The 115343-nt window shown below is 69.9% G+C and carries 95 protein-coding genes, 1 tRNA gene and 5 pseudogenes (2 of these 101 running past the window's edge); 58 read left to right on the top strand and 43 right to left on the bottom strand.

Features of this window, described 5'->3' with window-relative positions; translation table 11 throughout:
* A protein-coding gene (locus Q8A52_RS15690; protein WP_316752333.1) for a type I polyketide synthase crosses the window boundary here: on the top strand, nucleotides 1-5012 show its 3' portion. Its footprint begins 1318 nt before the window's first position; the window shows 5012 of its 6330 coding nt (coding positions 1319-6330); its start codon lies beyond the left edge, outside the window; the stop codon is at nucleotides 5010-5012.
* Between the two features lie 96 nt (nucleotides 5013-5108).
* On the opposite strand, the gene Q8A52_RS15685 is transcribed toward Q8A52_RS15690, so the two are convergent.
* Entirely contained in the window at nucleotides 5109-5717 is a 609-nt protein-coding gene (locus Q8A52_RS15685) for a TetR/AcrR family transcriptional regulator C-terminal domain-containing protein (RefSeq protein ID WP_316752331.1), read from the bottom strand.
* A gap of 177 nt (nucleotides 5718-5894) precedes the next feature.
* Here Q8A52_RS15685 and Q8A52_RS15680 point away from each other — a divergent pair, with 177 nt between their 5' ends.
* Together Q8A52_RS15680 and Q8A52_RS15675 are read left to right on the top strand one after the other, a co-directional pair.
* Complete coding sequence (locus tag Q8A52_RS15680) at nucleotides 5895-6947, top strand: NAD(P)-dependent alcohol dehydrogenase (RefSeq protein WP_316752329.1); 1053 nt, start codon at nucleotides 5895-5897, stop codon at nucleotides 6945-6947.
* An 88-nt stretch (nucleotides 6948-7035) separates the two neighbouring features.
* Nucleotides 7036-7182, top strand: coding sequence for a hypothetical protein (locus Q8A52_RS15675; RefSeq protein WP_316752327.1), 147 nt, complete (start codon nucleotides 7036-7038; stop codon nucleotides 7180-7182).
* A 217-nt stretch (nucleotides 7183-7399) separates the two neighbouring features.
* Here Q8A52_RS15675 and Q8A52_RS15670 read toward each other — a convergent pair whose 3' ends face one another.
* A complete protein-coding gene (locus Q8A52_RS15670) occupies nucleotides 7400-7813 on the bottom strand; it encodes a VOC family protein (RefSeq protein WP_316752325.1) in 414 nt (137 codons plus the stop codon).
* A 271-nt stretch (nucleotides 7814-8084) separates the two neighbouring features.
* On the opposite strand from Q8A52_RS15670, the gene Q8A52_RS15665 reads away from it, so the two are divergent.
* Nucleotides 8085-9077, top strand: a complete 993-nt coding sequence (locus tag Q8A52_RS15665) for a phospholipase D-like domain-containing protein (protein WP_316752322.1) — start codon at nucleotides 8085-8087, stop codon at nucleotides 9075-9077.
* Nucleotides 9078-9135: 58 nt separating this feature from the next.
* Here Q8A52_RS15665 and htpG read toward each other — a convergent pair whose 3' ends face one another.
* The 3 genes from htpG to Q8A52_RS15650 form a co-directional block, all read right to left on the bottom strand.
* Nucleotides 9136-11034 carry a molecular chaperone HtpG gene (htpG, locus tag Q8A52_RS15660; RefSeq protein WP_316752320.1) on the bottom strand — a complete coding sequence of 633 codons (1899 nt, stop codon included), beginning with the start codon at nucleotides 11032-11034 and terminating at the stop codon, nucleotides 9136-9138.
* Nucleotides 11035-11281: 247 nt separating this feature from the next.
* Nucleotides 11282-12142, bottom strand: coding sequence for a lamin tail domain-containing protein (locus Q8A52_RS15655; RefSeq protein WP_316752318.1), 861 nt, complete (start codon nucleotides 12140-12142; stop codon nucleotides 11282-11284).
* Nucleotides 12143-12162: 20 nt separating this feature from the next.
* Complete coding sequence (locus Q8A52_RS15650; protein WP_316752317.1) at nucleotides 12163-12777, bottom strand: hypothetical protein; 615 nt, start codon at nucleotides 12775-12777, stop codon at nucleotides 12163-12165.
* 618 nt (nucleotides 12778-13395) lie between these two features.
* Between Q8A52_RS15650 and Q8A52_RS15645 the strand changes: the two genes are divergently transcribed.
* The 6 genes from Q8A52_RS15645 to Q8A52_RS15620 all read left to right on the top strand — a co-directional run bounded on the left by Q8A52_RS15645 (nucleotide 13396) and on the right by Q8A52_RS15620 (nucleotide 21553).
* Nucleotides 13396-14985 (top strand): NHL repeat-containing protein, encoded by a 1590-nt coding sequence (locus Q8A52_RS15645; protein ID WP_316752314.1) that lies wholly within the window; start codon nucleotides 13396-13398, stop codon nucleotides 14983-14985.
* A gap of 180 nt (nucleotides 14986-15165) precedes the next feature.
* Entirely contained in the window at nucleotides 15166-16251 is a 1086-nt protein-coding gene (locus Q8A52_RS15640) for a hypothetical protein (protein WP_316752312.1), read from the top strand.
* A gap of 4 nt (nucleotides 16252-16255) precedes the next feature.
* Nucleotides 16256-17896, top strand: coding sequence for a polyprenyl synthetase family protein (locus tag Q8A52_RS15635; protein ID WP_316752311.1), 1641 nt, complete (start codon nucleotides 16256-16258; stop codon nucleotides 17894-17896).
* Nucleotides 17893-18588, top strand: a complete 696-nt coding sequence (locus Q8A52_RS15630; RefSeq protein ID WP_316752309.1) for a hypothetical protein — start codon at nucleotides 17893-17895, stop codon at nucleotides 18586-18588. Before Q8A52_RS15635 ends, Q8A52_RS15630 begins: the two co-directional genes overlap by 4 nt.
* A 134-nt stretch (nucleotides 18589-18722) precedes the next feature.
* Nucleotides 18723-19193: a hypothetical protein gene (locus tag Q8A52_RS15625; protein ID WP_316752306.1), complete on the top strand. Its 471-nt coding sequence runs from the start codon at nucleotides 18723-18725 to the stop codon at nucleotides 19191-19193.
* Nucleotides 19194-19408: 215 nt separating this feature from the next.
* A complete protein-coding gene (locus tag Q8A52_RS15620) occupies nucleotides 19409-21553 on the top strand; it encodes an FUSC family protein (RefSeq protein WP_316752305.1) in 2145 nt (714 codons plus the stop codon).
* Between the two features lie 7 nt (nucleotides 21554-21560).
* Here Q8A52_RS15620 and Q8A52_RS15615 read toward each other — a convergent pair whose 3' ends face one another.
* From Q8A52_RS15615 to Q8A52_RS15590, 6 genes are all read right to left on the bottom strand, one after another.
* Nucleotides 21561-22259, bottom strand: coding sequence for a hypothetical protein (locus Q8A52_RS15615; RefSeq protein WP_316752303.1), 699 nt, complete (start codon nucleotides 22257-22259; stop codon nucleotides 21561-21563).
* A 79-nt stretch (nucleotides 22260-22338) separates the two neighbouring features.
* Nucleotides 22339-23208: a carbohydrate ABC transporter permease gene (locus Q8A52_RS15610; protein WP_316752302.1), complete on the bottom strand. Its 870-nt coding sequence runs from the start codon at nucleotides 23206-23208 to the stop codon at nucleotides 22339-22341.
* Entirely contained in the window at nucleotides 23205-24164 is a 960-nt protein-coding gene (locus Q8A52_RS15605; protein ID WP_316752300.1) for a carbohydrate ABC transporter permease, read from the bottom strand. The genes Q8A52_RS15610 and Q8A52_RS15605 overlap by 4 nt, the downstream gene beginning before the upstream one ends.
* Entirely contained in the window at nucleotides 24158-25498 is a 1341-nt protein-coding gene (locus Q8A52_RS15600; protein WP_316752298.1) for an ABC transporter substrate-binding protein, read from the bottom strand. Before Q8A52_RS15600 ends, Q8A52_RS15605 begins: the two co-directional genes overlap by 7 nt.
* Entirely contained in the window at nucleotides 25495-26370 is an 876-nt protein-coding gene (locus Q8A52_RS15595) for a GNAT family N-acetyltransferase (RefSeq protein ID WP_316752295.1), read from the bottom strand. The genes Q8A52_RS15600 and Q8A52_RS15595 overlap by 4 nt, the downstream gene beginning before the upstream one ends.
* 243 nt (nucleotides 26371-26613) lie before the next feature.
* Nucleotides 26614-27810, bottom strand: a complete 1197-nt coding sequence (locus Q8A52_RS15590) for an exo-beta-N-acetylmuramidase NamZ family protein (protein WP_316752293.1) — start codon at nucleotides 27808-27810, stop codon at nucleotides 26614-26616.
* A 334-nt stretch (nucleotides 27811-28144) separates the two neighbouring features.
* On the opposite strand from Q8A52_RS15590, the gene Q8A52_RS15585 reads away from it, so the two are divergent.
* Nucleotides 28145-28630 (top strand): RICIN domain-containing protein, encoded by a 486-nt coding sequence (locus tag Q8A52_RS15585; RefSeq protein WP_316752291.1) that lies wholly within the window; start codon nucleotides 28145-28147, stop codon nucleotides 28628-28630.
* A gap of 101 nt (nucleotides 28631-28731) precedes the next feature.
* Here the strand turns inward: Q8A52_RS15585 and lexA are convergent, their stop codons facing one another.
* Nucleotides 28732-29403, bottom strand: coding sequence for a transcriptional repressor LexA (gene lexA, locus Q8A52_RS15580; protein WP_316752289.1), 672 nt, complete (start codon nucleotides 29401-29403; stop codon nucleotides 28732-28734).
* A 250-nt stretch (nucleotides 29404-29653) separates the two neighbouring features.
* On the opposite strand from lexA, the gene Q8A52_RS15575 reads away from it, so the two are divergent.
* A complete protein-coding gene (locus tag Q8A52_RS15575; RefSeq protein WP_316752288.1) occupies nucleotides 29654-30208 on the top strand; it encodes a SigE family RNA polymerase sigma factor in 555 nt (184 codons plus the stop codon).
* Nucleotides 30205-31098, top strand: coding sequence for a hypothetical protein (locus Q8A52_RS15570; RefSeq protein WP_316752286.1), 894 nt, complete (start codon nucleotides 30205-30207; stop codon nucleotides 31096-31098). Before Q8A52_RS15575 ends, Q8A52_RS15570 begins: the two co-directional genes overlap by 4 nt.
* A 51-nt stretch (nucleotides 31099-31149) precedes the next feature.
* Here Q8A52_RS15570 and Q8A52_RS15565 read toward each other — a convergent pair whose 3' ends face one another.
* Nucleotides 31150-31377 (bottom strand): DUF5133 domain-containing protein, encoded by a 228-nt coding sequence (locus Q8A52_RS15565; RefSeq protein ID WP_316752285.1) that lies wholly within the window; start codon nucleotides 31375-31377, stop codon nucleotides 31150-31152.
* Nucleotides 31378-31518: 141 nt separating this feature from the next.
* On the opposite strand from Q8A52_RS15565, the gene Q8A52_RS15560 reads away from it, so the two are divergent.
* Nucleotides 31519-31929 (top strand): DUF6234 family protein, encoded by a 411-nt coding sequence (locus Q8A52_RS15560; RefSeq protein ID WP_316752283.1) that lies wholly within the window; start codon nucleotides 31519-31521, stop codon nucleotides 31927-31929.
* 22 nt (nucleotides 31930-31951) lie between these two features.
* Here Q8A52_RS15560 and Q8A52_RS15555 read toward each other — a convergent pair whose 3' ends face one another.
* Complete coding sequence (locus tag Q8A52_RS15555) at nucleotides 31952-32494, bottom strand: MarR family winged helix-turn-helix transcriptional regulator (RefSeq protein ID WP_316752281.1); 543 nt, start codon at nucleotides 32492-32494, stop codon at nucleotides 31952-31954.
* Between the two features lie 125 nt (nucleotides 32495-32619).
* Between Q8A52_RS15555 and Q8A52_RS15550 the strand changes: the two genes are divergently transcribed.
* Nucleotides 32620-33975 (top strand): pyridoxal phosphate-dependent decarboxylase family protein, encoded by a 1356-nt coding sequence (locus tag Q8A52_RS15550; RefSeq protein WP_316752279.1) that lies wholly within the window; start codon nucleotides 32620-32622, stop codon nucleotides 33973-33975.
* Between the two features lie 25 nt (nucleotides 33976-34000).
* Here Q8A52_RS15550 and Q8A52_RS15545 read toward each other — a convergent pair.
* Nucleotides 34001-34300 (bottom strand): annotated as a pseudogene (locus Q8A52_RS15545) (alpha-hydroxy-acid oxidizing protein); the annotation flags it as partial.
* A 797-nt stretch (nucleotides 34301-35097) separates the two neighbouring features.
* Between Q8A52_RS15545 and Q8A52_RS49060 the strand changes: the two are divergent.
* Nucleotides 35098-35754 carry a discoidin domain-containing protein gene (locus Q8A52_RS49060; RefSeq protein WP_408649205.1) on the top strand — a complete coding sequence of 219 codons (657 nt, stop codon included), beginning with the start codon at nucleotides 35098-35100 and terminating at the stop codon, nucleotides 35752-35754.
* Nucleotides 35755-36163: 409 nt separating this feature from the next.
* Here the strand turns inward: Q8A52_RS49060 and Q8A52_RS15535 are convergent, their stop codons facing one another.
* Nucleotides 36164-37171 (bottom strand): DNA polymerase Y family protein, encoded by a 1008-nt coding sequence (locus Q8A52_RS15535; protein WP_316752277.1) that lies wholly within the window; start codon nucleotides 37169-37171, stop codon nucleotides 36164-36166.
* Nucleotides 37172-37427: 256 nt separating this feature from the next.
* Here Q8A52_RS15535 and Q8A52_RS15530 point away from each other — a divergent pair, with 256 nt between their 5' ends.
* A complete protein-coding gene (locus Q8A52_RS15530; protein ID WP_316752275.1) occupies nucleotides 37428-37694 on the top strand; it encodes a hypothetical protein in 267 nt (88 codons plus the stop codon).
* 244 nt (nucleotides 37695-37938) lie between these two features.
* On the opposite strand, the gene Q8A52_RS15525 is transcribed toward Q8A52_RS15530, so the two are convergent.
* The 5 genes from Q8A52_RS15525 to Q8A52_RS15505 form a co-directional block, all read right to left on the bottom strand.
* Nucleotides 37939-39417 carry an alpha/beta hydrolase gene (locus Q8A52_RS15525; protein ID WP_316752272.1) on the bottom strand — a complete coding sequence of 493 codons (1479 nt, stop codon included), beginning with the start codon at nucleotides 39415-39417 and terminating at the stop codon, nucleotides 37939-37941.
* A gap of 132 nt (nucleotides 39418-39549) precedes the next feature.
* On the bottom strand, nucleotides 39550-40269 hold the full coding sequence (locus tag Q8A52_RS15520) for a DinB family protein (RefSeq protein WP_316752270.1): 720 nt from the start codon (nucleotides 40267-40269) through the stop codon (nucleotides 39550-39552).
* Nucleotides 40270-40395: 126 nt separating this feature from the next.
* The gene (locus Q8A52_RS15515) at nucleotides 40396-41097 is read right to left on the bottom strand and encodes an HAD family hydrolase (RefSeq protein WP_316752268.1); all 702 of its coding nucleotides are present in this window, start codon (nucleotides 41095-41097) and stop codon (nucleotides 40396-40398) included.
* 70 nt (nucleotides 41098-41167) lie between these two features.
* Complete coding sequence (locus Q8A52_RS15510) at nucleotides 41168-42121, bottom strand: ArsR/SmtB family transcription factor (protein WP_316752266.1); 954 nt, start codon at nucleotides 42119-42121, stop codon at nucleotides 41168-41170.
* Nucleotides 42122-42272: 151 nt separating this feature from the next.
* A complete protein-coding gene (locus Q8A52_RS15505) occupies nucleotides 42273-42458 on the bottom strand; it encodes a hypothetical protein (RefSeq protein WP_316752264.1) in 186 nt (61 codons plus the stop codon).
* A gap of 13 nt (nucleotides 42459-42471) precedes the next feature.
* Between Q8A52_RS15505 and Q8A52_RS15500 the strand changes: the two genes are divergently transcribed.
* Nucleotides 42472-42777, top strand: a complete 306-nt coding sequence (locus Q8A52_RS15500; RefSeq protein ID WP_316752263.1) for a hypothetical protein — start codon at nucleotides 42472-42474, stop codon at nucleotides 42775-42777.
* A gap of 99 nt (nucleotides 42778-42876) precedes the next feature.
* A complete protein-coding gene (locus tag Q8A52_RS15495; RefSeq protein WP_316752260.1) occupies nucleotides 42877-43779 on the top strand; it encodes a hypothetical protein in 903 nt (300 codons plus the stop codon).
* Nucleotides 43780-43806: 27 nt separating this feature from the next.
* On the opposite strand, the gene Q8A52_RS15490 is transcribed toward Q8A52_RS15495, so the two are convergent.
* The gene (locus Q8A52_RS15490) at nucleotides 43807-44676 is read right to left on the bottom strand and encodes an LLM class flavin-dependent oxidoreductase (protein ID WP_316752257.1); all 870 of its coding nucleotides are present in this window, start codon (nucleotides 44674-44676) and stop codon (nucleotides 43807-43809) included.
* Nucleotides 44677-44882: 206 nt separating this feature from the next.
* Between Q8A52_RS15490 and Q8A52_RS15485 the strand changes: the two genes are divergently transcribed.
* The 13 genes from Q8A52_RS15485 to Q8A52_RS15425 all read left to right on the top strand — a co-directional run bounded on the left by Q8A52_RS15485 (nucleotide 44883) and on the right by Q8A52_RS15425 (nucleotide 58055).
* On the top strand, nucleotides 44883-45884 hold the full coding sequence (locus Q8A52_RS15485) for a lytic transglycosylase domain-containing protein (RefSeq protein ID WP_316752255.1): 1002 nt from the start codon (nucleotides 44883-44885) through the stop codon (nucleotides 45882-45884).
* Nucleotides 45885-45938: 54 nt separating this feature from the next.
* Nucleotides 45939-46961, top strand: coding sequence for an RNA polymerase sigma factor (locus tag Q8A52_RS15480; protein ID WP_316752253.1), 1023 nt, complete (start codon nucleotides 45939-45941; stop codon nucleotides 46959-46961).
* 109 nt (nucleotides 46962-47070) lie between these two features.
* Nucleotides 47071-48000, top strand: coding sequence for an ABC transporter ATP-binding protein (locus Q8A52_RS15475; RefSeq protein WP_316752251.1), 930 nt, complete (start codon nucleotides 47071-47073; stop codon nucleotides 47998-48000).
* Entirely contained in the window at nucleotides 47997-48767 is a 771-nt protein-coding gene (locus tag Q8A52_RS15470; protein WP_316752249.1) for an MlaE family ABC transporter permease, read from the top strand. Before Q8A52_RS15475 ends, Q8A52_RS15470 begins: the two co-directional genes overlap by 4 nt.
* A 3-nt stretch (nucleotides 48768-48770) precedes the next feature.
* Nucleotides 48771-49586, top strand: coding sequence for an MlaE family ABC transporter permease (locus Q8A52_RS15465; protein ID WP_316752246.1), 816 nt, complete (start codon nucleotides 48771-48773; stop codon nucleotides 49584-49586).
* Nucleotides 49587-49591: 5 nt separating this feature from the next.
* Nucleotides 49592-50827 carry an MCE family protein gene (locus Q8A52_RS15460; RefSeq protein ID WP_316752244.1) on the top strand — a complete coding sequence of 412 codons (1236 nt, stop codon included), beginning with the start codon at nucleotides 49592-49594 and terminating at the stop codon, nucleotides 50825-50827.
* Nucleotides 50824-51861, top strand: a complete 1038-nt coding sequence (locus Q8A52_RS15455; RefSeq protein WP_316752242.1) for an MlaD family protein — start codon at nucleotides 50824-50826, stop codon at nucleotides 51859-51861. Before Q8A52_RS15460 ends, Q8A52_RS15455 begins: the two co-directional genes overlap by 4 nt.
* Nucleotides 51862-52055: 194 nt before the next feature.
* Nucleotides 52056-53048 carry an MCE family protein gene (locus tag Q8A52_RS15450; protein WP_316752559.1) on the top strand — a complete coding sequence of 331 codons (993 nt, stop codon included), beginning with the start codon at nucleotides 52056-52058 and terminating at the stop codon, nucleotides 53046-53048.
* Nucleotides 53045-54169 (top strand): MCE family protein, encoded by a 1125-nt coding sequence (locus tag Q8A52_RS15445; RefSeq protein WP_316752240.1) that lies wholly within the window; start codon nucleotides 53045-53047, stop codon nucleotides 54167-54169. The genes Q8A52_RS15450 and Q8A52_RS15445 overlap by 4 nt, the downstream gene beginning before the upstream one ends.
* Nucleotides 54166-55440 (top strand): MCE family protein, encoded by a 1275-nt coding sequence (locus Q8A52_RS15440; protein WP_316752238.1) that lies wholly within the window; start codon nucleotides 54166-54168, stop codon nucleotides 55438-55440. The genes Q8A52_RS15445 and Q8A52_RS15440 overlap by 4 nt, the downstream gene beginning before the upstream one ends.
* Nucleotides 55437-56714 (top strand): MlaD family protein, encoded by a 1278-nt coding sequence (locus Q8A52_RS15435; RefSeq protein ID WP_316752236.1) that lies wholly within the window; start codon nucleotides 55437-55439, stop codon nucleotides 56712-56714. The genes Q8A52_RS15440 and Q8A52_RS15435 overlap by 4 nt, the downstream gene beginning before the upstream one ends.
* Nucleotides 56687-57202 (top strand): hypothetical protein, encoded by a 516-nt coding sequence (locus Q8A52_RS15430; protein ID WP_408649204.1) that lies wholly within the window; start codon nucleotides 56687-56689, stop codon nucleotides 57200-57202. The genes Q8A52_RS15435 and Q8A52_RS15430 overlap by 28 nt, the downstream gene beginning before the upstream one ends.
* A gap of 55 nt (nucleotides 57203-57257) precedes the next feature.
* On the top strand, nucleotides 57258-58055 hold the full coding sequence (locus tag Q8A52_RS15425; RefSeq protein WP_316752232.1) for a hypothetical protein: 798 nt from the start codon (nucleotides 57258-57260) through the stop codon (nucleotides 58053-58055).
* Nucleotides 58056-58080: 25 nt separating this feature from the next.
* On the opposite strand, the gene Q8A52_RS15420 is transcribed toward Q8A52_RS15425, so the two are convergent.
* Complete coding sequence (locus Q8A52_RS15420) at nucleotides 58081-58617, bottom strand: hypothetical protein (protein WP_316752230.1); 537 nt, start codon at nucleotides 58615-58617, stop codon at nucleotides 58081-58083.
* A 144-nt stretch (nucleotides 58618-58761) separates the two neighbouring features.
* Nucleotides 58762-59361, bottom strand: a complete 600-nt coding sequence (locus Q8A52_RS15415; protein WP_316752558.1) for a DJ-1/PfpI family protein — start codon at nucleotides 59359-59361, stop codon at nucleotides 58762-58764.
* Nucleotides 59362-59593: 232 nt separating this feature from the next.
* Here Q8A52_RS15415 and Q8A52_RS15410 point away from each other — a divergent pair, with 232 nt between their 5' ends.
* Both Q8A52_RS15410 and Q8A52_RS15405 read left to right on the top strand, forming a co-directional pair.
* Complete coding sequence (locus Q8A52_RS15410) at nucleotides 59594-60460, top strand: class II fructose-bisphosphate aldolase (RefSeq protein ID WP_316752226.1); 867 nt, start codon at nucleotides 59594-59596, stop codon at nucleotides 60458-60460.
* A gap of 99 nt (nucleotides 60461-60559) precedes the next feature.
* Entirely contained in the window at nucleotides 60560-62275 is a 1716-nt protein-coding gene (locus tag Q8A52_RS15405) for a ricin-type beta-trefoil lectin domain protein (protein ID WP_316752224.1), read from the top strand.
* A 171-nt stretch (nucleotides 62276-62446) separates the two neighbouring features.
* On the opposite strand, the gene Q8A52_RS15400 is transcribed toward Q8A52_RS15405, so the two are convergent.
* The 5 genes from Q8A52_RS15400 to gnd all read right to left on the bottom strand — a co-directional run bounded on the left by Q8A52_RS15400 (nucleotide 62447) and on the right by gnd (nucleotide 71177).
* Nucleotides 62447-64870, bottom strand: coding sequence for a ricin-type beta-trefoil lectin domain protein (locus Q8A52_RS15400; RefSeq protein WP_316752222.1), 2424 nt, complete (start codon nucleotides 64868-64870; stop codon nucleotides 62447-62449).
* Nucleotides 64871-65415: 545 nt separating this feature from the next.
* Nucleotides 65416-67815 carry a glycoside hydrolase family 65 protein gene (locus tag Q8A52_RS15395; protein WP_316752220.1) on the bottom strand — a complete coding sequence of 800 codons (2400 nt, stop codon included), beginning with the start codon at nucleotides 67813-67815 and terminating at the stop codon, nucleotides 65416-65418.
* Nucleotides 67812-68555 carry an HAD family hydrolase gene (locus tag Q8A52_RS15390; protein ID WP_316752217.1) on the bottom strand — a complete coding sequence of 248 codons (744 nt, stop codon included), beginning with the start codon at nucleotides 68553-68555 and terminating at the stop codon, nucleotides 67812-67814. Before Q8A52_RS15390 ends, Q8A52_RS15395 begins: the two co-directional genes overlap by 4 nt.
* A 123-nt stretch (nucleotides 68556-68678) precedes the next feature.
* Nucleotides 68679-70142: a glucose-6-phosphate dehydrogenase gene (gene zwf, locus Q8A52_RS15385; RefSeq protein ID WP_316752215.1), complete on the bottom strand. Its 1464-nt coding sequence runs from the start codon at nucleotides 70140-70142 to the stop codon at nucleotides 68679-68681.
* Between the two features lie 3 nt (nucleotides 70143-70145).
* Nucleotides 70146-71177 carry a phosphogluconate dehydrogenase (NAD(+)-dependent, decarboxylating) gene (gnd, locus tag Q8A52_RS15380; RefSeq protein ID WP_408649203.1) on the bottom strand — a complete coding sequence of 344 codons (1032 nt, stop codon included), beginning with the start codon at nucleotides 71175-71177 and terminating at the stop codon, nucleotides 70146-70148.
* A 1068-nt stretch (nucleotides 71178-72245) separates the two neighbouring features.
* Between gnd and Q8A52_RS15375 the strand changes: the two genes are divergently transcribed.
* Both Q8A52_RS15375 and Q8A52_RS15370 read left to right on the top strand, forming a co-directional pair.
* Nucleotides 72246-73103, top strand: a complete 858-nt coding sequence (locus Q8A52_RS15375) for an ANTAR domain-containing protein (protein ID WP_316752213.1) — start codon at nucleotides 72246-72248, stop codon at nucleotides 73101-73103.
* 156 nt (nucleotides 73104-73259) lie between these two features.
* The gene (locus Q8A52_RS15370; RefSeq protein WP_316752211.1) at nucleotides 73260-73886 is read left to right on the top strand and encodes a LysR substrate-binding domain-containing protein; all 627 of its coding nucleotides are present in this window, start codon (nucleotides 73260-73262) and stop codon (nucleotides 73884-73886) included.
* A gap of 96 nt (nucleotides 73887-73982) precedes the next feature.
* On the opposite strand, the gene Q8A52_RS15365 is transcribed toward Q8A52_RS15370, so the two are convergent.
* Together Q8A52_RS15365 and Q8A52_RS15360 are read right to left on the bottom strand one after the other, a co-directional pair.
* A complete protein-coding gene (locus tag Q8A52_RS15365) occupies nucleotides 73983-74291 on the bottom strand; it encodes a DUF1905 domain-containing protein (RefSeq protein WP_316752208.1) in 309 nt (102 codons plus the stop codon).
* Nucleotides 74292-74563: 272 nt separating this feature from the next.
* A pseudogene (locus tag Q8A52_RS15360) lies at nucleotides 74564-74832 on the bottom strand (ArsR family transcriptional regulator).
* Between the two features lie 130 nt (nucleotides 74833-74962).
* Between Q8A52_RS15360 and Q8A52_RS15355 the strand changes: the two are divergent.
* The 3 genes from Q8A52_RS15355 (at nucleotide 74963) to nrfD (ending at nucleotide 77668) form a co-directional block, all read left to right on the top strand.
* A complete protein-coding gene (locus Q8A52_RS15355) occupies nucleotides 74963-75367 on the top strand; it encodes an ANTAR domain-containing protein (protein ID WP_316752206.1) in 405 nt (134 codons plus the stop codon).
* A gap of 241 nt (nucleotides 75368-75608) precedes the next feature.
* Nucleotides 75609-76652 (top strand): 4Fe-4S dicluster domain-containing protein, encoded by a 1044-nt coding sequence (locus Q8A52_RS15350; RefSeq protein WP_316752205.1) that lies wholly within the window; start codon nucleotides 75609-75611, stop codon nucleotides 76650-76652.
* Nucleotides 76649-77668, top strand: a complete 1020-nt coding sequence (gene nrfD, locus Q8A52_RS15345) for an NrfD/PsrC family molybdoenzyme membrane anchor subunit (protein WP_316752203.1) — start codon at nucleotides 76649-76651, stop codon at nucleotides 77666-77668. Before Q8A52_RS15350 ends, nrfD begins: the two co-directional genes overlap by 4 nt.
* Nucleotides 77669-77726: 58 nt before the next feature.
* Here the strand turns inward: nrfD and Q8A52_RS15340 are convergent, their stop codons facing one another.
* The gene (locus Q8A52_RS15340; RefSeq protein ID WP_316752201.1) at nucleotides 77727-78365 is read right to left on the bottom strand and encodes a haloacid dehalogenase type II; all 639 of its coding nucleotides are present in this window, start codon (nucleotides 78363-78365) and stop codon (nucleotides 77727-77729) included.
* A 274-nt stretch (nucleotides 78366-78639) separates the two neighbouring features.
* Between Q8A52_RS15340 and fdh the strand changes: the two genes are divergently transcribed.
* Complete coding sequence (gene fdh / locus Q8A52_RS15335) at nucleotides 78640-81900, top strand: formate dehydrogenase (protein WP_316752200.1); 3261 nt, start codon at nucleotides 78640-78642, stop codon at nucleotides 81898-81900.
* Between the two features lie 17 nt (nucleotides 81901-81917).
* On the opposite strand, the gene selD is transcribed toward fdh, so the two are convergent.
* Nucleotides 81918-82931 carry a selenide, water dikinase SelD gene (gene selD, locus Q8A52_RS15330; protein ID WP_316752198.1) on the bottom strand — a complete coding sequence of 338 codons (1014 nt, stop codon included), beginning with the start codon at nucleotides 82929-82931 and terminating at the stop codon, nucleotides 81918-81920.
* A gap of 34 nt (nucleotides 82932-82965) precedes the next feature.
* Between selD and Q8A52_RS15325 the strand changes: the two genes are divergently transcribed.
* A tRNA-Sec gene (locus tag Q8A52_RS15325) sits at nucleotides 82966-83058 on the top strand.
* A gap of 83 nt (nucleotides 83059-83141) precedes the next feature.
* On the opposite strand, the pseudogene Q8A52_RS15320 reads toward Q8A52_RS15325, so the two are convergent.
* Both Q8A52_RS15320 and selA read right to left on the bottom strand, forming a co-directional pair.
* Nucleotides 83142-84836, bottom strand: a pseudogene (locus Q8A52_RS15320) (GTP-binding protein); the annotation flags it as partial.
* A 12-nt stretch (nucleotides 84837-84848) separates the two neighbouring features.
* Nucleotides 84849-86231 (bottom strand): L-seryl-tRNA(Sec) selenium transferase, encoded by a 1383-nt coding sequence (selA, locus tag Q8A52_RS15315; protein WP_316752197.1) that lies wholly within the window; start codon nucleotides 86229-86231, stop codon nucleotides 84849-84851.
* A gap of 1082 nt (nucleotides 86232-87313) precedes the next feature.
* On the opposite strand from selA, the gene Q8A52_RS15310 reads away from it, so the two are divergent.
* Together Q8A52_RS15310 and Q8A52_RS15305 are read left to right on the top strand one after the other, a co-directional pair.
* Nucleotides 87314-88204, top strand: a complete 891-nt coding sequence (locus Q8A52_RS15310; RefSeq protein WP_408649202.1) for a Rieske 2Fe-2S domain-containing protein — start codon at nucleotides 87314-87316, stop codon at nucleotides 88202-88204.
* A 35-nt stretch (nucleotides 88205-88239) separates the two neighbouring features.
* Nucleotides 88240-88776, top strand: coding sequence for a hypothetical protein (locus Q8A52_RS15305; protein ID WP_316752195.1), 537 nt, complete (start codon nucleotides 88240-88242; stop codon nucleotides 88774-88776).
* A gap of 340 nt (nucleotides 88777-89116) precedes the next feature.
* On the opposite strand, the gene Q8A52_RS15300 is transcribed toward Q8A52_RS15305, so the two are convergent.
* Nucleotides 89117-89437 carry a hypothetical protein gene (locus Q8A52_RS15300; protein ID WP_316752194.1) on the bottom strand — a complete coding sequence of 107 codons (321 nt, stop codon included), beginning with the start codon at nucleotides 89435-89437 and terminating at the stop codon, nucleotides 89117-89119.
* Nucleotides 89438-89597: 160 nt separating this feature from the next.
* Between Q8A52_RS15300 and Q8A52_RS15295 the strand changes: the two genes are divergently transcribed.
* Nucleotides 89598-93995: a cation-translocating P-type ATPase gene (locus Q8A52_RS15295; protein WP_316752192.1), complete on the top strand. Its 4398-nt coding sequence runs from the start codon at nucleotides 89598-89600 to the stop codon at nucleotides 93993-93995.
* Between the two features lie 36 nt (nucleotides 93996-94031).
* Here the strand turns inward: Q8A52_RS15295 and Q8A52_RS15290 are convergent, their stop codons facing one another.
* Nucleotides 94032-96137 (bottom strand): catalase, encoded by a 2106-nt coding sequence (locus tag Q8A52_RS15290; protein WP_316752189.1) that lies wholly within the window; start codon nucleotides 96135-96137, stop codon nucleotides 94032-94034.
* Entirely contained in the window at nucleotides 96134-96679 is a 546-nt protein-coding gene (locus tag Q8A52_RS15285; RefSeq protein ID WP_316752186.1) for a type 1 glutamine amidotransferase domain-containing protein, read from the bottom strand. Before Q8A52_RS15285 ends, Q8A52_RS15290 begins: the two co-directional genes overlap by 4 nt.
* A 557-nt stretch (nucleotides 96680-97236) precedes the next feature.
* Here Q8A52_RS15285 and Q8A52_RS15280 point away from each other — a divergent pair.
* Entirely contained in the window at nucleotides 97237-97905 is a 669-nt protein-coding gene (locus Q8A52_RS15280) for an endonuclease (protein ID WP_316752185.1), read from the top strand.
* Between the two features lie 212 nt (nucleotides 97906-98117).
* Complete coding sequence (locus tag Q8A52_RS15275; RefSeq protein ID WP_316752183.1) at nucleotides 98118-98291, top strand: DUF6480 family protein; 174 nt, start codon at nucleotides 98118-98120, stop codon at nucleotides 98289-98291.
* Nucleotides 98292-98403: 112 nt separating this feature from the next.
* On the opposite strand, the gene Q8A52_RS15270 is transcribed toward Q8A52_RS15275, so the two are convergent.
* The gene (locus tag Q8A52_RS15270; protein WP_316752181.1) at nucleotides 98404-98700 is read right to left on the bottom strand and encodes a hypothetical protein; all 297 of its coding nucleotides are present in this window, start codon (nucleotides 98698-98700) and stop codon (nucleotides 98404-98406) included.
* Nucleotides 98701-98967: 267 nt separating this feature from the next.
* On the opposite strand from Q8A52_RS15270, the pseudogene Q8A52_RS15265 reads away from it, so the two are divergent.
* Together Q8A52_RS15265 and Q8A52_RS15260 are read left to right on the top strand one after the other, a co-directional pair.
* Nucleotides 98968-99981, top strand: a pseudogene (locus Q8A52_RS15265) (HAD-IC family P-type ATPase); the annotation flags it as partial.
* 87 nt (nucleotides 99982-100068) lie between these two features.
* Nucleotides 100069-100956 (top strand): universal stress protein, encoded by an 888-nt coding sequence (locus Q8A52_RS15260; RefSeq protein ID WP_316752180.1) that lies wholly within the window; start codon nucleotides 100069-100071, stop codon nucleotides 100954-100956.
* Nucleotides 100957-101040: 84 nt separating this feature from the next.
* Here the strand turns inward: Q8A52_RS15260 and Q8A52_RS15255 are convergent, their stop codons facing one another.
* Nucleotides 101041-101670: a hypothetical protein gene (locus Q8A52_RS15255; protein WP_316752178.1), complete on the bottom strand. Its 630-nt coding sequence runs from the start codon at nucleotides 101668-101670 to the stop codon at nucleotides 101041-101043.
* A gap of 349 nt (nucleotides 101671-102019) precedes the next feature.
* On the opposite strand from Q8A52_RS15255, the gene Q8A52_RS15250 reads away from it, so the two are divergent.
* Together Q8A52_RS15250 and Q8A52_RS15245 are read left to right on the top strand one after the other, a co-directional pair.
* On the top strand, nucleotides 102020-103747 hold the full coding sequence (locus tag Q8A52_RS15250; protein ID WP_316752176.1) for a sensor histidine kinase: 1728 nt from the start codon (nucleotides 102020-102022) through the stop codon (nucleotides 103745-103747).
* A gap of 95 nt (nucleotides 103748-103842) precedes the next feature.
* The gene (locus Q8A52_RS15245) at nucleotides 103843-104265 is read left to right on the top strand and encodes a pyridoxamine 5'-phosphate oxidase family protein (protein ID WP_316752174.1); all 423 of its coding nucleotides are present in this window, start codon (nucleotides 103843-103845) and stop codon (nucleotides 104263-104265) included.
* Nucleotides 104266-104281: 16 nt separating this feature from the next.
* Here Q8A52_RS15245 and Q8A52_RS15240 read toward each other — a convergent pair whose 3' ends face one another.
* A complete protein-coding gene (locus Q8A52_RS15240) occupies nucleotides 104282-104974 on the bottom strand; it encodes a response regulator transcription factor (RefSeq protein WP_316752172.1) in 693 nt (230 codons plus the stop codon).
* 213 nt (nucleotides 104975-105187) lie between these two features.
* Between Q8A52_RS15240 and Q8A52_RS15235 the strand changes: the two are divergent.
* The 6 genes and pseudogenes from Q8A52_RS15235 to Q8A52_RS15210 all read left to right on the top strand — a co-directional run bounded on the left by Q8A52_RS15235 (nucleotide 105188) and on the right by Q8A52_RS15210 (nucleotide 112382).
* Nucleotides 105188-105787: pseudogene (locus Q8A52_RS15235) on the top strand (zinc-binding dehydrogenase).
* A gap of 114 nt (nucleotides 105788-105901) precedes the next feature.
* Nucleotides 105902-108586 carry a pyruvate, phosphate dikinase gene (gene ppdK, locus Q8A52_RS15230; RefSeq protein WP_316752170.1) on the top strand — a complete coding sequence of 895 codons (2685 nt, stop codon included), beginning with the start codon at nucleotides 105902-105904 and terminating at the stop codon, nucleotides 108584-108586.
* Nucleotides 108587-108754: 168 nt separating this feature from the next.
* A complete protein-coding gene (locus Q8A52_RS15225) occupies nucleotides 108755-109438 on the top strand; it encodes a CBS domain-containing protein (RefSeq protein ID WP_316752168.1) in 684 nt (227 codons plus the stop codon).
* A gap of 111 nt (nucleotides 109439-109549) precedes the next feature.
* Nucleotides 109550-110014 carry a cyclic nucleotide-binding domain-containing protein gene (locus Q8A52_RS15220; protein ID WP_316752166.1) on the top strand — a complete coding sequence of 155 codons (465 nt, stop codon included), beginning with the start codon at nucleotides 109550-109552 and terminating at the stop codon, nucleotides 110012-110014.
* A gap of 41 nt (nucleotides 110015-110055) precedes the next feature.
* Nucleotides 110056-110766 (top strand): CBS domain-containing protein, encoded by a 711-nt coding sequence (locus Q8A52_RS15215; RefSeq protein WP_316752163.1) that lies wholly within the window; start codon nucleotides 110056-110058, stop codon nucleotides 110764-110766.
* Between the two features lie 44 nt (nucleotides 110767-110810).
* On the top strand, nucleotides 110811-112382 hold the full coding sequence (locus tag Q8A52_RS15210) for an oleate hydratase (protein ID WP_316752162.1): 1572 nt from the start codon (nucleotides 110811-110813) through the stop codon (nucleotides 112380-112382).
* A gap of 30 nt (nucleotides 112383-112412) precedes the next feature.
* On the opposite strand, the gene Q8A52_RS15205 is transcribed toward Q8A52_RS15210, so the two are convergent.
* Complete coding sequence (locus tag Q8A52_RS15205) at nucleotides 112413-112970, bottom strand: hypothetical protein (RefSeq protein WP_316752161.1); 558 nt, start codon at nucleotides 112968-112970, stop codon at nucleotides 112413-112415.
* Nucleotides 112971-113209: 239 nt separating this feature from the next.
* Nucleotides 113210-114025, bottom strand: coding sequence for an SDR family oxidoreductase (locus Q8A52_RS15200; RefSeq protein ID WP_316752160.1), 816 nt, complete (start codon nucleotides 114023-114025; stop codon nucleotides 113210-113212).
* A gap of 53 nt (nucleotides 114026-114078) precedes the next feature.
* Between Q8A52_RS15200 and Q8A52_RS15195 the strand changes: the two genes are divergently transcribed.
* Both Q8A52_RS15195 and Q8A52_RS15190 read left to right on the top strand, forming a co-directional pair.
* A complete protein-coding gene (locus tag Q8A52_RS15195) occupies nucleotides 114079-114795 on the top strand; it encodes a TetR/AcrR family transcriptional regulator (RefSeq protein ID WP_316752158.1) in 717 nt (238 codons plus the stop codon).
* On the top strand, nucleotides 114792-115343 hold the start of the coding sequence (locus Q8A52_RS15190) for an FAD-binding oxidoreductase (protein WP_316752156.1). 771 nt of this gene lie beyond the right edge of the window; 552 of the gene's 1323 nt are visible here — the first part of the coding sequence; the start codon lies at nucleotides 114792-114794; its stop codon lies off the right edge, out of view. Before Q8A52_RS15195 ends, Q8A52_RS15190 begins: the two co-directional genes overlap by 4 nt.

The following is a 115343-nucleotide window of genomic DNA, read 5'->3' as shown; positions in this document are numbered from 1 at the left end:
GGCTGACCGCCCCCCGCCGGCCCCGGACGGCACCACCCGAGGTGTTGTTGGTGGCGGCGGGATCCCACCGGGCGCTGCCAACCGCCGCCCGCCGCCTGGCCAACTGGCTGGCAACGGACGGCGGCGACGTCCCGCTGCGGGATGTCGCGCACACGCTGGCCCTGCGCCGCAGCCCCGGCCGAGGGCGTCTCGCGGTCATCGCCCACTCCCGCAGTGAAACCATCGATGCGTTACGGCTGTTCGTCGGCGGAACGCCGGATCCGGCCCTCATTGCCGGCACAACCGATGTCACCGCCCCCCGCCGGCCGGTATTCGTGTTCTCCGGCCAAGGCTCCCAATGGCCCGGCATGGGACGCGAACTCCTCACCCAGAACGAGGCCTTCGGCAAGGCTCTGTCCGCCGTCGACGCCCTCGTCCGCAGCGAGGCGGGCTTCTCCGTCCTGGACCTGATCCGGGCCGGCGAACCCATCTCCGGATGCCCGCAGATCCAACCGGCGATCTTCTCCCTGCAGATCGCCCTGGCCGCTGCCTGGAAGGCCCACGGCGTCCAACCCGCCGCCGTCATCGGCCACTCCATGGGAGAAGCCGCGGCCGCGGTCGTGGCCGGAGCCCTCACCCTCGCCGACGGCGTCCGCGTCATCTGCCGTCGCTCGGCACTGCTCAAGCGGATCGCCGGGACGGGAGCGATGGCCAGCGTCAGCCTGGACCAGACCTCGGTGGAGGCCGCCCTGGCCCACGCCGGGGCCGACGCCGTGTCCGTCGCGGTCCTGGCCGCACCCGACACCACCATCGTCTCCGGCGACGCCGACCAGATCCACCAGCTGATCAGCAGATGGGAGCAGCACGGAATCCGCGCCGTTCCCATCGCGGTCGACGTCGCCTCGCACAGTTCTCACGTCGACCCGCTCCTGACCGATCTGCACCAGGCCCTGTCGGGCCTGGCCCCCCGCCCGCCGCAGATTCCCTTCTACTCCACCGTGACCGAGGACCCGCGCCGCACCCCCCTCCTCGGCGCCGCCTACTGGTGCGACAACCTGCGCCGACCCGTCCGCTTCCACCCCACCGTGGCTGCGGCCGCCCTGGACCGGCACCAGATCTACATCGAAGTCTCGCCCCACCCCGTGGTCACCCAGTCGCTCACCGAAAGCCTGGCCCAACTGGTCCCCGACGCGTTGGTTCTGCCCACGTTGCGTCGCGCACAGGACGAGGCCACCACCTTCCGAACCCAGCTCGCAGCCCTCCACTGCAACGGCGGCACCGTCGACTGGACCCCCTTGTACGGCGATGGGGGCCTGACCGACGCTCCCACCATCACCTTCGACCGCGCGCGCCACTGGGCCGCCGGCCGGGCGCCGTCCACCAACACGGGCTCCTTGCCCGGCCGGCACACCGAAGTTCCCGGTGACCAGATCCGCCACACCTGGCGCGCCACCGCTCCGGCCCGCCACCTGCCCTGGCTCAAGGACCACCGCGTCCACGACACCTGCGTCCTGCCCGGCGCCGGCTTCTGCGCCCTGCTCCACACCACGGCCCGCACCGCGCTCGGTGGTGGCCCCGCCACACACATCCACCTGAGCGGCATCTCCTTCCATGACCTGCTTCGCCTGCATGACGACACCGACCTGAGCACCACCGTCACCCTCGCGACCGGAGAGCAGGCCCACTGCGAGATCCACTCCCGCACCACGGACGGCTCCTGGCAGTTGCACGCGTCAGCCGTCGCCCGCCACGACCTCTCGTCCCACATCGCCCGCGCCGCATCCGTCCCCGACCTCGACCGCAAGCACCCCGTCGCCCTCACCCCCGCCGGGCTCTACGCCAGGCTGCGCGCCTGCGGACTCGAACACGGCCCGGCCTTCACCGGCATCACCACTCTGCACACCACAAAGCGGCAGGACAGCTTCTGGGCCCGCATCGAGCTGCCGCCCACCGCCCGCACCCCCGAACCCGGCCTGAGCATCCATCCCGTCCTCCTCGACCTGTGTCTGCAAGTGCTGGTCGCCGGAGCCGGCCACGAGACCCCACCCGCACCGATCCTGCCGGTCCAGATCCGCAGCCTGCGGATTCTCGGCGACCCTGCGCAGGCCGCACACGCCCACGCGCGGATCACGGAGAACGGCGACACGACGCTCGCCGGAGACGTCCGCGTCCTGGACACCCACGGCCGGCCGGTCATCGCCCTCGACGGTGTGCGTTTCATCCGCCGCGCACGTGCCGAAGGCGCCCCCGTCGATCACTGGTTCATGGAGCATGGCTGGCACCGCGTCCCGCGTCCCCGCACCGACCCGGCCGCTCCGCCCGGGAACTGGCTCGTCGTCGGCGAGGGCGACGGCGAGGCCGAACGCCTGGCCGCACTCCTGCGCGCCGCCGGCGCCCGGTCCGAGGTGCGAGACCTCCCCCTGAGCGCGGACGGGCTCACCTCACTGGCCGACACCTACCGCCAGTACCTGGCCGCCGGACCAGACTCCTGGCGCGGCGTCGTCCTGCTGTGCGGCACACCCGCAGTCCACGACGCCGACCCCACCCACGGGGCACAGCAACGGGCCCGGCGCCTGCTCGCCTTCGCCCAGGCCGCCGACGAGCACTGCGGAGCCGGGCGTCTGTACGCCGTCACTCGGCACGCCTACGCCGTCACCCCGAACGAGACCGGCCACCCCGCCCACGGCACTGTGCGCGGCGTAGCACGTGTCATGGCCGTCGAGCAGCCTCGTATGCGCCCCACTCTCGTCGACACCGACCCCAACGAACGGGGACTGCGCGCCCTGACCGCCGAACTCCTCGCCGACGCACCCGAAGACGAAGTCGCACTGCGTGGTGGCACTCGCTATGTTGCCCGCATCGACCGCGCTCCCGTCACGCCCGTCGAACGCACCGCCCGCAGCACCCGAACGGTCCGGTTCGGGCAGGACGGATTCCGGCTGCGCGTCGGAAAGCTCGGCGATCTCGACAGCCTCGAACTGGCCGCGACCGAGCGTCGCCGCCCCCGCAGAGGCGAGGTCCAAGTACGCGTCCAGGCCGCGGGCCTCAATTTCCGCGACGTCCTGACATCGCTCGGCATGCTCGGTTCGGAGCCGGTCACCCCCTACCGCATCGGCTTCGAGTTCGCGGGGGTGGTGAGTGAGGTCGGACCCGGCGTGGACCACGTCCGCCCCGGGGACACCGTGCTTGCCGTTCAGCTCGAGGGCGGCTCCTTCGCCTCCTTCGTCACCGTCCCCGCCACCGCTGTCGTCCGCGTGCCGCGAGCCTTCGCACCCGCCACGGCGGCGGGACTGCCCACGGCGTACCTCACCGCCTGGTACGCCCTACGGCGCGTCGCACGGCTCGCTCCCGGTGAACGGGTACTGATCCACTCCGCCACCGGAGGCACCGGTCGCGCCGCGATCGCGGTCGCCCGCCTCCTGGGCGCGGATGTCCTGGCGACCGCCGGCACGAGGGAGAAGCGGCGCCACCTGCGCGGTATGGGCATCCGCTGCGTCATGGACTCCCGCACGCTGGACTTCGCCGAACAGACCCGCCAGGCCACCGACGGCCAAGGAGTCGACGTCGTCCTCAACTCCCTGGCCGGCCCCGCCGTCCGCGCCGGGCTCGAGAGCCTGCGCCCGTTCGGCCGCTTCGTCGAGCTCGGCGTACGCGACATCATGGCCGACGCCGCCCTCAGACTGGCCCCGCTGCGCCACAACATCACCTTCAGCACCGTCGACCTCATCGAACTGCAGCAGCGGCGCCCGGAGTTGTGCGCCGCGGTACTGCGCGAGGTCATGAGCCACATTGCCGCGGGACGGCTCAAACCGCTTCTGTGCACCGAGTATCCGCTGGAGCGCGCAGCCGACGCCTTTCACCTGATGGCCCGTGCCGGTCACAACGGCAAGATCGTGCTGACGGTCCCCGACCGGGGAGAGGCCACGGCTGTCCTGCCCGACGGCCCGTCCGTCGTACGCCCCGACGGCGCCTACGTCATCACCGGAGGCCTGGGAGGTCTGGGACTGGCCACCGCAGGCTGGCTGGCCCAGCAGGGGGCGGGCCGCATCGTGCTCAATGGCCGCCGGCCCCCCTCGGTCGATACCGCGCGCGCCGTCAGCGACCTGAACACCGACACCAGGGTCGTTCTCGGCGACATCTCCCGGGAGGGCACCGCCGAACAGCTCGTAGAGGCCGCCATCGCGGGCGGTGTCCCGTTGCGCGGAATCCTGCACTGCGCCATGGTCCTCGACGACGCCGCACTGACCACCACCCGGGACGACCAGCTCAATCGGGTGTGGGCCCCGAAGGTCACCGGCGCCTGGAACCTTCATCGGGCCACGGCGAACCAGCCATTGGACTGGTTCGTCCTGTACTCCTCGATGAGTTCGCTGCTGGGCAACGCCGGACAGGCAACGTACGCGGCGGCCAATGCCTGGCTCGACGCCTTCGCCACCTGGCGCACCCGCAAGGGCCTGCCCACACTTGCCGTCGACTGGGGTCCCTGGGGTGAAACGGGGCAGGCCGTCGACTTCGCCGATCGCGGTTACGAGACGATTCCCACCCGCAAGGGCCTGGCGGCGCTTCACTCCCTCCTCACCCACCGACGGGTCCAGACCGGCGTGATTCCGGGGCCGCCCCAAACCTGGATCCCCCGCGCGGCCGCGGCTTCCAGCCTGTTCGCCCGCCTCGCGCCGGACGGCGTCCAGGGCCGGGAGGAGTCCAAGACCAGCGGCTCGGACATCCACGCCCGCCTCGAAGCCCTCCCCCTGGGCATCGCCCGCCAGACCGCCCTGGAGAGCTACCTCGCCGACCACATCCGCGCGATCCTGCGCACGGGCAGCACCACGCTGGACCCGCACACCCCGCTCAAATCCCTCGGGTTCGACTCATTGCTGGCCACCGAACTCCGCATCCGTCTCGACACCGACCTCGCGGTCCGCCTCGCAAGCAACTTCATCTGGCAACACCCCACCGTCGCCTCCCTGGCCACGGCCCTGATGGTTCACATGGGCCTGGCGCCGCAGGAGGATCCGTCTCCTTCCGACGGCTAGTTCTGCCTGTTCAGGCGTGAGCGTCAAGCATTGGACGGACCTCGCGCAGCAGTACGGCCTCGCCCACCTACGGACGGGGCTGTCTGCTCGGCCGCTTCACATGGCCCTCTCGAGCCCGTCGAGGATCAGGTCGAGTCCGAATTCGAACTCGTCGCTGTAGTGGTAACCGGGGCGCAGCACGTGCTCGGCGGTCAGCTCGGCCAAGTGCGGGTACTGGTCGGCCGCCGCTTGCGACAAGATGGACTGCGCCAACTGCGCGGTCTCGTCGGGTGTATCGAAGGGCAGGCCGCGTTCCTGCAGGGCGAACCCGTAGATGTAGCTGTCGAGGGCCGAGTACGCGTGCGCGGTCAGCGCAACGGAGAACCCGGCCTTGCGGAGGCACCCGAGGACGGCGTCGTGATGCCGCAAGGATGCCGGACCGGGTGAGGTCCGTGACTCCATCAGACCGATCGCCCAGCGATGGCGGGACAAGACCTGGCGAACCGAGATCGCCCGCTGACGCATCGCCGTTTTCCAGTCCTCCTCGTCGGACGGCAGATCGATCTCGCTGAACACCAGGTCGATCATGCCGTCGAGGAGATCTTCCTTGTTGGCCACGTGCGTGTACAGCGACATCGCCTCTACCTCGACGGCCTCGCCCAGCTTGCGCATGGTGAGCGCCTCGAGTCCGCTCTCATCGGCCAGGGAGACGGCCGACTGCAGCACCTTCTGGCGGCTGAGCGGGATGCGGGGCGTTCGATCGCGCGCGGTCCGGGGGGGCATTGGTCTCCTTTCGCCGAAGGTGTTGACAACCTTACGGGGTAAGGGTGAACCTTACTGCGTAAGGATGGCCTTACGTCGTAAGGATCGCCGTAGGGACCTGTACCGAACTGGAGCATCGAGATGCACCGCAACCAGCTCGACCCCCCGACACGGCCGGCCGTCATGGCCCGCCCGGAGGGAAAGACCATGAAGTCGATCGTCCAGGACCGGTACGGCCCCGCTCCCGAGGACGTCCTCCGGCTCGCGGAGACCGACAGGCCCACGATTCGGCGTGACGAGGTCCTGGTGAAGGTGCACGCGGCCAGCGTGGACCGGGGCACCTGGCATGTGATGGCCGGCCTGCCCTATCCCATCCGATTGGCGGGGTTCGGCCTCCGTCGGCCGAAGTACGCCAACCCGGGCCGCGCTCTGGCCGGAACGGTCCAAGCCGTCGGCGCCGACGTGACCGGCGTCGAGCCGGGAGACGAAGTGTTCGGCATCGGCAGCAGCTCGTTCGCCGAGTACGCGCGCTCCCGCGCCGACAAGCTCGCCCCCAAGCCGACGAACCTCTCCTTCGGCCAGGCGGCTGCGGTACCCATCTCCGGACTCACCGCTCTCCAGGCCGTTCGCGACCAGGCACGAGTGGGGCCGGGCCAGAAGGTGCTGATCGTGGGCGCGTCGGGCGGCGTGGGTACCTTCGCCGTGCAAATCGCCAAGGCCTACGGAGCCGAAGTGACGGCGGTGTGCAGCACCTCGAAGACCACCCTGGTCAGCGCGCTCGGCGCGGATCAGGTCATCGACTACACCCGAGCGGACGTCGATGACGGCACCATCCGTTACGACGTCATCCTGGACATCGCAGGCAACCGCCGGCTGTCACATCTCCGCCGCGCCCTCGCCCCGAGGGGACGGCTCGTGATCGTCGGCAGCGAGACCGACGGACGTTGGCTCGGGGGCATGGACCGCCAGCTCCGGGCTCAACTGCTGTCTCCGTTCATCGGCCAGACGCTGGGCACCTTCATCGCGTCGGAGAACAGCCAAGACCTGATCACCATCCGCGAGCTCATCGAGTCGGGCAAGGTCACACCTGCCATCGACGGGACCTACCCGATCAGCGACGTCTCCGCCGCCATCCACCACATGCTGAACGGGCGGGCTCGCGGCAAGCTCGTCATCAGCGTCCAGCCCACCTGATAGGCGACCGGATCGGCGACCGCACCCGGGATGCTGACGGGGGCCCCTGGCGCTGGCGGGCGCATGCGCCGACGGGAGGATGGGCGTCGTGCCCACCGTGATGGTCGAGATTCACGTGCCCTTGTCGCCGACACCGAACCTGCCGGACGGCGCCTACCCGTATCCCTGGATCCAGGCGGTCGAGGACTTCCTGGCCGATCTCGAGGACCAAGGCGAGGTAGAGGTCTTTCGATGACGGAGAGGAGGACGCGGACGCCTACGTCTTCTTCGTCACTGGAGCCGCTGAAGAGGATCTTCTGGCGGTGGCGTCTCGCGTCGCCATGCTGCCCGGAGTCCCTGCGGGGACCTTCGCGGTCCTGAGCCACGACGAGGCCGAGGAGTTCGGACTGGGGCCTGCGTGAGCGGCTCAGAATGCCGCTCACGCGGGGGTTCATGGATGGACGCGCCCGAGTTCAGCTCTCGGACCCGCCGATGTTGACCATCCAGGGGATCCCGAAGCGGTCCGTGCACATGCCGAACACGTCGCCCCACATCTGCTTCTCCAGGGGAACGGACACGGAGCCGCCTGCGGACAGCTTCTCCCAGTAGCCGCGCAGCTCGGCGTCGTCGTCGCCACTCAGGCTCACCGCGAAGTTGTCGCCAATGGTGCGCTCCATACCGGGCGGGGTGTCGGCACCCATCAGGGTGAAGCCACTCGGGGTCTCCAGCATGCCGTGCATGATCTTGTCGGCACCGGCAGCGTCCGGTTGGCCGAAATCACCGAAGACGTTCAGGTCCAGGGTGCCGCCGAAGATCTCCTTGTAGAACTCCATCGCCTGCCGGGCGTCGCCGTTGAAGCTGAGATAGGGGTTGAGCCGTGAGGTCATGAGAACCTCCCTGAACGGGACAAATGGCCTGATACGGCCAGGCTAGCGCGGGCACGGGCCTATGACCCGCTGTCGGCTACGAAGTTTTTGCGATCCCCCGGAAACCGCATTGGCCACCTCCCACCTGCGTGAAGTCCGTTTTGCTCGCCCCCGCGGCCACCCGGTAACGCCGAGTTCACCCTGCTTCCCTTCCTCGAAGTTCTACGCGCGCGCTGTCATGCACGCGCTCGCCATTTCCTCGGGTGAGCATCAACTCGCCCAGGAGGCACACATGTTGTGGAAGGTCCTCGGCCGCGCTGCTGCCGCCCTCACTGCCGGGGCAGCCATACTCGCCACCGCCGTCCCCGCGGACGCCGCGAGCTACTCCGCCTTCACTTTCTCTCGCAGCGGCGGGCAACCCACCATCTACGACTTCGTCAACTCGGCCACGGCTTCCCTCGACATGACCATGTACGAGCTGGAGGACACCACAGCCGTCAACGACCTCATAGCCCTGAAGAACAGGGGCGTCACCGAGCGGGTGATCCTGGACCGCCAGCACCAGACCGCCAACAGCTCGGCGCACACGGCCCTGACGAACGCGGGCGTGGGGGTGAAGTGGTCGTCCTCCACCTTCGTCTACACCCATCAGAAGACCATCACCGTGGACGGCGTCAAGTCGCTGGTTCTCACCGGCAACCTCACCTCCCAGTACTACGCGACCAGCCGTGACTACGGCGTGTTCGACAACGACACCCGAGACGTCGCCTCGATCGAGAAGGTCTTCAACGCGGACTATGCCGGCTCGGCGATCACCCCGACCGACGGCGACCATCTGCTCTGGTCCCCCACGGACTCCCGCAACCGACTGCTGTCCGTCATCAACGCCGCCACCGCCTCGCTCGACGTCGAGGAGCTGGAGCTGAGCGACAGCGCCGTGGTCAACGCGATCGTGGCGAGGGTGAAGGCCGGTGTCGCCGTGCGGGTCGTGGTGGAGAACCCCTCCAGCTACGCCAGTGCGGTGTCAGCGATCGATGCGGCCGGCGGCACCGTCGTCGGATACTCCGACCCCAACGGCTTCTACATCCACGCCAAGGCAATGGTCGCCGACTACGGCCGGTCCACCCAGCAGGCGGAGGCCGGTTCCATGAACATCAGCAGCAATTCGCTGAACAACAACCGTGAACTGGGCCTGATCCTCACGGGCACCGGGGTTGCCAACGCCGTGGTCACCACCATCGAGACCACCTTCAACAGCGACTACGCAGGCGGCACCGCCGCTTAGGGATCGTGCGGTGGCGTGGTCCCCGGGCACCTCCCCCAGGTGCCCGGGGACCACGCCGCTAGAGCGTGCGCTCCAGTCGCTCGGCCACCAGCTTCACGAAACGCGCGGGCTCCTTCGGCTGGCCACCCTCCGCGAGCAGCGCCAGTCCGTGCAACAGCACGGCGGTTTCCACGAGTTCGGCGTGCTCCTCGCGCTCCTTGTACGCCTGGTTCAGGCCCTGCACGAGCAGGTGAGCGGGGTTCAATTCGAGGATCCGCTTCGCCGTCGGCACATCCTGGCCCATCGCCCGGTACATGTTCTCCAGTGCCGGAGTGAGGTCGTGTGCCTCGGAGACGACACAGGCCGGGGAGACGGTGAGCCGGGTCGAGAGGCGTACATCCTTCACGTCCTCCCCCAGCTGCTCCTTCATCCAGCCGAGCAGACCGGCGTACGCCTCGGCCTGCTTCTCCCGCTCGCCGTCGGCCTGTTCGCCGTCCTGGGCGTCGAGATCGATCTCACCCTTGGCGACGGACCGCAGCCGCTTGCCCTCGAACTCCCCCACCGCATCGGCCCACACCTCGTCGACCGGGTCGGTGAGCAGCAGGACCTCGACGCCCCGGGCCCGGAAGGCCTCCATGTGCGGGGAGTTCTCGATGCTCTGCCGGGACTCACCGGTCATGTAGTAGATGTCGTCCTGGCCGTCCTTCATCCGCTCCACGTACTGCTGGAGCGTCGTCGCCTCGTCCTCGGCATGTGTGCTCGCGAAGGACGCGACGGCGAGCAGCGCGTCACGGTTGTCGGGGTCGCCGAGCAGCCCCTCCTTCAGGACGGCGCCGAACTCCCGCCAGAACGTTGCATACTTGTCGGCGTCGTTGGCCTTCATCTCCTTGACGGAGGAGAGCACCTTCTTGGTCAGCCGACGCTGGATCAACCGGATGTGCCGGTCCTGCTGGAGGATTTCGCGGGAGACGTTCAGCGAGAGGTCGTGCGCGTCGACCACGCCCTTGACGAAGCGGAGGTACGGCGGCAGCAGCGCCTCGCAGTCGTCCATGATCAGTACGCGCTTGACGTACAGCTGCAGGCCGCGCCGGAAGTCCCGGGTGAACAGGTCGTGCGGTGCGTGCGCCGGGAGGAACAGCAGTGCCTGGTATTCGAAGGTGCCCTCCGCCTGCAGGCGGATCGTCTCCAGCGGGTCGCGCCAGTCGTGGCTGACATGCTTGTACAGCTCGTGGTACTCGTCGTCGGACACCTCGTCGCGCGCGCGTGCCCACAGCGCCTTCATCGAGTTCAGCGTCTCGGGATCGGGGGTGCCCTCGCCGTCGGCCGCCCCCGGAACGAGCCGGATCGGCCAGGTGATGAAGTCGGAGTACCGCTTGACGATCTCCTTGACCGTCCAGACGGACGTGTAGTCGTGCAGCTGGTTCTCGGGGTCGGCCGGCTTGAGGTGGAGCGTCACGGCAGTACCCTGCGGCGCGTCGTCGGCGGCCTCCAGGGTGTAGGTGCCCTCGCCGCGCGACGTCCAGCGAGTGCCGCTGCTCTCCCCGGCCCGCCGGGTGACCAGGGTCATCTCGTCGGCCACCATGAAGCCGGAGTAGAAGCCGACGCCGAACTGTCCGATGAGTTTCTCGGCTCCAGCCGCGTCCTGGGCTTCCTTCAGCTCCTCGAGGAAGGCAGCCGTGCCCGAGTTGGCGATGGTGCCGATGAGCTGCCCGACCTCGTCGTACGACATCCCGATGCCGTTGTCCCGCACGGTGAGCGTACGGGCTTCCTGATCGATCTCGATTTCGACGTGCAGGTCGGACGTGTCGGCGTCGAGGCTGTGGTCCCGCAACGCGGCCAGGCGCAGCTTGTCGAGCGCGTCGGAGGCGTTGGAGACGAGCTCCCGCAGGAAGACATCCTTGTTCGAGTAGACCGAGTGGATCATCAACTGGAGCAGCTGACGGGCCTCAACCTGGAACTCAAACGTTTCGGTCGGCATGCTCGCGTGTCCCTCACAGGTACCTAGGTCGCCGGAAACTGGTGAGAGTCACTGTAAATCACCAAGTCAGCGTGGCATCACCGTTGTTCGACGACGGACGGCACCGCCCGCGGCACGAACGGTCATTACCGGCCACGCGTGCGACGGGGATCCGAGCCACCCGAGCCTGGGTGTGTCCGCTCTCCGGTCACACCCAGGAACATCGTGTCGTCCGGCCGACACCCCGCCGGGGGCCGGTGAGGACGTGTTAGGGCGCGGCCGCCTTGTTGAAGCCCTTGTCGAGGTAGGGGTACTGGTCCACGACGAAGCCGTCGTGGACCAGGCGGGCGATGCCGCCCTGGTCCCGCCAGACCTCCTCGGAGGAGCCGAAGGAGAATCCGCCGAACTCCTGGTGGGTCTCGTTGGTGTAGATCCGGTAGCGCTGGCCTGGCTGGATGACAGTCCCCGGGGGGAAGGTGTAGCTGTGCCCGGTGGTCTTGCACTCCACAATCCAGCCGGTCAGATCCTGGGGCGCGCCGCCCTTGTTGAGGATCTCGACGTATTCGTCGGGCTGACCCGGGCCGCTGCCCAGGTAGCGCAGGTCGGAGATGATCACGTCCGGCTCGTCGACGGTGAACATACAGACGACCTCGGCGAAGTTGACTCCGCCTTCAGGGCTGCGGAACTGCTGGACGATCTGGCCGTTGCGCTTGAATCCGCTCAGGACCGCCTTGTACTGCTTCCCGTCGATCGTGACGGGCTGGGGGTGGACGAAGGACTGCAGGTCGACCAGATCGTCGTCGGCCGAGCCGCCGGTGCTGTTGGGTGTCTCGTAGTGATGGAACGTGAAGTCGAGGTCGGTTGTGGTGCCGTCCTCGAACATGACGTTGATGGCGAGTTTCACGTCGAACTGATTCGGGCTGACGTGGATGGGGAAGTTGCGGTGCACGAACGTACCGATGACGAACTCGGAGCCGTCGGGCTGGATGTCCGCGGCCGAACCACGGAACTGATACCCGCTCTGGTTGCCGCTGGTGCCCCATCTGATGTCCGGGGTGCCCGCCCCCGTGACCTGGGAAGGGTCCAGGGTCGTGGACGGGAAGACGCCGGAGGTGACGACGGTGTTCATGATGTCCGATTCCTGCTCTCTCAGTCCTCGTCCTCGATGACCTCGGCCTTGAGCTTGGCCGGGGGCGCGGTGCCGATCTGGGCCACGCCGTCGGTGTGGCGGGCGGGCTTGGCGCCGTCGACGGCTTCCAGGCCACAGGTGTAGACGATGAGGTCCTTGTCCTCGTCGTTGGTGTTGAGGTGCACGTGGTAGGTGAAGGTCAGCGTGCGCCCGTCCGCGCTGACCTTGCCCTGGACGGGCGGCAGGTTACCCCCGGTGGTCTGGTTCATGCGCTTGTACTGGGCACCCACGATGCCGTTCCAGCGAAATCCGGTGGGGGCGGTGAAGACGTGCTCCCGTTCGCCGGCGTCGACGGTCTCCGTCCAGTTCGGTGTGCGGACGCAGATGTTGATGGTGGTGCCGAGGCCACCCGGGGCGTCCTCGACCCCGCCCTCCTGCCACACCACGAGGTCCAGTTTCTGCGCACGGCCCTGTTCGTAACCCCAGTCGTAGCCGTTCGCGTAGTGGTCCTTCTCGCCGCGTGTGCCGTCGCGCGGCGGGTCGGCGTACGGGCGGCCGGCGAGCGCGTCGGCACGGCCCTGTTCCTCTCCGCGTTTGTAGGCTTCCTTCTTCGCGGACTGCACGTCAGTGGTCATCTCCGAGTCCTCCTGGGGCCGTGATCGAACGTGCGGTGAAAGAAACGCCCTGGCGCGGCCACCCGGCCCGGCCCGCAGGCGGCAGGCAGGGGCGGGCACGGCATGCCGCGCGGTTCACGGAGCACGGGACGCCATGGGAGCGGTGTCCGGGGACGGAACGCAGGACGCCGCCAGGGGCTACGGCCGGGGCGTTGCGCAGGCAAACGGATGCCGGGCCGTCATCTGCCTCCATGGTTAGCCCAGGTCTGCGGGCGATATGCCGCCGTTCCCCCGTTTGAAATGAGGGATCGATTCTGCATCACTTGTTCGAGTGGAGCTGGGGCACACGGGGGCGCACGGAATGCAGAGCGCAGCAGCCCCGCGCCCGCTGAAGGCGTCGGCGCCCGCGACCGTGTGCCTCGGCCGGACCCCGCCGTCCGTCCCCGGCCGCCCGATCCCAGCCGCTCCTCCCCCGTGCGAGTGGAGGACTCGGTGCGCTGCTCTCACGGTTGTGGCCCGGCCGGTATTCAGGGGGTGTCAGCGACTGCTCGGAAAGGAGACCGACATGCGGGTGACGAGGCCGCGGAAGGCGAGAGGCGCCGAACGGGCACCACTGCGACGGTGCCGGGTGGTGACGGCGTGACGGCGAAGGCGGCGGCCCCGAAGCAGGAGCGGTGCTCCCCGGACGAGCAGGACCCACTGATCACCGTGGCGGGCAACGGCACTGCCGGTTTCTCCGGGGACGGCGGGCCGCCCGGACAGGCGCAGCTGGCCTTTCCCGCGGATGTGGCCGTGGGCCGAGGGGCCGTCTTCATCGCCGACCATGCCAACCACCGGGTCCGCCGGATCGACGGCTCCGGGGTGCTGACGACGGTGGCCGGAGACGGACTGCGGGGCTTCGCCGGGGACGGTGCGGACGCGGTGCGGGCCCGCCTTGGTTTCCCGGCCGCCCTCGCGGTCGACGCGGACGGGGGTGTGCTCATCGCCGATGCGATGAACCACCGGATCCGTCGGATCGACCCCTCGGGCGTCATCGACACCGTCGCGGGAGACGGCTCCCGCGGTGGCGACGGGGACGGCGGCCCAGCCGACCGCGCCCAGCTGGACGCCCCCTGCGCCCTGGCCGTGGACGGCGCCGGATCGCTGTACATCGGCGAAGCGGGCAGCCCCAGGGTGCGCAGAGTCGGCGGTGACGGCGCCATCAGCACGGTCGTCGCGGCAGCTGGGCGCTCGGGTGCGGCCGACGCGGGCGAGGCATTCCTGCCCGCAGGCCTGGCGGTCGACGCCTCGGGCAGGCTGTATATCGCCGACCCGGTGGGCCGTCGGGTGCTGCTGCTGGGCACGGACGGGACTCTTCGAGTGCTGGCGGGGCCGCCGGGCGGGAACGCCGACGCCACGGCAGTCGACTGGAACGCCCCGTGCGCCGTGGCGGTCGACAGCCGCGGGTTCGTGTACGTCGCCGACATGAATGGACATCGCGTTTGGCGGCTGGCCGACGGGGTGGCACGCGTCGTTGTGGGGCCGGACCCAGCGGTCGACGTGGCGGACGAGGCGGCAGAGCGAGCCATCGGCATCTCGCTGGCCTATCCGTGCGGCCTGGCCGTGGACCCGGCCGGACGACTGCTCGTGGCGGACAACTTCCACCACCGGATCGCCGCCCTGCCTCTCACCACCGCTGCCTCTCAGGTCGCCGAGCCGAAACCGGACCAGAACGCCACCGGGCCGGAACCGGGCAAGGGTCCTGAACCGGACCGCGCAGACGACAGCGCTCCGGACACAGACCGAGGCACCGCCGCGGAGACCGCCGCGCGGCTACTGGTACGCCAGGAAGTCGGGGTGGAAATCCCGCGCGGCGGCAGCGAGTTGATCCATGTGCGGGTCTCCTCCACGGATGCCTGGGCCCCCGGACGCGTGGAGCACCGCTTCACCGCTCCGACGGGGCTCTTCTTCGACGGCCGGGCGACATGCGCGTACTACCGCTTGGACGGCTCCGTGGTCGCGGCTCCGGAACCGACGGCGGCAGTGCGGGAGGACGGCGGGTCGCTGTCCGTGATGGACGAACCCCGGCTGAACACCCCCGGCAATCCGGCGGCGGCCCTGGTGTACACCCTCGGCGTCCGGGCCGGGACGGCTGCCCGGCCGGGCCGGTACACCGACGGACGAGCGGTGATCGCGGGCGAGCCGGAGGTCCGCCTGAGAGCAAGCGTTCTTGGAGACGACGAGGATTGAACGAGGCCTAGCGGAAGGTTCGCGCGCGTCCCGGAGCCGTCTGTGGCGGAGCTTCCGCCACAGACGGCTCTTTGCGATTCAAACCTCGAATAGGGAAGTGAACGTTTCTTTGCTCCCGGGTCACCCGCTCGAACGTCACGTGTTGTAATTGCAATGCCACGGTGCGTTAGCTTTCGGAACGTGTCCACGCCGATCCTCGCGAGACTCGGGCCCCCGGGCCCGTTCCCGCACACCCCCCTCACCCATCCACTCGACCGCAAGTGGCTGCACTACGCGTTCCTGTCCCGGTGCGGCCGACAAGCCCTGATCGCCAACCTGTCCGTCCTGGGCTCCTCCACCGGCGCGGTTTTCGCGGATCCGGGCGCTCCGGCGGCGGGACGGCGCAGCGGTACCGGCACGGCGGCCGAGGGCCAGCACATGGCGATCCTCCTGGTCTACGACAGGGATCGCGGCTGGAGTGCCACGCAGTTCAACGCCGACCAGCCGGAACTTCCCTGGTCCGCCTTCCGGTTACCACACGCGCACGGCGCGTCCGGCGCATTCCGGCTGGCGGCCCGGTCGACGGCGCCGGCGGCCGATGTACGGCTGACCCGGACGAGCAGGCCGTGCACCTCGCAGTGCGCGCCCTTCGGCGAGGACGAGCACCTGCGCTGGCAGTCGGAGCCCGGCATCCTGGGCGAGGGCACCCTGCGGCACGGCGATGGCACTGTCACGGAGACGGATCTGCTGGGCTATCACGAACGGGTGCGCGGCCGGTGGTCCTGGCCCACGCTGGGGGGCTGGGTGTTCGGCTTCGTCAACGACCCGTCCGGCCCCACCGGCGCCGCTCCGCCCTCCGCGGTGGTCTTCACCTTGATCCAGCCCGAGCATCCGGCGGACGCGGCCAACGGATCGGTGATGCTGTGGCGCGACGGACGCATGATCCGGCACTTTCCGCGCCGCAACCTGCGGGTCGCGGTCAGCGGCATCCTGGACCGCGACCGGGTGGTGATGGTGCCACCGCTCGCGGGCACGCTGGGCACCCCGCCGATGACAGCCGTCCCCGGCCGGCTGCTGATCACCGCCCGGCTCGGCGACGACCGTCTCGTCCTGGACTTCCGCTCACACACGGCGGGCCGGATCGCCAACCCGTCCGAGACGAGCCTGCACCCGTTCAGCGTCCACGAGACGCTCGGCCCGTGCACGGTGGAGGGCCGGGTCGGCGGGCACACCATCGGTTTTCACACCGAGGGCATCGTGGAGTTCGCCGGTGGTGCCCATGACTGACGCCATGCCCGCATTCACGGGTGCCCGGCTGCTGGACGAGACCGTCGCCGCCCTGTCCGACCGGGCGCCGGCCATCCTTGCCGCCGCGGCGGACCAGCTGCGCGGCATCCGGCTCGGCCTGCAGTTCAACGACGACAGCCACGCCACGCTCACTGCGCAGCACAGCCGTGTCGTCGTACGCCAGGACCGGTGTCCGGATCCGGACGTCGAGGTCGTCTTCGACAACCGGGCCATGAACCTGCTGTTCGACCTCCAGCGCCCGCCCGTCGACCAGGTCCTGCCCGACAGTCTCGACGTGCGCGGATCCCGGGAGGACACCCTCGCCGTGTGGCGCGCCTTCACGCTGCTGTCCCAGCGTGCGGCGGGGCTGCGCAGCATGCAGGAACTCTGGGGCGCCTACCGCGAACAGGCCCCCCAGCTGTGGGGCAGTGCGACACCCGCCGCCGTTGAGCCGACCGCCACGCCGGTCCACTGGACAGCGCTGGACTTCCTCGCCCGGCGCTCGCCCGAGGACACACCCGCGCCGCTCGCGCTGATCGGCGACACCACCATCAGACCCCCGCGCCTGCTGTGGGACGGCCGCACCAGTACGAGCTGGTCACTGGAGGACACCGTCCGCGACGCGGACCTCATGGAGACCATGCGACGGTGCCGCGCCCGCACCAACGAGGAAATCGAACGGCTGCTGCCGGACCGGGAACCGCGCGCCGAGCTGTACGACCTCATGCGCTCCTACCCCGCCCGGCAGGGCAAGGGCCTGCGGCCCACCCTGACCGTCGCGGCCTGCGCCGCCTTCGGCGGCCGCCCCGACGACGCCGTACGCGCGGCCGCCGCGCTGGAGCTGTTTCACAACGGCTTCCTGGTCCACGACGACATCGCCGACGAGTCCACTCATCGGCGCGGCCTGCCCACCATGCACGAAGAACACGGCCTGGGCCTGGCCGTCAACGTCGGCGACGGACTGAACCTCCTCGCCGTCGACGCCGTCCTGTCCAACCTCGAAACACTGGGCCTGGTGCGCACGCTCGGCCTCATCCACGAGGCGCTGCACATGTGCCGCGAGTCCATCGAGGGCCAGGCCATGGAGCTGGGCTGGATCCGCCATGACGTCGTCCCCGAGGCCGACGACGCCTACTTCACGATGAGCACCAAGAAGACCGGCTGGTACACCTGCATCAGCCCCTGCCGCATCGGCGCCGTCTGTGCCGGCGTCACCGACCCTGCCGTGCTCGGCCGGTTCGACGAGGCGTTCCGTCTCATCGGCATCGCCTTCCAGATCCAGGACGACATTCTGAACCTGGTCGGCGAGGAAGCCCTCTACGGCAAGGAGCCCCTCGGCGACCTGCTCGAAGGCAAGCGCACCGTGATGCTGATCCACCTCTTCCGCACCGCCCACGCCCACGAGCGCCCCCGCCTCTTCGACGTCCTGCGGCAACGCCGCGCCGACAAGACCCAGCAGCACGCCGAGGAACTCCTCGCCGCCATGCGGCGTCACGGCTCCATCGAATACGCCACCGACCTCGCCGACCGGCTCGCCGCCGAAGGCATCGCCCGCTTCGAAGAAGACCTGGGGATCATCCCCGAGAACGAGGGCAAAGCCGTCCTGCGGCAGATCGCCCACTACGTCACCTCAAGGCCACTGTGACCACCACCACGACCACTCCCCCACCGGGCGACGACACCACCGGCCCGCTGACCCCGACCGACCACCGGGCGTTCGCCTTCCTCGGCCAGCTCAACAGCTCTCTGCGCCAGTGCCTGTGCACCCTGGCCCGGCACGGCGTGGCCCTGCGCCGACGCGAGCCCGAACGGGCCCGCGTCCTGCTCGACACGGTCCGGCCCTGGCCCCTCTACAAGGGCGGCCAGTTCCTCTTCGACCTCATGGAGTGGGAGGACCTCATGGTCGACGGCGAGCCCCCGCCCCTGCTGTCCTCCGAACGGATCATCTCCGCCTGCATGCTGCCCGTGCAGTGGCTCGCCGCCGCCACCACAAAGGCCCCCACCGCGGCGAAGATGATCCCCGGCCAGCGCACCGCCGCCGCCCTGGACCTTCCCCTCCGCCTGCTGGCCACCACCGCCCGCGCGGCCTTCCAGGGCGCCGCGAACGACCTCACCGACCTGCTCGGCACGCCCGCGGCCCAGGGCGAAGCCGATGACGACACCCGCGACGACACCACTGCTGACGCCGGCGCCGCGGCCACCGAAGCCGAACCACCGCCGCTGGAAGCGGGGTTCTACCTCTACGAGGACATCATCCTCGGCGCCCTCGTCGTCCTCGGCCCGCTGCTCGCCGAGCACGCACCCCCCGCCACCCCACCCACCCCCGGCAGCGACTGAACGCACGCCTGCTCCCGGCACCCCAGCGGAGCTCAAGCCGCCCGTCATCGCCCCGACGGGCGGCCGAGCCCGCCACAAGCCCGCCACCGGCGGATCCGCTCACGCGGACAACCCCCATCCACAGAAGGGAAACCATGGCCACGCAGACTCAGGCACCCGTCAAGCAGGGCTCCGAGAATCAGCTGTACATCCTCCAGCAAGGCATCGTCGAAGACGCGCCGGGCGGCGTACCGGCCCACCTCAGCTTCGGCGTGCTCAGCACCGTCCCCGACCCGGTGAACCCCGGCGACATCACCTTCGCCCTCAAGGCGCCCACCGGCTTCGCCTTCACCGGCTGGCTCTCGTGGGCCTACCACGATGTCAACACCCTGCAGGCGAAGGGCAACCTCAAAACCACCCAGGGCACCCTGGGTGACGGAGGCCGCACGCTGACCTTCACCCACAACCCGGCCCTGTCCACCAACCAGGAGTGCCTCGGCTACGCGGCCCAGGTCACCGCCGTCGACGGCGCGACGCCGGGCCGCTACACCGACGGAGAGCTCCGCGTGGGCGCGGCCACCCCCGTCAAGCTCAAGGGCCGCGTCCTCGACCCCGACGAGGACTGATCCGCACCGACCCACCCCCCAACGGTGGCTCCGGCGCTGAGCCCGGAGCCACCCCCGATCTCGGGCGCCGTGGGCCGGCCAACGGCGGTGCTCCACCCGATCGGCGCCCGGAAGGTGCCGGGTCCCCGGTGGTACGTGATCCTGTAGGGGTGTGGGGTGTACCAGTCGGTCGGCTCCGGGCGGCCTACGCGTCCTCGGGTCGCCGGGCGCTACGCGTGACCTTGGTTGCATCGGCCGGCTTCTTCCTCTTCCGTTACGGCCTCGATCGCCCCGTTGCCGCCACCTACGCCCTGTTCGCCGCCGTGGCGCTGGGCGGGCTCTCCAAGATCCCCGGCACCGGACGCCAGCGCGCCGCGCTGACGGCACGCCTGGTGCCGGTGTGCTGGGCGCTGGTGGTCGTCGGCACCTACTTGTCGGTGCGGACCTGGAGCGCCGTCCTCGGCATGCTCGTGGTCGGCTTCGCGCTGGCCTTCTCCGCCGTGGGTGGTCCACGTCCGGCGGGGGCGGCGCCGGGCCTGCAGCTCCTCTACATCCTGCCGTCCTTTCCCCCGTACGATCCCGGCTCGCTCGGCGACCGGCTGATCGGGACGACCACAGGGCTGGCCCTTTTCATCGCCGCCGAGGCGCTGATCCTTCCCGAGCCCGCCCCGCCGTCCTACCGGGAGCGAGCCGCCCGGGCCGCGCAGACCGCCGCGAGCTGTGCGACGCTCCTCGCCGCGCCTCCGTACACCCTGAACGACGCAGACGTCCGGGCGGTCCATGACAGCGCGCAGGCACTGCGGTCCCTGAACGTGCCGGAAGCGGAACGTCCCGCCGGACCAGGAGTCCGTGACCGTGCACTCGCCCACACCGGGCTGGCCACCCGCACCCTGCTCAGCCGACTGGAGCAGCTGCCCGCCGCGCCGGGCGACGGTCCGGGGCCCGATGTGACCGGTGTACTGGACGCGGTGGCGCGACTGGTCACGGCGACCGCAGCCTGTCTGAGGTCGGGGCCGTCGCCGGTGGCTGCGTACGAGGAGCTGGTCGCGGCACGCGCCCGCCTGTCGGCAGTGTCCGGTGGTGCCGCTCCCACGGTCACCTCGGCTGCCGTGGTCACCGGCGGGACCGGTCCCGCGCCGGAGTTCCCGCCCGCCGTTCTGCGTCGGCACGCCGCCGTGCTGGAGATCGCCGACGCGGCGCTCACGATGGCGACGGCGGCAGATCTGGCGGTACGAGGCCGACGGTCCTCGGTGAAGGTCTCGCCGAGCCGCTTCTGGTACGCCACGGCCTGGGCCCCGTGCCTGTGGTGGCACCGGTTGCGCGGCCACGCCGGGCGCCGGTCGGTGTTCTTCCAGAACGCAGTGCGTATCGCCCTGGCCCTGACGGCGGCCAGGCTCGTGGCCGGAGTGGACACGCTGCCCCACGGGTTCTGGGCCACGCTGGCGACCCTGACCCTCACCCGGACCACCATGGACGAGACCTGGAGCACCATCCGCGTGGCGCTCGCGGGCACCTTGGCCGGGGCTCTGGTGACCGCGGGGCTGCTGGACCTGGTGGGGACCCACACCGTGGTGTATGCCGCCGTACTGCCGGTCGGGATGCTGTTCGCCTTCACGGTGGGGCCGGTCAGGGGAGTCGGCTGGGCACAGGGCCTGTTCACCGTCGTGGTGGCCCTGGTCTTCGCCCAGCTGGCGCCGCCGACCTGGCGGCTGGCGGAGGTCCGGCTGCTGGACGTGCTGGTCGGCAGCGCGATCGGCGCGGTCTTCGGTCTGCTGGCCTGGCCGCGCGGGGCCCACAACGAACTGCGCAATGCCTCGGCGGAACTCCTGCGCAGGGCGGCCGAGATCGTGGTGGCAACGAGTGCCTCGGTGGCGGGCGGCGGGGCGGTGACCGCGCCGCACGGGGTGCCCGGCCACCGGTCGCTCCAGCACGCGGTCATCCTCGCGGAGTCCGCCTACGCTCAGTTCCAGAGCGAACCCACACCCTTCGGAGGGCGCGGGAGGAGCGTGGCACTGCCCGGAATGGACTGGCAGGCGACGCTGATGGCCGGCCATCACACCCTGTGGGGGTCGGAGAGGCTGTTGGAGCCGCCGCCAACCGCGTTGGGTCCAGCGCCGGCCGAGTCGGTCAGCGGCCTGGGGGACCGGGTGTGCGGGCGCATGTTGCTCGTCTCTGCGGCGCTGGATCCCGGGGAAGACACCCCGACCGCGCCGGTGCCGCTGAACGTCCCGGCCCTCAGGGGGTTCGCCACGGAGCCTCCCGGCGCACCACGGCTGTACTACGCGACCGTGTCATGGCTGGACTCGCTCATGACCGATCTGGCACGGGTCGCACACAGCGGCCCCGAACCCGAGCACGGCGGACCGACCACCGCGCGGTGAGGCGGACTCATGCCTGCTTTGCCCCGCAGAACGGGCACACGGCGCTGTTCGCCTTCATCACGAGGGTGGGCAGAGTGCCATCGAGGATCTGTTCGCGCGGCAGCGTGAGGTTGAAGTGCTCCCCGATGGCGCCGAGGCACGCCCGATGGGTCCTGCGCCGGTCGTCCCAGCGGCCTTCGGGGTCGTCGAGGGAGAGACCGGCCGCCGTCAGCCGGGCCTCGAGTGCGTGGGCCAGGTCAGGGTCTCCGTCGACTCTGCTCGATCCCCATGAGCCGTCGAGGTGCAGGTTGAAGTGGCACAGCGTGCGGCCGTCGTGCTCGTAGGCGAAGTAGGGCGGCACGGGCTTGCCGTTCTCCTCCTCGTACCACAGGCGGAACACGTGGGCACCGCCGCGGGAGACGGGCGGTTGGGGCCCGAACTCCCCGTACCAGAACCCTTGCTGGACCACATAGGCCCACTCGCCCGTCTCGCCGTAGCGGAGAGCGATCGCGTCATGAGTGTCGCCGAACAGCCCGGTCATGACATCGTCGGCCTGTCCCGCGGTCAGGTTGCCCAGGAAACGCGGTTCTTCGATGTTCCGGCCGAACCGGGTAGCCGCTACGCGCTTGGCGAGCGTGTCACCGGCGAGGTCTTGAGCGATGATGACGCTGTAGCCGTACCAGTCGATGGACTTCGGTTCGGCGAGCCAGCTGATTCCCTCGGACATGACGATCACCTCAGCAGGCCCAAAGCACGCACGCCATGGCGGAGGCCACAATTCCGGGAGGCCTTGGATATGCGAGGCCTCACTTGAGCCCGCTCAGCATGACGCCGCGGATGTAGTACTTCTGCAGCAGCAGGAAGAGGATCAGGACCGGCAGGATGCTCAGCACCAGGCCGGCCATGACGATGGGCATCGTGCGGGTCGGGTCGACGTAGTCCTGCAGGAGCTGGATGCCGACGGGCAGGGTCATCACGTCCGGGTTGGCGGTCGAGACGAGCAGCGCCCAGATGTACTCGTTCCAGGCGTCGACAAAGGTCAGCAGCCCGAGCGTCACCACGACCGGCTTGGTCTGCGGCACCACGATCCGCCACCACACGGCGAACTCCCCGGCCCCGTCGATGCGCGCGGCCTCGAGGACCTCGTCCGGGATCGAGAGCATGAACTGGCGCGTCAGGAAGATCCCGAAGCCGTTGACGAGGAACGGCACGGCGAGTGCCGCGATGCTGACGGTCAGGCCCGCGCCGCCGCGCCCGAACAGGTCGTTGCCGCCCGCCAGCGGCCAGTGCACAAGGATCAGGAAGTGCGGGATGAAGAAGAGGAACGGGGGGAACATCATCGTGGACAGCACGAGGCGGAAGATGAAGTTCCGGCCGGGGAAGCGGAGTTTGGCGAGCGCGTAGCCGGCGAGTGACGATGTGAGCAGCACCGATCCGGTGATCACGGCGGTGGCGATGACGCTGTTGCGGAAGAGCACCGGCAGATCGAGCTGGTCGATCGCCGCCCGGTAGTTGGACAGGTCGAACGCCTGGGGCAGGAACCGGTACGGCAGAGTGCCGGACTCGCCGGGCCCCTTGAAGGACGTCATCACCATGTCGAGGAACGGCACCACGGTGAGCACGGCGCCGGTCACGACCACCAGGTACGAAAGGAACGGGAAACGGCGGCGGTTCATGCGTCCTCCCCCTTGCGCCGGAAGATCCACAACTGCACCAGCGTGACCGCGAGAACCACCACGAACAGCACGAAGGCAGCGGCGCTCGCAATGCCCCAGTTGCCGTACGAGAAGGCCTGCCGGTACATCTCCAGCGCGGCCACATTGGTCGCGTCCCCCGGCCCGCCCTTGGTCATCACGATGATCAGCGCGAACGACTGCAGGCCGGTGAGGAACTGGGTGACGCACACGAAGAGGAGGGACGGCCGCAGCAGGGGCAGTGTGATCTTCCAGAAGACGGTGACGGGCCCGGCGCCGTCGAGCGCGGCGGCCTCGTAGTACGACTCGGGAATGGACTTCAGCCCGGCGGTCAGGATGAGGATCGCCGAGCCGACCGACGCCCAGGCCTGCACGGCCACGACCGAGGGCAGCGCGGTGCCCGGGTCCTGCAGAAACACCACCGAGCCGAGACCGAGCGCGTTGAGGACGCCGTTGACGAGCCCGCCCGGCTCGTACATGTACTTCCACACGTTGCCGACGGCGACGACGGTCGTGACGATCGGCAGGAAGTACAGAGTGCGCCACAGCCCCTGGAACCGCAGGTTGTCGATGCAAGTCGCAACGAGCACGGAGCCGGCCAGCGCGAGGGCCACGGTGCCCAGGGCGAACAACAGCGTGTTGGTGAGGATCGGCGCAAGGAAAGTCGATCCGTCCGCGAAGAGATCGGTGAAGTTGTCGAGGCCGACCGGATCGATGTCACCGAGGTCGAACCCGGCCCAGCGGGACATCGACAGCAGCAGCGCGAAGCCGAGGGGCAGGATCAGGAAGACCGCGAAGAACAGCAACGTCGGCGCCAGGAAGAGATAGGCGACGACGACCTGGCGGCGCCGGGTGCGGCTGCGGCCGTCGACGGCGGACCTGGTGGAGCCCGGGCTGTGCGCCCGTTCAGTCGTCGTTGCTGTCAGGGTGTTCACCATGCGCGCGACACCTCCTGATCGACCTGACGGCGGGTTGTGCGCAGTGCCTCGTCGACCGACTGCTGACCGGTCCACAACGCCTCGATGTTCTTGCGCAACAGCGACTTCGCCTGCTGCGCGCCCGGCACATTGGGCTCGGGCACCGCGTACGCCAGCGCGTCCAGGAACGGCCGCAGGTTCGGATCGCCGCCCGCGCTCAGGAGCGTCCGCATGTCGTCCGCACGGCCGGTCAGGGAGCCGACCGACACCTGAAGGGAGCTCATCCGGGTCGCCGTAGCCCCCTTCATGGTGCTCTTCACGCCCACCTTCTCGGTGTTGAGCCAGCGCAGGAACTCCCATGCCTCGTGCGGGTGTTCACTGGCCGCGTTGACCCCCAGCATGAAGCCGGTGGAGAGCGTGGCGCGCTTGTCCCCCGCCTCGGGGACGGGGAGCGGCGCGACGCCGACATCGCGGTAGTCCTTGCCCATCAGGGGCTTCAGGCTCCCCGTCCACCAGCCGGCGCTGACCACCATGGCCACCTGCCCGGACGGAAACGCCTTGTAGACATTGACGCCGGGGGCGCTCGCACCTTCGGCGACGAGGCGGTGCTCCAGATCGAACACGGCCCGGCCGGCCGGCGAGTCGATGGCGGTGCTCCTGCCGTCCGCGGAGACGAACGTCCCGCCGGCGGCGTTGAGCAGGGCGAGCGTCTGGCCGACAGTGGTGGAGTCGTCGTACGTCGACAGCCCGAAGCCCTGGACCAGCGTGTTGCCGTACCGGTCCCGCCTGCTGGTGCGGTAGGCCGCCTCCTCCAACTCCCGCCAGGTGCGCGGGGGACCGCCGATGCCGGCCTCGCGCAGCAGCCGTTTGTTGTAGTAGAGGGCGTACGTCTGCATCTCGGTGGGGTAGCCGTAGACCTTGCCTCCCACCGACGAGGCTCCGACCGCGGCCTCGCCGTAGCCGCGCCTGATCTCCTCGGCGTGCTCGGACGGAGCGGGCCGCAGGACGCCGGCCCGGACCAGCTGTCCGGCCCACAGGCAGTACGGGTGCAGGATGTCGGCGCCCTGGCCCGCGGCCTGCCGCACCATGAACGTGGTCAGCAGATCCGTGAACTCGACTGCCTTCGTCTGCACCTTGACGCGGTCGTGCGTGGCGTTCCACTCGTCGACCGGGCCCTGCAGGGCCGCCTTGAGCTCCCCACTCGCGTAGTGGGAGAGCAGGGTGAGGACGATCGGATCCCCGGGCCGTCCGGTGCCCTGGTGCGGCGCGGCGCATCCGGAGGCGAGCAGTGCAGAGGGAAGCGCGAGGGCGAAGTGACGGCGGCTCAGGCCGTGAGTGCGGCATGGCGGCGTCATCGGGCGGCCTCCCGGCGCATCACGCGGAACAGCCGGGTCGTGGTGAAACCGGCCTTGCGGTACAGATGGCCCGCCGGGGAGCGCTCGCCGGTCCACAGGAACCACGCGGAGTGCGCACCGCGGGCCCGCATTCGCTCCAGGACCAGATGGAGCAGGACCTTGCCGAGCCCGGTGCCGCGCATCTCCTCCAGCACGCCGAACGGGCCGAACCGCTCGACCACCGACTCGTACGCGCCGTGCATCGCCCAGCCGACCAGGCGGCCCAAGGGCTCCCGGACGATGACGATCCGGTCGAGCGGCGTGCCCGCGGCCAGGCACTGCCTGATCGCGCGCGCCCAGTCCGGGTTGAAGTGGTTCCCGGCGAGCGCGACGAGGTCCACCAGGTCGTCGTCGGACGGGGTGGCGAAGCGATAGCCCTGCGCCGTCAGCTCGTCCAGGCGGCCCGCGACATCGTCCGGGAGACGATGGCCGACCAGGCGGCGGTCCATCGCCGCCGCCTCGTACAGGGTGCGAAAGCCGAGCGACTCAAGGAGCCGCGCCGCTTCCGGGTACGCCGCTGCGTCCAGGCCGGGGATGATGTAGTTCGGGGTGTACGAGGAGAAGTCGACCCGGGTACGGCCGTGGCCGTGCAGCCAGTCCAGGGCGTCGGTCAGCAGCCGGCGGCCGAGGCCGCGCCCACGAGCGGCCGGGTCGACGAAGAAGAACGGCAGCCAACCCTGCTCCGGCTCCAGGTCCGTGCCGGTCATCGGCGTCAGACGGCGCACCGCGTAGGCGGCGCCGACGACACGGCCGCCGTCGACGGCCACCCGAAGCCCCTCCGGATCGAAGTTGGCGTCCAGCAGCACGAGGGTGCGGAAGCGGGCCGGGGTCATGGGGTCAGCCGGCGCACTCCGACACCATGCCTCCACCAACTGCGGGCCGTCCCCCGCACGAAAGCCGCGCATCGCGGCCGGGGATCTCGTCGTGGGATCGGTCATCGAAGGGGTTGTCCTTCCATGGGCAGGTCGCGGACGGCGTCGAGCGCCGTCCGCTGCGCTCCCTCGGTCCGATGCGGCGGCGTGCGCCGGGGCGCGGTGATCAGGACGCGGTCCGCGATGGCGAGTTGAAGGGCTCTCTCAGGTGTAGAGCAGCACGTCGTCGCCGGCCCATCGGGCGGGCTGCGCCGGTGCATCGCACTGCGGCAGCGGGTCTTCGTCCGCGTCGACGGCGCGCCGCAACCGGTCGGACCCCCACAGCAGGTCGATGAAGTGACGATGACCGGTCGCCTCAGCGCCGCCGTCCGTGGTGTGCCAGGCGAAGTCGTCCGGGTACAGCCGCCGCAGCGTGGCGAGCATCGCGACGGCCGTACGAACGGGAGCGAACGTGTCGCGGTCGGTGATGTGGAGCTGGACCCCGCGCAGCGGCCGTCCGGCGTGTTTGTGGAAGGTCGGTACGTACCGCAGATCACGGAAATGCACTCCGGGCAGGGCGAGTTCAGCGAGCGAGGGCGCGAACCGCGCGTCGATGTACGGGGCGCCCACGATCTCGAAGGGCTGCGTGGTGCCACGGCCCTCCGAGACATTCGTCCCCTCGAACAGACAGGTGCCCGGGTAGACGGTGGCAGTGGCGGGCGTCGGGACGTTCGGCGAGGGCGCGACCCACGGCAGGCCGGTCGCCTCCGCGTTCATGGCGCGCTGCCAGCCGAGGACCTCGATCACCGTCAAGTCAGCGGCAGTGCCCGCCATTTGGGGCACAGCCGAGGCGTTGAGATACCGGGCGAGCTCGCCGCAGGTGAGGCCGTGCCGGACGGGTATCGGGGCGCGCCCGATGAAGCTTGCCCACGCCGGGTCGAGCAGCGGTCCCTCGCTGACGAGTCCGCCCAGGGGATTCGGCCGGTCGGCGACCACGAACCGTACGCCGGTACGGGCCGCCGAGACCATCAGGTCGAACATGGTCCACACGTAGGTGTAGAACCTGGCCCCGATGTCCTGCAGGTCGTACACCAGCGCGTCGATGCCGCTGTCGAGCAGCAGTTCATCGAGGCGCTCGCCACTGCACCGGTATGTGTCGTGGACCGGGAGACCGGTCGCGGGATCCACCTGTGCGGCCTCGCTCTCGCCTGCCTGGCCGGTGCCGTACAGCCCGTGCTCGGGACCGAAGAGGGCGACCAGCCGCGCGCCGGCCTCGCGGAGAGCGGGTGCGGCCGGGCGCAGGTCGGGAAGGACGCCGCTGTGGTTGGTCACCAGCCCGAGTCGGCCGGGCCCGGCAAGTCCGGGGCACGCGGCCAGTCGCGCGATCCCGGTCGTCACCTCGACGCGGTCGTCCGTGCTCATCCTCTGGCCCCGTCTGCCGGTGACACCTCGAAGCAGTTGTCCGAAATTTACTGGCATATCTCGCAATTTGGCAATGATCTACCGGTAGCTCACACGGAGGGCGTCACACGTCGAACGTGCGGCCCCTCATATCGAACTCCGGTACATCGCATGCCCGTTCAGCTATCGAACGTCTCCGCGTCCACTCGATTTTCGATCTTCGACACCAACGATCATGATCATGGCGTCCGTACCGGCGGGCGCATCACCGCATGCATGTGCATCGACGCGTCGGCGGGCCACCGCGCACCGTTGGTCTCCAGCTTCCGCTCCAGCTCTCGCGAAAGAGGTTGCAGTGAAGAAACTCCGTGTTGCGGCAATCGCCACCATCGGCGCTCTCGCCACCAGTGCGGCAGTCCTGCTCCCGGCGCCCGCGCAGGCAGCACCGACCTACTGGACCTTCCAGAACTTTCGCTTCCACACGTGCCTCACGGCCGGGGACAGTGGATCCGCGTATGCCACGCTGTGCAACAATGCCGATCGCCAGGACTGGGACTGGATCGGCAGCGGCGACTGGAAGCAGCTCAAGAACCGGTACACCGGCCGCTGCTTGATGACCGACAACAAGACGAACGTCAACGCGGTCTGGACCAGCACCTGCAACAGTTCCGAACTCGGCCAGCAGTTCTACTACACAGCCAACCTCTTCAGGCTGCAGGGCCGGCTCGGTGGCGGGAACGAGTCACTGCTGAGGACGAGCGACGTCAAGGACGCCGTCTACTCAACCGACGCCGGTCAGGTGGATGAAACCTACTACCAGTGGGACGGCCTGACACACTGACGGCCGACGGATGCCCGGGTTCCGGCCGTCCGCACGGCCGACCCGGGCCCGGGCATCCTCTACCAGTAGCCCGTCACACCAGTGTGACGGACGCTGCCTGATCACAGGCGCCGCAGGACGCCCACCACCTTGCCCAGGATCTGCGCCTGCTCACCGGGGATCGGCTCGTACGCAGGGTTGCGGGGCATCAGCCACACCCGCCCCTCCTGCCGGCGCAGCACCTTGACCGTGGCCTCGTCCTCCAGAAGCGCGGCGACGATGTCGCCGTGGTCGGCGCTGTCCTGCCGCCTGACGGTCACGATGTCGCCGTCGCAGATCGCCGCGTCGATCATGCTGTCTCCGGACACCGTCAGGGCGAACAAGTCGCCCTCCCCCACGACCTGGCGGGGCAGGGAGTAGACGTCCTCGATCATCTCCTCGGCGAGCAGGGGTGCGCCGGCGGCGATCCGGCCCACGAGCGGCACATCGACCGGCGCGGTGCTCCAGTCGCCGAGGTCGGGCGCCCACGAGGGCCGTACCTGATAGGCACGGGGACGGTGCGGGTCGCGGTAGAGGACGCCTTTGCGCTCGAGGACTGTCAGCTGGTAGGCCACCGAGGACGTGCTGGCGAGATTCACGGCCTGGCCGATCTCCCGCATCGACGGAGGGTAGCCCTGCCGGTCGACCGCCTCCGTGATGTAGCGGACGATGGCCGACTGGCGGCTCGTCAGCTCCCCCTCAGCGGTCCGGGTCCCCGGGGGACGGCCCCGGCGAGCGGGCACGGTGTTCTCCATCCGGACACCTCCGTACAAGATCGTTCGGGTTGACCATAACCCGCCATCCACCAAAAATGGAACACCTTGTCGAATACCTGAAGTCTGGGCTCCGCTGGCGCCAGGGGCAGCGGGTTGCGCCGGTTGCGAGCGGCCAGGACCACCGGGACGAGTTCGCGGCCGCGTGCAACCCCCGGTGGCCCGGGTTCCGTGCAGGACGTAGGGAGAGGCGGACCTGCGTCGGCATGGATCCGACGCGGGCCGCGCCTGAATGCGTGAGACAAGGAAGAGTGTGACCGATCATCTCCGCGAGACCGACTTCCGTACGTGGGTGTCTGAGCACCGAACACGCCTGCGTACGACGGCATTTCTGCTCTGCGGTGACTGGTACCTCGCCGATGACCTCGTCCAGGACGCGCTCGGACGGCTCTACTCCAAGTGGGGCAGGGTGGTGGCATCCGGTGATCCGCGTGCCTATGTCCGGCGGATCCTGTGCAATCTCCACACCGACTACCGGCGTCGGCCGGCCCGACGTGAGGTCAGCGAGGCGGATGTGGCCACGTTGGACGCACACCCGCACGCCACGATGGAGGAGCGTGACGACGATGTGATCGCCGCCCTGCTGACAGTCCCGGCCGGGCAGCGGACCGTGCTCGTCCTGCGCTTCTTCGAGGATCTGTCCGTCGAGCAGACCGCAGCCCTGCTCAGGACGAGTCGGGGCAACGTCAAGAGCCAGACGAGCCGCGGCCTGGACGCCCTGCGCTCCGCGCTCCGGACGCGACCGACCAAGAACGTACGACCGACCAGGATCGAAGGAGAGTCGTGAACCCCGACCAGACGCCGGAGGAACTCGCCACTCGTATCGCGTCCATCACCATCAGCGCTCCCGACGACCGCATCGACATCGACGAGGCGGTCCGCGCGGGGACGCGGCGGCGCCGGTATCGGCGGCTTGCCGGCGCCGGTGTGTTCGCCTGTGTCGTGGCCCTTGCAGGATCTGTGGCCGTCGTGACACAGGCGGGTCACGACGGGAGCGACACCATGGCTACTCCCGGCTTCCGCGGCTCAGCCCTGACCGCCGAAGGCCTCGGCGGGCGATGGACCGCCGTCCGGATCGACGGTCACGACGTCTCGTCGTGGCGCGACATCGGCGGCATGCCGGCGAACATCATCATCGGCGCCGACGGGGAACCGAATGCATGGCAGGTGAACAGGGCCTGCGGCCCGCTGGTCGGGCGCAGTTTCGCTTTGCATGCGGACGGCTCGTTCACCGCCACATTGCCGCCACCACGGTTCGTGCCCTGCCCGATGCTCACCACGCCGCCCCCCGACCTCCGGGACGCGGTAGCTCGTACCGCGTACGTCGCCGTCGACCGTCCGGACAACTCGTCCGCCCGCACGCTGCGGTTCCTCGACAGTCACGCACGGTTGGTCGCCCTGTGGCGCGAGGACACCACGATCAGCTCGCGCGCCTCCATGACGTCCGTGTGCAGCAAGGCGCTCGGACCTTCGTCCACCTCCGACGGCACCTTCACCACCGTCGAGCACGTCCGCGCGAAGCACCTGGCCGCGACAAACGCCAAACCCGATGACGTCTTGCCCGACGTTCCCGACGGCACCGTCGCCATCCACTGCTCGGCCTCCGAAAAAGGTGCGCCCGTCAGGTATGCGGTCACGGCGGACGGCCACATGGTGAAGCTTCGGGCGGCCAGGTGACCGACCGCGCGCCGGAGGCGTGGAGCGTCCAGGCCGGTGTGCACCGCACATTCAGGCCGGGAGAAGCGAGTCGTCCCCCGGGCGGGCGCCGGGCAGCTGATGCCGGGCGGCGATGAGGGCAGTGTCGATGTCGCGGGTGCCGGTGGACACGCACAGGGTGTACGCGATGTCGTCCATGCGCCGACGGACCTCCGGACCGCCGTCCTCGGCATGCAGGATGCGAAGCGCGTCGTACTGCTCCACCAGGTTCCGCAGGACGGCGGGGTGTGCCATGAGCATCCGAACCCTCCCCCTCTTTATCAGGAATCACTTGGGTCATGCATCGCCCCGGTTACCCCACGCGCAGGACGTCATGCCTGATGCGCAGCTGAGTACCTCTACTCATGCTCCCGCTTCGCGCGTGCGGGCAAGGTGGCGGGTATGAACCTGCCCATTGCCCCGCCGGCCTTCGACGCCACCACCGGCCCCCAGCCGCGCCACCGCGCCGACCGGGGCTCCGACATCGGAGCCGGGTGTGGTCTGGTGTTCCTGGAGCTGATCGCCTTGGGCGTGATCTTTGGGCTCTGGTTCCAGTCCGGGTTCAACCTCGACCCGGGCAAGACCGTGCCGTTCGACTCGCTGTGGGGGTACCTGGCCGCCGCCGGCGGAGTCGGCGTCCTCGCCGTCGTGGCGGTCGCGATCGCCGCCCGCGCCGGAGCCACCGTAACCGTCGTCACCCAGGGCATCATGGCGGCCCTGATCTGCGCCATCCTCATCGGCGGAGCCACGGTGCAGTCCCATCAGGACAAGTTGTGCCGTGACTTTCCGGCAGCATCGGGGTGCAACGGCTGATAGTCCAGCCGGACCAACCGGGTCATTGCCCGTTCGGATCCGCCGCCCGACGCTCGTCGGCCACGGCTCCGACTCGTTGCCCGGCGCCGCCCTGCACGGCTCTGTTGATCTCGGTCAGGGCTCGAACGAGGGAACTGTAGTCGTCTCCTGCCACAGGGGTCACGAAGCATTCCTCGACCACCGCGGCGTGGACAGCGGCTGCCTCAAGGAAAACGGCACACCCCTGCTCGGTGGCCTCCACGATGGTGACGCGCCGGTCCGTCGGGGAGGGGCGGCGGCGGACGAGGCCGGCCTCCTCCATGCGGTCGATCAGCCGTGTGGTGCCACTGCTGGTGAGGACGAGCTCGTCGCCAAGGCTGCGCTGCGAGACCTCCTCGCCGGGCGTGCGGTAGAGCCGGATCAAGAGTTCGAACATGGTGTGGTGGAGTCCGCAGCGCTCCCGCAGGGCCGCATCGATCCGCTGTTCGAGGCGGGCCGCGGCCTTGAAGAGCAGGCCGAAGTCGCGCACCAGATCACTGCCCGCCGCCCGCGCGGCCCGCTGCTCCGCGTCGTCATCGTTGCCCACCAGAGATTTTCCTTCGGACTCAAACGAATTCATTGACTACTCACTCGCTGACTGCTCAACTAAATCTACCGGGCCGGGCGCCACCTGTCAGGGGCGCGTCGTCATGAGCGAAAGGGAGAGCAGGCATGGACCTCAACCGATGGCTGGGCGAAGCGACCCAGGCGGTCCAGGACTGGTCCGCGGACTTCGGCCCCTACGAGCCGCACCTCGCCCTGAAGGTCACAGACGAGGCGTTCGCCCCCGTGTTCGCCGACTTCACGGACCGGCTGCGGGACAACTACCCGTTCTTCCACCCACGGTACGCAGGCCAGATGCTCAAGCCGCCGCACCCGGCCGCCGTGGTCGGCTACCTCACCGCGATGCTGATCAATCCGAACAACCATGCCCTGGACGGCGGCCCGGCCACCGCGCGGATGGAGCGGGAGGCCGTGGCACAACTGGCAGCCATGTTCGGGTTCGACACACACCTGGGCCACCTCACCACCAGCGGCACCATCGCCAACCTGGAGGCCCTCTTCGTCGCCCGGGAGAGCCACCCCGGCAAGGGAGTCGCCTACAGCGCCGAGGCCCACTACACGCACGGACGCATGTGCGGCGTGCTCGGCATGGAAGGGCACGCTGTTCCCGCTGACGACGCGGGCCGCATCGACCTCCTGGCACTGGAGCAGGTGCTGGGCACCGGGCGGGTGGGCACGGTCGTACTCACCGTCGGGACCACCGGACTGGGTGCGATCGACCCCGTGCACCGGGCGCTGCCACTGTGCCGACGCTACGGGGCCCGGGTCCATGTCGACGCCGCGTACGGGGGTTTCTTCACTTTGCTGGCGGGGGCCGACGGGCCCGAGGCACTCGCGCCGGAGCCCTGGCGCGCCGTCGCGGACTGCGACTCCGTGGTGATCGACCCGCACAAGCACGGGCTCCAGCCCTACGGCTGCGGCGCGGTCGTCTTCCGCGACCCCGAGGTGGGGCGCTTCTACCTGCACGACTCCCCGTACACATATTTCACCTCCACCGAACTGCACCTCGGCGAGATCAGCCTGGAATGCTCCCGGGCCGGCGCGGCGGCTGCCGCGCTCTGGCTCACCTTCCAGCTGCTGCCACCCACCCCGCAAGGGCTGGGGCGCGTGCTGGCGGCGGGCCGCAGAGCAGCCCTGCGTTGGGCAGAGCTCATTGACGCGTCAGATCTTCTGACCCTGTATCAACAGCCCGAACTCGACATCGTCAGCTACTTCCCCGCCGTCGAACCGGCCGTCCTGTCCGCCGTCGACCATGCCTCGGCCCGCATCCTCAGCGACGGCATGACCGCCCGGGACGCCGTCTTCGTCAGCACGCTCCGGGCCTCCGCCGACGCCTTTGCCCGCCGCCATCCCAAAATCGACCGCGATACCGATGGCGCCCGTATCCTGCGCAGCGTGCTCATGAAGCCCGAGAGCGAACACCACGTCGAGCAGTTGCACACCGCCGTGGAACGCCTCATATGACACCGGGCCCGCCGGCCGGCGGGGATCAGGTGACGCGGCGCAGGGCGTCGGAGGTGAGGTCGGCGAGGGTGGGGTAGCCGTCGACGGCCATGATCAGGTCGGCTTCGGCGAGCAGGGCCCGCAGGACGTGGACGATCCCGGCTTCGCCGCCGTGGGCGAGGCCGTATGTGTAGGGGCGGCCGACGGCGGTGGCGCCCAGGGCGATGGCCTTGATGACGTCCGCTCCCGTGCGGACACCGGAGTAGAACAGGACGGGCATGCCGTCGGCGGCCTCGACCACGGCGGGCAGGGCGTCGAGGGCGGGCAGGCCGCAGTTGGCCTGGCGTCGTCGACCGCGTCATCACCCTGCGCCAGGACAAGCTGCTCGGGCGCCTCCTGGACCCCCATGGCCGCTCCGTCGGCATCATCCCGCCCGACCTCTGGGCGGAGCCGACTGCCTGACGCACACGGTGCCCCGAGCACAGCGTCAGCCCACGAGCGGCGCCGACACCCCGCATGGGCGGGACCAGCCCCGGGCGGCGGCACATCGGTCCGTGTGTCAAGTCCCGACATGCAGTGCCATGACGCGGCACAACGGCCAGGGCGCAATGGAGGCATGGGTCCACGCGGAACTACGGCACCTGCTGAGGAGTGAGCCACATGCCCAACCGTCCTGACCAGCCCTCGACACCGGTCACGGAACCAACCGGCCCGGGTCGACCGAAGGGTCTCCGCGCCGCGGCGCGATGGCAGATCCTCGCTCTCGCCGCCTTCGCGATCTGCTTCTGCACGCTCGCGGTGCAGTGGCAGAGCACCCCAACCCTCGGCGGCAAGGTGATCCTCAAGCCCGCCACGGCACCCGGGCTCGTTCCCTTCGCAGGTAGCGCTGCTTCAGGTGGCGACCGTGCCCCTCTCCCAGTCCACTACAGCGGAGCCATTGCTACGGGCGCACCGACCCCGACCAATACCGTCAGCGTGCTGACTCTCGTGATCGCCGGGGCATCAGGCACCGGAGGCTTCCTCAGCGGTGTCGCGGCGCTGATCACGGTACGACAAGGCACGCACCAGATGCAGAGGCGGCAGGCTGTGCTCTTCCGGCCCGCCCGCTTGCGGAGGCGCCGCCACCGTTGAGTCGCCCCGGCCATCTCACCCACCTCCCTTCATTGGCTCGGAACGGTCTGTGTCGGGGCCCCCACTGCGCTGCCGCACAGCATCACCATCGACATGAAGAGGCCCCGCACGGTCTCCCAGCTCACCTATCAGCCGCGTCAGGGCTCCGCGAACGGCCGGATCGGCGCCTTCACCGTCACGACCAGTTCGGACGGCGCGTCCTTCGGCGCGCCGGTGGCCTCCGGCACCTGGGCCGATGACGACACGGTCAAGGCCCTCCAGGCCAACGCGCGGCCCCTGCCCGGCACCTGCGAGGGCGGTTGCGGTGCCGGGCTCGCCGATGCCGCCAAGACCGTCGAGAGTGTCTCGAAGGGCGCGGCCGCGCCCCCGGGAACAGGCTCCGGTGACGGACCGGCGGCGGACAGCACGGATCTCAGCGCGTGCTTCGACAACGCCTGTGAGGTCGAAGTGACAGGCGAAGACACGATCAAGCCCGACGGCAAGGCGGGCATTGACGAACTCAGGATCGACAGCGTCGCCGACAACACGCTGAACTTCACGGGTTCGTCCGGCAACGGCGCTCAGCAGTCCAGCAGCGGCCAGACCGCCCCGGGCCGGTCGACGGTCAACAACCTTGTGGTCGACCTCATCAGCATCGACGGGAACCGGGCGATCATCCGTCTTTCCTGATCCCTCTACGGAACAGCGTGGCACCGAAGGGGTGGGTGCCACGCTGCCCGGAGCGGTCAGCTACGGGGGAAGAAGACTTCCACGATTACCGCCCACAGAGCGCGTACGCCCAGTGCGACGGCGATCCGCTTGGCCATCTCCGCCCGCAACCCCGCTCGTGGGGTCGACTCTTTGTCGCCCATCTCTCCACCTCGTTTTCTTTTTCACGGGTGGGACGGCGCGAGGGCTGGAGCCCTGGCGACGCCCCACGGAGCGCCGGGCGGCACCCCTTCCCCCCTCCCCTTTCTTCGTTCGAGGCGGACGACAACTCCCAAGGTATCGGGAGAAGTTGATCGTTTCACCCGATTCCTCGCAGTCGCCTGGGTGCGCATACGCCGCGGCGGGCCGGCATGCCCGCAGCACCAGCCCCTCAGGACGCGTGGCGGAACGTCGCGGCGGGGCCGACCACGCCCGGACCGAACTTCGCGCGGATGCGGTCCATCGCGGCCTCGGCGACGAGCCGGGACTCGCGGGCGTCGTCCAGGCTGATCTGCTGGGTGATCCGGTCGGCGTCGACGAGGTCCTCACCCCTGAGGACGAGCCCGGTCAGGCGGCCACGCTGCAGTCCGGCGGCGTCCATCAGCTGATAGGCCGGCGTGCGCAGGTCCTCATCGTGCGCGGACGCCTCGGGCAGGCGGCGGGTCTTCTCCCACCTCGCCCCGCCGGCGAACCGCAGGGTCAAGGTGACGGCGCGGGCCGCCTGGCCACGTCGGCGAAGCAGCATGCCGAGCTGGACGACCAGTTCGAGCAGGGTGGCACGGACGGCGGCGCCGTCCAGAGTGTGTCGGTCGAAGGTGTGCTGCACGGAGGCCGAGGCAGGCAGCGCTCTGGGGACAACCGGGCGGGGATCGATGCCGCGGGCCCGGTCGGCGGCCGCGCGTCCGGCACGCCCACCGAGAAGCCGCTGCACGGTGGCGGGCGGGACCGCGGCGAGCAGACCGACGTTGTGGATGCCGTAGTCGCGCAGTGCCTCGGCCTGGCGGGCGCCGATGCCGTGCAGGGCCTCCACCGGCAGTGGGGCGAGCCAGTCGACGGCATGCTCGGGTGAAATGGTGAGGACGCCTCCGGGGCCGGTGATCTGTCCGGAGGCGGTGGCCGCGACGGTGATCGACGGACCGATACCGACCCGGACGTCGACACCGAGGCGAGAGATGGTCCGCACCCGCAGGATCTCTCCCAGCCGCCGCACATCGGAGCCGTGGTAGCGCAGAGCGCCCTTGAGCTCCACCAGGGCCGCGGACGGCGGCAGCGCCTGCACGACGGGGGAAAGCTCTGTCAGCTGCTCCAGGACCTGCCGATAGACGCCTTCCGGCACGCGCTCCGGGCAGCGCACATGCATCACCGTCGCCACCTGGTGTGCCGTCGCCTCGCCTGTCATGACACCCACCTCCCACCTCTCACCTCTCACATTATCGAACGAAAATTCGAACACGCGAGTACCCGAGAGATCCGGCCGGCCTGTGACTGGCCAGCACAGTTTGCGAATGGCCACCGTTCTGCGGGCGAGCCGCTATGCATCCCGGCTGCTACCGAGAGTGAGAGTCGACTCGGAGTTCCCTCACGGATCACGTAGTGGTTGGCCGATGTCGGGGTCTACTGGTTCCGGCGGTACTGCCACCTGCGACGATTTGCTGGTGAGCTATGACCTCGCTGTGTGGGACGGTGAACGTCCACTCGACAACCACCATGCAGGCTCGACATACGACGAGCTCTACCTGCGCTACCTGGAGTCGGACGACGTCGCCGTGCCTCCGGCGCCGCGCATTGCGGCCTACGTGGAAGCGCTCGTGGAACGGTACCCGGACGAACGTAGATCGCAGCGTCGTATGGGCGTCACCGCCGGTTGTCGAGGAGGCATCGGGGCCGATCGTGTACCTGCTCATGTCCTACGGCAAGGCTGAGGAAGTGTCCGAGTACGCCGCCTCGCCGGCTCGCGAGCACGGTCTCGTCTGCTTCGATCCGCAGCGAGAATGCCTCCGGCAGTGAAGTGCCCGACGGTGGCTCCCACCCCGGCAGAGCTCCGGCCCAAGCCGAGCGTGCCGAGGAATCCGATCCGCCTGCTGCCGGTGACAAGGCCCGTGACGCCACGGCAGCAGCCGGCGGAGTGCGCAGCAGCCGTCGCCCATCACGCCGTCGCGGAGTCCCTCACGGCGCCGGGGTCGCCGGGCACGTGGCGTTGTCGGCCGGAAGTTGCCCGGTGAGCAGATAGCGGCTGCCGTGGCGGTCCATGCAAGTGTTGCCGGCGAACAGATACTGCCCGTGGTTGCCACCGCCCGCGACGACGAGGCGGGAACCGGCCAGCACCTGGTGCATGCGCCGCCCGCCCTCGACCGGGGTTGCCGGATCGTCCTTCGCCTGGAGCAGCAGGACCGGCGGCGTCCGAGCCGAACCGATCTTCACCGGCCGAGCCGTCGGCGCCTTCCAGAAGGCACACGGCGCGCTGTACCAGGTGTTCAGCCAGGCGAACAGCGGAGCCTTATCGGCCGACGCAGCCGTATCCCGGTGCCAGGTCGCCCAGTCGCGGGGCCAGGCGTCGTCCACGCAGTTGTAGGCGAGCTGGGCCGGATCCACGCCGCCGAAGGCGAGCTGGTCGGTGGCGCTGAGCAGGCTGCTCGCATCCCCGGCCCGGTAGTCGGAGACGGCCTGTGCCACATCGGCCCAGGTCAGATCCGTGTACATGGCGGACGCCAGCAGATCGTCGAGCTCGGCGCCGCCCGCCCGGCTCCCGGCCGGCTTGGCGTCCAGCTTCTTACGGGTGGCCTCCCACGCGGCCGCCACCTTGGTCTGCGTGGCACCCAGGTGGTAGGTCCCATCCTTCTTTGCCGCCCAGGCGAAGAACTGGCCAGCCCGGTGCTGGAGCGCCGGATTCTGCTCGTACTGCGAGGCATAGGTGGTGACGGTCGGGTCGACGACGCTGTCCAGAATCATGCGGCCGGTGTGCGACGGGAACAGTGTCGCGTACGTGGCGCCGAGCTTCGTCCCGTACGAATAGCCGAGGTAGTCCATCCTGTCGCGGTGGAACGCGGTACGGATCCGGTCCATGTCGCGGGCCGCGTTCTCGGTGGTGATGTACGGCAGCAGGTTCTTTGATTTCGCGTCGCACTGCTCGGCGATCTTGCGGGCCACGGTGCGCCGCGCCTGCTCCTGCCCGTCGTTCGCGGGCGTGTACGGCACGGCCGGGTGCTTGATCAGCTTGGTCGTGTCCCCGCAGGAGACCGGGGTGCTGGCACCGACGCCGCGCGGGTCGAAGCTGACGACGTTGTACTTCGCGCCGACGTCCTGGGGCAGCGAGCTCCACACCAGCTTGGCCGTACCGATGCCCGATTCGCCCGGTCCGCCCGGGTTGACCACGAGGGTGCGCGGCGCGTTCAGATCACCGGCCATCGACAGGGTGAGCTTGATCTGTCGTCCACCCGAGTTGGCGTAGTCGAGAGGGACCTTGAGGGTGGTGCAGTACGTGCCGCGGGGCGCGTCGGAGCCCGCGGGACAGGTGGACCAGTGGAGTGCGGCGGGCCCCGTGGCCCTGGCGGCCGGCGCCGCGTCGGCCGCCTGCGGCCCGGCGAGAGCGACGAGCCCCAGGGCGGTGGTGACCGCCGCACTACGTCGTATCAGGTGACTGGGCACGCTGGACAAGTGCTCCTGCTTTCAGGTCAGTTCTGCTGCTGGCGGCAAGCAAGACGAGGCCGTGGGTCGAAGGGTTGTGTTGCGACAGGGGTTGTTCTTGAGGGGCAGCTCCCAGTGGTGGAGATTGCACCCCTACCCGGAACGGGCGAAGCGGGTCCGCCACAGGTCGCGGAGCAGCGCGATCTCGGCCATGTGGTGGATGAATTCGAGGTTGGCCCCCGACAGCACGGCGATGAAGGGGTTGTCGGCGTCGTTGCTGTACGGGTACTGCGAGAAGCCGACCATGTCGAGCTGCTCGTCGGTGACGGCGGCGACACTGTCACGCCAGCGGTCGATCAGCGCCCAGAACCGCTCGAGTGCCAGGGCGGCGCAGGGGGTGAAGTCGACCAACTGCTTGGGTTCCTGCCGCCGTTCTCCGAAAGTCCACTCCCATCCGCCCGCGAAGTGGAAGTGCAGGTGCCCCAGCCGCCACGCGATGGTCGTGATCGGCGTTTCGTCAGGCTCCGGTGCGCCGGTGTGGGCGAGGACCTGCTCGACCCGCTCGCTGCTCACGCTCCAGTCATCGGCGATCTTGGCGACGGTCATTCCCTCTGCGGCCTGCCGGGCGACTTCGGCGTACTCGCTTGCCGGGATGTCCGGGGCGCCCAGGTCGAGCAGCCACTCACCCGGCCCGAACGCCCTGGGCGTCGCCGCCTCGCCCCGGCGCCGTATCGACCAGGAACCAGGCGCCGGCTCCCACAGGTACTCCTCGTCTCCGAGCCCCGTCAGCCGCACCTGGGCCATCTCCCTGGCCTGGTCGAACTGGTCGAGCAGCAAGCCCAAACGGTCGGTTCGCGCGCCCTCGGTCTCCATACTCGGCTCCCTTCGCAGTCGCGTCTCGTACCTCACCGTGTTCAGGCGGAAGTTAACGGCTGCTCCCCCGGGGCGCGACCGATTTCCTTCCCGTCCCCCGCGCCCCGCAGCCCCCACAGCCGGCTCTCACGACCCAGTCGTCCATGGAGATTCGTGAGGGGCGTCCGCGGATGGTTCGGCTGCCGAGACCTGCTGGTCGTCCGGGATCGGGAAGGCCACCACCTCATCCACCGGTCCCCGCAGATCCACCGTGAAACCCGCGTGCTCGAGCGCTTGGGCACCCTGCGTGGTCGCCATGGCGAGTGCGAGCCGCTCGGAGACGAACTCCACGACAACGGCCTCGGTCTCGTCCACGGCCGTGGCCAACTCGGGCGGACCCAGGGCGTCCGGCAGTTCGACCCTCGCCCGGAGCACCGGGCGGTCTTCCAGCGCGGCGATGGCGAACGCCGGGTGAGCCGCCGAACGCATCCCGGCCTCGCGTGCGAAAGCGCGCTCGTCCGCGTCCTCGCCCACGAAGACACAGTCGTCGGCTGCCGCTCCCCCGGTGCTCGCGACCGCCTGGTCGAAGATACTGCGGCTGTCCTTCGCACCCCAGTTCACAAGTGCCTCGTCCGTGAAAGAGCCGGGCAACGCCTCCTGCAGCGCGGCCACTGCACGTGCGGCAGCACTCTCGCCCGGACCGGGGTCGGAGATGATGCCCTTCCGGACCTCGCCGAGGGCGTCGAGCACAGCCATGACACGCGGTCGGGGCTGAAGTGTCAGGGAACCGTCGGGTTCCACATGGGCATCCGCCAAGGTCGCCCCGATGTCGAAGAAAATCACTGGCATGTGAAGTGCCTCCCCCTGGTGGCTGTCTTCGAGTCGCATCCACCCGGGTGATACTCGCGAAGCGGACAGCTCAACGACCTGGGTGCGCGCCCAATGATTGAGAACCGACCAGCAGGGAGGTGCCGGTCGGAGTCAGCGTGTGGAGGACGTGCGCGGCGTGACGGCTGCTGGCGAGAAGGCCCGCGTTGCGCAGGACTCCGGCGTGCTTGCTCGCGGAGGGCGCGGAGATCCCGACCGCACGGGCGATCTCCCCGGTAGTGGCGCCCGCGCCCGCCGCGACGACGCAGAGCACGGTCGCCCGAGTACGGCCCAGCAGGGCAGCCAGTGGGGTGGCGGGCCGGATGCCGATGGCGGTCGGTTCGTGCAGCAGGGGGTAGACCAGCACGGGCGGCAGTTGGGGATCGGCGAGACTGACCGGGCTGTTCCAGCAGAAGTAGGACGGCACGAGGCGCAGACCCCGGCCGTCCAGGTACAGATCCCGGTCGTCGACGGGATAGCGGACCTCCAGGATCGGGGGCCGCCAGATCATGCCGGGTCCAAGTCCGGCCAGCATCCGGTCCACACCGCCGTCGAGCAGATCGCGGCAACACTGCGACCGCGCCGCTTCGATGCGCGAGTGCATCGCCTCGGTGAACGGGGCGACGGCCACCTCGTAATAGGCGCGGATCACCGCAACGAGCTCGGTGCGCTCCTGCCGGTCCGTGAGTCGTCGTACCCAGGCCGGAGCACCCACACGGTGGTCGAGCACCGCCAGTTCATCGCGCACGCGCCCGGGCGGGGTGGACATGATCGCGTCGAGACCTGCGTTGAGCCCCTCGCCCAGAGCGGGGGAAGGCGTCAGGAAGTCCGGAAAGTAGACGGCTCGTGGGTACAGGGGCAAGAGCACGTCACGCACGGTGCGTTCGAGGCGGCTCTCCCGGATGCGGGCCCCGACGGTCCGGTACCACTCGGCGTAGGCCCAGCGGCCGGCACGGGTCTGGAAGCGGTGCAGACTCGCGGCCACCTCCCACAGGGGATCGGGCACCCGGGCCACTCTGGTTCTCGCCAGGTCGATCTCTGAGAAATGAATGCGGAGCATCCCGGTCCCCTGTCCGGCCTCGGCATTTTCCTCCTGGCGACACACCATGGACCACTGAGGCGGAATTGGCAACAGTGGACGCGGCCAACCGCACACCTCAAGGGGGAATGGTGAGACGAATATTAGCCATGATCGCAGGAGTTGTGATTCTGCTCGGTGCCATGGCCGGAACATCGGCGGCAAGTTCGGCAAATGATTCCGCAAACCAGGGCAAGGCATCCGCGGTGGCATCCTTCACCTCGGTAAAGGCTGCCGCGGCACCTACTGGTTGCACCTCCAGCAATTTCTGCTTCTGGGTGAACGCGGGATACTCCGACGGGCCGGGAAAACTCTCCGGAAAGAACTCCGACTGGTCCGTCTTCGGTCACTCCAGCTGTCCGAGCCGCACATGGAACGACTGCGCCTCGTCGGACTACAACAACGGAGTCAGCTGTGACGCCGTCGTGTGGACCGGCAAGTCCTACGGCGGAACCGGCGGCTGGGTCCCGAAGGGCACCGGAGGCAACTTCACCTCGACGTTCAACGACGCCGTCTCGTCGAACAGCTGGGGCGTATACGCGACCGGCGGCACCAACTCGACCTGCACCGGCCCCGTGCCGTAAGGGACGGGGCACCTCAGTTCCCCAGGCTCCAGGTGCCCGCGGGCAGCAGTCCGCGGGCACCGCACGTCCCACCCCGCCGACCGAGAGGCCCAGGACACCATGCGACGCGCATCGCTCGCCTGCGCGGTGGCGGGAGTCCTCGCGCTCGCCGCGTGCGGAACGACCGACGACGCGCACGAGAAACGCGAGAGAACCCTCACCGCTGCCGAACTCGACCTGCTCACCCGGTCCGGGACCTTCGTCAGGACCAGCACCGGTCTTGCGAACAAGGAATCCGAACTCATCGCGGCCTGCATGGGAAAGAAGGGATTCCGCTACCGCGCCGACAAGACAGCACGGCCGACCGGATCCGACGAGCAGCAGACGCTGAACCTGCGAGACCGGCGAAGCCGGGGATACGGTCTGGGAGATCAATACGCAGCCGGCTCGGACGGTCGCAGTTCATCACCGAACGACGCCTATGTGGCCGCACTGTCGAAGAAAGAGTCTGCCGCCTATATGAAAGCCCTGCGCGGGGGCGGTTCGGATTTCCGCGAGATGCGTTTCGGGGGCGGCCAGAAGGTCACGTTCTCGGCACGGGGATGCGAGGCCGAGAGCCGGAAGCACCTCTACGGAAGTCTCGACGACTGGGTTTCCGTCGCTTATTACCCGCAGAACCTCAACGGCAGGCTCACTGCTCTGGTGGAGGAATCCCCGAAGTACCGCAAGGCCATGACCGGCTGGAAGACGTGCATGCGGGCCGAGGGATACCCGTACGCCTCTCCCGACGACGCCTACGAACGGCTCAGGGGCGCGTATCACAAGCAGGGCGCCACCCCGGCTCTGCGCAAGCGCGAGGTCTCTGTCGCCGTCGCGGACGGCAAGTGCGCCGCGAAACTCCACATCCCGAGCCTCGTACTCGCTCTGCGCCGGAACTACGCCCGGTCCTTGCCGGACGCCGACAAGGTCCGGCTGCGGTACCTCACCTCCGTCTGGCGGGCAGCCGCCGACCGGGCGCGCTGAGGTCCGGGCGCGTCACCTTCAGCTGGGTCACCACAAGACCGGCGGACCCTGTTCGATGCGGCGCAGCACCGGTGTGAGCCGGTCGAGTGCTTCGCTGGTCTGGATCTGCCGTTCGTCCCACCAGGTGGCTCCCGCCTCGGCCAACGGACCGATCAGATCACGGGTCTTGGCGGCGTCGTCGCCCGGCGTGGCACCGCCGAGGACGATCTCGAACGGAGCGCCGGACCGGTCCTCGCGCTCCTTGCGCACGAAGGCGACCAGGTCGCGGACCTGACCGACAGGTGGCACATGGCCGTGCCTGGCGTCGGTGAACAGTGGGACCGCGCCGTCCCAGCGGGCGGCCCGGCGCATCGGCAAACGATTCGGCCAGAAGCCGGCGACCCAGACCGGCGGCCGAGGACGTTGCACCGTGGCGGGGAGCAGGGTCACGTCCCGTACCTGGTAGTGCCGTCCGTCGTGGTTCACCGGTTTGCCCGACCAGAATCGCTGCAGCAGGTCCAGGCCTTCGTCCAGCCGCTCGGCCAGCTCCTTGGGGTCCGTGGTGTCCCCGAAACTCGCGTACTCGTCCTCAATGGGCCCGCCAAGCCCTGCGGCGAAGACGACCCGACCGCCGCTCACGGCATCCAGGGTCGCCACCTGGCGGGCGAGCTGCTGCGGGCGTCGCCGGGCGACCGGGGTGACCAACGTGCCCAGCCTGATCCGGGAGGTCGCCAACGCAGCGGCCGTGAGCAGCATCCAGGGGTCTCCGAAGGGCCTGCCCTCGTGCTTGCGATGCAGCACGTGATCCCAGACGAACAGCCCGTCCCACCCTGCCTGTTCCGCCGCCACGGCAACCTTGGCCACGGTCCTGGGATCAGCGAAGTCACCGAAGTTGGGAATGTTGACCGAGAAGCGCATCCCCGCATCCTGCGGCACGGTACGGGGACCGGCAAGCGAATAGTGGACGCGCCTGCGCACCCCCCTTCAGAATTCGCCCTGCTTCGCGCGACGGACCTGCCGCCCCGCCCCGTAGAGCAGACGACAGCGGCTCACATGGAGGGGAGCAGGACTTGGCAGGGCACAGAGTCACAGGCGCCAGGAGCGCGGCGATCACGGTGGCAGCCATGGCAGCGCTGACCGCATCACAGCCGCCGGGCGCGGTCCCGGCGCGAACCTCCGCACCCGCGCGCCCCGCGCCCGCCGAGCACGGGCCCAGCGTGACAGGCGACACCCCGTACCGCACCGACCTCCCGCCGCTGCGGACCGGGGAGCACCAGCGCGGGGCATCGGTGGCGAGCGCCACGCTGCCGGTGACCGTGTTCGCCGCCTACCGACACGCCGAGGCGGAGCTCGCGCACACGGCGCCCGGCTGCCGGCTGCGGTGGCAGCTGCTGGCCGCGATCGGCCAGGTGGAGTCCGGGCAGGCACGGGGCGGTCGGGTGACGGCGGACGGAACGACCGTGGCGCCGGTCCTCGGGCCACGGCTGGACGGCCGCGCCTTCGCCCTGGTGCGGGACACCGACCGCGGCGCGTACGACGGGGACCCGGACTACGACCGTGCCGTCGGACCGATGCAGTTCATCCCCGCGACGTGGGCCCGCTGGGGCACGGACGGCAACGGCGACGGTCGGGCGGACCCGGACAACATTTTCGACGCGGCGCTCGCCGCCGGGCGCTACCTGTGCGCGGGCGGGCGGGACCTCTCCGACCCGGCCGGACTGGACGGGGCGATCCTCGGCTACAACCACTCGCAGGCGTATCTGCGCACCGTCAGAGCCTGGTATGCGTACTTCCTGCAAGGGCACCGGGTGGTGCCGGACAGCTCGGCAGGGTCGTCGGCGCGCCCCGAGCGGTCGCACCAGGAGCCCACCGGCCCGAAGCCGACGCCGTCCGCCCGTCAGAGCGCCGCCCCGGCCCGAACCCCCTCCGCGCCTGCATCACCGATTCCCGCCGGCTCACGCCCGGCGCCCCGGGCCGAGAAGCCGGACGAGCCCCAACTCCCGTTGCCCGGCGCGGACATCGAACTGCCCGGCGACCGCCCGTTGCCCAGCGACGGTCCGCTGACCAGCAACGGAGTGGACTCGTTGACCGCCGCCCCCTCCCCAACCGCGGATACTGGGCGGTAATGTCGCCACCCGCCGGACGGCACGAGACCGGCGAGTGAGCGCAAAGGGGCCCTCATGGCGACGGACATGTCCGACATGCCTGCAGAGATACAGGCGGCCTACGACCGTTGGCAGCGTATGTGGAGCCACCGCGAGCAGCTGCTCAAGGTGGCCCGGCGCAGGTCGATGAGCCCAGAGGACGCAGAGGACGCGGTGCACGAGGCGATGCTGCGCGCCGCGGAGCGGCCCGACCTGGACGACGAGCGTCTCGGTGCCTGGCTGACGACCGTGACCATGCGGCTGTGCGTCGACCGGTACCGCCAGGTCAATCGCGAGGCCCAGGTGCGCAGCAGTCCCACGCTCGTCGCGCCGGGCCCGGTGCCCGTCGAAGAGGCGGTGTGCGATCGGGCCGAGGCCAAGTGGCTGGCCGTCCGCAGCGGGGAGCTGCCCGCGCGCCAGGCCGAGGCGCTCCGGCTGAAGTCCGAGGACCTCGATGTCGGCCAGGTCGCCGTGCGCATGGGACTGAGCTACCGGACTGTCGAGTCGCTGCTCGCCCGGGCGCGGCGCACGCTGCGCAACTCACTGGCCGCGACGCTCGGGTTCGCGTTGTTCCTGTTCGGGCGCGGGCGACTGCGGGCGAGCGGCAAGGCACAGGCCGTGGCGGCCGCGTCGACGGCGGCGACCTTGGCGGTAGCGGGGTACGTACTGCCGCACGCTCTCGGAGCGGGCGGGCCGGACAACACGGCTCCCCCGCCCTCGGCATCCTCTGTGTCCGGGACCCCTGCCGAGACTGTCCGGCCCGACGGGGCCGCCCGGACACCTTCCACGAAGGCCCGCGAGCTGTCGGCCCCCGCGACAGCTTCCGGAGCGACGGCTTCACCCGGTGATCACCGCCGTGCGCTGCTGCCGCTGACGATGCCGCCCATGCCGGAGACCTCCCTGTCACCCTTGCCGGCCGTCCCTGACGTCCCGAGCGTGTCGGACCTCCCGAGCGTGCCCGCCCTTCCCGATCTGCCGGACGCGTCCACGATCCCGACTGCTCTGCCGTCCGTCCCGGCGCCTCCCACCGAGGTACCGGCGCCGACCGCACTGCCGTAGTCCCGCCGCGAGTCCTTCCGAAAAAAAATCTCCCTCCTCCGCGACGGACGCGCCGCCTCTCCCCGTAGAGCAGATGTCGGAGCTGCTCCCCGGCGGAAGGGTGGAACGGATGGGTGTCGAGATCTGCGTGGAAGGACTGACCAAGTCCTTCGGTCACCAGGTCATCTGGGAGGACGTCTCGCTGACGCTGCCCGCCGGGGAGGTCTCGGTCATGCTCGGCCCCTCGGGCACGGGCAAGTCGGTGTTCCTCAAGACGCTCGTCGGACTGCTGAAGCCGGACCGCGGCTCCGTGAAGATCGCCGGTCGTGACATCACCGGGCTGCGCGAACGCGAGCTCTACGAGGTACGGAAGCTGTTCGGCGTGCTGTTCCAGGACGGCGCGCTGTTCGGCTCGATGAGCCTGTACGACAACATCGCCTTCCCGCTGCGCGAGCACACCCGCAAGTCCGAGAGCCAGATCCGGCGCATCGTGCTCGAGAAAATGGACATGGTCGGGCTGATCGGCTCCGAAGGGAAGCTGCCCGGCGAGATCTCCGGCGGGATGCGCAAGCGTGCGGGCCTGGCACGGGCGCTCGTGCTGGACCCCGAAATCATCCTCTTCGACGAACCCGACTCCGGCCTCGACCCCGTGCGCGTCGCCTATCTCAACCAGCTGATCGTCGACCTCAATGCGCAGATCGACGCCACTTTTCTGATCGTGACGCACGACATCGCCTCGGCCCGCCAGGTGCCGGACAACATCGGGCTGCTGTTCCGGCGCGAGCTGGTCATGTTCGGTCCGCGCGAGCAGTTGCTGTCCAGCGACGAACCCGTCGTACGGCAGTTCCTGAACGGCCGGATGCAGGGCCCGATCGGCATGGCGGAGGAGAAGGACGCCGCGCAGGTGCGGCAGGAGCTCGCCCAACTCGTCGACAGAGCGCCCGTCCGGGACCTCACCCCCCGCCTCCTGCCGGGACCCGGCATCGTCCGCCCACCGCGCTGGGAGGCGATCGCGGGACGGGAGGCCGAGCTGCGACGGAAGGAGGTGGCGGAGCGATGAGGCTGTCACCGACCGGAGCGCTCAGGCAGTCGGGGAACCTCTTCGCGATGACCCTGGACGTCGTCCGGACCCTGCCCCGACGGCCGTTCCAAGCACGGGAGTTCATCCAGCAGGCCTGGTTCGTCGCGAGCGTCACGATTCTGCCGGCGGCTCTCGTGTCCATCCCGTTCGGAGCGGTCATCGCGCTGCAGATCGGCAGTCTGACCAGACAGCTGGGCGCCCAGTCCTTCTCCGGGGCCGCCTCGGTCCTCGCGGTGCTGCGGGAGGCCTCGCCGATCGTGACGGCGCTGCTGATCGCGGGCGCGGGCGGTACGGCGATCTGCGCGGATCTCGGGGCGCGGAAGATCCGCGAGGAGATCGACGCGATGCAGGTCCTCGGCATCGATCCCATCCACCGGCTGGTCGTTCCGCGCGTGCTGGCGTCGATGGTGGTGGCGGTGCTGCTCAACGGCCTGGTGTCGGTGGTCGGTGTCGCGGGCGGCTACTTCTTCAATGTCGTCCTGCAGAACGGCACTCCGGGCGCCTATCTCGCCTCCTTCACCACGCTCGCCCAGCTCTCCGACCTGTGGGCGGCCGAGATCAAGGCGCTGGTGTTCGGTGCGATCGCCGCGATCGTCGCCTCGTACAAGGGACTCACCGCGAAGGGCGGCCCGAAGGGCGTGGGCGACGCGGTGAACCAGTCGGTGGTGATCACCTTCATGTTGCTGTTCGTGACCAACTTCGTGATGACCGCGGTGTACTTCCAGGTCGTCCCGCAGAGGGGTTAGCCGATGCCACTTCTCGAACGACCACTGCGCTCTCTGGAAGAGCTCGGCACCCAACTCTCCTTCTACGGACGTTCGCTGGCCTGGACCGGCCGCACCGTGCGCCGCTACAAGAAGGAGGTCCTGCGGCTGCTGGCCGAGGTGAGCTTCGGCCGCGGCGCCCTCGCCGTCGTGGGCGGCACGGTCGGCGTGATCGCCTTCCTGTCGTTCTTCACCGGCACGGAGGTGGGCCTGCAGGGGTACGCCGCGCTCAATCAGCTCGGCACCTCCAACTTCGTGGCGTTCCTCTCGGCGTACTTCAACACCCGCGAGATCGCCCCGCTGGTGGCCGGGCTCGCGCTTTCCGCGACCGTCGGCGCCGGTTTCACCGCTCAGCTCGGCGCGATGCGGATCAGCGAGGAGACCGACGCCCTCGAAGTCATGGGTGTCCCCTCGCTGCCGTTCCTGGTGACCACCAGGATGATCGCCGGCTTCGTCGCCGTCATCCCGCTGTACGTCATCGGCCTGTTGTCCTCGTACCTCGCCGCACGCACCATCACCACGGGCTACTACGGGCAGTCGGCGGGCACCTACGACCACTACTTCCAGCAGTATCTGCCGCCGGTCGACGTGCTGTGGTCCTTCGGAAAGGTGCTCGTCTTCGCCGTCCTGATCATCCTGGTGCACTGCTTCTACGGCTACTACGCGAGCGGCGGCCCGGCGGGCGTCGGTGTCGCCGTGGGCCGCGCCGTGCGGACGTCGATCGTCGCGATCAACGTCCTGGACTTCTTCCTGTCGCTGGCGATCTGGGGCGCCAACACGACCGTACGGATTGCGGGGTGAGCCGGATGAGGGTGCTGAGACTACGGCTGTACGGCGTCGTGTTCATCGCCGTACTCGCCCTGCTGCTGTCCCTGTCCGTGGCCGTCTACCAGCAGGCGTTCACCCCGGCCGTACGGATCAAGCTGGAGGCCGACACCCTCGGCAACCAGCTCGATCCGCGCGCCGACGTCAAGCTGCGCGGGCTGCTGGTCGGCGAGGTCCGCGATGTGCACACCGACGGGACGAAGGCGACGCTCGACATCGCACTCAAGCCGGAGTACGTCGCACACATCCCGTCCGACGTGCACGCGCGCCTGCTGCCCAAGACGCTGTTCGGCGAGAAGTACGTCGACCTGGTCGCGCCCGTGCATTCCACGGCTCGCCCCATCCGCGCCGGGGACCTGATCACTCAGGACCGTACCCGCGTCGGCATCGAGCTCCAGCAGCTGATGAACGACCTGCTGCCGCTGCTGCGGACCGTGCAGCCCGGCAAGCTCAACGCCACGCTCTCGGCGTTCGCCACCGCCCTCGAAGGACGCGGCGACCGGATCGGCGACAACCTCACCCGCGTGGAGGACTATCTGCACCGCCTCAATCCTCATCTGCCGTCCCTCACTGAGGACTTCGCCCGCCTGGCCGACGTCGCCGAGGTGTACGGCGACGCGGCTCCCGACCTGCTGGACATCCTGCGCAACACCGTCACGACCAGCCGCACCCTGGTCGAGCAGCGCGGCCGGCTCGCATCCGCGCTCACCACCACGGCGACCGCCGCCGGCACCGCGGAGGACTTCCTGGACGCGAACGGTGACCGGCTGATCACCCTCGGTCGGGTCTCCCGCCCCACGCTCGACCTCTTCGCCCGCTACTCGCCCGAGTACCCCTGCCTCCTGGCCGGCCTGGTCCGCGAGGAACAGGCCTCCGAGCAGGCGTTCCGGGGCGGCAAGATGCACATCACGCTCGAGGTGGTACGGCAGCAGGGGGCGTACGAGCCCGGTGAGGAGCCCCGCTACGACGACCGCTCGGGGCCGAACTGCCGCGACCTGCCCCATCCCCCGGTGCCCGCGCCCGGAGTTCACCTCAACGACGGTTCGCGAAAGGGGAGTTCCACCGGTCCGCTCGGCGTGTCCGCCACCCGGGCCGAGCAACGCGCCGTCGGCTCACTGGTGGCGCCCGTCATGGGTGTGCCCGCCGATGAGGTGCCACCGGTCGCGACGCTGCTGTTCGGGCCGATGGCTCGCGGGACGGCGGTGAGCGTCGCATGAGGACATCCAGTGCCCGCCAGACCGCCGCTCCGCTGATCAAGTTCAGCCTTTTCGCGCTGGTGACGATCCTGGCGACGGCCCTGCTCGCCGCCACCATCGTCAACGTCTCCCTCACGCCCGAGCACACCTACCGCGCGGTGTTCGCCGATGTCACCGGCCTGGAGAAAGGTGACGACATCCGGGTGGCCGGGGTGCGGGCCGGCGAAGTCGAGGACATCCAGATCAAGGACCGGACACTGGCCGAGGTCACCTTCACCGTCACCGCGGACCGTCCGCTGCTGAACAGCACCGGCGCCGTCATCCGCTACCGGAACCTGGTCGGACAGCGTTATGTCGCCCTGACCGAGGGGGTGGGAGACGGCACCCGGCTGAAGCCGGGAGCCACGATCCCGCTGTCGCGCACCCAGCCGGCGCTCGACCTCAACGCACTACTGAACGGCTTCAAGCCACTGTTCGCTGCGCTCAGCCCGCAGGACGTCAACCAGCTCGCGACCGAGATCATCCGCACGCTGCAGGGCGAGGGCGGCACCGTCAACAGCCTGCTGGTGCACACGGCCTCGCTCACCACGACGCTCGCCGGCCGGGACAAACTGATCGGCTCGGTGATCGACAACCTCAACACCGTGCTGGAGACGCTGGACAAGCGAGGCGCCCGCTTCTCCGGGCTGCTGAAGCAGCTGCGCCGGCTGATCTCCGGGCTGTCCGCCGATCGCAAACCCATCGGTCAGTCACTGGTGAGCATCGGCGACCTGACGGACGCCACCTCGGGACTGCTGAAGGACGCGCGTCCGCCGCTGAAGGACGACATCACCGAGCTGACCGATCTCACCGGAACGCTGAACAAGAACGACAAGACCGTGGAGGGCGTGCTGAAGCGGCTGCCGAACAAGCTCAACGAGCTGACGGGGACGGCGTCCTACGGCTCGTGGTTCAACTTCTACCTGTGCGACTTCGACGGCCGGATCGTGCTGCCGAAGACGAAGCAGGTGCTCACTCCCGAGCTGCATGTGGCGAGGGCGAGGTGCGGCGCATGATGAAGCACGTCCGCACGCGCCGCCCGGAGCCGCTGGTCAAGGTCCGCATCGACCCGCCCAAGCTCCCGAAAGTACGGCTCCTGCCGCGCCGCGCGTCGCGCCCCCGCAGCCCGGAACCACTGATCAAGGTCCGCATCGAGCCGCCGCGGCTTCCCCGTATCCGGGTACGCCGCCCGCGCCTGGCCCCGTTCCGTATGGCGGCACGACCCAGCGGTGGCCGGGCGAGCAACCCGGTGGTGATCGGGGCCGTCGGCCTCACCACGCTCGCGCTGCTGACCGTGGCCGCCTTCAACGTCGACAGCCTGCCGCTGATCGGCGACGGCGACACATACAGCGCCGCCTTCTCGGAGGCGGGCGGCCTCAAGCCCGGCGACGAGGTGCGTATCGCCGGAGTCAAGGTCGGCAAGGTCGAGGACGTCGATCTGGAGGGAGACCACGTCAAGATCACCTTCAAGATCAAAGGCCGTCCCGAGTTCGGCACCGAGACCGGCGCCTCCATCCGGATCAAGACGATCCTCGGCGCCAAATACCTGGCACTGCACCCCAAGGGACCCGGTCAGCTGAAACCCGGCAGCGAGATTCCGCTGCGGAGGACGGTCCCGGCGTACGACGTCGTGCAGGCGTTCAGCGATCTCACGACCACCACGGAGCAGGTCGACACCGACCGGCTGGCAAAAGCCCTGGACACCATCTCCACCACCTTCCAGGACTCCCCCGCCGAGGTACGGGCGTCCATCAAGGGCCTGTCCAAGATCTCCCGGACGGTGGCCTCACGAGACAAGGCACTCGGCGAACTCCTCGATCACGCGAACGGTGTCACAGGCGTACTGGCCGAGCACACCGAGGACTTCACCGCACTGGTCAAGGACGGCGACCAGCTGTTCAAGGAGATCAGCAAACGGCGCCAGGCGATCCACAAGCTGCTGAAGAGCTCCGCCGCGCTCGGCATCGAACTGTCCGGCCTGGTCGAGGACAACAACAAGGAGATCGGGCCGGCGCTCAAGGGCCTCAACCGTGTGGTCGAAATGCTCGAACGCAATCAGTCGAGCCTCGACCGGAGCGTCGAGCTGCTCGCCCCGTACGTCCGGCTCTTCACCAACACCCTGGGCAACGGCCGCTGGTTCGACTCCTACATCCAGAACCTGGTCGCCGCTCCGGTGGTGCCGCGCACGGGAGGCTCGCAGTGAACACCCTGAAGAGGCGTGTGGCCGTGGTCATCGCACTCGCCCTCGTCGCCGCGCTCACCTACGTGCTGTGGCCACGCTCCGAGTCCGTGCATGTCACCGTGTACTTCCCGCGCACCGTCGGCATCTATCCCGGCTCGGACGTCCGCGTCCTCGGCGTCCGGATCGGCGAGGTCCAGAAGATCACGCCGGAGGGCCAGCGGGTCCGGGTGGAGCTGGAGTATGGCGCGGGCCGCAGGGTCCCGGCCGACGCCCAGGCCGCGATCATCAACTCCTCCGTGGTCAGCGACCGTTACGTGCAGCTGCTGCCGGTCTACCGCCATGGTCCGACCATGCGGAGCGGTGACGTCATCCCCGAGACGCGGACGGCCGTACCGGTCGAGCTGGACCGGATCTTCGACAGTCTGCACACCACCGCCGACGCGCTCGGCCCCAAGGGCGCCAACAAGGACGGCTCACTGTCGCGGCTGCTCGGGGTGAGCGCGGACAACCTCGGCGGCCAAGGCGAGAACCTCCATCGCGCGGTCGAGGACCTCTCGCAGGCCGTCACCACCCTGTCCGACGGGCGCACGGACCTCTTCGGCACGGTACGGAACCTGCAGGTCTTCACGGCGGCACTGGCCGCCGACGACCAGAGCGTGCGGTCGTTCAACACGAGCCTCGCCAAGGTCGCCGGGCAGCTCGCGGGCGAACGCAAGGATCTCGCGGACGCGCTGCTGAATCTGGGGACGGCGCTCGGTGACGTGTCCGACTTCGTGAAGAAGAACAAGAAGTCGCTGACCTCGAACGTGACGGGCCTGAGCAAGGTGACCAAGGTACTCGTCACCCAACGGGCCGCACTGGACGAGCTGTTGAAGGTCGCCCCCACAGGTCTGTCGAACCTGAACAACGCCTACAACCCGTCCGCAGGCACCCTCGACACCCGCAACAACCCCGACCGGCCTCAGGACCCGGCCTCACTGCTGTGCTCCGTACTGAGGACGGCCGGCGACGAAGGCGGCAAGAACCCCGACTGCAAGGAGCTGAAGAAGCTCTTCGACTCCCTGCCGAAGGTGCCTCGGGGATCCGCGGTGACAGGCACGGTCGACCGGACGCTCGGCGGAATCCTGGGGGCGAGCGCATGAACGCACTGCGCAAGGGCGGGGCGGTCGCCTGGGCGGCCCTCGGCTCGCTGCTGCTGTCCGGCTGCGAGTTCAACGGCTGGTACGACGTCCCGCTGCCCGGTGGAGCCGCCGACGACGGCCACGCCTACCACGTCACCGTCGAGTTCCGCGACGTCCTCGACCTGGTGCCGCAGTCGGCGGTGAAGGTCGACAACGTGACCGTGGGCGCCGTGGAGAAGGTGGAGCTGGACGGCTGGCACGCGCGGGTACGGCTGAGGGTCGCCGACTCGGTGAGGCTGCCCGCCAACACGGTCGCCGAACTGCGGCAGACCAGCATGCTCGGCGAGAAGTACGTCGCGCTCTCCGCCCCGTCGGGCACGGCCGCCGTGGGCCGGCTCGGCGACGGCGACCGCATCCCGCTCTCCCGCAGCGGCCGCAACCCGGAGATCGAGGAGGTGCTGTCCGCACTCTCCGCGCTCCTCAACGGCGGCGGAGTGGCCCAGCTCAAGACGATCACCGTGGAGCTCAACAAGGCCCTGGAGGGCCGCGAGAACCGGGTCAGGTCGCTGCTCGGAGAGCTGAACACCTTCATCGGCGGTCTGGACGACCAGCGTAAGGACATCGTCCGCGCCCTCAAGGCCGTGGACCGACTCGCCAAGCGGCTCGGGAAGGAGAAGAAGACGATCGCCCGGGCCGTCGACACAATGCCGCCCGCCCTGAAGGTCCTCGCCGACCAACGGCGCGATCTGACGAGGATGCTCACCGCCCTGTCGAAGCTGGGCACGACGGGCACCAAAGTGGTCGAGGCGTCACACGACGACACGGTGGCGAACCTCAAGAAGCTGCGGCCGATCCTGCAGCAGCTGAACAAGTCGGGCGACGATCTACCCAACTCTCTGGAACTACTGACCACTTATCCCTTCCCGCGCAACGCGGTGGACGCCATCAAGGGCGACTACGTCAACCTCGACATCACCGCCGATCTCGATCTGTCGGACCTCTACGAGAACCAGACGGGCGGGTCCGGCAAGCCGGGCGAGGGAAACGGCGGTTCCCAGCAGCCCGGGACTCCCGACCTGCCGAAGCTCCCGGACGTGCCGTCCGTCCCGACGCCCACCGCGCTGCCGAGCCCGCCCGGTCTGCCGTCCCCCTCGGTGTCCTCGGCCCCGTCAGGCAGGGGCGGGCCGCTGTGCCCGCCGGTGTGCACCAGCAGCTACACCACCCGAGGCGCGCTGCCCGACGGGATAGATCTCGCGCTCGCGGAGCTGATGCTGAAGGGGGTTCAGCCGTGATCACACGTACGGTCAAGGCCCAACTGCTCGCCTTCGCCACCGTCACCGCCGTCGGAGTGTCCTACGTCGGCGCCGAGTACACCGGCCTGATGGACGACGTCCTGGGCAGCGGCTACACGGTGCGGGCGGACTTCGCCGACTCCGGGGGAATCTTCCCGGGTGCCGAAGTCACCTACCGCGGGGTGCCGGTGGGCCGGGTCGGCGCGCTGCGGCTGACCGGATCCGGCGGCATCTCGGTCTCCCTCGACATCGAGGACGGCGCGCCGAGCATCCCGGCGGACACCCTCGCCGTGGTGGCGAACCGTTCGGCGGTGGGCGAGCAGTACGTCGATCTGCAGCCGCGCACGTCCAACGGCCCGTACCTGCTCGACGGCAGCGCCATCCCGCGCGGCAGCACCCGCGTACCGTTGCCCACGACGGACCTGGTCCTCAGTCTGGACCGACTGGTGAACTCGGTGGGCAAGGACGATCTGCGGGTCACCGTCGACGAGTTGGGCAGGGCCTTCTCCGGCACCGGACCGAATTTGAGCCGGCTGGTGGACTCGGGCAACGCGCTCGTCGCGTCGGCGTCCGACTCGCTGCCCCAGACGATCTCGCTCATCGAGGACTCGCGGAAGGTTCTGAAGACGCAGGCCGACCAGGGCTCCTCCATCAAGTCGTTCGCGCACGACCTGGCGGTGCTCACCGCGCAGCTGAAGTCGAGCGACGGGGACCTGCGCAAGCTGATCGGCAACGCGACGCCGGCCGCTCAACAGGTGAATTCGCTGCTGAAGTCCACCGGGCCCCGGCTGTCGGTCCTGCTGGCCAACCTGATCAGCGGCGGCCAGGTCACACTGGCGCACCTGCCGGGCGTGGAGCAGGCGCTCGTCACCTTCCCGGCCCTGGTCTCGGGCAGTTACACCGTCGTCCCGGGCGACGGCACCACCCATTTCGGCATGGTGGTCAACGCCGACGACCCGCCGCCGTGCACCCAGGGATACGGGACGGCGCGCCGTGACCCCGCGGACACCAGCACCCGCGAGGCGAACACCGACGCGCACTGCACAGCCCCGCGCGGGAGCGGCACGTCGGTACGGGGCGCACAGAACGCCCCCGGCCCGACGGCGGCTGCCGGCGGCGCAAACCAGGCGGCGTACGTCGCGCCGTACGACCCGGAGACCGGCACCGCCACCGGCCCGGACGGAAGGCCTGTCGAGATCGGCTCGACGGGCGGCCAACAGGCGGTCTTCGGAAAGGAGTCGTGGCAATGGCTGCTCGTCGGACCGATGGCATGAGCAGGGCCCTGTCGGGCAGGGCCGGGTCGGTGGGGCTCGTCCTGGCGACCGTCCTCACGACCGCGTTGACGATCTGGCTGAGCCTCGGGCTCTACGACCAGAGCGAGGCGGGGCAGCGGCGGCAGGACATCCTGGCCGCGGCTCGCCAGTCGGCGCTGAATTTCACCTCGCTCGACTATCGGCACTACGACCGGGACAGCGCGAACGTCCTCGAGGGCGCCACCGGCGACTTCAAGAAGCAGTTCGCCGCACAGACCGAGGAGCTGACCAGGCTCGTCGCCGAGAACAAATCCGTGTCCGAGGGCCAGGTCCTCGAAGCGGGCATCGTACGGTCCGACGAACACTCGGCCCGTGTCCTGGTGGTCGCCGACAGCAAGGTGACCAACACCGCCGCGCCCAAGGGACAGGCGCGCACGTACCGGCTGCAGCTCGACCTGGTGTACCGGAACGGCCGCTGGCTGACCTCCGACGTCGAGTTCGTCGGCTGACCCCGCCCTCCGTCCCCCCGCCCTCCCCGACCTGCGAGACATGAGGAGTAAGTCCGTGGCGAAGACGACCACCCGAGGCCGCGGCTCCGGTTCCGGCACCCGGCGCACCATGACCGCGGCCGCACGCGCGGCGGCCAAGCGCGCGGAGCGCGGCAACCGCGAACCGGGACCGACGACCATCGACGAGACCGTCCCGGGGCGGCCCGAAGCGCACGACGCCGGACGCACCGTGCTCATCGAGCCCCCGAAGCACGGCTGGGACGACCCGCCTGAGCCCTCGCCGGAGTCCTTCGGGAAGGAAGATGCCCTGCGGGAGGAAGACAAGCCCGGCCCCGACTCACCGACACGCCACGCTCTGCGGCGACTGCTCACCGCGGTCCTGTGCGTCCTGCTCTTGGCGGGCCTGATCGCGACTGCCGTGCTCGGGTGGCGCTACCGGGAAGGGGTGAAGGCCGAACAGGCACGAGGGAAGGTACTCGCGGCCGCGCAACAGGCGGCGCCTGTCGTGCTGTCGTACGACTACCGGCATCTGTCCCGCGATTTCGCCGCGGCGCGTGCCCGGCTCACCGGGCACTTCCGTGACGAGTACCGCAAGACCACGACGACGGTGGTCGGCCCGACGGCCAGGAAGTACCACGGGGTCGTGAAAGCAACGGTGGCGACGCCGACCGCCGGCCCTCCCGCAGCCTCAGTGATCTCGGCATCGGCGGACCGAGCGGTGGTCCTCCTCTTCGTCAACCAGCTGACCACCAGCACCCAGGTCTCGGGCTCCCGCATGGACCTGAATCGGGTACGGATGACACTGACGCGAACGTCCGACGGGTGGAAGGTGAGCGCCGTCGACGCACTGTGACATGTGTGGGGGCCTGATGACGCCGTCAGGCGTCATCGGCAGCCACTTGTTTGAGGAATTGTTCAACCTCGCTGGCGACGCTCGGTTTCGCATTCGACGCACGGGGCCCCAGTCCCGTAGAGCCCTCGTGCACTCCAAGCCCGCCTACCCAGACATAGCCGAACGACGACTCCCCGTCGATGCCTGCACTGACCTGGATGTCCAGCCGCTTGAGCTCTGCAGCGGTCGCCGCGATGTAGAGAGTCGCGGTCACCCGTCGCTGTGGATAGAGGTTGAAGCCATGGATGGGATCGGCGCTGTACCGATCGACAAAGGCGCCGCGGCCATCGCGACCGACGCGAACATCGAAGTGGTGCGGATGCGAGTGCAGATCGATCTCGAAGTGCTCGCCACCCCGGTTCTCGAACGTCACCCGGAAGCTGACGTACTTCAGCCCCTTGGCGGCATCGTCGCGGCCACGGGGCGGTTCGGCCTTCTTGAGGCCGTGCACACGCACCCGCAGGCCGGCCCACTCCTCCGACTGGTACTCCTGCCAGTCGCCTATGACATTCGGTACGTCCATGCCCCCGCCCTTCACGACCACATCCACGTTGACGTCAGCCTAGAGCGAGCATGATCGCCCCACTGTGACGGAGCTAACGCGGCACGCCTCCGGCTGTCCGGCGGCGAGCGCGCTCAGTACCGAGTCCGGCCGATGCGCGGGGCATCAGCCCAGTGCAACCTCGCCCGCGTGGACGGCACGCAGGGCGCGCCCGACGGTCTCCTGGTTCTCACCCACCGGAGCCACATAGTCGAGGACCTCACGCGCGGCATCCTCCCCGAGCGTTCGGGTGATCACCCACGTGGCGAGGTACTGAGACGCCAGGCAACCGCCCGCCGTAGCGATGTTCCCCTCTGCGTGGAACGGCGCGTCCAGAACGGTGACGTCGCAGGCTTCGACAAAGGGCCGGCTCTTCATGTCCGTGCACGCGGGCATGCCCTCCAGCAACCCGAGCCGGGCGAGCACCAGCGCGCCGGAGCACTGCGCACCGATCAGCTGTCGGGAAGGGTCGAGCGGGAGCCTGGAGATCAGCCGGTCGTCGGCGACCACGTCTCGCGTCTTCACCCCGCTTCCGACCAGCACGACGTCGGCTTCCGTCACGAACTCCATCGGGCGCTGCCCGGTTACCTCGACGCCGTTCATGGAAGTGACCACCGGGGCCGGGGTCGTGATGAAGGCGTCCCTTCGGCATCGATTGATCAGCGCGGAGGCGATGAAGCTGTCGAGCTCGTTGAATCCGTCAAAGGTGACCACGGCTACCTGCATGGCGTCTCCTCCCGGTACGGCACTGGGCGTGCAGTTTCTCAGGTGCGCTGTGAGCAGGTCGCAGGCCAATCGGTGATCGGTGGCTCAAGTGTGAGCCCCGAGGCTGCCGATTGCTTGAAGTTGCTCTAAACACGCGGATATGATGCACAAACAATCATCCACTCCATCTGACTGCGCAGCGTTCAACAGCTCTCCTCTGCCGGCCCCTTGGCATCCTGACCTCGGAGGACCCATGCCTCTCGCAGCCATCGGCCCACTTCTCGCCGCGGCGGCCGCGGAGCGGAGCGCCATCGCGGCATTCGATGTCGTCACCCTCGAACACGTCCAGGCTGTTGTCGAAGGTGCCGAGGCCGTAGGCGCGCCGGTGATCGTGCAGATCAGCGAGGCCGTCGTGGATCACCACGGAGGGCGGCTGCCGCCGCTGGCCCTGGCCGCCGCGGATACGGCACGCGCCGCCGCCGTGCCGGTGGCGCTCCATCTCGACCGGGTACGTCGAACCGCACTGCTCGCCCAGGCAGTGCACTGCGGGTTCGGTTCGATCACGTATGACGCGGCCCGGCTGCCGTACCCCGAGCAGGTCGCCATCACCCGCGACGTGGTGGCCTGGGCGCATGAGCAAGGGCTTTACGTAGAAGCGGAATTGGGCTGCGACTCGCCCACGGAACCGGAGGCGGCCCGGCTGTTCGCCGCTGCCACCGGGGTGGACTCGCTGGCAGTGGCCCTGCCCGCGACGCACGGGAGAGGGTCGTACGAGGTGGGCGGGCACGGCCGTTCAGCCGTGCCCCGACACCTCGATCATCAACTGCTCGCCGAGTTGCGTGCCGTCCTCGCGACACCACTCGTGCTGCGCGACTCGGCGGGGCTGTCCGAGGAGGAGCTGAGGACCGCAGCCCACCGTGGCATCGCCAAGATCGCAGCCGGCTCCGCACTCGACCTCGCGATGACGGAGGCGGTACGAACCCGTTTCCTGGCCGACGAGGTTGCCGGCCCATCCGACTGGCTCGCCGACGGCCGGCGGGCCATGGCGGCAGCCGTCGCCCGGTTCATCGGCGTCCTCGGCACGAAGGACGGCACCCCGGTGCCGGCGGTCCGCGCCTGATCACCGCCACGTGGCGCGGACGCCCCGGACCGACTCCCGCTCACACGCACATCCATCACATGTCCCAGCACGTCTCTTTCTCGATCGAGAGGAGTTCCCGTGCTCCACCCCCCATACGTCCGACACCTGCGCCGGCACCGCGCCATCCTGACCGCCTTGGCGGCGGCGCTGTTGTGTCTGCCGCCGACCGCCGTCACGGCAGCGCACGCCTCCCCCGCCGCCACCTCCGGCGACGGCCGACCGCTCGCGCTCACTCCGCCCATGGGCTGGAACGACTGGGCCCACTACCAATGCGATGTCACCGAGCAGACCGTCACCGCCAACGCCGACGCCTTGGTCGCCACCGGCCTCGCGGCCAAGGGCTACGACACGGTGACCGTGGACGACTGCTGGATGACCAAGTCCCGTGACACGAACGGCACCTTGGTGGCCGACCCGGTGAAGTTCCCGCACGGCATGGCCTGGCTCGGATCGTATCTGCACGCGCGCGGGCTCAAGTTCGGCATCTACGAGGACGCCGGATCGTCGACCTGCGGCGGTTACCCCGGCAGCGGCCGGCCACAGGGCGGCGGACCCGACCACTTCGCCAAGGACGCGGCCTCGTTCGCCGACTGGGGCGTGGACTACCTCAAACTGGACGGCTGCAACGTGTACGTGGCCCCGGGCCGGACACAGGAACAGGCGTACAAGCAAGCGTACGACGACCAGGCGGCCGCGCTGCGGGCCTCCGGCCGGGACATCGTGTTCTCCGAGTCGGCGCCCGCCTATTTCCAAACAGGCGAGTGGGGCAACAGCACCTGGTTCGACGTGTTGTCGTGGGTGGGCGCCGACGGCCAGCTGTGGCGGGAGGGCGCCGACATCGCCACATACGATCCCGCGCGGCCGAACGCCAGTCGGTGGTCCAGCGTGCTCGGGAACTACGGCTACAACCGATGGATCGGCCGCTATGCCGCACCCGGGAAGTGGAACGACCCGGACTTCCTGATCGCGGGCGCCGGCGGGCTCACCGACGACGAGTCGCGCAGCCAGGTCGCCCTGTGGTCGATGATGGCCGCCCCGATGATCCTCTCCTCGGACGTCAACCGCCTCACTCCTGCCGCGCGGTCGGCGCTCGGTAACACGGACCTGATCGCCCTCGACCAGGACCCGCTCGGCCGGCAGGCGGGCGTGGTCTCCACCGACGGCAGCACCGATGTGCTGGCCCGGCCGCTGGCGGGCGGCGACCGCGCCGTGGCCGTCCTCAACCGCGGCTCCTCCGCCCGCACGATCACCACGCCGCTCGCCGACATCGGACTGCCGGGCTGCACGGTGACCGCCCGGGATCTGTGGACCGGGACGCGCTCGACCGTCGGCAGCGCGCTGACCGCGACCGTTCCCGCGCACGGAACCGCCATCTGGCGACTCACCCCGGGCCGCGACTGCGGCGCTGCGGTGCCCACCGGGCAGCTCACCGGCAACGGCGCCAAGTGCGCGGACGTGACCCGCAGCGGAACCGTCGACGGCACTCAGGTGATCCTCTACACCTGCACCGGAAACCCCAACCAACGCTGGACGGCCGCTGCCGACCGTACGCTGCGCTCGCTCGGCAAGTGCCTGACGGCCGGCGGCACCACCGCCGGCAGCCCCGCCGTCCTTTCCACGTGCACCGGCGCGCCCGCTCAGGTCTGGACGGCCAAGCCGGACGGCACCCTCGTCAACGCGGCCTCGTCGCTCTGCCTCGACGTGGAGGGCGGCGGCACCGCCGACCTCACGAGACTCGTCACCTGGAGCTGCGGCCACCTGCAGGCCAACCAGGTCTGGGCGATCCCCAACTGATCACGCCATGACGGACCGGCTGCCGCGAACCTGAGGTGCGCGGCAGCCGCTCCTTTGATGTGCGCGGACGTCGGCAGCCGCCGGTGATGGCGGGCTGTTCGCGCGACCAGCGTTGGCTGCCGGGTGGGGTGGGCCACGAAAGCGACAGGTGGACGCGCAACGGCATCGGGCCTAGGGCTGCAGCCACTTCTGGTTGTTGCCGCCGTTGCAGTCCCAGATGATCAGCTGGGTGCCGTTCGCCGAACTGGACCCCGGGTCGTCCAGGCACCGCCCGGACTGCGCACCCTTCACGCTCCCGTTCGGTTGCGGCACCCATTGCTGGTTGGGGCCGCCGTTGCAGTCCCAGAGCTGGACGAGGGTGCCGTTGGCCGTGCCCTGGCCGGCGACGTCAAGGCACTTGTCCTCGTGGCCGCTCAGGCGCAGTGTTTCGCCGACCCAGTGCCAGACCTGAGCGGGGCTGCCATTGCAGTCCCACAACTGGATGTGTGTGCCGTTCTGTGTGCCGCCGGCGTTGTCGTCGAGGCACTTGCCCGGCGCGCCGTCCACGAACGCGTAGATCGGGCCGGTGCGCGCCGTCGGTGTGCCTCCTGCTGTCACCGAGAAGTTGTCGAACTGGGCGTTCTGGTAGCCGCCCACTCCCAGGCCCGGCTGTCCGTAGGTGTAGTACGAGTCGGACACGCCTCCGACTGACCTGCCGTCGATCTGTGCGCTGAGCTGTGAGCCCTGCACAGTCAAGGCGATCCTGTGCCAGCTGTTGGTACCCAGCCGGGCCGTGCTGCCGCTGGTCAGGGTGGTCCAGTTCTGCTTGGTGTCACTCTTGAGAATCGACCAGTCGCCACTGTCGGTGACTTGCAGATGGTACGCGTTGAAGCCGTTGTTGTTCCTGCCCTGCTGGTTGAACCGGCCCAGGAGTTCGACGGTGCCGGACTGCTCGAACAGCGCGTCAGCCGAGACCGTGTAGTTGCTCCACGTGCTTTCTCCCACGACCGTGTAAGGGCTGTTGTGGGACTCGCCCGTCCAGCGGACCGGTTCGCCCAGGGCCACCTGACGCAGGCAGGAGCCGCCGCGCCCGCCGCCGCACGCCGTGGTCTGGAAGGCGCCGTTCATGTCGGTGAAGTACTTCGGTGACGTGGTGGTGGCACTGGAGTCGAAGTCGTCGGAGTACGGCAGCGACAACGCCTGCGGGGTGGGCGAGACCGTGTTGCCCTTACCCCCTCCGGAAACCGTCGTGACGGTGTAGACGTATCCGGGATCGAGAGTGAGGGTGAACCGGCCGCCGGAGGTCGTGTCCGGCTTGCGGACGAACCAGTCGCTGGAATTTCCCGATTTCACGTTGGTGGCCCAGACGTGGGCCGCGGACGTGGACAGCCCGCCCGTGATGGTGAACGTCGCCGTCTGCGCCGCGGTCGCGTCCATGGTCTCGATGACGGTGGTGTAGTCGGAGCTGTTGGCGGACTTCAGCGAGACATAGCTGCCGTTGCCGCGGTCCCCGCCGAGATACCCGGTGGCGGAGTCGACGTAGCGCCAGCCCGGCTGCGTGAACTGCGTGGTGTGCGCGGTGACCCAGGTCGTCAAGCCGATGTGATACGCGCCGGACCACGGCTGGTTGGCTATGGCCATGCCGTCGTTGGAGAAGTACAGGTTCGGATACAGCGCGGCGACGACCGGCCAGTTGAAGAACGCGGTCATCCTGCCGTCGATGTAGTCCCGGTTGACGGCGCGTGCGACGGCGGCGGCACCGAAGTCGGTGTCCTCCGAACCGTTCTCACTGGCCCACAGCTGCTTGCCGAGCCGCTGGGCGGTACTCAGGCCGGTCGATCCGTCGTTGCACGACTTGTACTCGCCGAGGTAGCCGCAGGGATAGTGGGCGCCGACGATGTCGACGGCGGAGTTGAAGGCCGGGTCCGAGGCCATGGCGTTGGCCACGTTCCAGTTGTCGTCGGCGGCCACGATCCTGGTCGATCCGTAACCGTTGTCGTTCAGCGCGCTCCGCAGCTTTTTGTACCAGGCCGCGTCATAACCTCGCTCGTTCCAGCCGCCGAGGTAGTCGATGGGCAGACCCTTGCTCCTGGCGCAACCCATCCAGTCCATCAGGTACTTGATCGCCTTGTCGCTCCAGAAGGTACGGTTCGCCGACGCGGTCCAGCTCGGCGCGCCCCAGGACAACGCGGCGAACTTGATGGCAGGGTTGCGTTGACGAGCCTGCTCCGCGATCCACCACTCATACCCCTGGCCGCAGTCGACTGTGCCCTCTGTGTGTTCGTGGCTGGCTTCCGCGCCGTCGGTGGAGTTGGTGTCACCCCCGATCTCAAGCTTGAGCAACTGCAGCGACGCCCCGTACCCCGGTTTGAACAGGTAGTCCAGGATCTGGCCGCGCTGCGGCTCGGGGTAGTCGGCCAACAGCCGGGAGTTCCCGCCGCCGCCGGATATCGCGCCGACGCCGTCGAACTCCCGGCCCGGTTTGGTGCCGTCCACAGCGATCGTGGTCTCGGTCGCGGCCTGCGCCTGATGGGCTGCGCCGAAGCCGAACAGCGTACCCATGAGCAGGGCGAGCGGCAGGAGAAGTCTTGTTCGGTACCGTAATTTCCAGGTCATGCGATCTCCTAGAACGCACATGTGTTCCGGGTCAACAGAGGCCTTGGGCTCGTCTGCACCGGGCCCGCGGCACGCTGGTTCTGATTTGTTCGAGCGTGTGCGGATTCGTTGAAGGACCGTAGGGACGGAGGGTGCGTTCGTCAACGGTTCCGGCCGGATGCTTCATGCAGCTGTCCGAAATGCCACACAGCCACGCCCGACTTCCCCTGCAACGGCCGTATCAGGTGGGCAAGTTTGTTTTCCCGCCGCACGATCGACACCGCATGACGACTCAAGTTCGAACAGGATGAAACAGTAGATCAAAGCCGTCTTCCGCACTGCGTGTCATGCGTGGGCTGCCCGGGCTTCGCGACGAGTACGCCTTCCGGCCCTGGCTGGTCACGGTGACGATGAACCAGATCCTCGGACACCGCCAGTCGGCCTCCGCGTCGGAGCGTGTCCTCCAGGAACCCGACGCCGTGGCCGACCCGGGCGCCGACTTCGTGAACCTCACGCTGACCGAGCTGGCGCTCGCACGCCGTGGGCGCGCCCACCTGGCTTCCTTCTCACTGCTCCTGGGGCACTCCCCCGGATTCCTCCCCGCCGGGCAGCCCGACCGGACGCCGGCCCCGGGGCTGCTGCGGCTCGGGGCGCGCGGGCACGGGCGGCACCGGGCGGTCCAGCGGCTTGTCCGTCGTCACGGTCATCGGCTCACCGTGGTGCAGTACCTCCAGCGGGTCGCCCTCTTCCAGGACGTAGCGTGCGTTGGCCGGGCCGATGTCCACCTTCAGCCGACGCCCGCGTACCGTCACCGTGAACGCCACCCGGGACAGTGCTTCGGGCAGGCGTGGCGCGAAGCCCAGTCGGTCCGGCCGCCCTCCCTCGCCGGGATGCCGGCGCATGCCCCCGAAGCCGACGACCAGCGCGATCCATGTGCCGGCGAGCGAAGCGATGTGGAGCCCGTCGCGGGTGTTGTGCTCCAGGTCCTCCAGGTCCATCAGCGCCGCCTCGCTGAGGTACGCGTAGGCCAGCCGCAGATGCCCGGTCTCGGCCGCCAGCGCCGCCTGGCAGCACGCCGAGAGGGAGGAGTCGCGGACGGTGAGAGCCTCGTAGTAGGCGAAGTTGCGCGCCTTCTCCTGGTCGGTGAAGACGTTCGGGCACTCCATCATCGCCAGTACCACGTCGGCCTGTTTGACCACCTGCTTGCGGTACAGGTCGAAGTAGGGGTAATGCAGCAGCAGCGGGTAGTTCTCGGGCGGGGTCGCGTCGAAGTCCCAGTGCTGGAAGTGGGTGAAGCCGGCCGACTGCTCGTGCACGCCCAGGCCCTCGTCGTACGGCAGCGCCATGCGGCTCGCGGCGTCCCGCCAGGCCGCCGTCTCCTCGTCGTCGACGTCGAGTTCCTCGGCCCGGTCCGGGTGGCGCGTGGCCGTGTCCGCAGCCGCCAGCAGGTTCTGGCGGGCCATCAGGTTGGTGTAGAGGTTGTCGCGGGCGATGGCGCTGTATTCGTCGGGTCCGGTGACCCCGTCGATGTGGAAGACGCCTTCCGCGTCGTGGTGGCCGAGGGAGCGCCACAGCCGGGCGGTCTCCACCAGGAGTTCCAGCCCCTCAGCGCGCTCGAACTCCTCGTCGCCGCTCGCCATGACGTACCGGACCGCGGCCATGGCGATGTCGGCGTTCACATGGAAGGCCGCCGTTCCCGCCGGCCAGTAGGCGGAACACTCGGCGCCGTTGATGGTCCGCCAGGGGAACGTCGCACCCGCCAGCCCCAGTTGGCTTGCCCGTTCCTGAGCAGCCGGCAGGGTCCGGTGCCGCCACCTCAGTACCGGGGCGACAGTCTGCGGCGCGGTGAACGTGAGCACGGGCAGCACATAGGACTCGGTGTCCCAGAAGGAGTGGCCGTCGTACCCGGTGCCGGTCAGTCCCTTCGCGGGGATCGCCCGCTCCTCCCCGCGGGCGGCAGCCTGGAGTACGTGGAACAGAGCGAACCGTACCGCTTGCTGGATCTGCGCATCGCCCTCCACCTCGACGTCCGCGCCGGCCCAGAACTCGTCCAGGTAGGCCCGCTGTTGGGCGACCAACCCCTCCCAGCCGGCGCTGACGGCGGCCGCCACCGCCCCGTCGACCTGATCGTGCACCGCGGGCAGCGAGCGCTGCCCGGACCACCCGTAGGCGACGAACTTGACCAGTCGCAGCCGCTGTCCGGCCGCCAGGTCCGCGGTCACCGTCAGGCGGCTGACGTCCGGCTCGCTCTGGGCCGTCCAGCGGGTGCCGTCGGGACCTTCGATGAGGTGGTCGGCCGCCGCGCCCACCCGCAGTGCGCTGCGCTCGGTGCGGTGCACGAGCCGCAGCCGGGTGTCCTGGGCGAAGTGTTCCTCCGCCGCCAGGGGGGACTCGGTTGCCGCGGCGACCCGGGGGTCACCCTCGGTGTGGGGCAGTGGTTCATTGGCGACGAGTTCCGACTGCACGGCCACCGTGGCCGGTCCGTCGACCGGCTCGACCTCGTACATCACCGCGGCGACCGCCCGTTGGGTGAAGGACACCAGGCGCCGCGAGGTGATGCGGACGGTCCGGCCGCCGGGCGTGGTCCACCGAGCGGTCCGGCTGAGCACACCGGAGCGGAAGTCCAGGACCCTTTCGTGCGCCAGGAGTTGCCCGTAGCGCAGGTCGCACGGGTGGTCGTCGACCAGCAGCCGGACGACCTTGCCGTCGGTGACGTTGATCACCGTCTCACCGGACTCGGGATAGCCGTAGCCCGCTTCGGCGTACGGCAGCGGATGCCGCTCGTACACGCCGTTGAGGTAGGCGCCGGGCAGGCCGTGGGGCTCCCCCTCGTCGAGGTTCCCGCGCCACCCGACGTGCCCGTTGGACAGGGCGAACACCGATTCGCTCTGGGCGAGCACATCCAGGTTCAGCTCGGTCTCGCGCAGGCGCCAGGGCTCGACCGTGTAGCTGGGATGGGTGATCACCGCGACTCCAGTAGTTCGGCCAGGTCTCGTACCACGATGTCCGCGCCGTGCGCCCTGAGCTGCTCCGCCTGGCCCATCCGGTCGACCCCCACGACCATGCCGAACCGCCCGGCCCGCCCCGCCTCCACACCGGCCAGGGCGTCCTCGAACACGGCGGCCGCGCCCGGCTCCACCCCCAGGACGCGGGCCGCCTCCAGGTACGTGTCCGGAGCCGGTTTCCCGTGCAGCTCGCGCTCGCGCGCCACGATCCCGTCGATCCGCTCGTCGAAGAGCTCCTCGATGCCGGCCGCCACAAGGACGTCCCGGCAGTTGGCGCTGGACGACACCACCGCGCTCCGCAAACCGGCTTTCCGTACTGCCTGGACGAACCTGACCGAGCCTTCGTAGGGCTCCACCCCGTCCTCGCGAATCCGGCGCAGCACCAGGTTGTTCTTGCGGGTACCCAGCCCGTTCACGGTCTCCGCCTCCGGCGGGTCGTCCGGCGATCCCTCGGGCAGGTGCACTCCGCGTGCGGCGAGGAAGGTGCGCACCCCGTCCTCGCGGGGGCGTCCGTCCACGTACTCGTCGTAGTCGCCGACCGCGTCGAAGGGCACGAACGCCGTCCCCTCACGTGCCGCCCGCTCGCGGAGATAGCCGTCGAACATCTCCTTCCAGGCGGCCGCATGCACCTTCGCGGTCTGGGTGAGCACCCCGTCGAGGTCGAACAGACAGGCACGTACGTGATCAGGAAGACCCAGCATGGCGTCGAGGCTAGAAGTGCCCGGCGGGTCGCGTCGGGCAGTCGTCGCCCGGCGCGCCGGAAGGAACCCGCTCGGTCGAGGCGCGGGCGTCATCCGGAGCAACGCGCTCGGATGATGCGTCGGTCAGTGGTGGTCCGGGAGACTCCACCGGTAGGGAGCGATGAGCTGCTGGATCCGGTCGGGCCCCCAGGAGCCTGGTGCGTAGAGCTCCACGGGCGGCGGGTTCTTCAGCAGGGGGGTGGCGGCCTCCCACAGGCGTTCGATGCCGTCCGAGCGGGTGAACAGGGACTGGTCTCCCAGCATGGCGTCCAGGATCAGCCGCTCGTAGCCCTCCAGCGCATGCTCCTCGTTGTACGAGCCGGCGTACCGGAACACCATCTCGGCGTCCTCCAGCCGCATCGCCGGTCCGGGTTCCTTGGTGAGGAACCTGGCCTTGATGCTTCCGGGATCGTCGAAGTCGATCACCAGCGCGTTGCTGCGCAGGCCGGTGCTTTGGGCGACGTCCACCGGGAACATGCGCAGAGCCGGCTCGCGGAAGCCGAGGGTGACCATGTGTCGGCCCTGGGCGAGGGATTTGCCGGACCGCAGGAAGAAGGGCACGCCGGCCCAGCGCCAGTTGTCCAGTTCGACGCGCAGGGCCACGAAGGTCTCGGTGTCCGAGTGCGGGTCCACTCCCGGTTCGTCGCGGTAGCCCGCGTACTGGCCGCGGACGACGTGGGCGGGGTCCAGTGGCCGCAGCGACTGGAACACCTTCTCCTTCTCGTCCCGCAGCGCGTGCGCGTCGAGTGTGGTCGGGGGTTCCATCGCCACGAAGCCCATGATCTGGAAGAGATGAGTGGCGATCATGTCCCGGAAAGTGCCGGTCCCTTCGAAGAAGCGGGCCCGGCCCTCGATACTGATCTGCTCCGGTACGTCGATCTGCACATGGCTGATGTGGTCCCGGTTCCAGATGGGCTCGAACAGGCCGTTGGCGAACCTCAGGGCCAGGATGTTGTCCACCGACTCCTTGCCCAGGAAGTGGTCGATGCGGAAGATCCTCGACTCGTCGAAGACGGCGTGGATGGTGGCGTTCAGGGCCCGGGCCGACGGCAGGTCGGTGCCGAACGGCTTCTCCACGATCACCCGCGCGTTCTGGGCGAGTCCCGTGTCGCCGAGCAGCTGGACGACGGAGGAGAAGGCGACCGGCGGCACGGCCAGGTGGAAGAGCCGGCGCGGCCGGCCTCCGAGCGCCTGCTCGGCCTTCTGGACGGCGGCCAGCAGCGGCTGCGGATCCTCCGGGTCGGCGGCACCGAAGCTGAGGGCCTCTTCGAACGCCTCCCACACCTCGCCCTGCGGTTTCGAACGGCCGAACTCGGCGACCGCCTCGCGGGCATGGGTACGGAACTCCTCGTCGCTCAGGGCATGTGCGCCGGGCGCGGATCCCACCACCCGGTAGTGCTCGGGCATCAGTCCGGCGTGGGCCAGATGGAACAGTCCGGGCAGGAGTTTACGGCGGGCAAGGTCGCCGGTCGCTCCGAAGAGCACGATCACATGGTCGTCCGGGCGCGGGTCCGAAGGCGCGGTTCGGGTCGGGGTCGGCTGCGCCACGGTTCAGCCCGCCTTCTCGACGTGCCCGCCGAACTCACCGCGCATCGCGGACAGCAGTTTGTCGGTGAACTCGCCCAGTCCACGCGAGGCGTACCGCTGGTAGAGAGCCGTGGTGATCACCGGCGCGGGCACGCTCTCGTCGACCGCCGCCAGCACGGTCCAGCGGCCCTCCCCGGAATCGGAGACCCGGCCGGCGAAACCGTCGAGCTCCGGCGACCTGGCCAGCGCGTCGGCGACCAGGTCGACCAGCCAGGAACCGACCACCGAACCGCGCCGCCACACCTCGGCGACCTCGGCGACATCGATCTCGTAGGCGTAGGCGTCAGGATCGCGCAGCGGGGCGGTCTCCGCGTCGACCGTCCGCTTGCGCAGTCCCGCGTCGGCGTGCTTGATGACGCTCAGGCCTTCGGCGATGGCGGCCATCATCCCGTACTCCACGCCGTTGTGGACCATCTTGACGAAGTGGCCGGCGCCGCTGGGCCCGCAGTGCAGATAGCCGTCCGGGGCGGTGCCGGTCGTCGTCGTCCGGCCGGGAGTGGGTTCCGCGCGGTCCGCGCCCGGGGCGATCGTACGCAGCAGGGGGTCCAGGCGCTGGACCGCCTCCTGGTCTCCGCCGACCATCAGGCAGTATCCGCGCTCCAGACCCCAGACGCCGCCGGAGGTGCCGCAGTCCACGTAGTGGATACCGCGTGGCGCGAGCTGCTGGGAGCGGGTGATGTCGTCGCGGTAGTAGGAGTTGCCGCCGTCGATCACGATGTCCTCGGGCGCGAGCAGGCCGGCCAGTTCGTCGACCGTGCCCTGGACCACGCCCGCGGGGAGCATCAGCCAGATGTTCCGCGGCCGGTCCAGCTTGCCGACGAGGTCCTTCAGGGAGGACGCGGCGGTGGCGCCCTCCTGCTCCAACTCGCTGACCGCATCGGCGTTGAGGTCGTACACCACACAGGTGTGGCCGTCGCGCATGAGTCGGCGCACCAGGTTGGCGCCCATGCGTCCGAGCCCGACCATGCCGAGTTGCATGGGGGTGTTAGTGCTCATGGTCTGCCTCCCCGTTGCGCAGGGCACGGTCGTGATGGATGAAGGGGGCGGAGGAGTGACGACGTTGACCGGACGTCCGGGCACCTCGTGATGGTGCGTATGCGATTTCGGTCATCCCCATGGGCGCACCGAGGCGTCCCGGCTCCGCCGGCTGGACGGTGTCCATGCACAGGCCGGGCATGGTGTTCACCGACAGCATGTCCTGGTCGGTCATGGGCAGCGGTCCGATCCCTTCGGTGCTCCTGCGCTTCCAGTACACGCCAGATCGCCGGTCGCCGCATGCCCATGGCAGTCGGCCTCGCCACCCGGGCCCGGCCGGTCGGGCGTGCGGTACGACGGCGACGGGGAGTCTGCGTGATGGAGCACCGCATGGGCGACGGCACCCGGATGGCCCAGCCGTTGCCGGCCCCTGCGCCGGCCCACAATCGCGATGCCGGCTCCGGCCGGCCTCGACCAGTCGGCCGGCCGCCCGTCCGGCGGTGGCCTCCTCCTGCACCTCCACCTGGGGAAGCGCTCGCGGTAGGGCCGTGCCGCCTCGCTCAGTGCCGCCTTGCCCGCCTCCGCTTCCTTGCCGCCCTCGCCGTGCGGGTGCATGGGGTATTGCGGCAAAGTCGAAGGCGAACTGGAGCAATTCCTCGCCGGGAGAGGGTGCACACAGCCCGTACAGCACCGCCCCACCGCCCAGCCGGTGCGCACGACCGAGGAGACCAGGTCAAGGCGGGAGACAGCCGCGGCCAGGCTCTGCTGGGCCTCGTGCAGGGGTCATGCATGGTGGCAGGCCCAGCCTGACCCCGGAGGTCGCTCACGATGAGGCCACAACGCCTGCCGAATCATGCCACTTCGGGCGGATCGAGTGAGGTATCACGGGCCGGCTGCCGGGTGAAGGAGAAGGTCCCACCCTCAGGTCACGCCGGCACCTTGGCTCACTGGGTGATCAGAAACGGCGCACGGGCTAGGTTCGGGAAGCAGTGCTTGGGGAAGCAGGCATCACACGTCGCCGCCGCGCCCGCGCGCGTAGGTGCAGTCGTGGGCCAGGTCATGCCATCCGGTCGGAAAGAGGCATCCGTCATGAACGAGGAAGCTGACAGCCGTGCACTGCCCGTCGCCGAACCGACGGATGATCTGCACGACCCGCAGTCGCTGCCGCGCCAGAGCACCGACCTGCGCAACAGAATGCTCGCCCATACGGCCGTTTCCCACGCGCAGGGCATCCTCAAGGAGCGCTACCGGCTCCGGAGCCTGCACGAAGGATTCGAACTGCTGCGCAAGACCTCCCAGCGGCACAACATCAAGCTCCACACCCTGGCCGACGCCGTCATCCGCATCCCCGGCCCCGCCCACCAGGCCTCCGTCTGGTTCCCCGGCCGCGCCCGCACCAGCCCTCCCCCGCTCACCGGGCTCCGGAGCACCAACCACAACGGCCGGACCCACGCCCAGGCCGCCGTCCTCGGCTCCGCCCTGGACCGGGTGCTGGACATCACGCAAACCACCATGGGCAACCTCCAGCTGGCCGAGAACAACCTGCTGCGGCTGGCCAGACACACCGGGCTGAACCGTCAGTTCACCGACTACTTCACCTTCGTCGACGGCGTCGGCACCGCATGCGCCCAGGCGGCCAAGGAACAGCAACAGGTCACCGTGCACGATGTCGCCACCGCCGGCGTCTTCGACGAGGAATCCCGTCGCGCGATCCTCGACGCCGGCAGCCGCGCCTGCCACAGCCTCCCCGTCATGGGCGAGCGCAACATCCTGCTGGGAGTGATCTCCTCCCATCACCCCCGCCCTCTCAAGGGCCTCACCCGCACCCAGCTCGATGCCCTCCAGACCACCGGCGTCACCCTCGGCCGCTGGCTGTCCTGGCACCGCCGCACCGTCGTCCTCGACGCCCTGGAAGACCTCCACACCGCCGGCCGGCAGGCCACCTGACCTCCTGATCGACACGAAGGAATACCGGCCGCTCACACGGCTACCCGAAGGCCAGGGTTCGGACCAGAGCCCGTTGTAAGTCCTCCGCAGCCCACCGGGCGGGAGGACTTACGCACTCATGGACACGTTCACAGGTCACTCGGTGACCGAGTAGCAATGTGCGCCGTCCCGGCCAGGGCGCCGCCGTCGACCATGAGGTACTCGTCACGGATCGGGCGGCCCACGAACCAGCACTCCGGGATCCGGCACCAGACATCACCCGCGTACCCGGCCGGCCGCCCAGTTGGCGGCGCTGCGGTCCGGCGAGACGTCGCCTTCGTGCGCGAGCGTCCGTCGGGTCCGGAGTCCGACGCGCTGCTCGTCGTACGGGAGCAGCTGGGTGTACTGCTGGTCACGGAGCAGGCAGCCGAACTCGCCGGCCCCGATGGCATCGCGCTGGAGGCGCTCGCTTCCCTGTCATGGGTCGGCTTTCCTCGCTCCGGCAGTCCCGTCTGGTACGACGAGTTGACCGCGATCCTACGCGGTCACGGCCTGGACCTGGGTCCGGAGGCTCCGCAGGGGCGGGAGCTGATCGCGGACGAGAAACTGGCGGCGATCGCGTCCGGGCGGACCATTGTGCCGGCTCCGCCCGGCTGGCAGCAGCCCCTGCCCGACCACGTGACCTGGTCACCGCTGGCCGGGCATCCGCTGGTGCGGCGCACCTGGGCGGTGTGGCCGGCCGACTCACGCCGCCGTGACCTCGGCGGGTTCATCGCCGCGCTGGACCGGTCGGCGAGCGCCTGAACCCGGGCTTGCACGCGTCAGTGAGCCGGCGATCGCGATGCGGCATCTGGTCCGTCGGCGGTAACGGTGGACAACTCGGTGTCGAAACCACGCAGTTCACCCGTGAGGAGCCGCCCCTTGGAGTCGTACGGTCATCGCCACCGTCACGTCGTCCCCTGCCGCAAGGCCGTGCGGCTTGCGCACAGCGACCTTGAGCGGCAGCAGGTAGCCGCCGTCCTTGGGGAAGAGCGAGGTGTGGAAAGCGACTTCGCCGATCCGAGCCTGGACCGGGATCACCCCCCAGCCGTAGCTGGCCATCGCAGCCACCTCGCGTATGTCGGCGGACTCCTCGTCCGGCAGGGCTACGAAGTAGTACGGCGACGGCCCACGCCATTCGATGGCCGTGCCCGAAAAGACGAAATCCATGGGGTCAGTCTCCCTTACGCGGCGATCACCTCACTCACAGTCGTCGCCGAACGCGGGCACCAGGAGCGGCAGTCGGGCGTCGGGACGGCGGAAGCAGCGACAAGCCGTCCGACCCGCGCAGCGGGCGCAGTACGGAACGAGCCGCGCTGGTTCCGTACGAGCACAGCGGGGCGTGGGTCATCGTCGCCCACGGCGCTTCGCCGACTGGACCTTCCTGAATCCACTGCCGCGCATCCATCACTCGACCGCGCTCCGCATCGCCGACGCGACCGTCATTCGGAACGTTTGTCCTCACCCGCGTGATCAGTCTCGTGCCGAGCCAGGAGGGAAAGCAGTTCCGCCACGGTCAAACCCGCCTCGGCCGGGTGCCGCAGGATCGTTCCCGGCTGGATGCGGTACGCGTTCGCTCGGCCCTCACTGGTGTGGGTGAGATACCCGTCGGCTTCCCCGGGGCGTGAGGTCGCCCGCGATCGTGGCGAGCACCCCGGGCGTGGTTGGTCAGAAACGTCCACCCGGTATGCGGCTCAGGCACTTCTCCCATGTGCCCAAGAGTAGACGTACTGTTCACGCATCCAAAAGGACGAAATAAATTTCCCGTATTTCTTGACGGGTGAGGGCTGGTGAGCCGAGTCTGGAAGCGGGGGCAGTGGACACCGTCGAAGGAGGCCGCCATGTCGGAGCCGAAGCCTCCACGGCACCGCCACTGCCGTTCCAGCATCATGCTCCGTACCTGCTGTCGCGGGGCTGCGCCCTGCCGACCCCCAGACGCCCAGGAGGACGCCCTGAGTCGCGAGGAGGACCTGCGCACCGAAGTTGTTCAGCTTCGCCGTGCCATGCAGACGCGCCCTGTCATCGACCAGGCCACGGGTGTTCTGATGGCCTCTTTCAGCCTCAGCTCCGAAGACGCCTGGTACGTGCTGGTCATGGTCTCCCAGAACACGAACACGAAACTCCACCGGCTCGCGCAGGAACTGGTCGACACGACCCAGGGCTGGGAACTGTCCGAGGCCGTGCAACAGCAGGTAGCCGCAGCCGTCGCTGCGCTTCGTGCCGCCGGAGACACCCTTTCGTCCTGAACCCGCTGCTGTTCGGCGGCCGCAGTCCGGACACAGCCAAGCGCCGGAGCCTGGCATCGAGCCCTCGGGCCGGGCTCGATGGCCTTCAGTGAGCGGCTCTGCTGCGGAGTAGCCCCTCCCGCTCGTGGTGGGGTCGGTTTCGAGGCGCTGGGCCGGGGCACCCGGGCCAGGTTCGGCACAGAGCACAGGAGGCGTGAGTCCGGGCGCAGCGGGCGGCAGAAGGCGAGGAGGTCGAGCCCTGATGGACGACGGCACCGGCGAGACCCGCCCGGCGGAGGGCGGCACCCTGTTGTCCGGCCCGCAGCCGGACGTGGCGGGCGCGGCCGGACACCTCGGCTCCCCGCCCCGCGTGGGCTTCTTCACCGACACCTCCGTGTGCATCGGCTGCAAGGCGTGCGAGGTGGCCTGCAAGGAGTGGAACGCAGTGCCGGAGGACGGCCTGGAGCTGACCGGCATGTCCTACGACAACACTCAAGGACTCGGCGCCGACACCTGGCGGCACGTGGCCTTCATCGAACAGCGAAAGCCGCTGGGCGGGCAGCAGCCCGGGGTCTCCCACGAGGGCGTCGACGTCTTCGACGCCGCCCGTAGGCTCGACACCACCCCGTCCTCCCCCGGCCCCGGGTCCACCGCACCGGGCCCCGACGCCGCCTCGGCAGGCACACCGGCCGGGGAGATCTCACCGGTGGCCCCCGACGGGCGCACCGAGCTGCGCTGGCTGATGTCCTCGGACGTGTGCAAGCACTGCACACACGCGGCCTGTCTCGACGTGTGCCCCACCGGCTCGCTGTTCCGTACCGAGTTCGGCACGGTCGTCGTCCAGGAGGACATCTGCAACGGCTGCGGCTACTGCGTGCCCGCCTGTCCGTACGGCGTCATCGACCAGCGCAAGGACGACGGCCGGGCCTGGAAGTGCACGCTGTGCTACGACCGGCTGGGCGTCGGCGTGGAACCGGCCTGTGCGAAGGCGTGCCCGACCGACTCCATCCAGTTCGGCCCACTGGAGGAGCTGCGCGAGCGGGCGGCCGACCGCGTGGCACAGCTGCGCGAGGGCGGTGTCACCGATGCCCGTCTGTACGGCGAGAGCCCCGACGACGGGGTCGGCGGCGACGGGGCGTTCTTCCTGCTGCTGGACGAGCCGGAGGTCTACGGGCTGCCGCCGGACCCGGTCGTCACCACGCGGGATCTGCCGGACATGTGGCGGCACGCGGCGATGGCCGCCGCCTCGCTCGCGGCGCTGGCCGTCGCCGGCTTCGTCAAGGGTGGCGGCAGGAGGTCGCGATGAGCGGATCGGACGTGACACGCGACGGCGTGCAAGGTGCCCAGCCCGGCAGGGACGCCCTCACCGGAGCGCACGCCGGGCGCCGTCGGCGCCGCCGCGGACGCGGTGAGCGGCCCATGGTGCCGGACGCCGTGTTCTCCTCGTACTACGGCAAACCGGTCCTGAACAAGCCGACCTGGAAACCCCTCGACATCGCCGGCTACCTCTGGCTCGGCGGGCTCGCGGGCGCCTCGTCACTGCTGGCCGCCGGGGGGGACGTCACCGGGCGCCCGGCGCTGGCCCGAACCGCGAAACTGGGGGCGACGGGCGCCATCTCGCTGTCGCTGGCCGCGCTCGTCCACGATCTGGGACGGCCCGCCCGTTTCCTCAACATGCTGCGCGTATTCAAACCGACCTCGCCGATGAGCATGGGGTCGTGGCTGCTTTCCGCCTACGCCCCGCTGACGATGACCGCCGCGGCATGCGACGTCACGGGCCGCCAGCGGCTCGTCGGCGCGTCGGCCACAGCGGCCGCCGCCGTCCTCGGCCCCGCGGTGGCGGCGTACACCGCCGTCCTGATCTCGGACACGGCGGTGCCTTCCTGGCACGAGGGGTACCGGCAGATGCCGTTCGTCTTCACAGGCTCCGGCGCCGCCGCGGCAGCCGGCCTGGCGCTGGCGGCCGCGCCGGTGGCACAAACGGAGCCGGCCCAGCGCCTGGCCGTCCTCGGAGCGGCTCTTGAACTGGGTGCGTTCCGGCTGATGAAGCGGCGGATGGGCCTGGCGGCCGTACCGTACGAGGAGGGCACGCCGCAGGCGCTGGTGCGCATCGCGGAGGCACTCACGACCGGCGGCGCTGCCCTGGCGGTGATCGCGGGCCGACGGCACAGCCGCGCCCTCGCCGCGACGGCCGGGGCCGCCCTGCTGAGCGGCTCGGCGGCGCTGCGGTTCGGGGTGTTCCATGCCGGGGTCGCCTCCGTCGAGGACCCGAAGTACACCGTCGTGCCACAGCGGGAACGGCTGCGGGCCCGAGTGGAGTGATCCGGCCCTCCCATGGGTCACCCCGCAGGGGTGGGCCCGCGCGCCCCGCCGCCGCGCCTTACCCCGCCAGGCCGGCCAGCTCCTCCGTCACGATGTCGGCCGGGCGCATGACGGAGGGATACGGGCCGGGCTCGCGCCGCAGCCACGCGGTGGCCAGACCGGCCCGGCCTGCGCCGTCGATGTCCCAGGGGTGGACCGAGACCAGCATGACCTCACCAGGCGGCACGCCCGCTGTCCGCAGGGCGTGGGCGTAGGCGGCCGGCGCGGGCTTCCAGGCTCCTACCGCCTCGACGTCCAGGTGCGCCTCGAAGGAGTCCGCCAGGCCGGCCTTCTCGAGTACCGCACGGGTGATGCCGGACGAGCCGTTGGTCAGGGTCAGCAGGCGGCGGCCGGCCGAGCGCAGGGCTCGTACACCGTCCGGGACGTCCGGGTGCACGGGCAGCTCGGGCAGTCCGCCCAGCACGTGGGCCACGGCTTCGTCCGGGTCGGACTCGGGGGCCTGCCGTGCGAGCAGCGTGCGCAGGACGTCCCGGCCGACGTCGGCGAACGTGGCATGACCGCCGGCCAGCGTGAGGGCCGTACCGTCGCGCAGCACACCGGCGAACCAGGCGGACAGCTGATGGCCGGGCAGGCCGACCTGCTCCAGGCGGGTCGCGAGCGGGCTCATGTCGGTGAGGGTTTCGTTGACGTCGAACACAAGGACACCCGGAAGCCGGTCAGGGGACAAGCAGATCACCGCCTTGTGCAACAGGAACGACGCCGTCCTTGACGACCATATGGTTCGACACCACAATCACTCGAACATTGCAGACATTGTGGACATGTCGGGGATGCGAGCGGACCCCACGCCCTCGGAGTCCCCCAGCGGTTCCCGATCACACCTCCCGGTGCCCGCTCGTCCGTTTCGACCTGCCCGCGGCGGGTACTTCGTGCAGCCGGAACACAGCGCGTGCGAAGGGAAGGAGCGAGTCATGGGCGTGCGCACCTGGATCGACTCCTGGCCGGTCTACCGTCAGCTCAAGGGTACGGATCCCCTGGGCCGCGGGGCCGCCTCCAAGAGCGGGCACAGCGCACGGCTCACACCCCGCATCGCGAGCGCTGACCGTGTGGTGAAGTCGGTCTGCCCGTACTGTGCGGTGGGCTGCGGTCAGAACGTCTACGTCGAGGACGACCGGGTCACCCAGATCGAGGGCGACCCCGACTCCCCGATCTCGCGCGGCCGCCTGTGTCCCAAGGGCGCGGCAAGCCTTCAGCTGACCACGGGCGACGCCCGCGAGCACCACGTGCTCTACCGCCGTCCGCACGGCACCGCATGGGAGCGCCTGGACCTCGACACGGCCATGGGCATGATCGTCGACCGGGTGATCGCGGCGCGGCGATCCGGATGGCAGTGGGAGGTCGACGAGACCCGCACCCGGCGCACGCTCGGCATAGCGAGCCTGGGTGGAGCGACGCTCGACAACGAGGAGAACTACCTCCTCAAGAAGCTGTTCACCGCGCTCGGGGCGATCCAGATCGAGAACCAGGCGCGCGTTTGACACTCCGCCACCGTTCCCGGTCTGGGAACCTCGTTCGGACGCGGCGGCGCGACCAACTTCCAGCAGGACCTGCAGAACGCCGACTGCATCCTCATCCAGGGCTCGAACATGGCCGAGTGCCACCCGGTCGGCTTCCAGTGGGTGATGGAGGCCAAGGCCCGCGGCGCGAAGGTGATCCACGTCGACCCACGCTTCACACGCACCAGTGCCCTGGCCGACGTGCACGTGCCGCTGCGCGCGGGCACGGACATCGCATTCCTCGGCGGCATCATCAACTACCTCCTGCAGAACGAGAAGTTCTTCCGGGATTACGTGGTGGCCTACACCAACGCGCCCGTCGTCCTCCGCGAGGACTTCCGCGACGCCGAGGACCTGGACGGCGTCTTCTCCGGCTTCGATCCCGACAGCCGCAGCTACGACAACAGCAGCTGGCAGTACGAGGGCCTGGAGGTGCAGGCGGCGTCCGGAGAGCGCGACCAGGAGTACGACGAGCGCGTGGGAGGCGACAGCGCGGTGCAGGAAGCCGCACGGGGCGAGGCCCACGGCTCCGGTGGCGCCGCGATCGGCGAGGGAGAGCCCGAGCGGGACGAGACGCTCACCCACCCGCGTTGCGTCTTCCAGGTCCTCAAGCGGCACTACGCCCGCTACACGCCGGAGAAGGTCGAGCAGATCTGCGGAGTGCCGCAGGACCTCTTCCACCAGGTGTGCCGGCTGATCACCGACAACTCCGGCCGGGAACGGACGACGGCCTTCGCCTACTCGGTCGGCTGGACCCAGCACACCGTCGGCGTGCAGAACATCCGCGCCGCTTCCGTGCTCCAGGGGCTCCTCGGCAACATCGGCCGACCGGGCGGCGGCATCCTCGCGCTGCGCGGCCACGCCTCCATCCAGGGGTCGACGGACATCCCGACCCTGTTCAATCTGCTGCCCGGCTACATCCCCGCACCGCACGCCCACCAGGGCCAGCATCTGGACGAGTTCGTGCAGGCCGAGGCGGCCCGGAAGGGCTACTGGGGCAACATGCGCGCATACCTGGTCAGCCTGCTCAAGGCGTATTGGGGCGAAGCCGCCACCCCCGAAAACGACTTCTGCTTCGACTACCTGCCGCGCCTGACCGGCTCCCACTCCACCTACGAGACGGTCATGGCCCAGCTGGACGGCACCTGCAGGGGCTACTTCCTGCTGGGCGAGAACCCTGCGGTCGGCAGCAGCAACGCCAAGCTCCAGCGTCTGGGCATGGCCAACCTGGACTGGCTGGTCGTACGGGACTTCTCCCTCATCGAGTCGGCCACCTGGTGGAAGGACGGCCCGGAGATCGAGACCGGCGAGCTGCGCACCGAGGACATCCGCACCGAGGTGTTCTTCCTGCCCGCCGCCGCGCACACCGAGAAGGACGGCAGCTTCACCAACACCCAGCGCCTGCTCCAGTGGCATCACCAGGCCGTCGAACCGCCCGCAGAGGCCCGCAGCGACCTGTGGTTCGCCTTCCACCTCGGGCGGCTGATCCGGCGCAGGCTCGCCGGCTCCAGCGATCCGATGGACCGGCCGGTGCTCGACCTGACCTGGGACTATCCCGTAAAGGGCGAGCACGCCGAACCGGATGCCGAGGCCGTCCTCGCCGAGATCAACGGCCATGACGCCGACGGCAACCCGCTGAGCTCCTACGAGCAGCTCGAGGCGGACGGCTCCACCGCGTGCGGCTGCTGGATCTACTGCGGGGTCTACGCCGACGGCGTCAACCAGGCGGCCCGTCGCAAACCCGGCGCGGAGCAGAGCTGGGTCGCGAACGAGTGGGCCTGGGCCTGGCCGGCCAATCGACGCATCCTGTACAACCGCGCCTCCGCCGACCCTGACGGCAAACCGTGGAGCGAGCGCAAGGCGCTGGTGTGGTGGGACGCGGAGAAGGCGGAGTGGGTCGGCCACGACATCCCCGACTTCGCCGCCGACAAGTCCCCGCACCACCGGCCCCCGCCGGACGCGACCGCCGCCGAGGCCCTCTCGGGCACCGATCCGTTCATCATGCAGGCCGACGGCAAGGCATGGCTGTACGTGCCCGCCGGGCTCACCGACGGCCCGCTGCCGACGCACTACGAGCCGCAGGACTCGCCGTTCCCGAACCTGCTGTACCGGCAGCAGCGCAACCCCGTACGGCAGTTGCTGGGGCCGCATCCGGACAACCGCTACCAGCCCAGTGGCGGAGAGCCGGGAACGGAAGTGTTCCCGTACGTAGCCACCACGTACCGGCTCACCGAGCACCATACGGCGGGTGGCATGTCCCGCTGGCTGCCGTATCTGGCCGAGCTGCAACCGGAGTTCTTCTGCGAGGTCTCGCCCGAGCTGGCCGCGGAACGCGGGCTGGAGCACACCGGCTGGGCGACGGTCGTCACCGCGCGGGGCGTGATCGAGGCGCGGGTGCTGGTCACGGACCGCATGGCACCGCTGACCGTGCAGGGGCGCCGGCTGCACCAGGTGGGGCTGCCCTACCACTGGGGCCCGAACGGCTACACCACGGGCGACGCGGCCAACGAGCTGCTGCACTTGTCCCTCGGTCCCAACTCGCACATCCAGGAGGCCAAGGCGTTCGCCGTGGACATCCGGCCCGGACGGCGTCCCCGGGGGCCCGCGGCGGTGACGCTGGTGCGCGCCTACCGGGCGAGGGCGGGCATCGACGAGCACACCGGCACGGAGCCCTGAGCCGGAACGGGCGCCGATCATCTGAGCACGATCGAGTGCGGCCCGGGCCGCACCAGTTCCCCCACCACCGGTGCTCCGGGCACCTCTCCGGCGACCAGCAGGCCGCCGGAGGTCTGTGCGTCGGCGAGCAGCAGCCGGGTGTCGGTGTCCGTGTCCCCGAAGTCGGTGTGGGGCGCCACCCACTCCAGGTTGCGCCGGGTGCCGCCGCTGACGTACCCGTCCCGGACCGCCTCCCTGGCACCGTCGAGATAGGGCACGGCGGCGGTGTCGACCACGGCCGTCACGCCGGAGGCGCGGGCCAGCTTGTGGAGATGGCCGAGGAGGCCGAAGCCGGTGACGTCGGTGGCGCAGGTGGCGCCGGCCGCGAGGGCGGCTGCGGACGCGTCCCGGTTCAGAGCCGTCATCGTGGCGATCGCCTGCTCGAACCGCTCGCCGGTGGCCTTGTGCCGGTTGTTGAGCACACCGAGCCCGAGGGGTTTGGTCAGCGACAGGGGCAGGCCGGGCCGGCCGGCGTCGTTGCGCAGCAGTCTCGCCGGGTCGGCCAGTCCGGTGACGGCCATGCCGTACTTGGGTTCGGGGTCGTCGACGCTGTGCCCGCCGCCGACATGACAGCGCGCCTCCGTGGCCACGTCCAGTCCGCCGCGCAGCACCTCGCGGGCCAGATCGAACGGCAGCCGGTCGCGGGGCCAGGCCAGCAGGTTGACGGCGAGGACGGGTCGGCCGCCCATCGCGTAGACGTCGGACAGGGCGTTGGCGGCCGCGATGCGTCCCCAGTCGTACGGGTCGTCGACGACGGGCGTGAAGAAGTCGGCCGTGCATACGACGGCCGTGCCCGCGTGCGCAGGCAGGGTGACAACGGCCGCGTCGTCGCCGGTGGCGAGGCCGACCAGCAGGGGGGTGTCGCCCCCGGCGAGCGGTGCGCCCAGGCCGCTGACCACCTCCTCCAGTTCCCCGGGCGGGATCTTGCAGGCGCAGCCGCCCCCGTGGGCGAACTGCGTGAGCCGTACGGAAGCTTGGCGGGTCGGTGTCATATCGGTCTCCCGGGGAACTAGCCTGGCGGTCGATGGAGGCGTGTGGGTGCCTGGTGGCCCTCCCGGTCTTCAAAACCGAGGTGCCCGAGAATCTCGGGCAGGCGGGTTCGATTCCCGTCCGCCTCCGCCGACCGCACCTTCCCGGCAGCGCCGCCGCCGGTCGTCCACGCGCTCCGTGTACCCCTCGGCGTCCAGGTGCTCCAGCAGCGGCACGGCCACCCTGCGCGTGGTGTCCAGCGCCTGCCGCGCCTCGCTCGCGGTGAACGGCTGCGGCAGCCGCGCGAGGACGGCGGCAGCGCGCGCGTCCGCGCCCGGCAGCAGCACGATCCCGTCGGCCACCCGAAGCAGCGCACCCGCCGCCACAGCGGCGGCCACCGCCTTACGGGTGAGGCCGAGTTCGGCGAGGCGGCCGGCCTCCGGCGCGCGGAACGGTGCCCTCGCCAGATCCCGGCGTACCGCGTCGACGCCCGCCTGTACATCCTGCGGAAGGGGCGGCCGGAGGCCTTCGGAGCCGTACAGCCGCCCTTGCCGGCAGGTGAGCCGGGAGGTCCCCGCCGCGAGGGCGTCCACCAGCGAGCGGTCGGGCAGGCCCAGCAGATGACGGGCGGCCTCCAGGGAGAGCCCGGGGTCCAGGGCGTGCTCCATCGCGTGCCGGTCCACCTCGGTGACCAGGCGCTCGCCCAGCTCCGCCCAGTGGCCGGGGTCGGCGAGCCAGTCCCCCGCCACGGGCGCGGTCGTGGGTGGTACGCCCATCGCGAGCAGCTCCGAGCGCGTGACCAGTCCGCGGCGCCGCAGTTCCGCCGTAGCGTCCGGCCGGCCCGTCATGGTCGCCAGCTCGGCCGCTCTGGCCCGCGCCGCGCCGCGCCGGCGCAGCCGCGGCGGACGGACGTCCAGCACCGTCACACCACAGGGCACGCGCCGGCCTCCCGGTTCACGCAGGACCGCGCGGTCTCCGAGGCGCAGCGGCAGCTCGCGGCTCGGGGTCAGCCGTGCGGTGTCCTCGCCCAGCGGGCGGACGCTCACCGGGACGGCGGCGGTGCCGATGTGCAGGGTGACGGTCCGGGGCAGATCGGCGACGGGCTGCCCGACGACCCGGACGTCGACGAGGTCCGTGAACAGCCAGCGCTCCGGCGCCAGCAGCACGTCCCCGCGCCGCAGGTCACCAGCGGCGGCCCCGTGCACGTTGACCGCTACGCGCGCCACCCCGCTGACCTCGGACCGGTCCTCGTGCAGGGACTGCAGCCCGCGCACCCGCAGCGCGGCCGTTCCGTCGCCCGTCACCAGCCGGTCCCCGACGCGCAGGGTGCCGGATCCGAGTGTGCCGGTCACCACCGTGCCGTGGCCGCGCACCGTGAAGGCCCGGTCCAGCCACAGCCGTAGGTCCGCGTCGGCGGGCGGGTCCGGCAGCGCGGCTGCCAGCCGGGACAGCTCGGTGCGCAGTTCGTCGAGCCCCGCGCCGGTCACCGAACTGACCGCGACGGCCGGTACGGCGCCGAGCGAGGTGACGGCCATGCGCGCGACCGCATCGGTCAGGACGGGCCCTGGATCTGCCAGGTCGCTGCGGGTCACGGCGAGGACGGCGTGCCGCACGCCGAGCGCGTCGAGAATCGCCAGGTGTTCCTCGGACTGCTGCTGCCAACCCTGGTCGGCCGCGACCACGAAGAGCACCGCGGGGACGGGTCCGACGCCGGCGAGCATGGTCGGTACGAACCTCTCGTGGCCCGGCACGTCGACGAAGGCGAGGTACTCGTCGGCCGGGCCGAGCCGGGTCCATACGAAGCCGAGGTCGAGGGTCAGTCCGCGGCGTCGCTCCTCCTCGAAGCGGTCGGGTTCCATGCCGGTGAGCGCCCTGACCAGGGCGGATTTGCCGTGGTCGACGTGTCCGGCGGTGGCCAGCACCCGCATGACGCCTGCCTCCTAGGTTCCCGCGGCCGCCCGCACCGCCCCGGCCAGCCGTTCGTCGTCCTCCGCGGGCACCGCCCGCAGATCGAGCAGACAGCGACCTGCCTCCAGCCGCCCGACGACCGGGACGCGTCCGGTGCGCAGCGCGGCGGCGAACCGCTCCGGCAGGGACAGCGCGGCGCTGGGCAGGGTGACTCCGGGCGCGCCGCCCCCGCCGACCGTCGCGTCGCTCTCGACGGCCCGTACGTCGATGCCATACGGGCGCAGTGCGGAGGCGAGCCGTTCGGCGCGGGCACGGAGCGTGGCGGGGTCGGCGGTCAGCGCGTCGTCGGTCGGGTTAGGCGGCCCGGTGAGGGTGGCCTCCAGGGCGGCCAGTGTCAGCTTGTCCACGCGCACGGCTCTTGCCAGTGGGTGCCGGGACAGGGTGTGCACGAGGTCCTCCTCGCCGAGCAGGAGTCCGCACTGCGGTCCGCCGAGCAGCTTGTCGCCGCTCGCGGTGACGAGGGAGGCACCGGCCCGCAGCTGCGTCTCGGCGTCCGGTTCCTCGGGCAGCAGCGGATGCGGTGCGAGCAGCCCGGAGCCGATGTCGACGACCACCGGGACGCCGAGTCCGGCGAGTTCGCCGATGTCGGCGGCGCGGGTGAAACCGGTGATGCGGAAGTTGGAGGGGTGCACCTTCAGCACGAAGCCCGTGTCCTGACCGATCGCGGCGGCGTAGTCGTCCGCGGTCGTGCGATTGGTGGTGCCGACCTCACGCAGCCGGGCCCCGGTGGAAACCATCAGGTCCGGCAGCCGGAAGCCGTCCCCGATCTCCACCATCTCGCCGCGGCTCACGACGATCTCCCGGCCCGCGGCGAGCGCCGTGGCGGCCAGGACCAGCGCGGCGGCTCCGTTGTTGACGACGTGTACGGCTCCCGCGGACGGCACCCGCTCGTGCAGCGCACGCAGTGCCGTACGCCCGCGGCGAGCCCGTACGCCGGTACGCAGGTCCAGCTCCACGTCGGTGGGCCCGGCAGCCTCGGCCACCGCCCGCCGCGCCGCGGCCGACAGCGGCGCGCGGCCGAGATTGGTGTGCAGCAGCACCCCGGTCGCGTTGATCACCGCGCGCAGTCCGCCGGCCGTGTCCGGGAGCAGAGCGGCCGCCTCGTCGGCCACGCTTGCCGGCGCGACGCTGCCGGTCCGTGCTCGTTCCTGCGCCTCCCGGACCGCCGCCTTGACGACGGACGCCCCGAGCCGACGGGCCGCCTCCACCAGTCGTGGATCACGCAGCAGGGCGTCCGTCCGCGGAATCAGCCGCCGAACGTCGTCATCCGGCCCCGGGAACGCCCCGGGAAGGCCGGAGGCCGCTTGCCCCGGCCTGCCGTCGCCCGTCGTCTCCGATGCGCCCCGTGGCCCCATACGACCCCTGCCTCTCCCGCCCGCCTCCCACAGTCCGTATCCGTGGACGCCCATCGTCTCCGACTGCCCCGGACCGGCCGTCCAACACGCCCGAGCGACGCGTGTGACTCTGGAAGATGTGCCTGTTCATCGCCGTCGGGGTGATTTGCCGCCCGATCAGGGAACCCGGAGATACGAGGTCGGCGAGTCATCCCAAGGAGCCCCACATGGATCACGCGGCCAGCCACGCATTCGATCCCGCCCCGCGTGCTGATCTGGTGCTGGCGAAGGACTGCAAGGAGTGCTGGGGCTGGGGAACGGTAGTAACTGCGAACGGCCGTCACGAGCTCTGCCCGGAGTGCCAGACAGCTGGGGAGCACACCAGTACGGTCGTCACCGCGGCACACGGCCACAAGGCATGACTCTGCTGTGGCGAGGCAGAACTGGGGCCGCGGTTGATCAGGCGCTCAGGCGACCGCGCAGTAATCCGCTCATAACCAGCGCGGCAGCTGAGTGCCGGGGGCGGCGCGGCGTTTTGCGCCCATGGCCGGGGGAACCCGATCGGCACCACATCGTGAGCCCGCACCGTCGAGGGCGGGGCTCCTCGGCCCGAGCGGCTGAGTGTTTCTGACACAGAAGGAAGTTGACGTGCCGTGACCGCGTGCACTGCCGATAAGGACATCCGACAACTGCCCGAGACGGGCTGGGCGAAAGCTCGTCACATGCGCGGCAAGGGCTTGCGCACTTGCGTATCCCCCGTCGAGGACACCAGTTCCCCGCCCTCCCCACACACCAGCACCGAGTGGAACATCGTCAGGGGCGACGACTGAAGGTCCGTCAGGAGCCTCCAGGTTCACTATGCCGTCGACACCCTGGCCAAAGCGGGTGGTCTTCAGCATCCGGCCCTCCGGCGGGACCCGCAGTGAGGCCCCCTTCCCACAGCGTGACCGCCGACTTCCGCTCCGTGGCCAGACGCAAGTCAGGAGTGCCTGGGCCCTGGGCGCGAGCCGAGTCGTGCGCGTTCCGCGTCATGCCACGACCTTGGCGCAGCGCACGCAGTGTTTGCACGTGATTGCATGGGAAAGTCGGCCCCAATGGGACTCATGACACGGACAAACGAAGCAACAAGGTCACCGAACGGCGAACTGCCGATGGTGATGGACGCGCTGGAAGGCCAGGAGTGGCTGGACGACCCCGCGGCACGCATACGCAAGGCCGTGCGCGCGCTGCCCCTGGGCAAGGGCCGGGACGTGTTGCGCGGCCTGTGGCTGGGGCATCCACTCCACCCCGTCCTGGTGCAAATGCCGATCGGCGCATGGAGCTCGGCCGCGTTCCTGGACCTGTTCCCCGGCGAGAGCCGTGCCGCCCGCCGTCTGGTGGCCGTCGGCCTGGCCTCGGCGGGACCGGCGGCGCTGGCCGGCTGGGTGGACTGGGCGGAGCAGCGCCCGCGTCAGGCCCGTGTCGGTCTGGTCCACGCGGCGGCGAACATCACGGCCGTGGCCGTGTACGCAGGTTCACTGCTGGCACGGGCGAACGGACGCCCCATGCTGGGCCGAGCGCTCGGCTTCGGGGGCCTGTCGGTCGCCACGGTCGGCGGTGTGCTCGGCGGCCATCTCGCCTACCGGCAGGCCGCCGGTGTCAACCACGCCGAAGCCGTCTCCGTGCTGGTCGAACCGGGCTGGCACCGGATCGGGACGGTGGACGACTTCCCGGTCGGCGAGCCCGTACGGCGCACGGTCGACGAGGTGCCGCTGGTCGTCGTACGTGACGAGGACGGCCGATTGAACGCGTTGGCCGACCGGTGCAACCACATGGACGGACCGCTTCACGAGGGCAAGGTCATCGAGGGCTGTATCGAATGCCCATGGCACGGAAGCCGGTTCCGTCTGGAGGACGGTGCCAACGTCCAGGGCCCGGCAACAGCGCCGCAGCCGCAGTTCACCTGCCGGGGCACCTCGGACGGCTCCGTCGAGGTCCGTCTCGCACAGTCCTGAAAGACTCGCACAGTCCTGAACGAAGAGAGCCCGCCATGAACCGGGAAACCCTAGGGATCTACCTGAACGACCATCTGGCCGGTGCCACCACCGGACAGCTCATGTCGCGTCACCTTGCGGAGCACCATCGCTTCTCGCCGTACGGCGACCAACTGCAGCACGTGGCGGACGAGATCGCGGAGGACCGGCAGACACTACTCGCCTTCCTGGAGGCACTCGGCATCCCGGCGCGGCGGCACAAGGTGTACGCCGGATGGCTGGCCGAGAAGGCGCGCCTGCTCAAGTTCAACGGGCGTGTGATGCGGCGGTCCGGGCTGAGCACGGTCATCGAACTCGAGACGCTCCGGCTGGGGATCGAAGGCAAGATCCTGCTGTGGCAGACCCTTCTGGAGCTCGCGCCGACAAAGGAACTGGACGATGCGCAGCTGAGAGCCCTGCTCGAGCGGGCCCGGCGCCAGAGCGAAACGGTCGGGTCCGTACGGCGCCGTGCAGCGGTCGGCGCGTTCCATCGGCCGCAGCGCAGGACTTCCGCACGGCTACTGTCGGCCACGCGTGAGAGCACTGAGTCCTGATCTGGTCACCGAGCTCGGCCCCTCCGACGGGAGCCCACCCCGTTTGTTCACCTAAGTGACGCCACAAGTGCACCCATGAGGCACCCACGGCCGAGGAAAAGGCTGCATTGTCTGGTTTCGGACACCCGTAACCGAGCACAGAAAGTCAGCCAACATGGGCGAATTCCTTGTAGCCGTGGCAGCGAAGGTCGCCATGGCACTCGCCGAGGCGATCATCATGCGTCTCGTGTGGGAGCTGTGGGCCGCCTGCTCGCGCTCGCTGCGCACGGCCTTCGTACCGGCCGCGTAACCGCCCGGCGCCCGGCAGCGCTCCCGCCACCGCGCGCCATCGGGGTACGAGCTAGGGCTGGACGCCCATGCTCTGCTTCTCCTTCCGCGCACTGCGCAGCAGCCAGGTGGCTCCGCCGACGGCCAGGGCCACCGGCCATTCCAGAGCCCCTGCCACGGTCAGTGCTCCGAGACCTCCGTAGTACACGAGATCCCTGACGGGCGGCGCACTGGGCAGTCGTGCCGTAGCCGCGTGGGCCGTGCTCGCCATCTCCTCTCTGGTGAAGTACGGAACCGGCACGGGGGGATGCAGTGTGCGCATGTGCAGATGCAGACCGGCACCGTCATGCGCCTGAGGTTGCTGTTGCGTGGTCTCCGCTGCTGTCTTGGCCATCCCCTCCTCCTTCCTCGGAGTCGGTGTGATGTGTCTCTTCAATTGTCGCGCGCCTCCAGTGGCGGGTGCGCGTTCAAGGCGTTGCGATGGAAAAGGGAGCGTACTGAGCCACCCGTGCACGCGGGGAGGGTGCCGGGCCGCAGGGAGCTGGTGATGCGCCGTGGCACTTCCGGGACGCGGACTACTGAGGACTGTGGTGTCGTCCGCGGCCGGTGTGCTGCGGACGGAGGCCCGGGTACGCGTACGGTTCTTCGGAAACCGCGCGCACGTGGCCGTACGAGGTCTGCGCCCCGGCGACCTGCCCGAGGCCGCCGCGACGAAGCTGGCCAAGGAGGTCGAGCGGCGCCTCGCCGCCGTGCCCTCGGTGGACTGGGCCGTGGTGAACACCGTGCTCGGTCACGCCGTGGTCGGCACCGACGGCTCGTCCGAGATCGAAGCGATCACGGACGCCCTGATCGAGGCGGTCGAGGCGGTGGAGGAGGCCCACGGTGTCTCGCACCCCCTGCCCGAGCACCCCACGTCGGGTGGAGCGGTCCACAGGTCCACCTCGGCCACGGCCCTGCACGTGGCGGCCGCGCCCTTGGCAGCGATAGCCGGTCTGATGGGGCGGACCCCCATCCCCCCGGGCATCGCCGCGCTCGCTCCGATCGTCGACTCCCACCCCCGCCTCAGGCATCTCGTGGAGGACGCGGTCGGCACCGAGAACGCCGGAATGCTCCTGGCTTCGGTCACGGCATTGGGGCAGGCCGGCTCCGGCGGTCTCGCCGGGGTGGTCGTGGACACCGTCCGGCACGTCCTGCGCACGATCGAGGCCGACGCGGAGGCCAAGGCCTGGGCCGCGGCCGAGCCGCGCCTCGCGGGCAGCGCCGAAGCGGGGGCCCATGGCACACCGCCCGTGCCGCTTGCCCGGGAGACTCCGCTGAAGCCCGGTCCGGTCGAACGCTACGCCGACCGGGCACCCGCCGTGGGTGCGGCGTCCTTCGCCGGATCGCTGCTGTTCACCCGGGATCCCGGGCGGGCCGTCGGCGCGGCGCTGGCGGCGATCCCGAAGGCACCCGTCCTTGCGCGCGAAGGTTTCGCCTGCGTTTTCGGCCGGGGCCTGGCCCGCCGGGGCATGGTGGTGGCCGATCCCGAGGCGCTGCGCAGGCTGGACCGGATCGGGATCCTGCTGCTCGATACGGACGCGCTGGCCACGGGGTCCCATCGGCCGGCCGATCTGGTGGCCCTCGACGAGGACGCGTCCGCGGGCGAGCTCGCCGCCACGGCGCACCGGCTCTTCGACGGCTCCGCCCCTGAACGCGTGCAGCGGGACGGCGAGTGGAGTCTGGGGCCGGTCGAGCGTCTGACGTTGCAGGGGCGAACGGGGAAGCAGGCACGAGAGCGCCTGCAACGGAACGGTGCGCCGATCGTGCTGGGCCTGGCGCGCGGAGAAAGCCTGCTCGCCGTGGTCAGCGTGCTGCCCGAGATGCACGACGCCGCGAGCACCATCGTCCCCGCCGCGCATGCGGCCGGGCTCAAGGTCGTCACCGCTGGTGCACACACCGCACAGGCGTCCGTGCGCGAGGCCGACGCCGTCAGCGAGGCAGGCGATCGGCTGCTCGATTCCGTGCGGGCCCTGCAGCGCGACGGCGAGGGCGTGCTGGTGCTGTCGCACGACCGGCGCGCGCTCCTGGCCGCCGATGTCGGCATGGGCGTGGCCGACCCGCAGGAAAGGCCGCCCTGGGGCGCGGACCTGTACCTGGACGGCGATCCCGGGGCGGCCGTGGTGATCGTGGAAGCCTGCCGCACCGCTCGGGAGACCGCGCGCCGGGGCGTGCGGCTCGCCGAGGCCGCAGCCGTGGTCGGCGAGACGGCGGTGCTGGCGGGGCGGGCGCGGCGGCCGACCGCTCGGGGTACGACGGTGTTCAATGCGGCGGCCGGACTTGGCACCGTCGCCGGTGTCTGGGCGGCGGTACGACTGCTGCGGCGCCCCCCGCCGCAGCCCTCGTCGCGGCACCCCTGGCATGCCATGGATCCCTCCACCGTGCTCGCCCGAACCGGCGCCGGCGAAGGCGGGCTGGCAGACGAGGAGGCGCGGGCACGGGCCACGACCAGCGGCGAGCAGGTGCCGACGGCGTCGCTCGGCCGGGCGTACCTGTCCGAGATGGCGAACCCCCTCACGCCCGTCCTCGGCGCCGGGGCGGCCATGTCGGCGTCGGTGGGCGCTGTCCTCGACGCCGTCGTCATCGTGGCGGTCACCGCTGTGTCCGGGTTCCTCGGCGGGTTCCAGCGGTACCGGACCGACCGTGCGGTCGCCGAGCTGCGGCGGGAGTCGGCCGTCACGGCCCGTGTGGTGCGGGACGGGGAGGAAACCGTCGCCGCCGCCGAGGAGCTGGCCGTGGGCGATGTGGTGAACCTGAACCCGGGTGACGTGGTGCCCGCGGACGGCCGCCTGCTGGAGGCGCACCATCTGGAAGTCGACGAATCCGCGCTGACCGGCGAGTCGCTGCCGGTGGCCAAGGGCGTGGAGCCCGTGCTGGCCTCGGACCTCGGGGATCGTACGTCCATGGTCTACGAAGGCACCACGGTGGCGGCCGGTCGCGGCCGTGCCGTCGTCGTCGCCACCGGCACGGCCACCGAGGCGGGCCACGCCGCGGTCGGCGGGCGAGGGGCGCCGCCCTCCGCCGGAGTCGAGCGCCGACTGGCCCGGATCACCCACACCACACTGCCGGTGGCCCTTGGTTCTGCGGCCGCCGTGGTAGCGGCCGGCATGCTGCGTGGGCGCCACATCCGGGACACGGTGGGGGCGGGCGTGGGACTGGCCGTGGCAAGCGTCCCCGAAGGACTGCCGTTCCTGGTCTCGGCCGCCCAACTCGCCTCCGCCAGAAGGCTTTCCGTACGCGGAGCCCTGCTCAGACACCCCCGCACCATCGAGGCGGCCGGCCGCACCGACGTCCTGTGCTTCGACAAGACGGGAACCCTCACCCAGGGACGGATCTCCCTCGTCGCGGTCGCCGCCGACGGCCACAGCCGTCCTCTCGAAACGCTCGGGGAAGAGCAGCGTGCCGTCCTCGCCGCGGCGCTGCGGGCGACACCACGCCCGCACAACGGTGGAGAACTGGAACACGCCACCGACGGCGCGGTCGCCGAGGGCGCTCAGGAGGCGAGCGTGAGCCGGACGACGGCCGCAGCAGGCTGGCGGCGCACCTCCAGCCTGCCGTTCGAACCCAGTCGTGGTTTCCATGCCACGCGAGGCCGCTGCGGCGAGCGTCGGATCCTGTCGGTGAAGGGGGCTCCCGAGGAGGTCGTGGAGCGCTGTGCCACCCGTGGTGGCCAACGCCTGGACCACAAGGGCAAGAAGGCCATCCTCAGGGCGGGCGAGCGGCTCGCGGCCAAGGGCCACCGGATCCTCGCGGTCGCCGAACTCCGGGACGCGCCTGGCGGCAAGCTCACCGACAGGACGGTGGACGGCCTCGATTTCCTCGGCTTCCTCGCGTTCGCCGACCGGGTGCGCGGCGCCGCCGGCGACGCGGTGCGCCGGCTCGCGGAAGCGGGGGTGCACATCGTGATGATCACCGGGGACCATCCGAGCACCGCCGAGTCGATGGCACGCGAGCTGGGCGTCGTGAACGGCAGACGGGTGGTGACCGGAGCCGAACTCGACGACATGGACGACCGCGCCCTCGACAAGCTGCTGCCCGACGTCGGTGTCGTCGCCCGCGGCACCCCCGTGCACAAGGTACGCGTGGTTCAGGCGTTCCAGCGCCTTGGCCGCACTGTCGCGATGACCGGCGACGGCGCCAACGACGCGCCCGCCATCCGGCTCGCGGACATCGGGATCGCGTTCGGTGCGCGTGCCACGCCGGCCGCGCGCGCGGCGGCGGACCTCGTCGTCACGGACGACCGGCTGGAGTCGGTGCTCGACGCACTCGTGGAGGGCCGCGCGATGTGGGCCTCCGTCCGGAAGGCGCTGGCCATCCTGGTCGGCGGCAATCTCGGCGAGATCGCCTTCACCCTGCTCGGTGCGGCCGCCACCGGGACCTCCCCCTTGACGGCCCGCCAGCTCCTCCTCGTCAACCTCTTCACCGACCTCGCCCCGGCCATGGCCGTCGCCCTGCGCCCGCCGCAGCCCGAGGCCACAGAACGCATGCTCCACGAGGGACCCGAAGTCTCGCTCGGCACTGCATTGACCGACGAAATGGTGAGCCGCGCCGTGGCGACCGCACTGGGTGCCACAGCCGGCTGGCTCGCCGCCCGTTTCACCGGCCGCCCCGCCCGTGCCCGCACCGTCGCCCTGGTTGCGCTCGTCGGTGCGCAGCTCGGTCAGACCCTCCTGGTCGGGGGCCGTAGCCCAGCGATCGTCATGGCCTCCGTCGGCTCTCTGGCCGCGTTGGCGGCCGTCGTCCAGACCCCGGTCCTCAGCCAGTTCTTCGGCTGCACGCCCCTGGGCCCCATCGCCTGGACCATCGCCCTGTCCGCCGCGGTCGGGGCAACGGCGAGTTCACTGTTCCTCCCAGCGCTCATTGCGCGCGTCCACGCGGCAATCCCCGCGCCGCGACCGGCCGCGTCCCATGCGTAGCGACGCCCGACGGTCGTCATCATGGACGCCGATACGTCAACAGAGCACCGGCGGGCGGTTCCAGTACCGGTGCGCCGCGATCGCGTCTATGAACGCACGTATGAATTCCGGGCTCGCCGAGCCCGGTGAGGCGTCTGTGACCACGCCCTGGTCCGCCACCAACTGGTGGGCCTCGGTCGACAGGCGTACCTCCTGCGGTTTCAGAGCCGTCAGTACGCCCACCGCGGAGCCCAGCGCCGCCACGGGCTTGCAGTGCCGATACGCGTCCCGTACGAAGCGCATCGCGTCCGGGTCGTCGATGAGTGGCGGGAGACCGGTGAGGCCGCCGGGCAGCAGAACCGCGTCGTACAGCACCGAGGCAACGGTGGGCAGTGCGCGATCGACGCGGAATGCGTCACCGTCAGTCGTCCGCACGCTGCCGTCCGTCGCCGCCAGTACCTCTGCCATCGCCCCGTGGGCGGTCAGTTCCTCCCGCACCGATGTCGCCTGCCGGCCATCCACCCCGTCGGTCACGAGCACAGCAATCCGCCGGGTGCGGATCGACCCGTCGCCGCGCATCGACTCCATGCTGAGGGCGGGCGAGGACAGCTTCGTCGCAGCCCCCGCCTCGGCGGACGGCTCGGCCACTCCGATGCCGCGAGCCACCTGAGTCGCCAGGTCGCGGTCCACCCGGGCTAGTTGCTCAACCGTACGGCCCCGGATCGCCCGCGATGTGACCTTGCCGAGCTCGAAGCGGAACGCCTGCAGGATGTGCTGCTTCTCCCAGTCGGCCATGCTGTTGAAGAACAGCGCGGGCTGGCTGTAATGGTCCTGGAAACTCGGGCTGCGGCGGCGGATCTTGGCGCCGTCGACACGCTCCGCGTAATGCGTGAACGCCGTCCCGTCAACGCCCGCGTGGGCTGGGCAGCCACCGCCGAGGGAGTTGGGGAAGTAGTTCGTGCCACGATGGACCGTGCTCTGGTGATACCCGTCACGTTGATTGTTCCGTACGGGTGCGAGCGGCCGGTTCACCGGTAGCTGGCTGAAGTTGGGGCCACCGAGCCGGATCAACTGGGTGTCCAGATAGGAGAAGTTGCGGGCCTGGAGCAGCGGGTCGTTGGTGAAGTCGATGCCGGGCACCACGTTTGCCGTGTGGAAGGCGACCTGCTCGGTCTCCGCGAAGAAGTTCTCCGGGTTGCGGTCGAGGACCATCCGGCCGATCGGGCGAACCGGCACCTGTTCCTCCGGAATGATCTTCGTGGCGTCGAGCAGGTCGAAGGCGTAGGCGAACTCTTCCTCCTCCGGCACGAGTTGGACGCCCAGCTCCCACTCCGGGTATTCGCCCGCCTCGATCGCGTCCCACAGGTCACGCCGGTTGAAGTCCGGGTCGCGGCCCTGGCACTCCTGCGCCTCGTCCCACACCAGCGAGTTCACTCCGAGCCGTGGCTTCCAATGGAACTTCACGAACGTGCCACGTCCGTCGGCGGTCACGAACCGGAAAGTGTGCACCCCGAATCCCTGCATCATGCGATAGCTGCGGGGAATCGCCCGGTCCGACATCAGCCACATGATCGCGTGCAGGGTCTCCGGCTGCAACGACACGAAGTCCCACAGGGTGTCGTGCGCGGAGGCGCCCGTCGGGATGTCGTTGTGCGGCTCCGGCTTGACCGCGTGCACGAAGTCCGGGAATTTGATGCCGTCCTGGATGAAGAAGACCGGGAAGTTGTTCCCGACGAGGTCGTAATTCCCCTCCGACGTGTAGAACTTGGTGGCGAAGCCGCGTACGTCCCGCACCGTGTCAGCGGAGCCGCGGGGCCCCTGCACTGTGGAAAACCGCACGAACACCGGCGTACGGACCGACGGGTCCTGGAGGAAGGCGGCGCGGGTGAACTCCGCGCAGGATTCATATGGTTCGAAGTAGCCGTACGCGCCCGCGCCCCGCGCGTGCACCACCCGCTCCGGAATGCGCTCGTGGTCGAAGCGCGTCAGCTTCTCCCGGAAATGGAAATCCTCCATCAGCGTCGGACCGCGCTCGCCCGCGGCCAGTGAGTCGTCGGTGTGATCGACGCCCACGCCCTGGTCCGTGGTGAGCGGTCCGGAGGCGGGGTCCTCGGCCCGGAAGGCCTCGAGTTGTTCGTCCTTGCCATCGGACGGCGCTGTCATCGGTCCGCCTCCTCGCTGAACACTTCCAGGTACGCATGGCAGAACGCCTTCAGATCGTCCGGCTTGCGGCTGGTGACCAGCTTGTTGGACCCGTGGTCGCAGATCTTCACCTGCTCGTCGACCCAGGTGCCGCCCGCGTTGCGCACGTCGGTCTGCAGACTCGGCCACGAAGTCAGCTCACGTCCGCGCACGACGTCCGCCTCGACGAGCGTCCACGGTGCGTGGCAGATCGCAGCGACCGGCCGCCCCTGCTCGAAGAATTCCTTCACGAAGGCCACGGCCTTGCCGTTCGTCCGCAGGAAGTCGGGATTGGCGACCCCACCCGGCAGGACCAGGCCGCCGAAGGAATCCGCGGACACCTCGCCGACGACCTCGTCCACCGTGAACGAGTCCCCCTTGTCGAGATGATTGAAGGCCTGGACCTCACCGGATTCGGTCGAGACCAGCACCGGCTCGTGTCCCGCGTCCACGGCTGCTTGCCATGGATCGGTGAGCTCAACCTGCTCGACACCTTCGGGTGCCGTCAGAAACGCGATACGCATGATTGTTCAACGTCCTTTCCTGGCATCGGAGGGCACTCCCTCCACGCCTTCGGAGCCGGCCCACCGCGTACCCAGGGGAGGGGAGCCGACACGGGACGCGGCCGACCGGGGAGGGGCCGGGGTTCGGTTTCGTGCCGTCGGGCAACTCGCCTTCGACTCCAGGTGGAGCCGAGAGGAAAGGGGACAGTCCTCCTCCTCGCCCGGTGCTCGGTCGGAGACCTTGGGGTACACGACGTGCACTGCGGCATCTTCCGACGATGCGGCACCCCGGCGACCCCGGTCTCCTGCGCGATGGTGTCGTCCGACGTCCCAGCCCCTCGGGGCCCTTCGCCCGTTCCGGTCAGCCGCCCGGCACGCCCGTCACCGGCTTCCCCATCCATGGGCTCGCCCTGCTCGTCAGACATGGGGATGCTTCTCACCGAACTTCTCGCCCCCGGGTTTCCGTCGTCCGTACCCGTGAAACTCGTTGGTCCGTCACTGGACCAGCAGCACGACGAGAAGCAGCACGGCGTCTCGACCGCATGGCATACGGCACGTCGCTGCTCTTGTGAGGCGTTATGAGCACCACCGGCAGGAAGAACTCCCGCGAGCGCATGGAGAGGGCGGTTGTGCGGGCGCTACTCGACCGACAGGAGTCGACGTATCTCGCGCAGGCGGGCGTCAGGCTTCGGAACACGCCAGGTCCGCTGTATCAGACGCTGGTCCTTGCCGTGCTGCTCAGCGCCAGGATCAAGGCGGACATCGCGGTGGCCGCCGCGCGAGCGCTCTTCGAGGCGGGAATGCGCAGTGCGCGTTCGATGGTGAAGGCATCGTGGCAGGAACGCGTGGACGCGCTCGGCGAGGGCGGGTATCGCCGGTATGACGAGAGGACGGCCACCATCCTGGGCAAGGGCGCGGAATTCCTCCTGGAGCGATACGGCGGCGATCTTCGACGGCTACGTGAGGAAGCCGACCCGAAGGCGGCTCTCCGGGAGATTCACGGGATCGGGCCCACGGGCGCCGACATCTTCCTGCGCGCCGTTCAGAGCGTCTGGCCGGAGTGCGCGCCCTACATCGACCGCAAGGCGCTGGACGGCGCCAAGCGGCTCGGTCTGCCCGCCTCGCCCGAGCGCCTCGCGGGTTTGGTGAGCAAGCGCGCGTTGCCCCGGTTCACCGACGGACTGGTCCACGCCGCACTGGACAAGCCGCTTGCCGACGACGTCCTCGCCAAGGCGAAGGCCGCGTAACGGGCGCCGGTCCGCAGTCCTCAGGCAGGAAGGGTGAGGTCATGAACGCCAATCGAGCACATGACGGAGAAAGTCCGAACACCAATCGTCGTGGTCTTCAGTCGCCCGAAGGAGCATCGGAAATACCGAGCCGGCCGGCCGCCGGCAGCGACGGCGCATCGGCGCAGTCAGCACTCCCGGTCGAAGGCCTGGCCGTCCCGGAGGACACCCGCATGGCTCCTGGTGCGACACCTCCCGCCGAGTCCGGGGTGTCCGGCCTCGGCGCGCCGGAGCGCGAGGCGCTACGCAGAGGATGGGCGATCACACCCCTCACGCTGATCTGGACAGTCGTCCTGCTCATCGCCGTCGGCCTGGTGGCGATGGCGGTCGTGCTGGCGCTCACCTGAGGCCTTCGAGGCACTCAGAGCAGGCGATGGAGACCGTCCCGTCGGCGGAAGGAGTGGCTCGGGATGCCCAGTACATCCCCTTGTCGCGCTGACTCTGGCTTCGGCATCGATTTCAGACCCTCCCCCTGAACACGTCGTTCCCGGGGACGGTGGCGCCGCCGCCGGCCCTCACCGCTTCCACCGCCGCCTGATGCAGTTGCCGACTGTCCTGCGAGGAAGAGCAGGGCACCGGACTTCCGGCAAGGGTGAACCACGTGGTGGTGCCGCTGTACTGGATCGCCACGTGGGCCTGCCTGCCGTCCCAGGTGGTGTGCAGGGTCAGGTCCCCGGTCACGATTCCGGCCTCGTCGGTACGAACACCTCCCCGCCCGGCGAACACCCCTGTCGTCGTCCATGAAGCTCGGGCCATGGCCATCAGCCTTCTTTCCTCAATGCAGGTCCCTCCTATGGTCGCTCGCACCGCTCGCCCCTGCCCGGGCCGACAGTCCCGCCGCCGGGGACCGACCGGCCCTGGTCCATCTCGGTCGCCTTGGCGGCCGAGGGCCCGGCGTACGTCGGTGCACGGCTGCTTCTCCCGCGGGCGCACAGGGCCGGACGGGGCATGAGTCCGTACCTTCCGGCCCTCCCCGTGCCAGCCGCCCCCGGACGACGCTGGATGTGACGGGAGGGCGATGCCATGTCGCTGAAGCTCGAACCGGTTCTCCTGATCGTCACCAGCGCGGCGCTCGCGGCCGGAGGCGCTCTGTGGCTCGTCGGTGCCCCCGACCTGGCCGAACTGTGCTGGGCGCTGGGCACGCTCGCGGCCATCGGGCCCGCCGTCGGCTGGGTGCTTGCCGCTTTGCGCCACGGGCACGCCGGAGTGGACCTCATTGCGATCCTGGCGCTGGGCGGCACCCTGGCCGTGCACGAGTACCTCGCCGGAGCGCTGATCGCGCTGATGCTCGCCACCGGGCGCACCCTCGAAGCGGCGGCCCGGCGCCGGGCCTCCCATGAGCTGCGTGCGCTCCTGGAGCACGCGCCCCGTACCGCCCGGCGGCGCACCGGCACCGAGGTACGCACGGTGCCGCTCACCGAGATCGCCGTCGGCGACCTGCTCGTCGTCGGCCCCGGTGAAGTGGTCCCCGTCGACGGACACGTGATCGAGGGGCCGGCCGTACTCGATGAGTCGGTCCTCACCGGCGAGTCGGCACCGGTCGAGTACGCGCGCGGCCGGTCCGTCCGCAGTGGCGTCGTCAACGCCGGAGGCGCGTTCGAGCTGCGGGCATCGGCAACCGAGCAGGACAGCACCTACGCCGAGATCGTACGACTCGCCCAGCAGGCGGGCGCCGAGTCGGCGCCGGTAGTCCGGCTGGCCGACCGATACGCGGCATGGTTCCTGCCGCTCACCATTGCGGTGGCCGGGCTCACCTGGCTGATCAGCGGCTCTGCGGTACGGGCGGTGGCGGTGCTGGTCGTCGCCACGCCCTGCCCTCTGCTGCTCGCGGCACCCGTGGCGGTCGTCTCCGGCCTGTCCCGGGCATCCCGGCTCGGCCTGGTGGTCCGCGACGGTGGCGCGCTGGAGAACCTCGGCCGGGTGCGGACCCTCCTCCTGGACAAAACCGGAACGCTCACCCGGGGACGCCCGCACGTGCTCGACGTGACCGGCGCACCCGGCTGGAAGCCGGCGGAGGTGCTGCGTCTGGCCGGGAGTCCAACGATCGGGCCAACCCCGACTGGAGGCTCCGCGCCATCGGGACTTTCATGAAAGCAGCGGAAGAACCCCACGCTGGAGACGACGATGTCCGGACCGAGTGATCGCCGACCGATCGTGGTGGGTGTCGACCCCGAGCCCGCCAAGCGGATGGTGCTGGCCTGGGCGGCCGACGAGGCCGCTCGGCGCCATGTACCCCTGCGCCTGGTGCACGCCGAGGGCGTGCCGACCAGGGGCTACCGGAGACGGGAGCCCCCGCCGTCCTGGGAGGGATGGAACGCCTCGCTGCACGAGGCGGGCGAACGGGCACTCAAGGCCGCAGTGACCTTCGTGGAGGCCCGGCAACCGCGGCTCGAGGTGGACTGGCTGCTCGCCGAGGGCGACCCCGCCTGGATCCTGCAGGAGCAGAGCCGCGAAGCCACGGCGGTCGTGCTCGGGTCGCGGCATCTGAGCCGCGCGAAGGAGGTGTTCGGCGGGGCCTCGGTCGCCCTGCCGGTCATGGCCCACGCCCACTGCCCCGTGGTCGTCGTACCCGAGCCGGAGCACATCACCCAGCAGCCCGCGTACTTCGTGGTGGGCGTCGACGGCAGCGCGCGCTCCACCGCCGCTGTCGACCTCGCCTTCGAGGAGGCGGCTCTGCACGGCGCCACGCTGCGGGCGCTGTATGTGTGGCAGCCAGGCCCGCTCCGCATCTTCGACGAACAAACGGAGCAGCAGGAGCACCGGCGGGTGCTCTCCGAGATCGTGGCAGGGCGCGGAGAGCAGTATCCGGAAGTGGAGCTGCACCACGAGCTCGTCATCGGTCATCCCGTGCAGGTGCTGACCGAGCAGTCCACCCATGCGCTGGGCCTTGTGGTGGGGAGCCGCGGTCACGGAGGCTTCGCCGGCATGGTGCTGGGCTCGGTGAGTCAGGGCGTACTGCACTATGCGCACTGTCCCGTCATCGTCGTCCCGGACGCGCCGCGCGAAGCATGACACTGCGCGGCCTTCCATCCCGCTGACACGGAACAACCGCTTCGGCGCGGCGGGCACCGGGTGAGCCCACCGCGCCGCCGGTGCTCAGCGCAGCCAGCCGTGGTCGCGGACGATCGGCAGCCTGGCCCAGAGTCGGCCCGCGCCGAGGGTGTCGCCCGCGGCTACGGCGGCCAAGGCGATCAGGACGATGGCGTAGATGACGTGGTAGTCGACGAACGGGTTGGTGGACATGCTCGGTGAGCCGTCCGGCAGATGCTTGGCGGGCGGCCACTCGGCAATCCACATCAGCGCCATCATCGCGGTGCCCGCGACGGCGGCGATGCGTAGCGCGACACCCGCGGTCAGGGCCAGACCGATACCGAGCAGGCCGAGCATGAACAGCCAGTCCGCCCAGGTGTCACCGGCCCAGGAGTGGAAGGTGGACTCCATCGGCCCGGCCTCGACGGAACCGAGGAAGCCCTTCGTCGGCGAACCGCCGTCGATCCAGCCCTTGCCGGAGGGCGTGGCGTAGCCGAAGCCGAAGGTCTTGTCGAGGAACGCCCACAGGAAGACGAATCCGGTGAGCAGACGCAGAGAGGCGAGGGCATGGGCCCGTGCGGTGTGGGTGTCGGTGTCCGCCGGCACGGCGGGCTCGGACGCGGAGGCGGTGCGGTGCCTGCGGAAGGACGGCAGGTGGAGGCCAGAGCTCCGGTGAGAAGGTTCGTGCACGGCCATGATGGCGATCCCTTCGGGGACGGTCGGGGCGTTGCCTGAGGCCCCTCACTCTCGTCCCGCGAGCCGGGCGGCACCGGATGCCGAAGGTCGGTGGCCGTTGGGCTGAACGTCCCTGCCTGCAAGGCCCGTTGAGCCGCCGCTCGGACATCCGGCAAAGCGGAGTCGGAGCCTGCCCGCTCCAGGGAGTGTCAGGCTGACGGATCTTCCGGACGGCATCGGCCGCGGCTTCAGGGGCCGACTAGGATCTGGGTTTCCGGAGCGCCCCTCACTAACACATGTGTTCGCATACGAACAGGGCTGCTCGGGCATGATGCGGGGGTGCAAGTGGCACCTTCCGGAAGGAGCGGGAATGGCGGAGAGTCCGGCCGAGGAGCGCAGGAGCCGTCCGGCGGCGCCTCAGTTGCGGCTGGATGAGCTGCTGGAGGGTCTGCAGGCGCAGGTCGAGCAGGTGCGTGCGACCCGTGACCGTGTGCACACGCTGCTGGACGCGGTGCTCGCCATCGGCTCCGATCTGGACCTCGACGTCGTGCTTCGGAGAATCACCGAGTCCGCGGTGAGCGTGGTGGACGCGCAGTACGGGGCACTCGGGGTGCTGGGTGACGAAGGTCGGATCAAGCAGTTCATCACGGTCGGCATGGACGAGGACACCATCGGTGCGATCGGCCACTATCCCCACGGCCGGGGCATCCTGGGGCTGCTGATCCGGGAGCCCGAGCCACTGCGGCTCGCCGACCTGGGCCGGCACCCCGATTCGGTGGGCTTCCCGGAGGGCCACCCGCCGATGACCACGTTCCTCGGGGCACCGGTACGGGTCCGCGACCAGGTGTTCGGAAACCTGTATCTGACCGACAAGCGCGGCGGCGCGGAGTTCGACGACGACGACGAGGCGGTGCTGCGCACGCTCGCGGCCGCGGCCGGCGTGGCGATCGACAACGCCCGGCTGTACGAGGACACCCGCCGCAGGGAGCAGTGGCTGACCGCGAGCAGCGAACTGACCCGCAGTCTCCTGTCCGGCACCGATCCGGTCCGGGTGCTGCACAAGGTGGCGTCGACCGTCAGGGCGCTGGCGGACGCGGATCTGGTGACGCTGGCGGTGCCGCTCGACGGCGGCGAGCTGGTGATCGAGGCCGCCGACGGAGAGGGCTCCGAGCGGGTGCGCGGGCTGGTACTGCCGACCACCACACTGGCCGCGAAGGTCTATCAGTCCAACGAACGGATCACCAGCGGCGCACTGTCCCAGGAGTCGCAGGCGGGGGGAGGATCCGCGGCGCAGATCGACCTCGGGCCCGGGTTTCTGCTCCCGCTCGGCGGGGGCGAGCATGTGCGAGGGGTGCTGCAGGTCGCCAACCTGCCGGGCGGCGCCGAGTTCTCCGACGCCACGATGACCATGATCGGCGGTTTTGCCGATCAGGCCGCGCTTGCCCTGGAGATCGCCGACCATCGGCGCGAGGCCGAGCACCTGCTGGTCCTGTCCGATCGCGACCGCATCGCCCGCGACCTGCACGACCTGGCCATCCAGCGGCTCTTCGCCTCCGGGCTGACCCTGAACTCGGTGCTCGGACTGCTCTCCGACCGGCCCAAGGTGGCCGAACGCGTGCAACGGGTGGTCGACGATCTCGACGACACCATCAAGACGGTACGGGGCACCATCTACGCGCTGCGCGAGCGGGACCGCGCCGACGGGCGTGGTGGGCTGCGCGCGCAGCTGCTGGCCGAGACCGACCAGGCCGCCGCCGTACTCGGCTTCACCCCGGCCCTGCGCATGACCGGGCTCCTCGACACCGACGTGCCCGCCGGCCACGCCGAGCAGCTTCTGGCGGTGCTGCGCGAAACCCTGTCGAACGCAGCCCGGCATGCACACGCCACCGCCGTCGAGGTCACCGCCGAGACGGACGGCCGACGGCTGAGCCTGCGCGTCGCCGACAACGGCCGGGGTCTCGACCCCACCGTCACCCGCCGCAGTGGCCTGGACAACCTCAGCCGACGCGCCGCCGACCTCGGCGGCGGCTTCACCCTCACGCCGAACGAACCCCTCGGCACCGTCGCGGAATGGACGGTGCCCCTGCCCGTACGGTAAGAAGCCCGGCCCCCGCCCTGGTGGCCCCCGACGCGGGCGGAAAACAGGGCCGATCGGCCCTACCCCCGTGCGGCGGCCACCAGGACGATGGGCGGATGTTCCAAGACGACGGCTTTCGCGCACTCGACCGGCAGGAATGCCTGCGCCTGCTGAGCAAGGTGCCGATCGGCCGCGTGGTGTACACCCGCAAGGCGCTGCCCGCGGTCCTGCCGGTCAACTTCTCCCTGGACGCGGACTCCTCCGTGGTGCTGTTCACGTCGTCGGGCTCCGACCTCGTCCGCGCGATCGACGGTGTCGTGGTCGCATTCGAGGTGGACGACTTCCGGGCGGAGACCGAGTCGGGCTGGAGCGTGGTGGTCACCGGCAGGGCCGACATCGTGACCGACCCGGCCGAGCACGAGCGCCTGTCACGCACCGGTCCTCGCTCCTGGATGCCGGTGCGCGACGGGGTCTTCGTACGGATCGAGTCCGAGATCGTCACCGGACGCGAACTCCAGGGGACGCGCGAGGCGCGCTGAACGCCGCCCCCGGCCCTCAGCGCCCTGCTTGCCTGAGCCGGTCCTGGGCCCGTGTGGCGATGACCGCGGCCTGGATGCGCCGCTCCACACCGAGTTTGGCCAACAGGCGCGAGATGTGGTTTTTCACCGTCTTCTCGGCGAGGTACAGCCGCTGGCCGATCTGACGGTTGGTCAGGCCCTCGCCGATCAGGGCCAGGATCTCCCGCTCGCGCTCGGTCAGGCCCGGGAAGGCGTCCGGCTCCTGTTCCCGCTCCTGAGCGCCGCGCAGTCGGGCCATCAGCCGGGAGGTGGCGCTGGCGTCCAGCAGGGACTGGCCGGCGGCGACCGTTCGCACGGCGGACACCAGGTCCGAGCCCTGGATCTGCTTCAGGACGTATCCGGACGCGCCCGCCATGATCGAGTCGAGCAGGGCCTCCTCGTCGTCGAACGACGTCAGCATCAGACAGGCCAGGTCCGGCATCTGTGAACGCAGTTCGCGGCACACGGTCACCCCGTCGCCGTCCGGCAGACGCACATCGAGCACCGCCACCTGCGGACGCAACGCGGGGACGCGCGCCAGCGCCTGCTCCACCGTCCCGGCCTCGCCGACCACGGTGATGTCCGGATGGTCGTTCAGCAGGTCGTGCACCCCGCGCCGTACCACCTCGTGGTCGTCCAGCAGGAAGACCCGGATCGGGTTGTCGGGACCGGGCCGCTCGCTGTCCGCCATTGATTGCTCCTCGTCCTGCGTCGTCTGCTCTGCGGTACCGGGACGAGCCCGGCGGCCCTCAATTGTTCCCGTCCGGTCAAATCTTGCGGGATGCGGGGCCGTACGACCAGGGCCGAGCGGCCCCGCGCCCGGGACGTCCAGTACTTCCTGACGAGCCGTGGCACGTTCGACGCTGGGAACGCATCGCACCGAACCGTGATCAAGGAGCAGCCAATGAAGGCAGTTGTCCTCAGGTCCTTCGGCGAGCCGCTGGTGATCTTGGAGCGCCCCGGCCCGCAGCCCGGCCCGGGCCAGGTCCGCATCCGTCTCGAGGCTTCCGGACGCTGCCACACCCACCTCCACGCCTCCCATGGCGACTGGCCCGTCGAGCCGGTAGGTCGCCGGGGTCCGCCCGCCCCGGCTGGTGGCGGTCTCCGGCGTCGGCGGGCTCGGTCACTCATCGACGCCCGCAAGGAGGACCCGGCCGAGGTGCTCAAGCGGCACAGCGGTGCCCACGCGGCCAGTGCGCCGGCGGTCGACGAGCAGGCCTTCGCCGCTGTGTACGGCGGTCTGCGTCGCGGCGGCAAGCTGGTCATGGTCGCCCTGCCCGCCGGTGGCACCATCCCGGTGCCGGTCTTCGACACCGTTCTGAACGGCACCTCCGTCATCGGCTCCATCGTCGGCACCCGCCACAACCCGGACGAGGTGTTCCGGCTCCACACAGCCGGACGCACCAAGGTCATCTACGAGACCCGGCCCCTGGAGACCGTGACCGTGTCGATGGCCGAGGTCCTCGACGGGCGGGTCAAGGCACGCGACGTCTTCGAGATGTGACCCGCCCTCACCACCTGTCGCGCGTCGAGCGTCTGCGGCCCGGCCCGCGCCTCCGCAGGCACCAGTAGCCCACACCTCCCAGGCACCAGTAGTCGGAAGGAAGCACACACCGTCATGGACCGCTACGTGTACGCGTTCACCGAGGGCGGCCGCAACATGGCCGACCTGCTCGGCGGCAAGGGAGCCAACCTGGCCGAGATGACCCGGATGGGCCTGCCCATACCGGCCGGGTTCACCGTCACCACCGAAGCCTGTCGCGCCTTCCTCGCCGCCGGCACGGAGCCCGACGGGATGTTCCGCGCGATCTCCGGGCACCTGTCGCTCCTGGAGGCCGGTGCGGGGCGGGCACTCGGGCAGCCCGACGACCCGCTGCTGCTGTCCGTCCGCTCCGGCGCGCGGTTCTCCATGCCCGGCATGATGGAGACGATCCTGGACATCGGCCTCAACGACGAATCCGTTCACGGCCTGGCCAAGTCCTCCGGGACAGAGCGTTTCGCCTGGGACTCCTACCGCCGCCTTGTGCAGATGTTCGGCAGCACCGTCATGGGGGTCGAAGGCGCGCTGTTCGAGAAGGTCTTGGCCGACTTCAAGCAGGCCCGCGGCGCGGCGGACGACCTGGGGCTGGACGCGGCCGACCTGGCCGTGCTCGTCGAGGCGTACCAGGAACTGATCCGGCGCGAGACCGGTGAGCGTTTCCCTCAGTCCCCCGCCGAACAACTGCGGCGCGCGGTACTTGCCGTCTTCGAGTCGTGGAACGGCGAGCGTGCCCGTCTCTACCGCCGCCGGGAGCACATCCCCGACGACCTGGGCACCGCGGTAAACGTGCAGGTCATGGTCTTCGGCAACCTCGGTCCCGACTCCGGCAGCGGCGTCGCCTTCACCCGCGACCCGGCAACCGGACGGCCCGGACTGTACGGCGACTATCTGCCCAACGCGCAGGGCGAGGACGTCGTCGCCGGGATCCGCAACACCGTTGCCCTGACCGAGCTGGAGCGGCTGGATCCACGGTCGTACGCCCAACTGCGCGACCACATGCGGACCTTGGAGCAGCACTACCGCGACCTGTGCGACATCGAGTTCACCATCGAGCGCGGCCGGCTCTGGATGCTGCAGACCCGGGTCGGCAAGCGCACCGCGGAGGCCGCGTTCGCCATCGCAGCCGAGCTCGTCGACGAGGGTCTGATCATCCCCGACGAGGCCCTGGCCCGCGTCGATGGCGGCGGCCTCGGCCGTCTCATGTTCCCCCGGTTCGACACGTCGGCGGTCGGCGAGGCCCTCGCGCACGGCCTCCCGGCCTCGCCCGGCGCGGCCGTCGGCGCCGCGGTCTTCGACTCCGCCGAAGCCGTCCGGCGGGCCGCAGCGGGCGAGAAGGTCGTCCTCGTACGCCAGGAGACCACACCCGACGACCTGCCGGGCATGATCGCCGCACAGGCCGTACTGACCAGCCACGGCGGCAAGACCAGCCACGCAGCCGTCGTCGCCCGCGGCATGGGCAAGGTCTGCGTCTGCGGTGCCGAGGGGGTCGAAGTGGACACCCGGGCCCGCCGGTTCACGGTGGGCGACACCGTCGTCGAGGAGGGCACCGTGATCTCCGTCGACGGTTCCCAGGGCACCGTCCACCTGGGCGCCGCTCCGCTGGTCGACTCCACCGTGATGCGGTACTTCGAGACGGGCGAGCGGTCGGACGGGGTGGTCGAGGCCGTGGCCCGCGCCATGAACAGGGCCGACGGCGTACGGCGGATGGAAGTACGGGCGAACGCCGACACCCCCGAAGACGCCGCCCGCGCCCGCCGGTTCGGCGCGCAGGGCATCGGACTGTGCCGCACCGAGCACATGTTCCTCGGTGAACGCCGCAAGCTGGTCGAGGAGATGATCCTGGCCCGGACGGACGCCGAGCGCGAGCGGGCGCTGGAGGCCCTGTTGCCGCTCCAGCGGGAGGACTTCACCGGTATCCTGGAGGCGATGGACGGGCTGCCGGTCACCATCAGGCTCATCGACCCGCCGCTGCACGAGTTCCTCCCCGACCGCACCGATCTTGCCGTACGCGTCGCCGCCGCCGAGGCCCGTGGCGATGTCCCGGACCCGCGGGACGCCGAGCTGCTGGACGCCGTGAACCGCATGCACGAGGAGAACCCGATGCTGGGCCTGCGCGGGGTGCGTCTGGGCCTGGTGGTCCCCGGGCTGGTCGCCATGCAGGTGCGTGCCATCGCCGAAGCGGTCGTGGAACGTGTGCGGGCCGGGGGCTCCCCCGAGGCGGAGATCATGGTGCCGCTCGTCGGCGCAGTGGAGGAGCTGCGCATCGAGCGGGAAGAGGTGGAACGGGTGCTGGGCGAGGTCTCCGAAGAGTCCGGCATCCCCGTGCACTGCCCCGTCGGTACGATGGTCGAACTGCCGCGTGCCGCCCTCACCGCGGGCCGCATCGCCGAAGAGGCCGAGTTCTTCTCCTTCGGCACCAACGATCTCACCCAGACCACCTGGGGCTTCTCCCGCGACGACGTCGAGGCGGCGTTCTTCTCCGCCTACTTCGACAAGGGCATCTTCTCCGCCTCACCGTTCGAGACGCTGGACCGCTCGGGCGTGGGCCGGCTGATCCGGATCGCCGTGGCCGAAGGCCGTGCGGCACGCCCCAGCCTGAAGATCGGCGTCTGCGGCGAGCACGGCGGGGATCCGGACTCGGTCCACTTCTTCCACGACGCGGGCCTCGACTATGTCTCCTGCTCGCCCTTCCGCGTCCCGGTCGCACGTCTGGAAGCCGGACGGGCCGCGCTCACCGGAGCGGAAACGAGCGACAGCAGGTGACGGAGCGGGGCTACTGAGGCCCATCGACGGGTGGGCGGGTCAGTCCCTTGTCGAAGGACACTCGGCCCCTGCGCCGGCCGGTGTGCTGGAGGGAGCCTGGAGGGGTGTCCGCACGGCTCCGAGGACGGGCCCGACGAAGAACGGCAGACCAGGAAGGAAGTGGGCGGCATGGCCCGCACAGTCGGCGAGGTGATGACCCGGGACGTCGTCCAAGCGCACCGGGAGACGCCGTTCAAGGTCGTGGCACGGCTGCTCGACCAGCACCGGATCAGCGGGCTGCCCGTGGTGGATCACGACGACAAGGTCATCGGGGTGATCTCCGGGAGCGACCTGATCCGCCGCCAGGCGACCCACCCCGCGGACGGCCCGGCACAGCGGAAACACCCGCACGCGCTGGACCGCTCCGCCCGTCGCGCCGTGACCGGCGCAGCCACGGCGGAAGAACTGATGTCGACGCCCGCGATCACCGTGCATCCGGAACAGAAGGTCGCGGACGCCGCGCGCGTGATGGAACGCCACGGGGTCGAGCGCCTCCCCGTCGTGGACGAGGAGGACCGGCTCATCGGCATCGCCACCCGCCGCGACCTGCTCCGTGTCTTCCTGCGCACCGACGAGGAGATCCGCCGGGAAGTCCTCGACGACGTCCTGAACGCCCTGTCCCTTCCGCCCCACGACATGGCCGTCTCGGTCCGGGACGGCATGGTCACCCTGGAGGGCCGGCTCGAGCACCGCAGCGACATACCACTGACGGTCCGGTCTACGTACCGGGTGGACGGAGTGATCGGCGTCGTCAACAGGCTGACCTTCCGCCTCGACGACACCCGCCAGGCCGCCTGCCAAGGCGGTCACTGATCGGACCCGGTGCCGAGCGGCCCGGCCACAGGGCCCAGTGGCCCATGGGCGGGGCCGGCGCCATGGACGACGCTGGAAGAAGAGGCCGCTACGCCTTACTGGAGGCACGTGATGAACGCTCCCCCTACACCCGGCATGATGCGCGCGCTCCCCGCCGAGCATCGGGAACGGCTGATGCGCACGGCCCGCGAAGTTTCGTTCCCGCAGGGCGCCCGGCTCTTCGAGGAAGGAGGCCGAGCCGACCGGTTCTGGATTATTCGTACCGGTACCGTCGCCCTTGACATGAGGGTGCCCGGCCGCCGTGCGGCCGTCATCGAGACCCTCGGCCACGACGAACTCGTCGGCTGGTCCTGGCTCTTCGGCCCGCACAGCAGGCACCTGGGTGCCGAGGCGACCAGCCCGGTGCGTGCCTACGAGTTCGACGTCGTCGCGGTCCGGTCGATGTGCCAGGACGACCCGGCGCTCGGCCTCGCGGTCGCCCAGTGGGTGGGTGACATCGTCGCCCACCGCCTGCGCTCGGCCCGCACCCGATTGCTGGACCTGTACGCCCCTTACGGCAGCGGGAGCCTTCGCTGACCGGTCCCGCGCGTCGAGGCGACCCAGACCAAGGAGGCACCATGACAAGCAGCCCGCACATCGTGAGCGACGTGATGACCCATACCGTCGCCGCCATCGGCCGCGGGGCCGGCTTCAAGGAGATCGTGCGGATGATGCAGGACTGGAAGGTCAGCGCCCTCCCCGTCCTGGAAGGCGAGGGCCGCGTCGTCGGCGTCGTCTCCGAGGCCGACCTGCTGCCCAAGGAGGAGTTCCGCGACAGCGACCCCGACCGGCTCACCCAGCTGCGCCGCCTGGACGATCTCGCGAACGCAGGGGCCGTGACCGCGGGCGAGCTGATGACCGCGCCGGCCCTCACCGTGCGCGCGGACGAGACGCTCGCCCAGGCCGCGCGGACGATGGCCCACGCCAAGGTCAAGCGGCTCCCCGTGGTCGACGAACTGGGCATGCTGCAGGGCGTCGTCAGCCGTGCCGATCTGCTGAAGGTGTTCCTCCGGGACGACGAGGAGATCGCCGAACAGGTGCGCCGTGAAGTGGTGTCCTATCTCTTCCCGGCGCCGACATCGGCCGTACGCGTCGCGGTGCGCGAGGGAGTCGTCCAGCTCGGTGGCAGCGTGCGGGACACGTCACTCGTCCCTGTGGCCGCGCGTTTGATCCGAGCCGTCGAGGGCGTGGTGGATGTGAAGTTCGACCTCGCCCCACCGCTGGGCCGTCCGGACCGGGAAGGTGCCGGGCGGCCCACTGACGGAACCCTGCGCCACAAGAAACCCTGAGATGCGCGATTCCCGAAACTTGAGTGAGCACCAGGAGTTGTGAGATGGCGAAGGCGTATCTGGTGGGCAGCGGTATCGCGGCACTTGCCGCGGCCACGTTCCTGATCCGCGACGGCGGTTTCCAGGGATCCGACATCCACCTCTTCGAAGGACAACGGACCATCGGCGGCAGCCTGGACGCGGACGGCACCGCCGACGCCGGCTACACCATGCGCGGCGGCCGGATGTTCGAGGCCGAGTTCCGCTGCACCTACGACCTGCTGTCCGGCATCCCCACCCTCGACGATCCCGCCGTCTCCGTGACCGACGAAATCCTGGCGGGACACGAGGACTTCGCCTGGGACGACATCGCCCGCCTCGTCGACGGGGACGGCAAGGTGGTCGACACCGGCTCGATGGGCTTCTCCGAGCGGGACCGGCTGGAGGTGATCCGGTGCCTGGCGACCCCCGAGGAGCACTTGGACGACAAGCGGATCACTGACTGCTTCGGCAAGCACTTCTTCACCACCAGGTTCTGGTTCATGTGGTGCACCACGTTCGCCTTCCAGCCCTGGCACAGCGCGATCGAGTTCCGGCGCTACCTCAAGCGCTTCATCCACCTCTTCCCCGAGTTCGCCTCCATGTCGGGCATCCACCGGACCCGCTTCAACCAGTACGACTCCATCGTTCGGCCGCTGACCGCCTGGCTGCGCGAACGCGGTGTGACCGTGCACACCGGCTGCCATGTCACCGACCTCGGATTCACGCCGGGGATCCACAGCGGAACGGTGGACACTCTGTTGCTGAGCCGTCATGGCCAGGACGAGAAGGTCTCCGTGACTCCCGAGGATCTGGTCCTGGTCACCAATGGCTCCATGACCGACGCCTCCAGCCTCGGCTCGCACACCTCTCCCCCGCCCCCGGCTCCCCACCGCTCGGAAGCCTGGCTCCTGTGGCATCGACTGGCCCGGGGACGCGAGAACTTCGGCAACCCGTCCGCCTTCGACAAGCACGTCAAGGAGTCCCGCTGGGAGTCCTTCACGGTCACCTCCAAGGACCCCGCCTTCCTCGCAGCGCTGGAGGAGTTCAGCGGGCGCCCGGCAGGCAAGGGCGGGCTGATGACCTTCACCGACTCCAACTGGCTGCTCACCATCGTCGCCAACCGTCAGCCCGTCTACCGCGACCAACCTCAGGACGTCGGAGTCTGGTGGGGCTACGGCCTGTTCCCCGACCGGGCCGGCAACCAGACGCCCAAGCCGATGACCATGTGCTCCGGACGGGAGATCCTCGAAGAGGTACTGCACCATCTGCGGTTCGACGAGCAGACGGCGGCGCGGGTTCTGGAGACGTCCACCGTGGTGCCCTGCGTGATGCCGTACATCACCAGCCAGTTCCTGGTACGCCGCCGCGAGGACCGGCCCAAGGTCGTGCCCGACGGATCGGTCAACCTCGCCTTCATCGGGCAGTTCGCCGAAGTGCCCGACGACGTCGTCTTCACCGTCGAGTACTCCGTACGCACGGCGTGGACCGCGGTGGCCCAACTCCTCAAGCTCGACAAGCAGCCTCCGGCGGTCTACAAGGGCCACCACGACCCCCACGTACTGGCGAAGGCCCTGGAGACAATGCATCGCAGGTAGAGCACACACACCGGGGCAGCCACACCGGACTCAGCGGACGGACTTGCCACCGGACGGAGTGACGGCGTACCACATCTTGTCCTTGGCCTGCCCGTTCGCCTGTCCGGCCACCGTGTCGCCCACGTACCGGTACAGCGGCCAGCCTGCGAGGGTGAGCTGCGTCCTGCCGTCCCGGTGGACCGTGCCGAGAAGGCTCTTCTCAACACCCGTGGTCCTTACGGAGTCCTGCACCATGACGGGCATCCAGGTCTTCGTACAGGCGCCGGAGCACGTCCACTTGGACGGATGCGCCTCGTCCTTGTCGTAGCGGTAGAGAGTCATCCCTTCGCCGTCGGTCACCACGCTCCCGATGCCCTCGACAGCCCGGGCCGTCAGCGTGGTGGTGATGGCCGGCTGCCCGCTGCCGGGGCCACCGCCGCCGGCCGGTGCGGAGGTCGCGGATTCCGACGCGGCGGCCGTGGCGACCGGAGCGACGCCGGAGGGGCTTGTACCGGAGGAGGCCTTGTCCATCGAATTGCCGCACGCCCCCAGGAGAAGCGCCGAGGCAAGACCTGCGGCCGAGAGGAGGACGATGCGCTGCTGGATCACGGAGCTTCCCTTCGCCGGGCCTACTGCTTACTTCGGCAGTACGTTGGGCAACTCCCGCTCGCTCAGCCACCCACGCCACATGGCGAAGCCTTGACCGACGCCGGCGGAGAACCGGTCACCGGGGCCGTTTCACTTCATGCATCCGGTGATTCTTGACGCCGGAACTGCCTCGTGCCATCGGATTCTGCGGGACACCTGCGGAAACTCGCCCTCCAGCACATCGGCAACGCCGGGGCGCATCAGTGCGGCAGCATGGTGAGCACGCCCGACGCCCGGTCGAGGAGGTACTGGAGGGGCTCGGCGGCCCACGGGCCGCGGTCGGCGATCAGTTCGCCGGCATGCCGGCCGAGGTCCGCGCCACTCAGCCAGGCCTCGCTGTCGGCGCCCGCCGCCGCACGAGGGCGGGTGCGGATGGGGCCGATGACGAGTTCGTAGATCCGCCGGCCCTTGCCGTCGAGTTCGGCGGTCAGGGAACACAGCAGTGACTTCTTGGCCGCGTTGGTCGCGCCGACGAGGGCGGCGCCCGGGTAGGGGATCTCCGCGCTGAAGCCGGTGAGGTGGACGAGCGCGCCGTCCTGGACGAGGAGCGGGGTGACGGCTCGCAGCGCCCGGAAGTGGCTGGTGAGGTTGTCGGCGATCATCGCGTCCCAGACCGCGTCGGACACCTCCAGCAGTCCCGTGCGGCCGGGCGGGCCCCAGTTGCCGATGGTGAGGACGGCGCCGTCGAACCTCCCGTGATCCTCGGCGAGCCGGTTGCGTACGGCGGTGCTGTCCGGATCGGAGACGTCGACGACGTATGGGTGAAGCACCCCCGGTCCCGCACCCCCCAGATACTCGGCGAGGGCGTTCAGCCGGGCCTCACTGCGGCCGGCCGCGACCACGGTGGCGCCCAGCTCCAGCAGGGCGCGGGTGATCCCTTCGCCGATGCCTCCGCTCGCGCCGACGACGAGTACGGTGCGGCCCTCGAGGTAGGTCTCCGCGGGATCCGCGGCTCTTACGAGGTCTCTGACCGGCTCCAAGTACGGTTGCCGGAGCCGTGGTGAACGATTGGTCATTTTGAGCAGCGTAGCCACCACCGACGCTAATGACCAGATGTACATTACGAGTTGTGAGCGACGAATCCACCAACGCCCCGGCCCTCACCAGGAAGCGCGTTCGCGCTCCCGAGGCGCACCGCGAGGCGATCCTGGACGCGGCGCGGGCCGCGTTCGCCGAGCGGGGCTATGCCCGTGCCACCATCCGGGAGATCGCCGGGCGGGCCGGTGTCACCCACGGGCTGGTGATGCGGCACTTCGGCTCGAAGGAACAGTTGTTCCTCGCGTCCGTGCCCGGCCCCCGGGACCTGCCCGAGCTGGTCCCCGGCCCGCCGGAGATGCTGCCGGACCGGATAGCGCAGGCCTTTGTCGCGCGGATGGAACACTCCGACGGCAACGACCCGTTCCTGGCGCTCATCCGCAGCGCCGCCTCCGACGAGCAGGCCGCAACCGGGCTGTACGAGGCGATGCGACGCAGCAGCGCGGCGGCCTATCGCACCGTGTTGAGCGGGCCCGACGCGGACGAGCGCATCGACCTGATCGCCTCCCAACTGATCGGCGTCACCTTCAGCCGGTACGTGCTGCGCAGCGGGCCCGTGGCCGAGATGCCACCGGAGCGGCTCGTGGCGTATCTGACGCAGACCCTGCGGTGCCTGCTGGAGCCCGTCGTGCTTCCCGAGGCCGCCGCGTCATCCACGCGTTCCGGGTCATCCACGCGTTCCGGGTCATCCGCGTCCTTCGAATCCTCCTCCCCGTCCTCCGCGTCCTTCGAAGGGACCTCCTCGTCATGACAGAACGGGGCGTCGCCCACGTCGAGTTGCCGCCCTCCCTCGCCGCCCGTCTGGTGCTGCCGTCCGACGCCCGTTACGAGCGTGTGCGCCATGGATATGTGCACCGGGGTGCCCCGGCGGCGGTCATCTTCCCGGAGAGCCCCGAGGAGGTGGCCGTCGCGCTGACGTACGCGCGGGCCCGGGGCACGGTGCTGTCCGTGCGCAGCGGTGGGCATGGCATCAGCGGCCGGTCCACCAACGACGGCGGTGTGGTCGTCGACGTGTCGCGTCTCGACGGCGTCGGGGTGCTGGACCGGGAGCGGCGTCGGGTCCGGGTCGGCGCGGGCGCCCGCTGGGGGCGGGTGGCCCAGGCCCTCGCCCCGCACGGGCTCGCCGTCAGCTCCGGCGACACCGGTGACGTGGGCGTGGGCGGGCTGGTCACGGCGGGCGGCATGGGCTGGTTCGCGCGGCGGGACGGGCTGACGATCGACCATGTGACGGCCGTCGAACTCGTGCTGGCGGACGGGACGTTCGTCCGGGCCGACGCGGACCACGAACCCGACCTGTTC

The sequence above is a fragment of the Streptomyces herbicida genome (assembly GCF_032656585.1).
GTDB classification, from domain to species: Bacteria; Actinomycetota; Actinomycetes; order Streptomycetales; family Streptomycetaceae; genus Streptomyces; species Streptomyces herbicida.
This window is presented reverse-complemented; position numbering and strand designations above follow the sequence as displayed.

Excerpts from the sequence above, each read along its gene's own strand:
- Q8A52_RS15680 (WP_316752329.1), top strand. The coding sequence starts at position 5,895 with ATGCACCGCAACCAGCTCGACCCCCCGACACGGCCGGCCGTCATGGCC.
- Q8A52_RS15670 (WP_316752325.1), bottom strand. The coding sequence starts at position 7,813 with ATGACCTCACGGCTCAACCCCTATCTCAGCTTCAACGGCGACGCCCGG.
- Q8A52_RS15665 (WP_316752322.1), top strand. The coding sequence starts at position 8,085 with ATGTTGTGGAAGGTCCTCGGCCGCGCTGCTGCCGCCCTCACTGCCGGG.
- htpG (WP_316752320.1), bottom strand. The coding sequence starts at position 11,034 with ATGCCGACCGAAACGTTTGAGTTCCAGGTTGAGGCCCGTCAGCTGCTC.
- Q8A52_RS15655 (WP_316752318.1), bottom strand. The coding sequence starts at position 12,142 with ATGAACACCGTCGTCACCTCCGGCGTCTTCCCGTCCACGACCCTGGAC.
- Q8A52_RS15650 (WP_316752317.1), bottom strand. The coding sequence starts at position 12,777 with ATGACCACTGACGTGCAGTCCGCGAAGAAGGAAGCCTACAAACGCGGA.
- Q8A52_RS15635 (WP_316752311.1), top strand. The coding sequence starts at position 16,256 with ATGCCCGCATTCACGGGTGCCCGGCTGCTGGACGAGACCGTCGCCGCC.
- Q8A52_RS15625 (WP_316752306.1), top strand. The coding sequence starts at position 18,723 with ATGGCCACGCAGACTCAGGCACCCGTCAAGCAGGGCTCCGAGAATCAG.
- Q8A52_RS15615 (WP_316752303.1), bottom strand. The coding sequence starts at position 22,259 with ATGTCCGAGGGAATCAGCTGGCTCGCCGAACCGAAGTCCATCGACTGG.
- Q8A52_RS15610 (WP_316752302.1), bottom strand. The coding sequence starts at position 23,208 with ATGAACCGCCGCCGTTTCCCGTTCCTTTCGTACCTGGTGGTCGTGACC.
- Q8A52_RS15605 (WP_316752300.1), bottom strand. The coding sequence starts at position 24,164 with ATGGTGAACACCCTGACAGCAACGACGACTGAACGGGCGCACAGCCCG.
- Q8A52_RS15600 (WP_316752298.1), bottom strand. The coding sequence starts at position 25,498 with ATGACGCCGCCATGCCGCACTCACGGCCTGAGCCGCCGTCACTTCGCC.
- Q8A52_RS15595 (WP_316752295.1), bottom strand. The coding sequence starts at position 26,370 with ATGACCCCGGCCCGCTTCCGCACCCTCGTGCTGCTGGACGCCAACTTC.
- Q8A52_RS15590 (WP_316752293.1), bottom strand. The coding sequence starts at position 27,810 with ATGAGCACGGACGACCGCGTCGAGGTGACGACCGGGATCGCGCGACTG.
- lexA (WP_316752289.1), bottom strand. The coding sequence starts at position 29,403 with ATGGAGAACACCGTGCCCGCTCGCCGGGGCCGTCCCCCGGGGACCCGG.
- Q8A52_RS15575 (WP_316752288.1), top strand. The coding sequence starts at position 29,654 with ATGCGTGAGACAAGGAAGAGTGTGACCGATCATCTCCGCGAGACCGAC.
- Q8A52_RS15565 (WP_316752285.1), bottom strand. The coding sequence starts at position 31,377 with ATGCTCATGGCACACCCCGCCGTCCTGCGGAACCTGGTGGAGCAGTAC.
- Q8A52_RS15560 (WP_316752283.1), top strand. The coding sequence starts at position 31,519 with ATGAACCTGCCCATTGCCCCGCCGGCCTTCGACGCCACCACCGGCCCC.
- Q8A52_RS15550 (WP_316752279.1), top strand. The coding sequence starts at position 32,620 with ATGGACCTCAACCGATGGCTGGGCGAAGCGACCCAGGCGGTCCAGGAC.
- Q8A52_RS15535 (WP_316752277.1), bottom strand. The coding sequence starts at position 37,171 with ATGACAGGCGAGGCGACGGCACACCAGGTGGCGACGGTGATGCATGTG.
- Q8A52_RS15520 (WP_316752270.1), bottom strand. The coding sequence starts at position 40,269 with ATGGAGACCGAGGGCGCGCGAACCGACCGTTTGGGCTTGCTGCTCGAC.
- Q8A52_RS15515 (WP_316752268.1), bottom strand. The coding sequence starts at position 41,097 with ATGCCAGTGATTTTCTTCGACATCGGGGCGACCTTGGCGGATGCCCAT.
- Q8A52_RS15495 (WP_316752260.1), top strand. The coding sequence starts at position 42,877 with ATGCGACGCGCATCGCTCGCCTGCGCGGTGGCGGGAGTCCTCGCGCTC.
- Q8A52_RS15490 (WP_316752257.1), bottom strand. The coding sequence starts at position 44,676 with ATGCGCTTCTCGGTCAACATTCCCAACTTCGGTGACTTCGCTGATCCC.
- Q8A52_RS15485 (WP_316752255.1), top strand. The coding sequence starts at position 44,883 with ATGGCAGCGCTGACCGCATCACAGCCGCCGGGCGCGGTCCCGGCGCGA.
- Q8A52_RS15480 (WP_316752253.1), top strand. The coding sequence starts at position 45,939 with ATGGCGACGGACATGTCCGACATGCCTGCAGAGATACAGGCGGCCTAC.
- Q8A52_RS15475 (WP_316752251.1), top strand. The coding sequence starts at position 47,071 with ATGGGTGTCGAGATCTGCGTGGAAGGACTGACCAAGTCCTTCGGTCAC.
- Q8A52_RS15470 (WP_316752249.1), top strand. The coding sequence starts at position 47,997 with ATGAGGCTGTCACCGACCGGAGCGCTCAGGCAGTCGGGGAACCTCTTC.
- Q8A52_RS15465 (WP_316752246.1), top strand. The coding sequence starts at position 48,771 with ATGCCACTTCTCGAACGACCACTGCGCTCTCTGGAAGAGCTCGGCACC.
- Q8A52_RS15460 (WP_316752244.1), top strand. The coding sequence starts at position 49,592 with ATGAGGGTGCTGAGACTACGGCTGTACGGCGTCGTGTTCATCGCCGTA.
- Q8A52_RS15455 (WP_316752242.1), top strand. The coding sequence starts at position 50,824 with ATGAGGACATCCAGTGCCCGCCAGACCGCCGCTCCGCTGATCAAGTTC.
- Q8A52_RS15450 (WP_316752559.1), top strand. The coding sequence starts at position 52,056 with ATGGCGGCACGACCCAGCGGTGGCCGGGCGAGCAACCCGGTGGTGATC.
- Q8A52_RS15440 (WP_316752238.1), top strand. The coding sequence starts at position 54,166 with ATGAACGCACTGCGCAAGGGCGGGGCGGTCGCCTGGGCGGCCCTCGGC.
- Q8A52_RS15430 (WP_408649204.1), top strand. The coding sequence starts at position 56,687 with ATGGCTGCTCGTCGGACCGATGGCATGAGCAGGGCCCTGTCGGGCAGG.
- Q8A52_RS15420 (WP_316752230.1), bottom strand. The coding sequence starts at position 58,617 with ATGGACGTACCGAATGTCATAGGCGACTGGCAGGAGTACCAGTCGGAG.
- Q8A52_RS15415 (WP_316752558.1), bottom strand. The coding sequence starts at position 59,361 with ATGCAGGTAGCCGTGGTCACCTTTGACGGATTCAACGAGCTCGACAGC.
- Q8A52_RS15410 (WP_316752226.1), top strand. The coding sequence starts at position 59,594 with ATGCCTCTCGCAGCCATCGGCCCACTTCTCGCCGCGGCGGCCGCGGAG.
- Q8A52_RS15400 (WP_316752222.1), bottom strand. The coding sequence starts at position 64,870 with ATGACCTGGAAATTACGGTACCGAACAAGACTTCTCCTGCCGCTCGCC.
- Q8A52_RS15390 (WP_316752217.1), bottom strand. The coding sequence starts at position 68,555 with ATGCTGGGTCTTCCTGATCACGTACGTGCCTGTCTGTTCGACCTCGAC.
- gnd (WP_408649203.1), bottom strand. The coding sequence starts at position 71,177 with ATGAGCACTAACACCCCCATGCAACTCGGCATGGTCGGGCTCGGACGC.
- Q8A52_RS15375 (WP_316752213.1), top strand. The coding sequence starts at position 72,246 with ATGAACGAGGAAGCTGACAGCCGTGCACTGCCCGTCGCCGAACCGACG.
- Q8A52_RS15370 (WP_316752211.1), top strand. The coding sequence starts at position 73,260 with ATGTGCGCCGTCCCGGCCAGGGCGCCGCCGTCGACCATGAGGTACTCG.
- Q8A52_RS15365 (WP_316752208.1), bottom strand. The coding sequence starts at position 74,291 with ATGGATTTCGTCTTTTCGGGCACGGCCATCGAATGGCGTGGGCCGTCG.
- Q8A52_RS15355 (WP_316752206.1), top strand. The coding sequence starts at position 74,963 with ATGTCGGAGCCGAAGCCTCCACGGCACCGCCACTGCCGTTCCAGCATC.
- Q8A52_RS15350 (WP_316752205.1), top strand. The coding sequence starts at position 75,609 with ATGGACGACGGCACCGGCGAGACCCGCCCGGCGGAGGGCGGCACCCTG.
- nrfD (WP_316752203.1), top strand. The coding sequence starts at position 76,649 with ATGAGCGGATCGGACGTGACACGCGACGGCGTGCAAGGTGCCCAGCCC.
- selD (WP_316752198.1), bottom strand. The coding sequence starts at position 82,931 with ATGACACCGACCCGCCAAGCTTCCGTACGGCTCACGCAGTTCGCCCAC.
- selA (WP_316752197.1), bottom strand. The coding sequence starts at position 86,231 with ATGGGGCCACGGGGCGCATCGGAGACGACGGGCGACGGCAGGCCGGGG.
- Q8A52_RS15310 (WP_408649202.1), top strand. The coding sequence starts at position 87,314 with ATGACACGGACAAACGAAGCAACAAGGTCACCGAACGGCGAACTGCCG.
- Q8A52_RS15305 (WP_316752195.1), top strand. The coding sequence starts at position 88,240 with ATGAACCGGGAAACCCTAGGGATCTACCTGAACGACCATCTGGCCGGT.
- Q8A52_RS15300 (WP_316752194.1), bottom strand. The coding sequence starts at position 89,437 with ATGGCCAAGACAGCAGCGGAGACCACGCAACAGCAACCTCAGGCGCAT.
- Q8A52_RS15290 (WP_316752189.1), bottom strand. The coding sequence starts at position 96,137 with ATGACAGCGCCGTCCGATGGCAAGGACGAACAACTCGAGGCCTTCCGG.
- Q8A52_RS15285 (WP_316752186.1), bottom strand. The coding sequence starts at position 96,679 with ATGCGTATCGCGTTTCTGACGGCACCCGAAGGTGTCGAGCAGGTTGAG.
- Q8A52_RS15280 (WP_316752185.1), top strand. The coding sequence starts at position 97,237 with ATGAGCACCACCGGCAGGAAGAACTCCCGCGAGCGCATGGAGAGGGCG.
- Q8A52_RS15275 (WP_316752183.1), top strand. The coding sequence starts at position 98,118 with ATGGCTCCTGGTGCGACACCTCCCGCCGAGTCCGGGGTGTCCGGCCTC.
- Q8A52_RS15270 (WP_316752181.1), bottom strand. The coding sequence starts at position 98,700 with ATGGCCCGAGCTTCATGGACGACGACAGGGGTGTTCGCCGGGCGGGGA.
- Q8A52_RS15260 (WP_316752180.1), top strand. The coding sequence starts at position 100,069 with ATGTCCGGACCGAGTGATCGCCGACCGATCGTGGTGGGTGTCGACCCC.
- Q8A52_RS15255 (WP_316752178.1), bottom strand. The coding sequence starts at position 101,670 with ATGGCCGTGCACGAACCTTCTCACCGGAGCTCTGGCCTCCACCTGCCG.
- Q8A52_RS15250 (WP_316752176.1), top strand. The coding sequence starts at position 102,020 with ATGGCGGAGAGTCCGGCCGAGGAGCGCAGGAGCCGTCCGGCGGCGCCT.
- Q8A52_RS15245 (WP_316752174.1), top strand. The coding sequence starts at position 103,843 with ATGTTCCAAGACGACGGCTTTCGCGCACTCGACCGGCAGGAATGCCTG.
- Q8A52_RS15240 (WP_316752172.1), bottom strand. The coding sequence starts at position 104,974 with ATGGCGGACAGCGAGCGGCCCGGTCCCGACAACCCGATCCGGGTCTTC.
- ppdK (WP_316752170.1), top strand. The coding sequence starts at position 105,902 with ATGGACCGCTACGTGTACGCGTTCACCGAGGGCGGCCGCAACATGGCC.
- Q8A52_RS15225 (WP_316752168.1), top strand. The coding sequence starts at position 108,755 with ATGGCCCGCACAGTCGGCGAGGTGATGACCCGGGACGTCGTCCAAGCG.
- Q8A52_RS15220 (WP_316752166.1), top strand. The coding sequence starts at position 109,550 with ATGAACGCTCCCCCTACACCCGGCATGATGCGCGCGCTCCCCGCCGAG.
- Q8A52_RS15215 (WP_316752163.1), top strand. The coding sequence starts at position 110,056 with ATGACAAGCAGCCCGCACATCGTGAGCGACGTGATGACCCATACCGTC.
- Q8A52_RS15210 (WP_316752162.1), top strand. The coding sequence starts at position 110,811 with ATGGCGAAGGCGTATCTGGTGGGCAGCGGTATCGCGGCACTTGCCGCG.
- Q8A52_RS15200 (WP_316752160.1), bottom strand. The coding sequence starts at position 114,025 with ATGACCAATCGTTCACCACGGCTCCGGCAACCGTACTTGGAGCCGGTC.